This is a genomic window from Dyella sp. NPDC103356 (assembly GCF_055584465.1).
The window spans coordinates 454,894-570,236 of sequence record NZ_JBVJLZ010000003.1 but is presented as its reverse complement, the minus strand read 5'-3'; the positions used below and the strand labels follow the sequence as shown (position 1 = coordinate 570,236).

Sequence of the window (115,343 nt, the reverse complement as noted above, 5' to 3'; positions counted from 1 at the left end):
GTTGCTGGGGCGGCGCATTCCCAGCGATCGCGCACGCGTGCTGGTAGTAGCTGTGCTTGGCGCGATCGTGGTCGGCCTGCTGATGCTGCTGATCCTTAGCACCGTCAGCTTTCTGCGCAACGAGATCGGCAATCCCGAGCAGCTATGGCAGGTCCAGTTGATGCCGCTGGTCGAAAAGGCCCGCCAGCAACTTCCGCCGTCGATCACCGGTTGGCTTCCCGACAGCGTTGACGATCTGCGCATCATGGCGTTGGAGCTGACTCGCAAGCATGCCAGCAGCTTGCAGTTGCTGGGCAAGGGCGCTGCGCGTGCCCTGGTGCATATTCTCATCGGCCTCGTACTTGGTGCGATCGTCGCCCTGAGTCGTGCACGGCCGGCGCATCAGGTCGGTCCGCTGGCCGCCGCCATGGGACTGCGCTGTCAGCGGCTGGCCGAGGCGTTCCACAACATCGTGTTCGCGCAGATCAAGATTTCAGTCGTCAATACGGTCTTCACCGCGATTTTCCTGGTCGTCGTGCTGCCCTTGGCCGGTATCCATCTGCCATTGACCAAGACCTTGATCCTGGTGACCTTCCTCGCCGGCCTGTTGCCGGTGATAGGCAACCTGATCTCCAACACCGCCATCACCGTTGTCGGGCTGTCGGTATCGCTATGGGTAGGCGTCGCGGCGCTGGCTTTCCTGGTGCTGATCCACAAGCTCGAGTACTTCCTCAACGCACGCATCGTCGGCACGCAGATCCGAGCACGGGCGTGGGAATTGCTGATTGCCATGCTGGTGATGGAGGCCGCATTCGGGTTGGCGGGCCTGATCGCCGCGCCCATCTACTACGCGTATCTCAAGAGTGAGCTGGAGCAGGAGAGGCTCGTCTGAGGCGCAAGAATGGTCGATCGCAAGGGCACGGTCCGCAAGTTGAAGCGAATCGCAGGATATTGTTGCAGTTGAAACGATAGACTCGTTAGCTAATTTGCCGGTTTGTCTGCGCAGAAACTTTTCCCCTGCGACCGGGCATGATTTCACCGTGGCGGACATCGGATCGAAAAACACGATCGACCGCAGACGAGGACGGCGATGTCGCCCCTGACCATTGCTATCGCTCGAATCTGGCGAGGTTCGTCGCCTTTGCATTTTCGAAGTTGCATTGCCTGGTTTGCAGGATAAATAAATCGATTTCTAAATCAATTTCCATTTGATTCATTGATAATTTCGAGAATAAAAAAACAAAGATTTTAGCTGTCGAAAGAAAAAGCGAATCACAAGAAGTTTCGATGGCAAGAACTTGAAAAAAAAGGCGCAAAATATAGGGGTTTCGTGAGAAAAAAACGAAACTTGAACATTTCTCTTGAATACGTATTCTCGGAATCAAGCGGCCCTGCGGTGGAGGGTATTCGCGCTGCGTCGGTGGGGTACTGAGCAGGCGAATTGACCAGGGCCGACACAAGAACACCTAGCCGAATTTCGCTGTTAGGTTTTTTGCTTTTTTTCGAGATTTTCGAGGGGAGTACCTACATGTCTATGCAGTACGCACGTTTCGCGCGTAAGAAGATTGTTTTGTCCGTTGCCCTGGCGCTGGGCGTCTATGGTGGTGCCGTCATGGCGCAGAGCACCGTGGGTATCGCCTACGGTACGGCCGATCCCGGCGCGCAGGTGCAGCTGACCAATGTGAGCAGTGGCCAGGTACGCACCATCACGGCCGACAACGATGGCCGTTTCCGTGCCGCGGCGCTTGTCCCGGGCAACTATCACATCAGTTACCCACAAAAAGGCCAGACGGTTACCCGCGACATCACCGTTTCGGCCGGCACCGGCTTCAACCTGGATGCCGGTACCGCGGTTGCAGCGGCTAGCGCCAACGCGACTCAGCTAGGTTCGATCACGGTCCAGGCCAATGCCCTTCCGGCGATCGACGTGTCCTCCGTGCAGACGACCACCACCTTCACGGCCGATCAGCTCAAATCGCTCCCCATCGCCCGTAACGTGACGGCTGCGGCATTGCTCGCGCCGGGTGTGACGCGCGGCGACTCGGCGTTCGGTAACCTGGCCTCGTTCGGCGGTTCGTCGGTGGCGGAGAACTCCTACTACGTCAACGGCTTCAATGTCACCAATCAGTTCGATTCGCTCAGCTTCGCGCAGGTGCCGTATGAGGCGATCGACTCGGAAAACATCCAGGATGGCGCGTTCGGTCCGGAATACGGCAACTCGACCGGCGGCGTGGTCTCGATCCAGACCAAGCAGGGTACGAACGAGTGGAAGGGTGGTATCGACGACACCTGGAATCCGGTGGGCCTGCAGGCTAGCTTCCCGACCATCTACAAGAACAACGGTGCGCTGCAGCAGGTCAATAGCGGCAATCGCAACTTCTCCGGCGGAAACAGCAATACGGGCGGCCCCGTCGACTTCAGCAATCGCTGGAGCGCCTGGTTGGGCGGCCCGCTGATCAAGGACAAGCTGTTCATTTTTGCCTTGGTCAGCCAGACCAAGACCAACGACCAGAACTACGCCGGCTTCATTCCCGACGGCGGCACCAACGGTGGCGGATTCCAGCAGACGCAGGAAAAAGATCCGTACTGGCTCGTCAAGATGAACTGGAACATCAACGAGAACAACATCCTCGAGTACACGGGCTTCAGCGATACCCGTCACTACACGACCGATGTGTACAACTACGGCTTCGACCCGAACAACAACCCCTATCATTTCGATCAGCAGGGTGTGTTCAAGCAGAAGGCCGGTGGTCAGACCAACATCCTCAAGTACACCGGCTACATCACCGACAATTTCAACGTCCAGGTGCAGTACGGCAAGAGCAAGAACAAGCGCATCAACACCGCTGTTTCGGCTAACGGCACGGTGGAAAGCTATGACGGCATTCTTGCCGACGCGCCCTTTGCACCCGGCTGCCCAGGCATCAACGACAGGCGTAACCCAGTTATCGCCGGTCAGATTGCGCCGATCCAGTCGTGCGCTTTTGTGCCTGGCGGCTCCTTGACCAGCGCAGACGGCGAAGACTCGCGTTCCAGCGGTCGTATCGACCTGCAGTGGAAAGTGGGCGACCACGAGTTGTCCGGCGGTTTCACGCGCGACGTGACCAAGTCCAACACGGGTACGGTCTACGAGGGCGGCGCTCTGTACGAGTACGATCCGCTGTCGCCGACGTCGGGTGCTTCTCCGGCGGACAACACCGTCACCCAGACCGTATTCGCGACGGGTGCGAAGGTCGGCATCACGCAGCGCGCCGAATACGTGCAGGATCTGTGGCACATCACGGACAACTTTGTCGCGCGTCTGGGTTTGCGCAATGACCAGTTCAACAACCGCAACGGCCTGGGTCAGACCTATCTCAGTCAGGGTCACAATCTCCAGCCGCGCCTGGGCGTGTCGTGGGATGTCAATGGTGATTCCTCGACGAAGATTTACGCCAGCGCCGGCGATTACTCGTTGCCGGTCGACGCGGGCGTCGCCATCCGCGGTGCCGCCGCTTCGCTGTATCGCATCCAGACGTACAACTACACCAGCATCGATCCGACGACCGGCGTGCCGCAGGGCCTGACCCCGATTGGCGACCCGCTGTACGCCAACGGCGAGACCGGTGTGACCCCGCCCGCGCAGTCGGTAGCTTCGTCCGGCCTCAAGCCCTTCAAGCAGCGTGAGTTCATCCTGGGCGGTCAGCAGCAGCTGGCTGGCTGGACGTTGGGTGCGAAAGCGATCTACCGCAAGGTGCTGACGGGCATTGACGACACCTGCGATTTCCGTCCGGTCGCCGCTTATGCCAACGCAACGTATGGCATGGCCCTGGATCCGAACTCGCTGTCGCCTCCGGGTGATAACCCAGGCCTGCCGGGCTGCTACATCTTCAATCCGGGTAGCGGCATCAACCTGCAGTTGCCGTTGGTGGCGGGCAGCAACCAGCTCTATCCGGTTCATCTGAGCGCGGCCCAGCTCGGCGAGCCCAAGTACAAGCGTGACTATTACGCCCTGCAGTTGACGGCGGAAAAGAACTTCGACGACAAGTTCTATCTGAACGTCTCCTACGTGTGGGCCAAGTCCTGGGGTAACTCGGAAGGTCTGGTGGACTCGAACATCGGTCAGGCCGACACGGGTACATCGGAGCTGTTCGACTATCCGGAACTCATGACCGGTGCCAACGGCAATCAGCCGAACGATCGCCGCCACACGTTGAAGGCGTTCGGTGCATGGAACATCACCAACGAATGGCAGCTCGGCGCGAACTTCATCTGGCAGTCCGGCCGTCCGGAGAACTGCTACGGTGATGCGCCGATCGACAACGTGATCGGCGGTTACGGTTCGGGCGGCGCCTCGCCGTACCTGTATTGCACGGCTGCCGACGGTACCAACGGTCATACCGCTCCACGCGGTTCGATCGGCACCACGCCGAACTACTGGCAGCTCGACCTCAACGGCTCGTACAAGCCGCAGTGGGCCAAGGGCGTGACGCTCCGTGCGACCGTGTTCAACGTGTTCAACAAGCATCAGGTGTTGACCGTAAACGAAGTCCAGAACGCGAACTACAACTCGGACCTGGGTATCGCCGGCAGCACGTTCAACTCGTCGACCTACCTGACCCCGACGGGCTTCCAGCCGCCGCGCTACGTGCAGCTCAACGCGGAATACGACTTCTCGCTGTAAACGCCATACCTGCCATTCTGGGCAGGGATACACCAAGCCGCACGGACCTCAGGTCCGTGCGGTTTTTTTGTTTTTGGATACGGGGTAGAAGACGGGCTATTCGGCGCGGCGATTTGCTGCCGTAAGTTTCGCGAAACCTATATTGGCAAGCAAATACAATGAGTTATAAAAAACCCTACCTTCTTGCGGATATGTAAAATTCGCAACTAAATGTTGCGTGCGCGAAATGTCCATGTTAAACAGTTGTCAAGCACGACTGTCTGAATTTGGGGTCAGGCACATAAGGGGACACGGGCCTCGTCGCGCCACGTTCCGAAGGAAGGGAAGCCAGGAGGAGGCTCCTTCGGAAATCTTCAAGTAGAAAAGCTTTAGGGGAGTTACCAATGTTGAAGTCCAAGCTTTCGGCTGCCGTTTTGGTGGCTTTGGCGGTTGGCTATTCCAGCGCATATGCCGCTGGTGCACCGCAAGACACGCAAGGTGATCAGTCGGCCGATGCCAGCAAGGCCAAGAAGCTCGAAGCCGTTACGGTTACCGGCTCGCTGATTCCACAGACCCAGGTTGAAACAGCTACGCCGGTTATCACCATCACGGCCAGTGACTTGAAGGCCAAGGGCTTTACCACAGTCGCCGAGGCGCTGCAGCAATCGTCGTTTGCGACGGGCGCGGTGCAGGGTGCGAACTTCTCGGGTGGCTTCACACAGACGGCGCAAACCCTCAGCATTTTCGGTTTGCCGGTCGGCTTCGTGAAGTACCTGATCGACGGTCGCCCGATGGGTGACTTCCCGGCACTCTACAACGGTAGTGACGCCTTCAATAACTTGAGCGGCCTGCCGGTGGAGATGGTCGATCACATCGACATCCTGCCGGGTGGTCAATCGTCGCTGTATGGTTCGGACGCTATCGCAGGCGTCATCAATATCGTGCTGAAGAAGAAGCTCGATGCGCCTGTACTTGATGTGCGCTATGGCTGGCATAAAGATGGTGGCGGCGCTGATCGTCGCGTTTACCTGGCCGATAGCTTCAATTGGGGCAAGCTCAATGTGTTGGCCGGCGTGCAGTTCGAGAGCACGCAGCCTATCTGGGCCTTCGACCGTAGCTTGACCCGACAGTTCTATCAACAAGGCACAAGCCCGGCGATCGCCAGCCGTGATTTCCTCGTGCTCAGTGAAGTCCAGGGCAACGGCTACTACGACCCCAATCAACTCAACCCCGGTACTGGTTGCGGTAACGTAAGCAGTTTGTACAACGGAAAGACGGGATATCAAACTCGTCCCGGTAGCGGTAACTATTGCGGTGAGTTTGTCAGCCCAGGCTATGCAACGCTGACCACGGATCAGAAGACAGCCAACCTCTATACTCACGCCACCTTCGACGTTAACGATAACGTCCAGCTGTATGGCGACCTGCTGTACAACTACGACGAGCAGAAGTATCAGCCGGGTTCCAACTTCATGTTCTGGAGCACCCAGGACTATGGCTTGATCTACGATCCGAAGTTGAATGACCTTGTACTCATGCAGCACGCCTTCTCGCCAGAAGAAGTGGGCGGCTACAAGAACATCGAAGATAAGAATACCGAGAACTCTTACAACCTTAATTTGGGTGTGAAGGGTACGTTCGGATCTTCGAAGTGGGACTACGATTTAGGCTTTACGCACTCGCAGGATCAGCTGCTTTCGCGCACGTTCCAACGTTTCAAGGGCCCGATCGACGCGTACTTCCAGAGCCATGTGCTAGGTCCGCAGCAGGGCTTGGATCCGTTCTTCAACTATTACCCGGTGTTTTCACCGAACTATAGTGCGTTCTACCAGCCCGTATCGCAGGCTGATTTTGATAGCTTCACTGGTTACACCACGACACGGTCGAAGACGTGGGACAACATGTTGCGCGCGCAGATCACCAACGCGTCGCTGTTCTCTCTGCCTGGCGGCGATGCCGGTCTGGCTGTTGTGGCCGAGGCGGGTAACCAGGGTTGGGATTACTCGCCCGATGCACGCGTTCTCAATGGCGACGTATGGGGCTACACGGACGTTCAGGGCGCGGGTCATCGCTCACGCTGGGCGACCACTGCAGAGTTCAGTGCGCCTGTCACATCGATGCTGACGGTGGATCTGTCAGGCCGCTACGACAACTACAATGTTCAAAACAAGACCATTAGTCATGGTACTTACAACATTGGTCTTGAGTTCCGTCCGTTCGAGATGCTCCTGTTGCGCGGCAAGTACGGCACGGCATTCAAGGTGCCTACGCTGGCAGACGAATTTCAGGGTGAGAGCGGTAGCTACTCCAACGTAATTGACTATTCGAACTGCGCTATTTCTGGTGCAACACCGGACAAGATCGCCGCATGTAAGCCACCTTACAACTTGGTGCAGTACCTCGGCAGCACGAGGGGTGATCCGAATCTGAAGCCCATCACCGCGAAGGTGTGGAACTATGGCTTAGTCCTGGCTCCTCTTCCGCAGATGTCGCTGAGCGTCGATTACTATCACTACAACATCAAGAACGAAGTCGCTCCTCAGTTTGCCAACAACTTGTCTCTGCAGGAATATCAGTGCAGCATCGGTCAGATCGATCCTAACTCACCGACCTGTCAGAACGCCGTAGCCTCGATTACCCGTGGTCCTTCGACCGATGGCGTGCATCTGGGTACGATTCAGGCGATCAATACGCCGAAGGTGAACGTATCGCAGGAACTGGTGAATGCGGTAGTCGCGAATTTTGGCTATATCCAGGACATCGGCCGTTTCGGAAAGCTATCGTTCAACACCTCTTATAGCAACGTACTGAAACATGAGCTTGAGCAGTTCCCTGGCGATCCGCCGATTGACGAACTGCGCGACCCGGAGTTCAGCACTGACTTCAAGACCAAGGTCAATGCGTCTATTACTTGGACGTACGACAAGTGGAGCACCACGCTCTACGGCAATCGCTATGGCTCGACGCCGAACTTCATTGCGACTCAGATTGGCTACGGTCAGCCTGGTGCCGCAAAGCTCGCGCCATGGTTCGTGTACAACGCCAGCGTAACGTTCAACCCGACCGATAACCTTGCCTTGTCGTTCCTGGTGGACAATGTGTTCAACAACATGCCGCCAGAAGACCACAGTTATCCGGGTACCGAGGGATCGCCGTATAACTCGCTCAACTACAACGTGAACGGTCGCGCTTATTACGTTCAGGCGACTTACAAGTTCGGCAAGGCAAACTGATCTGCCTTTGATTGAAAAAAAGCCCCGCGGATAGCGGGGCTTTTTTTTGTGCTTGAACTCATTTGACGGAGATGCCTGCTTCGAGCAAAAGGGCCTTCAGTCCGCCCAGTTGAGGCTCATAGCGGCGCCATCGATCGACCGATTTTCGATTCATCGGTTCGCGAACCTGCGCTGCGCTGGCCGTGGCCACCGGCGCAGCGTTCTCGTGAAACCTCAGACAGGCGTCATCCCAGGTCAATCCGCAGAAGGAAACGATCTCCCGGGAGCCCTGTTCCTGGGCATCGACCAGGGATTCGTAGTCGACCTCAAGGATGCGGCCGGGAAGAACGCGACGCCAGTGCGACATGAGGCGATCGAACAAAATGTAGTAGCGACCTACGTCAAGCAAATCGAATGTATAGTCGAAAAATGGCGAGGTAAGCGTAAACAGTTGCCTGAAATTGCTAAGGCACGAGTCCATCGGATTGCGGCGCAGGCAGATGATCTTTGCCCTGGGCAAAGCCTTCGCTATAAAGCCCGCATAGAGAAAATTATGCGGTAACTTGTCGATGAACCGAGGTCGAGAGCCCGTGAGCGGTCGGGTGCTGTCGATGTAACTTCGACCCACGGCTTCCCAGTCGAGATCGTTTGCGTGTGCGATAGTATCGGGGTCGAGAAGCAAGGGTGTCCGGCTTCGAGATGCCTGTTTAAGAACCGCACTGAAGTTCGATAGCTCGCCCGCGGAATAGACATCCGGGTGGCTGCTTACGATTCTCTCGACCAGGGTCGTTCCGCTGCGGGGCATGCCGATAATGAAAATCGGCTCATCGGTCAAAAAACCTACCGACTCTGTAACCGGCTCGGAAAATGCGGTCATCAAGGACTCGAAAATTTCTTTGTCCTGATCGCTCGAATAAGCACGCGATTTCCCGGCCGCAGTCTTACCTTTGGTGAGGTGGTCGAAAGCATTCGGATAATCCGCCAGATCCTCCAGTTCCTTGGCAAGTGCAAGATGGAGATACATGTTTGCCGAAAGGTCGCTTCCGGCGCTGGTCAGTGCGTTCTCCAAACGAGTAACGTGATTGTTCGATGGCGTTTGCTTGCGGATCTGGGCCAAGGTCAGGTTGGCATTCCATCGCGTCGGCTCCAGCTCCAGACAGCGTTCCAGCTCGTTCTCCGCGGCGGCCAGCTCGCCGGCTGAGATCAGCGCAGTGGCGTAATTGAAACGGAACAGGCCGACTTGGGGGGCCAGTTCCACAACCTGGCGAAAGACGGCCGTGGCACGGTCATACGCGTTGCAAAACGAGAACACGACACCCAGGGTATCGAGGGTCACCGCATCCCGCGGTTGCAGCGCCATGGCCCGATTGGCAACCGTCAACGCCTCACTGGTTCTATGTAGGGCGATCAGCGTTTTTGCGTACTGGACGGCGTATCGAGTATTTGTCGGATCGAGTTGGGTCGCCCGGGCCATATGCTGTGCGGCGAGCTGCGGTATTCGCAACTCAAGTGCCGCTACCCCGGTTAGGTAATGCAATCCAGCATGTTCCGGAGCGATCGGAATCAACTTCGCCGTGTGCTCAAGTAAGCCACGCCAGTCCTGTCGATTGAAGGCTGCCAGTGCCTGTTCGTAGGTTTGCGCGGGATCGGTCATAGACAAAGGCCAATACGGAATTTAGATTCGATCATGTTAACCGGTAGCCACCACCGTGGGTTACAAGCTTGCCACACGCTAGTGTCGCCATGATGGTTACCATATGCGGCTTGGCAGCCTCACAAGCCACTTCCTTAGTCGTGGATTCAACACAATTAAGGCGCCGAAGGTGCGGTAGCAATGATCATTTGGAATCGAGTTTATCCATTGATTCTGCCGCGATGGGCGGAGATGCTTTGCCCGTTCAAAAGGCCACCTGCGAATCCTTTGCATGCCAGCGGGATACATCATGTACTGGGGTCAGGTCGATGTAATTAGCTGGGTCGTAGCTTTGGCTTTGCTGGTCGGCGCTTTCTCGACAATGGCGACAGCGGGTGTATTTTGGATTCAGTCGACAGCTGCGGGAGTGATTGCATCTTTACGGCGTCTGTAATAGTGCCTTCCCAAGGGCCGGGGCAGAATGTTTTTAGCTGTGTGACGGGTTATCCTGCCAGTGATTCGTTGACTCATCAGACAACGTGCACGAACTTTTAAAGTCCGCATTTCAGCAACGTCAACTAATCGCAAGTCGTTCAAGAGAAGCCCTGCCATTGGCGGAGTTTTTTGGATTGCTGCCCGGAAACTCAGTCGACCGCGATCCCTTCGCCCCGCAGAAGCGCGCGCAACTCAGCCAATTGTTCTTCGTAGTTGCGCCAGCGATCGATGGTCCGGCGGTTCATCGGCTCTCTTACCTGGACTGCGCTGGCGGTAGCAACCGGCGATGCGTTCTGGTGGAAATCGAGACAGGCATCGTTCCACGGAAGGCCGCAAAACTGGATGATCTCGCGCGAGCCGACCTCCTGAGCGTCAACCAGCGCCTCGTATCCGACTTCGAGGATGCGGCCTGGCAGCACGCGTTGCCAATGCGTCATCAGACGATCGAACAGCGCGTAGTACCGCCCCACGTTGAGCAGATCGAACGAATAGTCGTAGTACGGCGAGCTGAGCGTGAACAGTTGCCTGAAGTTGCTCAGGCAGGTGTCCATCGGGTGCCGGCGCAGGCAGATGATCTTGGCTTTCGGCAAGGCCTTGGCGATAAAGCCGGCATAGAGAAAATTATGTGGAAGCTTGTCGATGAAGCGTGGCTTCGATCCAGTCAGCGGCCGCGTGCTGTCGACATAGCGCTGCCCCACTTGCTGCCAGTCGAGCTGACCTGAGCGGGTGACTGTATCCGGGTCCAGCAGCGAGAAAGTCTGGCTTCCTGAGGAGCGCTTCAATACGACGCCGAAATTCTGCAGCTCGCCTGCGGAAAGGACATCCGGGTGGCTGCTGATGATACGTTCCACCACGGTGGTGCCGCTTCGCGGCATGCCGATGATGACGATAGGTTCGTCGGTGTCGTAACCCGAAGTATCGGCGACGGGGTTCGGGAAGGCTTCGACCAACGCCGAGAAGAGCGCTTCGTCGCGAGCTATCGAATAATTCTTGGTGCGCCCGCCGGCCGCCTTGCCTTGAGCAAGGTGAGCGAAGGCATGGGGATAATCCGCTAAGTCTTCGTACTCCTTGGCCAGGGCCAAATGCAGATGCATGCTGGCCTGAAGGTCGGAGCGGGCTTTCGGCAGCAAGTCCCGCAGGCGAGTCACGTGATTATGCGTCGGTGTCTGGCGACGAATCTGAGCGAGCGTGAGGTGTGCGTTCCAGAAGGCCGGGTTGATCGAGATGCAGCCTTCGAGCTGTTCCTCTGCATCGGCGATGTTGCCAACCGCGATCAGGGTCGTCGCGTAGTTGAAGCGATACTGGGCGTTCTTTGGCTCCAGGGCGACTACTTGCTGAAATGCATCGGCGGCTGGTTGATATGCATTGCACAGCGAAAAAACCACACCCAGGGTATCGAGCGTCTGGGCATCGCGTGGGACCAGGGCCATGGTCCGATGCGCCGTCGTAAGGGCTTCCTTGGTCATTCGGAGCGAAAGCAGCGACCTGGCAAATTGCGCGCCGTAGTTAACGTTCCTGGGTTCGAGTTCCACCGCGTAGCCAAGTCGGGTTACGGCCGCGGGCAGCAGTTGGAGCTCCAGGGACGCCACGCCATTCAAGTAATGCAAGGCAGCATGATCTGGAGCCAGGGGCAGGAGTTTGTTGGTGAGGTCGAGTGCGTTGCGCCAATCGCGCCGGTTGAAGGCAGCGATCGCCTGTTCGTACATCTGCTTTGGATCTGACATGTACTTCACGCCCGATCAGTGAAAGATTCCAGTTAGCGCATTCTAGGCGAGAGGTAAAAATGATACTGGCATGCCATCGTCAAACATCAGTTTCCCGCCAACATCGCCGCAATCTTCGCCATATGCGACTCGGCCGTCTCCCGCACCACTTCTTTATCCGCCTCCGGATCCTTGCCCTGCCAATGCAGGTCGTCCTGCGGCAGTTCGTGCAGGAAGCGGCTGGGTTGGTTGCTGTGCACTTCGCCGTAGCGCTTGGTCTTGGCTGACCACGACAGCGTCAGCATTTCCTTGGCGCGGGTGATGCCGACGTACATCAGGCGGCGCTCTTCGTCGATGCGGCCTTCGTCGATCGCGCCGTCGTGGGGCAGGGTGCCGTCTTCGCAGCCGACGATAAAGACGAAGCGAAATTCCAGGCCCTTGGCGGAGTGCAGGGTCATCATGCGCACCGCGTTGCCGGGCTCGTCGCGGTCGGCATGGCTGAGCAGGGCGAGCTGGGCGGCGAGGTCGCCGGCGCTGTTGTTGCTTTTCTGCATGGCGCGGAACCAGTCGGCCAGTTCGCGCAGGTTGCCCAGGCGGCGTTCGCGCAATGCCGCGTCGGTGGTGCTGGCGGCGATCTGCGCGGCGTAGCCGGTGCGCTTGAGAATGGTTTCGACCAGATCGGCGGCGCTTTCGTGTTGCGCCGAACTGCGTAGTTCGTCGAGGAGGTTGGTGAACGATGCCAGTGCAGCGGCAGGGCGTGGCGTGAGCTGGCGCAAGACGGCGTCGCTGCGCGCTGCATCGAGCAGAGATGCGTGCTTGGTCTGCGCGATCTGGCCGAGTTTTTCCAGCGTGGTGGCGCCGATCTCGCGCTTGGGTACGTTGACCACACGCAGAAACGCGGCGTCATCACTGGGGTTGGTCAACAGGCGCAAGTAGCAAAGCAGGTCTTTGACTTCGGCGCGGTCCAGGAACGACAGCGCGCCGGTGAGGTGATACGGAATGCGTGCCAGACGCAGTGCTTTCTCCAGCGGGCGCGCCTGGAAATTACCGCGATAGAGGATGGCGATATCGTGCCAGCGTGCCTTGTGCTTTTCCGCCAGGGTGGTGGCGATGGCGGCGACGCGTTCGGCTTCGTGTTCGTTTTCCTTGCACTCCAGCACGCGGATCTGGGGGCCTTCGGGGTGGTCGCTCCACAGTTTCTTTTCGTGTAGATGCGGATTGTTGGCGATCAGCTTGTTGGCCGCGCGCAGGATGCGTTTGCCGCAGCGGTAGTTCTGTTCCAGCTTGATCACGCGCAGATTCGGCCAGTCGCGGCCGAGCTGGTCGATGTTTTCCGGATTGGCGCCGCGCCAGGCATAGATCGACTGGTCGTCGTCGCCCACGCAGGTGATGCGGCCGCGCTCGCCGGCCAACGCCTTGAGCAACCGGTATTGGGCGTCGTTGGTGTCCTGGTATTCGTCGACCAGCAGATAGCGCAGGCGTTCGCGCCAGCCATCGCGGCATTCGGTGTCGTTCTCCAGGATGTTCAGCGGCAGGCGGATCAGGTCGTCGAAATCCACCGCGTTGAATGCCGCCAGGCGTGCCTGATACAGCTCGTAGATCATCGCCGCGTCCTGCTCGCGCGGGCTGCGCGCGGCCGCCTGCGCCTGGGCCGGCGACAGGCCCGAGTTCTTGGCGCGGCTGACCAGGTTGCGCAGCGCGAACAGGGCGTCGGGCTTGATGCCCTTGGGCGCCAGCTCCTTGATGATGCTTTCGCTGTCGTCGGCGTCGAGTACCGAGAAGCCCTTTCGCAGATTGGCGCGCGCGTGCTCGATCTGCAGGAATTTCAGGCCCAGCGCGTGGAAGGTACACACGGTCAGCGCCGCGGCATCCTCGCTGCTGATCAGCTTGGCCACGCGCTCGCGCATTTCCTTGGCCGCCTTGTTGGTAAAGGTGATCGCGGCGATCTTGGCGGCAGGAAGCTTCTTGCGTGCAATCAGGTACGCGATCTTCTGCGTGATCACCGAGGTCTTGCCGGAACCCGCGCCAGCGAGCACCAGTAGCGGGCTGTCGCAGTGTTCGACGGCGGCCAATTGTTGCGGGTTGAGCATGATCGGGACGATGCGAGAGGCGGCACCCGATGTTACCAGAGCCTACCTGCTACGCTTGGAGGCTTGGGAACAATGGATGGGCGCCATAGAGGGCGGGCCAGGGGACGAAAGCATGACGAATCAGGACGATGCAGCGTTCGAGCGTTGCGATGTGGCCATCATTGGCGGCGGGCCGGCGGGGAGTACGGCCGCGACGCTGCTGGCCCGACGGGGTTACAAGGTGGTGGTGCTGGAGAAAGCCCATCATCCGCGGTTTCATATCGGCGAGTCCTTGCTGCCGATGAACCTGCCGGTGTTCGAACGCCTTGGGGTGCTGGACAAGGTGCGCGCCATGGGCGTGTACAAGGCCGGCGCGGATTTCGAGGCGGACAACGCGCGCGGCTACAACACCTATGCTTTCAGCCGCGTGGTTGGAGAAAGCCCGCCGCATGCATTCCAGGTATGGCGCCAGGATTTCGACCAGATGCTGTTCAAGCACGCGTGCGAGAGCGGGGCCGATGGCCGCGAGGGACACGAGGTAGTGCAGGTCGAGCAGACCGGTTCGCGTGAGTCGCATCTGGAAGTACGTAGCGACGACGGACGCACCTACAAGCTGGCAACACGTTATGTCGTCGATGCCAGTGGCCGCGATGCTCTGCTGTCGCGTCGCAAGAAGCTCAAGCGCAAGAATCCGGAGCACCAGAGCGCGGCCATCTTCGGCCACTTCCACAATGCGACCTATCGCAGTGGCGAGGACGCCGGCAACATCAGTATCTACAGCTTTGCGCATGGCTGGATGTGGATGATCCCGCTGCCCGACGGCGTGATGAGCGTGGGCGCGGTATGTCGCCCCGATTACCTCAAGCAGCGCCGTGGCAGCCCGGCCGAGTTTCTGCTGGAGACGCTGCGGTCGAACCCGGCGCTGTGGGAGCGCGTGCGCCAGGCCGAGTTGATCGGCGACGAGGTACGCGTCACCGGCAACTACTCCTATGACTCCGGACGCATGGGCGGGCCGGGCTGGCTGCTAATCGGCGACGCCTTTGCCTTCCTCGATCCGGTGTTCTCCTCGGGTGTATATCTGGCCATGAGTGGCGCCGAGAATGCCGTGGCGGTGATCGACCAGGCCCTGCGCGAGCCACGACAGGAAATGCGCCTGATCCGCCGGCTGGAGCGCCGCCAACGTGCCGGCATGCGACGTTTCGCGTTCTTTATCTACCGGTTCAACGGCCCGGTCATGCAGCACCTGTTTCGCAATTCCAAGGGATTCCTGCAGCTGGACCAAGGCGTTACCTCGATGCTGGCCGGCGATGTCTTCGACTCGTTCCCGGTGTGGTGGCGCCTGCAGGTGTTCAGGCTGGTCTACGCGATCCATGCCTTGTGCGATCGCTCGCGCTGGGCGGCCGAGCGCAAGCTGCGCCTTGCGCAGGCCCGAACGGCCTTCACCGGGGGAACGACTCAGGTAGACGACGCCTGACGGGGTTACCATGTGCACCTGTTTGATAGGTGCACCATGGCCAAGCTCTATTTCTACTATTCGGCGATGAATGCCGGAAAGACCACCACGCTGCTGCAAAGCGCGTACAACTATCACGAGCGTGGCATGCGCACGTTGATCCTCACGCCGGCGCTGGACAACCGCTTTGGCGAGGGTGTCGTGGCCTCGCGTATTGGCCTGAAGGCGAATGCGCGGCGGTTCTCCGGCGAGGAGGATCTGTTCGCCATGGTGCAGGCCGATATCGCCGCGCAAGGCGCCTTGCACTGCGTATTCGTCGACGAGGCGCAGTTTCTGACCAAGGCGCAGGTCTGGCAGCTCTCCGATGTCGTGGACAAGCTGAACATACCGGTGCTGGCCTATGGCCTGCGTACGGATTTCCGCGGCGAGTTGTTCGATGGGAGCCGTTATCTGTTGGCCTGGGCGGACAACCTGGAGGAGATCAAGACGATCTGCCATACCGGGCGCAAGGCCACCATGGTGGTTCGCGTAGATGAACAGGGCCGCGCCGTCACCGACGGCCCGCAGGTTGAGATCGGCGGCAATGACCGCTATGTCTCGGTCAGCCGCGCCGAGTTCAAGAACATCACCGAGGGGCACGGTCGCATCGAATTGCAGCAGACCGTGCTGCCGCTGGGCGAGCGGCCTTGAGCCCTCGCGTTGTCACCACAAGGATTCCCCCTATGAGCAAGCCCGTCATCATCCCCGCCTGGCAGCGCCCGCACTGGCAGCCCAGCGACGAAGAAATCCTGCTGCAGTTCTATGTCTTCGGCAATTTCGGCACCGGCCGCCCGCCGATGCAGGACTATGGCAGCGACGGCTTGCCGCATGGCGTGGAGATGACCAGCTACCACCACAATGCGCTGCGCCAGTGGGAAGGCTACCCGCTCAAGGGCGGCCTGGGTCGCATGCTCAAGGAAGACGCCGCCGAGGCATACAAGCTGGCGCTCGACGCGCCACAGGTGCTGGTGATCCGTGGCCGCATCAAGGACAGCCAGGCGACCGGCTATCTGCGTGATACGTTCGGTGTGATGGCGGCCCTGCTCGACGTGGGCGGCACCGCGATTTTCGACCCACAGATCGTCAGTCTGCTCGATGCGGACGCATGGCGTCGCCGTTACCTCATCGCCGATGGGGCGCCCACGCGCAACCATCTGTTGATCATGCGCGACGGCGAAGACCAGCTCGGCCGGTCCTGGGTTCATACGCGTGGCATGCGCAAGTTCGGTCGGCCGGATATCAGCCTGCGTAACGTGCCCGATCGCGATATCGATCGCGCAGGGCAGTTATGCGAACGCCTGGCAGATATGCAGGCGTTGGGCGCGCATTTTGTCGATCGCCAGTCGCTGGAAGCCGAGGGCGTGCCGGGTCTTGTCGCCAAGCTGGGTGGTGACCTCGAACATCCCGATTTCAACAATACCTACGTCGAATTTCGCTGGCCGGATTGATCCAGGCTCAGCGTTGGCAGCGTGAGCACCAGAAGGTCGAGCGCTGCCCGAGCACGGCTTGGCGAATCGGCGCGCCGCAGGTACGGCACGGTTCGCCTTCGCGGCCATAGACGTTCAACTCGCGAAAGAAATAGCCAGGCGCGCCGTCGGGGTTGAGGAAATCGCGGAGCGTGGTGCCGCCGCGTTCGATCGCCCACGCTAGGATGCGCTTCACTTCCGCCGCCAGTCGCGCGTAGCGTTCGCGCGATACCGAGCCGGCGGCGCGGCGGGGGTCGATGCCTGCCGCGAACAAGGCTTCGCTGGCATAGATGTTTCCCACGCCAACCACGATGGCGTTATCCATCAGGAACAACTTCACCGCCGCTTTGCGGCCGCGTGACATGCGCCAGAGCAGATCGCCGTCAAAATCGTCGGTTAACGGTTCAGGGCCGAGGTCGGCCAATAGCTCATGCGTGCTTTCCGGCGGCTGCCATAACAGGCAGCCGAAGCGGCGCGGATCGGTGAAGCGCAGGACGCGCTCGCCTTGCGCTGCTGTGGCCTCGACGACGATATCGACGTGGTCGTGCTTGCCCAACGGTGCATCGGGCGGCAGCACGCGCAGCATGCCGGACATGCCAAGGTGCAACAGCGCGCTGCCGACTTGCGTATGCAACAGCAGGTATTTCGCGCGACGTTCGACTGCGTCGATGCGTTGGCCTGGCAATAGCTCGGTGATTTCCTTTGGAATCGGCCAGCGCAGATCGGCACGGCGCAACGTCACCGCCGTGATGCGTCGGCCGATCAGGTGCGGGGCGATGCCGCGGCGCGTGGTTTCGACTTCGGGGAGTTCGGGCACGGGTTCAGAGTAGTGATTGAGCTGTAGGAGCGACTGAAGTCGCTCCTACAGCGTTTCTTTTGACCAAGTGCCGCGCTTACGCCCCAGGCGCCCAACTCTCGTGGAAGCTACCCGGCTCATCGATGCGCTCAAACGTATGCGCACCGAAGTAATCGCGCTGGGCCTGAATCAGGTTGGCGGGCAGGCGCTCCGTGCGATAGCTGTCGTAGTACGCAATGGCCGAAGAGAAGCCCGGCACCGCCACACCCGCCTGCACCGCCGCCGATACCACATCACGCAAGGCCTGCTGATAATCGCCAGCGATCTTCTTGAAGTACGGATCGAGCAACAGATTGACGATCTTGGGATTGTGATCGTAAGCGTCGGTGATCTTCTGCAGGAAGCGCGCACGGATGATGCAGCCCGCGCGGAAGATCTTGGCGATGTTGCCGTACGGCAGGTCCCACTTGTACTCCTCGGACGCGGCGCGCAACTGGGCAAAGCCCTGGGCGTACGAGACGATCTTGCTCAGATACAGCGCACGACGCACCGATTCGATAAAGGCCGTGTGATCGCCCTTGAATGTGTTGTTCGGGCCGGCAAGCTGCTTGCTGGCTTCCACGCGCTGCTCTTTGAGCGAAGACAACAAGCGCGCAAACACCGATTCGGTAATCAGCGGTAGCGGCACGCCGAGGTCCAGCGCATTCTGGCTGGTCCACTTGCCGGTACCTTTCTGTGCGGCGCGGTCGAGCACGATGTCGAGCAGGTCCTTGCCGGTCTTCGGATCTTTCTTCTTGAAGATGTCAGCGGTGATTTCGATCAGATAACTGTCGAGTTCGCCGGTGTTCCATTCGGCGTATACCTTGCCCAGCTCGTCGTTGGAAAGACCGAGCACGTTCTTGAGCACGGCATAGCTTTCCGAGATCAGCTGCATGTCGCCGTATTCGATGCCGTTGTGCACCATCTTCACGTAATGGCCGGCGCCGTCGGGGCCCATATAGGCCACGCAGGGTTCGCCATCGCTCGGCGCCTTGGCGGCAATCTCGGTGAGAATCGGTGCGACCAGGTCATAGGCCTCGCGTGCGCCACCGGGCATGATCGACGGACCATGCAGCGCACCTTCCTCGCCGCCGGACACGCCGGTGCCGATGAAGTGCAGGCCGGACTTGGCCAGATCCTGGTTGCGACGGATGGTGTCCTGAAAGAACGTGTTGCCGCCGTCGATCAGGACGTCGCCCTTGTCCAGCAGCGGCTTGAGTTTCTCGATGGTGTCGTCGGTCGGCTGGCCGGCCTTGACCATCAGCAGGATGCGCCGCGGTTTTTCCAGCGAGTCGACGAATTCTTCCAGCGTATAGGTCGGGACAAGCTTCTTGCCCGGGTGCTTGGCGATCACCTCGTCGGTCAGTTCCCTGGACCGATTCCAGATCGATACCGTGTGGCCGCGACTTTCGATATTGAGCGCAAGATTGCTGCCCATGACCGCCATGCCGACCACGCCGATCGGTTGCTTGCTCATCTGGTGACTCCTTGAGGTTCTCGTGTACTGCCCCGGATATGGGGAATCCCGCCCGTTGTACAAGATCGGATGTAAGGAGGCGATCAATGTTCGAGGGCTATAAACCCAACGACATCGCCTTGCCCTCGACCGGACGCGGCGAATAACGCGCTGGAATCAGGGCGATACGATCGCCCACGCGCACATAGCGCTGTGGCCCGGTCACCGAGGTTTCGCCAAATTCCACGCGCTGGCCGTTCAATTCCAGGGTGGCCGACGGCGGTGCCAATCCGATCCTGGACAGCGAGAAATCCTGTGCGGGTCGCCATTGCAATACCTCGGCGGCGGCCGTCTGAGCCAGCTCGTTGAGGCGGCCGTCGTCCGCGCGTGCGTTGTGGCCATCGGCGTTCCACCAATGGCCGTCATGGCGGCTGTAGTGCTGCATCGGCGCACTTTGAAATTGCAGGCCGATCTGGTCGACCGCGGCCGGATCGATACCGAGCAGATTGCCCGGGTCGTTGCGCCGGTCGCGCTGCCATTGCCATAGCGCCGCGACCACCACGGCGCCCACGATGACCAGCAGCACCATCCGCCCGCGCGTCGCGCGTTTCATGCGCGACGCCTGCGCCAGGCGATCCACGTGCCCGCCAGCAGCAAGGCCAACGGCAGCCCGAGTAGAAAGCCCATGCTCACCGCGTTGAGCTGCGCTTGCGACAATTGCAGCAGGCGGTCGGGTGCCCCACGCGGAGGCAGGTTGACCAGCGCGTCGTCGCCCAGCAGCCAGTCGAAGACGCGTTCGCCCAAGGCACGATTGCCGCCGTTGCCGAGGAAGCTGTTGGAAAGGAAGTCGCCATCGCCGATGACCACGGCGCGTTGCTCGGCTTTGTCGGGGCTGGGCGAAATGCGGCTCAAGGCAAAGCCGAAATCCAGCGGGCCCTTGAGTTCGCCTGCGTCGGCGTCGTAGCGAATGGTCGAGTCGTGTGCGTTGTCGATCGGCTTGAACTCGGTCCAGCTCTGCGCGCCTGAGCGCAGGAAGGGTGCAATGCCCCAATTCGCGTTCGATACCTTCGCCAGCGCGGAGACCTGCGGGAACACCGTCGACAGCACGAAGCCGCGCGTTATTGCCTGTGCGGGGTAGTCGCCCAAGGCAAGGATGCGTGGATCTTTCAAGCCCAGTGCGGCGCCCTGACCATCGACCAGTACGCCAGGCAGGACGCGGACGCCCAGCGCTTCGGCCAGTGGCGAGAGCCCGAGATCGTCGTTCGACGGTTCGGTCAGCCACAGCAGGTTGCCACCGTTATTGACGTAATCGACCAGCGCCTTGATCTCGGCGGGTGGCAAGGCCAGCGAGGGGCTGGCCAGTACGACCAGGTTGGTGTGCTCGGGCACGCCGGTGACCTGCGCGAAATTCAACGGCACCGCACGCATGCCGCGCCCTTCAAGCTGCGCGATGAAGATGCCCAGGTCGGCATTGCCCTTGCCGTCGGCACGACGTTCGCCATCGCCGGTGACAAAAGCGACGATACGCTCGCCGCCACGCGCGAGTCGCTCCAGTGCATTGGTAAGGCTGCGTTCGTCCAGTTCATCCAGGCGTTGTTCGCGATCCTGGTAATGCAAGACCAAAGCACCGTCGACGGTAATGCCTTGCTCGCGCATCGCCGCCGGGTCTTGCTGCGGATCGACGAAGCGCAGGTTGATGTCCGGCTTGACGCGCTGAAAGCGTTGAATAAAACCGGCAATCGTCTGGCGAAGATCGCCCTGGGGATTGGCGTAGCTGACGATCTCCACTGGGCCCTTGAGCGTCGTCAGCACCGCGCGGCTTTCCGGCGGAAGGCTGGCCCGTCCGCCGTAGGTCCAGTCGACGCTGTGGTCGTAGCGTGTGCTCAGATAGCCCAGCGCGGCGACACCCGCCAGCAGGGCAAGCGCGAACAGCCAGCCGTCGAGTCGTTGCGAAAGTCGACGCTTCATCAGCCGCGCTCCTTGTCTGCCGCAAGGCGACGCGTTGCCAGCGCCAGCGCGAATACGATGACCAGCACGAACCACAGCACGTCGCTGGTCGATACCAGTCCGCGCAGCAGGGCCTCCAGATGGGTGCTGAGGGCGAGCCAGTTGATGGCCCCGTTATCGATCCCGGCCATCTGCGCACCGGAATTCACGCCGATAAGCGCCAGGCCGATCATCAGGCTGGCCACCGCTGCGATCGCCGGATGCGAAGAAAAGGCCGAACAAGCGACGCCGATGGCGGCCAGGGTGGCCAGGGCGAGCGCGGTGCCGAGCGTCGCCGCCGCGAACTTGCCCGCATCCAGATGCACGCCATGGGCGATGCTGAGCGGCATCGCGATGGCCAGCAGCAGCCACAGCACCAGCCACAGCAGCAGCGCGAGATATTTACCCAGTACGATCCGTGAGGCCGGCAAACCGGTGCCGAACAGGAGCGGCAGCGTTCCCTGCGTGCGTTCGCCGGCAAGACTGGCCATGGTCAACACCGGCACGATGACCAGCGCCATTTCGATCAAGCCGAAGGGGATCACGCCGGCGGTCAAAAAGCTGCTCAATATCGGCACGGCGACCAGATCGGTATAGCCGGGGCCGCTTGGTGTGGCACCGAGTTTGATCTGGTTGGCGAGAAACGCCCCCAGCAGCAGCACGAAACGCCAGGCCAGCTCGGCCAGCGTCAGTGCTGCCAGCACCCAGGCAAGCGGGCGCACGAACAGGCGGCGCAACTCAAGCCGCGTCACAGCCAGAACACTCATGCAGCCTGTTTCCCCGTGCCGCCACGCAGGGCGATATCAAAAAAGGTCTGTTCCAGCGCTTCGTGACCGGTGCCAGCGATCGCCGCGTCGTAGCGCAAGGTGCCCTCATGCAGGATCGCCACGCGATCGCAGACGGCGGTGACTTCGGCAAGCAGATGGGTGGAAAGGATTACCGCGGTGCCCTGGTCGGCGACTTCGCGAATCAGCGTGCGCAGCATGGACACCTGCACCGGGTCGAGCGCATTGGCTGGCTCGTCGAGCACGAGCAGCCCGGGCTTGTGCAGCAGCGCGCAGGCCAGGCCCAGACGCTGGCGCTGGCCTTGCGACAACACGCCTGCCAGGCGCCGGCTCAGCGAGGTCAGGTCCAGCCGCTCCAACACGGCGTCGCGCGCCTGACATAACGCCGCAGATGCCAGGCCGCGCAGCCTTCCATGAGCGTCGAGATGTTCGATGACCGTTAATTCCGGCCACAACGGGGCACGTTCGGGCAGCCAGCCTATGACCTGGCGCGCCAGCTCAGGCCGTTCCAGGAAGTCTTCACCGTTCAGCCTGATCTGCCCGCTGTCCGGGCTCAGGGCACCGGCAATCATCGACAAGGTGGTGGATTTGCCGGCCCCGTTGATGCCCAGCAAACCCAGTACCTGTCCCGAATCCAGGGTCAGGCTGAGACCCTGCACGGCGGGCCGGCCGGCGCGGTGGCGGCTGACATCTTGTAGCTGTAAAACGGTAGTAGGCGCGGTCATTGCATGATTGTCACGGTGCCCACACCGTTAAACAACCGGGCGCTCCAAAGCCCTGGGAACTGCGGCACATTTCGCCGTTCAGATTCATAGGGTTCCATGCTGGCGGGTACGGACACCCTGTTCTAGACTCAGACCCAAATACCCGAGTGCAAATACATGCTTGATGCAGTGCTGACTTTCCTGTCCCAGGGACTGACCAACGCCAGCTGGGTCACCATGCTGGTCTATACGTTGGTGATGACGCAGATCACCATTTTTACGGTGACGCTGTACCTCCACCGTTGCCAGACCCATCGTGGCGTCGATCTGCATCCGCTGATCGCGAACTTCTTCCGTTTCTGGGGCTGGCTCACCACCGGCATGGTCACCAAGGAGTGGGTGGCGATCCATCGCAAGCACCACGCCAAGGTCGAGACCGAAGAAGATCCGCATAGCCCGCAGATCTACGGCATCAAGAAGGTGTTCCTCGATGGTGTTTCCCTGTATCGCGATGCAAGCGAGAACAAGGAAGACATGGAGAAGTACGGCCGCGGTACGCCGGACGACTGGATCGAGCGCAAGCTGTTCAGCGCGCATCCGTATTGGGGCCCGACCCTGATGGCGATCATCGACCTGTCGTTGTTCGGTGTCATCGGTGGCCTGATCTGGGCCGTGCAGATGATCTGGATTCCGTTCTGGGCCGCCGGCTTCGTCAACGGTATCGGCCACTGGTGGGGCTACCGCAATTTCGAAAGCGCCGACACCGCGCGCAACCTGATCCCCTGGGGTTTCTGGATCGGCGGTGAAGAGCTGCACAACAATCATCACGCGTTCCCGAGCTCGGCCAAGTTTGCGCTGCGCAAGTGGGAGTTCGATATCGGCTGGGCAGCGATCTGCATGCTGCGTGCCGTGGGCCTGGCCAAGGTGCTGCGCGTTGCGCCGGCGCTGGACATTCGCCCCAACGTGCACCTGCCGGATGCCGAAACGCTCAAGGCCGTGCTGACTCATCGCTTCCAGGCCATGACCGATTATTACCGTCAGGTCATCGTGCCGACCCTGCGCGACGAAGCGCAGCATGCCGGCGAGAACATCAAGTCGGTGCCGCGTCGCATGCGTCTGGCGCTAGCCGACGGCGGCCGCTGGTTGGATAACGAAGGTCGCGACCGCATGCAGGCCGTGCTGGCCAAGCGCCCGACCCTGCAGACGGTGTGCGACTTCCGCACGCGCCTGTCGGCCCTGATGGAACAGCGCGGTGCGGACCAGGCACTCAATGGTCTGCAGCAGTGGATTCACGAAGCCGAGCAGAGTGGTATCCAGGCGCTGCAGAACTTCGCGCAGCGCTTGAAGGGTTACGGCGTTACCAGCGCCGCCTGATCTCTTCGGCTCGTTTGCTTCAAGTAAAAGCCCGCCTTACCGGCGGGCTTTTTTTATCGCTGTTCCTTGCGAATGACGAGCTTCAGTCCTGACCAGACGTCGCTTACCGCGCAGACTTTGATATCGACGAAGCCGAGCGGAAGCGCCACCTCGCGGATCGTGTTGTCGGTGATATCCGTGGGTAGCTTCGATGTTTTCTTGGGCCAGGATACCCAGACCGTTCCGGAAGGCTTGATGGTGTTTCGCAAGGTTTCCAGCGTCGCCTTCAGTTCTGCTTTCCCGGTGCTGAAAACATGCACGATATCGGTCAGCGGTGTGACTTTCCCTTCGAACACGACATCCGATGGAATGGGTGAGAGCCAGCAAGCGTAGTCGTCGGGCGCGTGCAAGGTAACGACGCGACTGCCCTCCACGATGCCGAGCTTCTTCGCAAGAGGCGTTCCCGAATAACCCGTGGATGATGGACTCATGCGATGTTGTACTCGCTTTGAACCAGGCCGCTGGCGTACTGACGTGTCGCTACATGTTTGAGAGCCACGTCCTGTTGTAGCGGGCCGAAGAGCGGGATGCCAGAACCGATCAGCACCGGAACGCGCGTAACGATAAGGCGCTGGATGAGTCCGGCCTGGAGAAACCGCTGAATGGTGATGCCGCCATCCACGTAGATATGTCCGATGCCGCGACTGGAAAGCTGGGACACGATGTCGTTGGGATCGCCCGACATAGGCTCTACGATCGCGCCCGGTGGAGCGGCCGCAAGCGTGCCGGTGGTGAGCACGAAAACGCGTTTCTTCCCGTACGGCCACGGATCAAAAGCCAGTACCGTGTCGTACGTGTTGCGGCCGATGACCAATGCGTCCACCGTCGCCATGAACTCGTCGTAGCCGTGCGGTTTGCCGCCGCCCGGCGGGAGAAAATCGAGAGCCCCATCGACGCGGGCGATAAAACCATCGAGACTGGTGCCGACAAAAACGGATGCTTTCATGGTCGAAGCCTCCACGGCTGCACAGTACCCATCGTAAGTTGGGGTCAGCCTCTCCGGCGCATCATAGAGTTTGCCGTTGAAATTGCAATTTCAATAACAAACAATCATTGCGTTGCCACGAGGCGACATAAGAATTTTCCACAGGGGTCATCCGTCTTGCTTCGAGTGCTATTGATCGGCGCTACCGGCGTATTCGGCCAGCGTATTGCACGTCAGCTGGCGCACGATGAGCGCTTCCAGTTGACCCTTGCCGGGCGAACGCTCAAGGCGCTCGACGCGATGCGCGTCGAGCTCGGCGATGCCTCCGTGCGCACGGCGATGATCGATGTGCACGCGTCCGATCTGCCGGCAGCCCTGGCGGCACAATCGCCGCAGCTGGTGATCCATTCCGCCGGGCCTTTCCAGTCGCAGGACTACCGCGTCGCCGAAGCCTGTCTTGCTTGCGGCAGCGACTATGTCGATCTGGCCGATGGTCGTCAGTTCGTCGCCGATATTGGCATGCTGGATGCAAGGGCGCGCGAGGCTGGGCGTTTGATCGTGAGCGGCGCATCGACACTGCCGGCCATGAGTGCCGCGGCGATCGATCATCTGCGCGATCGATTCGCTTCGCTCGACGAGATCGAGCATGCCATCAGTCCGGGCAACCGTACGCCGCGTGGCGACGCGACGGTGGCTTCGATCCTGGGTTATTGCGGCAGGCGCGTGCCGATCTGGCGCGATGGGCAGTGGCAGCATGCCTACGGTTGGTTATCGACGAAGCGTGCGCCGTTCCTGTCGGCGGGATCGCGCTTCGTGGGCATCTGCGATGTGCCCGACAATGTACTTTTTCCAGAGCGCTACAAAGGTGTGCGTTCGGTAACCTTCCGCGCCGGTCTGGAGCTTTATCGCCTGCATTTTGGCCTCTGGATGTTCGCGTGGCTTGCGCGCATGGGTTTGGCGAAAAACTTGCCGCGCCATGCATCGCGGCTGCGCCGCATGAGCGAATGGTTTCTTCGCGCCGGTTCCGACGAAGGCGGCATGGTGGTGCAACTGCGCGGCGTGGATCACCACGGACAGCCACTTCATCTGCGCTGGACGATCCACGCCGGTGCCGGCGACGGCCCGCAGATTCCCGCGATACCGGCGGTGGTGGTGGCGCGCAAGCTTGCCGATGGCGAACTGATGCAGCGGGGTGCTGTGCCCTGCATGGGCTTGTTTACGCTGGATGAAGCATTGGCTGCACTATCTAGCTATGCCATGACCACGCAGTTGGAGAAACTCGACGCATAGAGCGTACGTCATGCATCGGACACGATCTCCAGCCAGCCGCGATAGGCGACCAGTTGCCCGATCAGCGGCAGGCGCGTGTCGACGGTGAACGCATAGCGGCCGTCTGCGCAGCCGCTGCGTGAGAGGATGCTGCCGAAGCAGGCGCGTGGCAGGGGAATGCCGAAAGCCCACACGTGCTGTAGTGACCAGTCGATCGCATCGCCATCGCGACGCAGGATGAAGCCAAGCGTCGTGGGTCCGAGCCGCTCATACAGCAGCGGGGAGCCCTCACGACGGCTCAGTACCGATTGCATGCGCCGCGAAACGAAATGGCGAGCCCAGGTTTCCTGCATGCCGTCCGGCGTGATGACAACGCGTAGCTTCTGGCGTGGAGCGGGCTCGGGCAGGCCGAGCAGGCGACGCAGCAGTCTGGCGACGAGGTGCGACGCCCCCTCGATATCGGCTTCGCCGTCCGCGACGACACGTACAGGCGAGCCGTGCATGTGTTGTACCGGTGCCGGCAGTGCTTGCCAGGCGTCGGGACCCAGGAGGGTGGGAAAGAGGGGTGTCATGCCCGTCATTGTGAGCGCCGGAGTGCGGTGAATGAAAGCGTGCAGTGCTCTTCGAGCCTAAGCATGACTTACGGCAGGGAGGTGTACCCCGGTAGGCGTTGTAACGTCAGTGGAATGCCCACAGGAGACCGCACGATGCCGTCCGCCCGACCCAAAGGATTTCTGCTCACCGCTTGCGTGCTCGCCTGCCTGCCCGCCCTGGCGCTGGCAGGCTACGACAAGCCGCCGGAGCCGCTGCTCGGCGTGATGCACGCGCCATTGCCGGCAGTGCCCATGCTCGATCCCACCCGCGAGCGCATGTTGCTGGTCGAGCAGTCGCAGTACCCGCCGATCGCACGCGTCGCCGAGCCGTATCTGAAGCTGGCGGGCCTGCGCATCGAACCGGCCAATCACAGCCGGCACGATGCCTCCAGCGGCTACGGCATTCGCACCTGCCTGAAGCATTTCACGGTAGAGGACGTGACCAGCCACAAGCAGCTTCCGGTTGCGTTGCCGGCCGATGCCTGCCCTGGGCTGCCGCAATGGTCTCCCGATGGCCGCCGTTTCGCCTTTACCAATACCACTCGCGAGCGCACCGAGCTGTGGCTGGGCGACGCTCTGACCGGTCAGGTGCACCGCGTGGAAGGCGTATCGCTCAACCCGGTCATGGACGATGCGGTGCAATGGCTGCACGACAGCGATTCGTTGCTGGTCAAGCTGGTGCCGTCCAACCTGGGGCCCGCTCCCAAGGCGGATGTGGCTGCCGGTCCCGAGATCAAGGAATCGATCGAAGGCAAGGGTGAAAGCAGTTCGTACGAAGCGCGCGACACGCTCTCCAGCCCTGAAGACGAAGCGCTGTTCGACTACTACGCGACCGCGCAGCTTGCCACCGTCGACGCGGCCAGCGGCCAGGTTCGACCTGTGGGCCGACCCGGTGTGATCGCGGGCGTTTCCGGTGCGCCCGATGGCGAGCATGTGCTGGTCGAAACGCTCAAGAAGCCTTACTCCTACGTCACCACCTACGAACGTTTTGCGCGTGACGTTAGTGTGCTCGACGTTCGCAGTGGGCAATCGGCTGCCATCGCCTCGCTGCCGTTGGCCGATCGCGTGCCGGTTCATGGTGTTCCGACCGGTCCACGCGACTTCGAATGGCGCGACAACGCGTCGGCCACGCTGATCTGGCCCGAGGCGCTGGACCAGGGCGATTGGAAGGTGAATGTGCCGCATCGCGACAAGGTCATGATGTGGACCGCGCCCTTCAGCGGCAAGCCGAAGGAGGTGGCGCAGACTGCGCAGCGTTTCAGCGGCATGCGCTGGCTGGCCGAAGGGGATGAGCCTTTCGTGTACGAGGTGGATGCGAACAAGCGCTGGATCCACATCACCCGCATCAATGTTGCCGATCCGTCCAAGCCCGCGCGCACGGTGTGGGACTATTCGATGGACGAGAACTACAACGAGCCCGGCTCGCTGATGATGCGCCAACTGCCCACGGGTGCGCGCGTCGTGCGACAGGACGGCGATTTCGTGTATCTCGTCGGTTCGGGCGGTACGCCCCAGGGAGACCGTCCGTTCCTCGACCGCTACTCGCTCTCCACCGGACATACCGAGCGTCTGTTCCGCAGCGGTGGCGATCATTATGAATCGCCCGTCGCCGTACTCGATGGTGGCCAGCGTTTCATCACGGCGCGGCAATCGCCGGCCGAGCCCCCGAATCTGTTCATGCATGCACTTGGCGCGTCGGTGAGCGATGCCAAACCGGGCGAGGCCGCCTACGCTTCCACCAACGATGCGATTACCCATATCGCCGACCCGACGCCGCAGGTGCGTGGCATCGGCAAGCGTCTGGTGACCTACAAGCGCAAGGACGGCGTTGAACTGTCCTTCACCCTGTACACGCCACCCGGCTACAAGGAAGGTACCCGCCTGCCGGCCGTGCTCTATGCCTATCCGCTGGACTACGCCGATCCGAGCAAGGCCGGCCAGGTCAGCGGGTCGCAGCAGAAGTTCGACATCCTGCGCGGTTATCGTTTGCTGCTGCTCTCGGGCTACGCGATCATCGACAACGCATCGTTTCCGATCGTGGGCGATCCGCGCGAGGCGTACGACACCTACATCGATCAGCTGGTGATGGATGCGCAGGCGGCGGTGGACAAGGCGGTGGAGCTGGGCGTGGTCGATCGCAATCGCATCGGCGTTACGGGCCACAGCCATGGCGCGCTGATGACCGCCAACCTGTTGGCGCATACGCAGCTATTTCGCGCTGGCGTGGCCACTAGCGGCAGCTACAACAAGACGCTCACGCCGTTCGGTTTCCAGAACGAGCGACGTTCGCTCTGGCAGGCGCCGAAGGTGTACGAGCAGGCGTCGGCCTTCTTCCACGCCGACCAGATCAAGACGCCCCTGTTGCTCATGCATGGCATGGACGATGCCAATCCGGGTACGGAGTCGATCCAGTCGCCCAAACTGTTCCAGGCGATCCGTGGCCTGGGCGGCACCACGCGTCTGGTGATGCTGCCGCATGAGCCGCATTGGTATACGGCGATGGAATCGAACGAGCAGGAGGTCTACGAGATGCTGACCTGGTTTGATCGTTATGTGAAAAATGCCAAGCCCGCTGCGGCGGTGCCTCCGAAGCAGGGGGCCGCGGCGCCTTGAGTTGTTTTTTCTGTGGGAGCGGCTTCAGAAGTCTCAACTAGCCTCACCTTGTCGTCATTCCGGCGCAGGCCGGAATCCATTCCTCAGCTCAGATGCTTGCCAAAGGCTGTCTGACAAGCGAGGACCGAGGAATGGATTCCGGCCTGCGCCGGGATGACGAATAGGAGGGGTTTTTAGAGATTCTCTGAAGTGAGGCATGACAGGGCCATAAAAAAACCCGCCACAAGGGCGGGTTTTCGAAGAGAAGAAATAATCCAAAGATGGATTACTTGATCTTGCCTTCCTTGTAGATCACGTGCTTACGGACAACCGGGTCGTACTTCTTGAACTCGAATTTGTCGGGCGTGTTCTTCTTGTTCTTCTGCGTGGTGTAGAAGTGGCCGGTACCGGCCGACGAGATCAAGCGGATCTTGTCTTGCTTGCTATTAGCCATGACTTATCTCCTCAGACCTTTTCGCCGCGGGCACGCAGGTCGGCGATCACGGCCTCGATGCCCTTCTTGTCGATGGTGCGCAGCGCCTGGTTGGAGACGCGCAGTTTCACCCAGCGGTTTTCGCTGGCAACCCAGAAGCGACGCTCATGCAGGTTGGGCAACCAGCGGCGACGGGTCTTGTTGTTAGCGTGCGAGACGTTGTTACCAGTCTGCACACCCTTTCCGGTGACTTGGCATACACGGGCCATGATGACCTCCGTAAATTTTTTGACCGCCCGTTAGCCAGGGCGACATCGGCCCAGCGGCGCCTCGGCGCCCGCGATGCTGGAGATTGAAGCTTTCGAGGTTGCCGTTAAGGCCCGCATCGCGTAGCGGACATGCCCGATAGAGTCGGGCCGGCATAGTCGAGCCGTGCATTCTCTCAGGAAATCAGGGCCGTATGCAAGTTCCCGGGGTTCCCCTACTGGCGCCCGAGGCGTTTGCCTGGGCTCGGGGGCGGCAGGTGCCCTTGTTGCCCGTTCCCCGTTCCCCGCCGTTATGAAACAATCGACCTCTTTGCTTAAACCGCATTCGCGAACCGAGGGATACCCGATGGCAGACGTTATCGCCAACGGCCAGGCCAATGGCCAGGCCAACCAGCCGCAGCTGGTGCTGCAGAAGATCTACGTCAAGGACGTTTCGTTCGAGGCGCCCAATGCGCCGCAGATCTTCCAGGAGATCGGCGAGACCGACCAGCCGCCGCAGGTGCAGCTCAACCTGGGCCACAAGGCCACCTCGCTGGGTAACGACCTGTACGAAGTGACCCTGAGCCTGACCCTGACCTGCGCGGTCGGCGATCGCACGGCGTACCTGGCCGAAGTGGAGCAGGCCGGTCTGTTTGGCATTGCCGGCTTCAGCGAGCTGGATCATGCAGGCATCATCGGCAGCTACTGCCCGAACCTGCTGTTCCCCTATGCGCGTCAGGTCATTTCCGGCCTGGTGCTGGAAGGCGGCTTCCCGCCCTTCCTGCTGCAGCCGATCAACTTCGACGCGTTGTACGCCGAGCAGCAGCGCCGCATGACCGGCGGTGACGAGGCTCCGACGCTCAACAGCTGAGCCAAGGGCCATGGCCGATCGACCGACACTGGCCGTTCTTGGCGCAGGCTCCTGGGGCACTGCCCTGGCAGCATTGGCTGCCCGAAACGGTGTGCCCACGCGCTTGTGGGGGCGCGATGCCAATGCGTTGGCGGCCATGGCCGCCACGCATCGCAACGCGCGCTATCTGCCCGATCTGGAGCTGCCAGCCGAGCTGACCTACGAAAGCGACCTGGCGCGCGCATTGCGTGGCGCCGACGTGGTCCTGATCGTGGTGCCCAGTCATGCGTTCGCGGCGATGCTCGACGAGATCGCCCCGCTGCTTGAGCCGGGCGCATCGATTACCTGGGCGACCAAGGGTTTCGAGCCGGGTACCGGCCGCTTCCTGCACGAGCTGGTCGCCGAAAAATTGCCCGGCCGCTCGGCGGCGGTCGTTACCGGGCCGTCGTTTGCCCGCGAAGTGGCAGCCGGGCTGCCTAGCGCGGTCACCGTGCATTCGGAAGACGACGCGTTCGCGCACAAGGTGGCCTCGCTGCTGCATGCGCCGAACCTGCGCGCCTATTCGGGCAGCGACGTGCTCGGTGCCGAGCTCGGTGGCGCCATGAAGAACGTGCTCGCAGTGGCCACCGGTGTCGCCGATGGCATGGAGTTGGGCCTCAATGCACGGGCCGGCCTGATCACCCGTGGCATGAACGAGATGTTGCGCCTGGGCGTGGCACTGGGTGCGCGTCCGGAAACGCTGATGGGCCTGTCCGGCCTGGGCGATCTGGTGCTCACCTGCACCGGCGATCTTTCGCGCAACCGCCGCCTGGGCCTTGCCCTGGGTCGCGGCAAGGCCATCGACGAAGCGGTGCGCGAGATCGGCCAGGTGGTCGAAAGCGTGCTGACCGCCAATGAAGTCGTGCGCCTGGCCGACAAGCACGGTCTCGAGCTTCCCATCAGCCGCGGCGTGCACGCCGTGCTGCATGGCGAAGTGACGCCGGTGGAAGGTCTCAAGGCATTGATGGCGCGCGAACAGAAGCCGGAATATCCGCAGTCGTTGTTCGAGAAGCCATAAAGCCGGTCGCCATGCGCTTTTCAGGCCGCATGGCGGCCTGCTTCGCTCTTCACAGTGAACGCCGCGAACGGCTTCACCATTTTATTGCGGACATTCGCACGGCGAGCTTGCTAAGCTCGGTTCCTTTGGGCGCCATCGCGAGTCGCAATGCAGCCATCGGACGAACAGCCGCTACGCTCTACCTCCGCGCTGGAAGACAGCGAAGACATGCTGCCCGGCGTGTGGAGCAAGCTGCTTGCCGTACCGGTGCCGCCCCCGGCACATGAACCTGGCGTACTTGGCTTTTTCCTGGAGGTCATGGCCGAGGAAGGCGCCACCTGGGCGCATCTGGAAGTCGCTCCGGCGCTGTTGTCGGTAGGCGAGCAAGGGCGCTTTGTGCGCCCCGCGCCGCTCGATAGCAAACATCTGGCGCACGTACCGTTGGCGCCCCATGAACAACGTCTTGCCGCCACCTTGCTCGGCCTGCCGCAGACCTTGCGCAAGAGCCGCAGCTACGCGCGGCTGTCCGGCCATGTCGGCGATGTGCTGCTTGCCGAAATACTCGATACTTCGCCGTGTTTTCTCGGTGGACTGGCGGGCTTGCGCCTGTCGCGCGGCAAGTCGCACCAGCTCAACTGGCATTGGCAGATGGAAAAGGACGGCAGCCAGCGACTGCTGCCCGCCATGCCGACCAACTTGCGCCTGCTGCGGATCGACGGCCTGTGGTATCTCGACGCCGAACGCGCCGAGCTCGGCCGCCTCGATGCCGATGCGGAAGAAACCCATTGGCTCGACCTCCCGCCGCTCAAGCACGAATACAGCCAGAACCTGCGCGACGCGTTGCCGGAAAGCCGCCTCGCGCATCGCGTGCCGCTGCCCCAGGTGTTCGGGGAGTTGCGCAAGTCGGAGCTCGCACCCAAGCCGGTGCTAACCCTGCATGCGCTGACGCGCCATGCTCGCCTGGCCGCCGGCACGCCGCCGCTGGCCTATGCGCGTCTCGCTTTCGACTACGCCGGCGAGCGCCTGCCGGGCCGTGGTGGCGAGCCGCTGGTGCGGCGTGTACGTAACGGTCATCTGGTCGAGATCACCCGTCGTCGTGCCGAAGAGCTGTCGGCAATGGAACAGCTCGAACGCGCCGGCCTCACACCGGGCGTCGACACCGAAGGGCTGCCCTGGGACCTTGCCGATACCTTGCCCGAGGACGCCTGGCTGTTCCCCGGAAAAGGCTATGCCGGCGCACTCGAAGTCAACACGCCGGCACGCTGGCTGGCACTGCGGCCCAAGCTGGAGGGCGAGGGCTTTCAGCTCGACTACAACGCCAGCTTCCCGTTCGAGGTGTTGGAAGGGCCGGTCCGCTGGTACGGCAATGCGGTGGAAGACGCCGACGATCATGCCTTCGATCTGGAAATCGGTATCGAAGTGGAAGGCAAGCGACACAACCTGCTGCCCGCGGTGGCGCAGGCGCTGGCCGAGCACCAGTTGAATCTCAGCCCGTCGCCGAACGAGCCCGAAGATGCCGTGTGGTACGCGCCGGTCGATGAACGTCGACGCGTTCCGGTACGTCTGAAAGAGCTGCGTGGCCTGCTCGCGCCGCTGGCCGAATATCTGGAACGCCCACGCAAAAAACTGCATCTGCCGCGCGTGCAGGCCGGGCGTCTGGAAGAAATCGTCGACGCGCTGCCGTCGGGCGGCGAGCTGCAGGCACCGGAGCAACTGCGTGGCTTCACAGCGCGCCTGCGCGATGCCGCTGAGCGTGCCAGCGATGCGGTGCCGGCCGATCTCACGGTCGAGCTGCGCCCTTATCAACGCGAAGGCCTGCGTTGGTTGAATGCCTTGGCGGAGGCGGGCGTCGGCGGTGTGCTGGCCGACGATATGGGCCTGGGCAAGACGCTGCAGTTGATCACCCATCTGCTTGCGCTGAAAGAGCAGGGGACGCTGAACCAGCCGGCGCTGATTATCGTGCCGACCAGCCTGATTCCCAACTGGCAATCGGAAATCGCGCGTTTCGCGCCGGGCTTGCGCGTATTGGCGCTGCACGGCCCGCAGCGTGGCGGCGAATTCGGGCAGCTGGGCGCACAGGATATCGTGCTGACCAGTTACGCCCTGCTGCCGCGCGACGTGGTGACGTTGCGCAAGCAGCCGTTCTCGCTGATCGTGCTGGACGAGGCGCAGCAGGTGAAGAATCCACGCACCCAGGCGCGCCGTGCCTTGCTGACCTTGCGTGCGCCACGCTGCGTCTGCCTCACCGGCACGCCGCTGGAAAACCATCTCGGCGAACTATGGTCGCAGATCGACCTGGCCGTACCGGGCCTGCTTGGCGACGAGGGTGCGTTCCGTCGTCACTATCGCGTGCCGATCGAAAAGCAGCGCGACACCGAGTGCCAGGATCGTCTCAATCGTCGCCTCGCACCGTTCATCCTGCGACGGACCAAGGCGCAGGTGGCTTCCGAGTTGCCGCCGAAAACCGAAATCACTCGCCGCGTCGTGCTCGAAGGCCGCCAGCGCGAGCTATACGAAAGTCTGCGTCTTTCACTGGCCGACGAACTGCGCGAAGTCATCGCGCAGCGCGGTATCGCCCATAGCGGCATTGTCGTGCTCGATGCCTTGTTGAAGCTGCGCCAGGTCTGCTGCGATCCGCGCCTGGTGAAGCTTGAAGCTGCGCGTGGCGTGCGCGATTCGGCCAAGTTCGAGTTGCTGATGGACATGCTGCCGGCCTTGCTCGCCGAAGGTCGCAAGGTGCTGCTCTTCTCGCAATTTACCGAAATGCTCAAGCTGATTGCCGTCGAACTCGATCGTCGACGCATTCGCTATGTGACCCTTACCGGCGAGACGCGCGATCGCGCCGAGCCGGTGCGCCAATTCCAGGAAGGCGAAGTGCCGCTGTTCCTGCTGTCGCTCAAGGCCGGTGGCGTGGGCCTGAACTTGACCGCGGCCGACACGGTGATTCATTACGACCCGTGGTGGAACCCTGCCGCCGAGGCGCAGGCGTCCGACCGTGCGCATCGCATCGGTCAGGACAAACCGGTATTCGTGTTCCGATTGATTACTGCCGGGACGGTCGAGGAACGTATCGAGGAGCTCAAGGCACGCAAGGCGGAACTGGCCGAGGCGGTGCTCGAGGGCGGCGGTAGTCGCGAGCGGCTGAGCTTCGATCAGGGCGATCTGGATGCGTTGCTGGCGCCGGGTTGAGGCGCGATCGCGGAGTGGTCGCGACTGAAGTCGTGACCCTTCGAAGCATCCAAGCTCACGCATTCCCCGTCATATCCAACGAGCACTTCGCCCGAAAAAATCGAAGCGATGGTCCGCCGTATCTCCGGCATCGCCTGATCTGAGCGCACCATCCAGTGCGACAGCAGGAGCCGACGTACACCTGCCTGCTTGGCCAACGCTGCAATGCGCGACGGCGGCGCATGCAGCGCGTTGGCTACCGGATCGTCGCCGCCTTCGGGAATCGCCATGTTCGCTACCATCAGATCCGCATGCTCGGCCAGCTTTACCAAGGCCGGCGCGCGCGCATCGGTGTCGCCCAGATACACCACTGCACGGCCGTCGACATCCACCCGATAAGCCAATGCGGGTACCGGCCCGTGCTTTACCGGCGTGGCGCGTATCGTCATGCGTTCGTTCTTGAATACGATGGCGATCTCGCCATCGCGCGGCGACAGGGTCTCCGGTTTGATACGGTAACTCGCCTCGCCATCGCGCAGGAATCCACCCAGGTACGGGTAAGCGGCGCGGTCGTCGGCGAACAGCGCCTGCAGAAAGGTCTCTACGGAAGGAAAGCCATAGCCCGCAGCCGGTCCCAGAATGGGCAGTGCGCGATCGCGTTCACCGAAGAACGAGGCCTTGATATAGGCGGGAAGGTCGGCGCTGTGATCGGTATGCAGATGAGTCAGCGCGATGACGTCGAGATCCTCGATGCGCGCGTGCGCCTTACCAAAATTCACCGCGGTGCCGCTGCCGGCATCGAACACGGCGCGGGCCTTGCCGTCGATCCATAGCACATGGCCGCTCTGAGCGCGCCCATTGAGCTCCGGCCCGCCGCTGCCCAGTACCTGCCAGCCAACCTTTACGGCATACGCGACGGGTGCCGCAAGCGCCGTAGTGCATGATAGCGCAAGGCACATCGACGTAACGCAGAGAAAGCGACGCAAGGCCTGGGTTCCGTGACGGGAGGTCAGTTGATCAACACGTTGGGCATGACGGGTACAACTGCGGGTTCGGCAGGTGTCTCGTCGCTCTCGGATCGGATGCGGCCCGGGCTGACGCCACTGACCCGCTTGAAGAGGCGGCGGAAAGCCGCCTCGCTGCTGTATCCCAGTTGCTGGGCGATGGCCGCCACCGACATCTGCCTGTCCCGCAGCATCTGTTCGGCAATCGTCACGCGCCATTGCGTGACGTACTGCATCGGGGGCACCTTCATCAGCTGGGTGAAACGTTCGGCGAAAGCCGAGCGCGACATGCAGGCCAGCGACGCCATGTTCTGCATCGTCCAGGCATGTCCGGGATTTTCATGCACCGCCTGCAGCACTCGGCAGATGCGCGTATCGCCCAGGGCGGCGAACAGTCCACGACGATCTTCGGTGCGGTGCGCGTAGTCGCACACGGCAAGGGTAAACAAGGCGTCGGCCAGTTTGTTCAAAAGGACCTGACGTCCGACCATGCCGGAATTGACGACATGCACCATCATTTCCGAAAGCTGACGAAAGGTATGGCCGGCCTCTTTCGAACGCACGACGAAGCAGGATGGCAACGCGTGGTTGAGGGGATGGTTCGTATTGCCCGAAAAGTGCAATTCACCGCAGATCAGGCTGGTGACGTCATCGGCACGCAGATCGGCTCGACCGTCGACGCGAAGCGAGTGAGCATCGCCATGTGGCAGCACGACCAGATCGCCGGCATCGAGCGTCATGGCTTCTTCCAGGGAGTGGCTTTCCACCTTGCACTGTCCCGCTCCGACCAGATGGAACAGTCCACAGTGATAACGGGGTTCGTCTTCGTACCAGGTGCCGCAGCGATGCAGCTCGGCGATGACGTCGACGCGCAGCATCGACTGGTTCAGTAGTGACTCAAGGGCTGGCTCGATAAGAATCGGAGCGGGCCCCCCTTCTACTAACAGGCGGGGGTTGGGCTCGATATGCACACGGCGTTCCTTCTGTGTGTTGTGTCCTATGTTCACACTACGGCCCTCCGGTTTCATTCCGATAACAGGCCTTCGCGGAAGCAGCTTCCGAAGTTACATCACAGTACTCGATATCGATGGGTCATGTAGGGGGATATGACATCAGACTGTGTGCGCCCGCAGCAGATGACTGGCCAGCCAACCCTGCAGTATCGCCACCATGCGCGCCGGCGCGGCGGATTCGTCATGAAAACGGCCCAACCGGTCGCATAGTTCGGAAAATGTCGCGCCGCCAATGGCGGCTTCCAGCACGATCAGCTCATCGTCCTCCAGCGTGCGGTAGCGTACGGTCCATTCCTGGCGCCAGATCAGCACGGACTGAGCCGTGCTGTAATGCACCAATTTAGGTTTGGACTCGCCCAGGTCGGCCGCTTTGCGGAAGGCCGCCACGTTGTAGGACGTGGACAGTATCTGCAAGCGGTATTGAGGATGCAGCAGCAGCGTGGACCAATCTTCCGGAGCCAGTTGGGCGAGATCCTGTGGGTGCATCACCGGCTCGTCTGCGGCATCGAAAACCGTGGAAATCGCCCAATCGAGCCGGGCCATGTCCGCGAACGCGGGTTTATCCCGCCATGGGCGTCCATAGTCGAGGAAGGCAGCCAGCCCGGCGCCATGCCAGCGTATGTTGTAGTGACCGGAGGGATGCGCCTCGAGGTAGCCTGCCCCCAGCCGTTCGAATCGGCGCCCGGCCATCAGGGCCAGGCCGGGATACTCGATGGCGAGAGCTTCGAGCAGACGAGCCCGGTAGGCATGGTGATAGACCGCAAAGCGGGTAGCGGCATCGGCGCGCGCGTCGCCGCGCAGGATATCCAGCGGCGGCGCCTGTTCGGCCAGCATCGCGTTCAATACCTGCTGCTGTATGTCGCGCAGAAGAGTCATGCGGCTTCCTTCAGTAAGGGAAGCGCCAGTTCTCGTGCGCGATCGAGTTCTTCGAGCAGTTCGGCCAGCGGGGGAATGTGGTCGTCGCGCTCGATCATCGTCGATACCCGGCCGTAGCGACGCACCGCTTCCACATACAGTTTCCATACCGGATCGACGATCGGAGCATCATGCGTGTCGATAAGCAACTGCTCGCCATGTTCGTGCCCGGCAAGATGGAACTGCTGCACGCGCCGCGCCGGGATGCCGTCGAGATAGTCGAGCGGCGAGAAACCATGATTATGTGCGCTGACATGGATGTTGTTGATGTCCAGCAGCAACAGGCAGTCGGCCCGCTCGGCTACCGCGGCCAGGAATTCCCATTCGGTCAGCTGCGAATCGGCGTAGGTGATGTAGCTGGACACGTTCTCCAGCAGGATGCGCCGGCCAAGGACGTCCTGGACCCGACTGACGCGCTCGACGACATGGTCCAGCGCCTCCTCGGTATATGGCAGCGGCATGAGATCATGCAGGTTGATACCGTGCGCGCCAGTCCAGCACAGGTGATCGGACACCCATTGGGGTTCCACGCGGTCCGCCAGCGCGGCCAGGCGTTGCAAATAGCCTTCGTCCAGGGGATCGGTGCTGCCGATCGATAGCGAAACGCCGTGCATGACCAGCGGGAAACGCTCGCGGAATTTCTCCAGCCACGATAGCGGGCGCCCGCCGTGCACCATGTAGTTTTCCGAAATGATCTCGAGCCATTCCACCTGACCGGGATGATCCAGCAGGGTTTCGTAGTGGTCGACGCGAAGGCCAAGTCCAAATCCGAGATAAGGCAGATATTTCGACTGGTTTTGCGTGTTCATGACGGAACCTGGAGCTTGAAGAAAACAAAAAGGCGGAGCTTTCGTCACGAGCGTGCCGGAAGCTCCGCACAGTGCCTTACTTGGCGGAAGCCTGCGCAGCGTCGCAGTCGGCCTGGCTCTTCTGCATGGTGAAGCCCTGGCCCTTACAGGCGTTCTGGCCCTTGCATGCATTGCTGGCCTGCTTGCACGCGCCATGGCCCTTACAGGACGAGGAGTGCTCGCACTTGACCTTCGCGCTGTCGCCCTGGGCGCCGTGGTTGTCGGCTGCGGCGTTCATGGAAGTCACGGCAAACAGACCGGCAACCGCCAGGGCCATGGCACCACCGTTGATCTTGTTGAACTTCATAGAGGTAACTCCTGAGTGAATCGGATTGATTTTGGGGTGTCGTGCCGGGGCCCCGTGAGAAAGCCGGCCATGCTCGACGGGTACCATTCTGGTCCTGTCCATCGGCCGTGACTGCCACCGGGCATCTGCATTTTGTATCCGATCGTCCGGCTTGGACTACAAACCTGTAGGAAAGGACGCAGAGCAAGAAAGGCCGGACGGGCGAACATGGCGGTGCGGCATTGTGCACCTGCATCATGAGCCGACTCTCACCTGCCCGGATCTGCCTACATGCGTCAGCCCATCGCCGATATTTCTTCGCGCCTGCTCGACTTCCTCTATGGAGTCCGCTGGCTTGGCCCGTTGGTGGCTCGTCTTTCCTTCGGTTATTTCTGGTTGGAAACGGGCATTGCCAAGGTGCAAAACCTGGACGGCTTCACCCAGCGCTTCATGGGCTGGGGCGTTCCTTTTCCCGCCTTCAGTGCCGCGCTCTCGGCCTGGACCGAGCTGGTTGGCGGCGCGCTCATCATGCTGGGCCTGTTCACCCGCCTGGTGAGCATTCCGATGATCATCAACATGGTCGTGGCGATCGTGCTGGTGGTGTCGGCCAATTTTCAGGGCATCGACGAATTCGTGGAAGCCGACGAAACGGTCTACATCCTGATTTTCTTCTGGCTGCTGATGGCCGGCCCGGGCAAGGTGAGTCTGGATACGTTGCTGGCCCGTTGGCTGGGTATTCGAACGAAAGAGTGATGATGAAAAGAAAAAAGCCGGCACATGTGCCGGCTTTTTTTCTATCACAGATGGTCAGGCCGCTGGTCGGCCTCAATAAGCAAACTGCTTGAACACCGGGTCTACGCTCCCGCCCCATGCGCCATGGAACAGCTCAAGCTTGCGCTCCGCCGGCGTCTGGTTAGCTTCGGCAATTTCGATCAGTGGCTCCAGGAACAGGCTTTCATCGGCGCCATGCTTGTTGAGCTTGTTGCGACGCTTCAGGCCATGCACTGCGATCTTCAGCGTTTCCTGAGCCAGCTCCCGCACGCTGTAGTTGCGGAATTTCAGTTTCAACGCTTCCTTGGGCACGCCGTCGCGCAAGGCATGACGTTCTTCGCGGGTGAAATCCTTGACCAGGTCCCACGCCGCATCGAGTGCTTCATCGTCGTACAACAAGCCGACCCACAGCGCCGGCAGGGCGCACAGTCGGCCCCAGGGGCCGCCATCGGCGCCGCGCATTTCCAGGTACTGCTTGAGGCGCACTTCCGGGAAAGCGGTGGTCAGGTGGTCGGCCCAGTCGCGCATGGTGGCATGTGTGCCCGGCACGGCGGCGAGCTTGCCTTCCATGAAGCGCTTGAAGTCCTGGCCGGAAAGGTCGATGTAGCGGCCATCCTGGTAGCTGAAGTACATCGGTACGTCGAGCATGTAGTCGACGTAGCGCTCGTAACCGAAGCTCTGGTCGAAGACGAAATCGAGCATGCCCGTACGGTCCTTGTCGGTATCGGTCCATACGTGCGAGCGATAGGACAGATAACCGTTTGGACGTCCTTCCGTAAACGGCGAATCGGCAAACAACGCCGTGGCGATCGGTTGCAGGGCGAGACTGGCGCGGAATTTCTTCACCATGTCCGCTTCGCTGGAGAAATCCAGGTTCACCTGCACGGTGCAGGTGCGCGTCATCATGTCCAGGCCGAGCGAGCCGACCTTGGGCATGTATTCGCGCATGATCTTGTAGCGGCCCTTGGGCATCCACGGCATTTCGTCGCGGCGCCACTTGGGCTGGAAGCCCATACCGAGAAAGCCGATGCCTAGCTCGTCGGCGACCGAACGCACTTCTTCCAGATGCGAATTTACTTCGCAACAGGTCTGGTGAATGGTTTCCAGCGGCGCGCCAGACAGTTCCAGCTGGCCGGCCGGCTCCAGGGTGATCGAGGCCTTGTCGCGCGACAGCGCCACCGGGTTCTCGCCCTCGCGCGCCACGTCCCAACCGTAGCGTACGGCCAGGGTCTCCAGCAGTACGCGGATGCCGCGGTCGCCGTCGAAGGTCGGTGGGCGCAAATCGTCGTTGCGGAAGCCGAACTTCTCGTGCTCGGTGCCGATACGCCAGGCTTCGCGCGGCTTTTCGCCGGCGGCGAGGTAATCGGCAAGCTGCTGGCGGCTGCCGATCGGCGTGCTCTTGACGGCACTGGGAATGGACACGGGTGACTCCTCGTCTGGGCAGCCACTCCCTATGGGGGTGGGAGTGGCGATTTCAAAGGCCGTCCAGGGCCGGCGACCGGAAATAAGGATTGTAGGGCCTGAAACGCCCAAGCGGATGACAGCGGGGGCAGTCCGGTGGGCGTGGAAGCTTGCGCCTGGAGAACGGTGCCTAGCCACCCTCGCGCGGGAATTCGATGCGCATGCGCACACCGTGTCCGCGCTGGCCGTCGAGGATCAGGAAACGACCGCTGTGGGCCTTGGCCGCCTCGTCGACGATCGCCAATCCCAGGCCGGTCCCGTCGCCTTCGCTACCGGTGCCGCGGTAGTAGCGTTCGCGCACCCGCTCGCGTTCCGCCGGCGGGATGCCGGGACCATCGTCTTCCACTTCGAGGAACGGTATGCCCTCGTCCACGCCGCAACGCAGGGTGACGTGTCCGCCCGGCGGTGTGTATTGCAATGCGTTGTCGAGCAAGTTGAGCAACAGCTCGTGCAGCAACCAATAGACACCGAGCACGTGTGCCGGCTGACATTCGGCGCCAAGATCGATATCGCGTTCGATCGCGCGATCGAGCGAGCTGCCGATGATGTCGCCAATCAGGGCGGCGATATCGATCGAGCCGAAGTGACTGGCGCGGTGCGCTGACGGTTCCGCGCGTGCCAGCGCCAGCAGCTGATTGGCCGTATGGGCGAGACGGTCGACGCCGCCGTGCAGGCGTTCGATTCGTTCTTCCAGCGGCGTGCCGGCGGCCTCGCGGCCAAGCACTTCAAGCTGCGCCTTCAGGCCGGTCAGCGGCGTGCGCAACTGGTGGGCGGCATTGGCAAGAAAATGCTGTTGCGCGAGGCTGGAGTCGCGCACCGTGGTCAGCAAGGTGTTGAGCGAATCGACCAGCGGCTGCACTTCCGAAGGCACTTTGTCGATCATCATCGGCTCAAGCGTCTGCGGTGTACTGCGCGAGATCTGAGCTTGCAGGCGACGCAGCGGACGCATCGCAATGGCGATACCTGCCAGGGCGACAGCCAGGGTCAGCAGCATCTGCACCGTATCGTTGACGCCCAGGGCGAGATCCATGCGTTGCATGGCGCGATCGCGTCGATGCGGCGTTTCCGCCGCGGTGACGATCAACGGCTCGCCTGCTTCATCGGTACGGTAGCTGACTGCACGCAATAGCTCGCCTCGGTAGGTGACATCGCCATAGGCCATATCGCGCGAGAGCGAGGTTGTCGTAGGCACGATCGGCAAATCATCCGTGCCTGCCACCGTTTCGCCGCTGGGTCGGCTGACCCGGTAGTAGAACTGCTCGTGGATGGTCGAGCGCAACGGCGGTGGCGGCCGGTCGGGCAGGGGGATGTCCAGGCTGCCGTCCGGTGCGCGGTGGATATGCGCGGTGATCGCTACTGCGGCACGCGATAGCGAACGATCGAACGCGCTGTAGATCGGCGTAATGATCACGCGATGATCGACCGCGATGCCCAGCACCAGCAGGAGCAGCAGCGGCCCGATCAGATAGATCAGCAAGCGTCCGCGCAGGCTCGCGCCAACGCGTTGTAGCCACGCTTTAAATGTCTTCAAGGCGGTAACCGAGCCCGCGGATGCCGCGCACGGTCGCCGAGCCTTCGAGCTTGCTGCGCAGGCGCGAGACATGCACTTCGATCGCGTTGCTGGAGATGTCCTCGTCCCAGCCGGCAATCGCCTGGATCAGGCGCTCCTTGCTCACCACGCGGCCGCCATGATGGGCCAGGCATTCCAGGATCGACCATTCGCGCCGGGTCAGTTCGATCGCACGCCCATCGCGATCGAGCACGCGCCGGCCGGCCAGGTCGATACGCAGCAGCCCCACGGTGAGCTCGTTCGAGGTCGCCGCCGTAGCACGGCGGATCAAGGCGCGGCAGCGGGCCGCCAGTTCCGGCAGGGCGAAGGGCTTGACCAGGTAGTCGTCGGCGCCCAGGTCGAGCGTGCTGACCCGATCGTCCAGGCCATCCCGCGCGGTCGCGATCAGGATCGGCAGGGCGCTGCCCGAGCGGCGCAAGCGTCGGACCAGCCCGAAACCGTCCTCGCCGGGCAGTCCCAGGTCGATGATGGCCATGTCGTAATGCGCGCCTTCCAGCATCGCCGCAACCGATTCGGCCGTTCCCGTATGGTCGACCGCATAGCCTTCCGCGGACAGGCCACGGACCACGGCATCGGCGACCAAGGGATCATCTTCGACAAGCAGGATGCGCATAAGGACAGGACGGCTCAGGAAGGTGTTTTTGAAGTCGCCATTGTTCCCGATTCCGTCGTAAATAATTGAAAGCCTCGCGTAAGACTGCGGAAAGGGCCAGGGCAGCCTGGACCTGGGTCCGGGCTAATGCAGCAGCAGCGTCACCGCGATTTCCGTGATGATCAGGACGATAATGATGATTTCCAGCAGCTCGGCACGTCGGCTGGACGCCTCATCGTAAAGGGCAGCATAGGTATCGCGAATAATCGCCAGCTTGCGGTCCACCGAGGCATTGAGCGTGGGGACGCGGAAAAGCCCAAGCGCCGCGCTGTATACACGCGACAGATAGACGTCTTCGGTGACCTGCAGGGCGTTGTCGACCTTTTCGGTCAGTTGGGTCACTTCGGCCACCAGGGTGTGCAAGTGCCGCGCAAGATGGGCAAAGCGGCGCGATGCAAACAGCGAGCTCAGATGTCTTGCGGCCTCCACCCGGTCGTACATGCGCGGCAATTCGTCATCCAGCAGCGTGTCGTAATAGCGAAATTCGACCAGCTGTGCATTGGCCACTTCGATGACATCGGCGACATCCGAGTCGCCGCGCGGTTCGTAGATGAAGGCGCGATCCCAGGTGAGTACGGCCAGGTCGTCGGCGTAGTACGAAAAGCTGCGCGAAAGCAGATCCCGCCGTGCTGCTGCGGAAAGCGGGCGCGTTTCACCCGACAGCAAACGGATCAGATCGACGCGTTCACTCAGCGAGGCGGCATCGACTACTTCATCGAATGCATACACGCTGCCCAGGAGATAGTCTTCCTGCAGGCGTGCGTCCAGTGCCGGCCGATCCAGTGCCGGCGCGATCACCTCGCGAACATGATCGAGCAAGGTGAGCCAGAACGGCGCGGGCGTGTCGGGCCCGGCCGCCTGATCGAGCGCATCGAAGCGTTCGACGAATGTGTCCCAGGTGATGTCGGTGACTTTGACACGCACAGCGAGTGCCGCCACACCGAAGTCGTACAGGCGCACCGAGGCTTCGGTAACGACTTTCTCGGAGCCCAGCATCAAATCAATCGGATCGAGCGAAAGACGCAGCGGCGGAACCTCGAAGGCAATCGCCTTGGTCGGTGTGCTGGCCAGATGGGTGCGGCTGGTCGTGCCGCCGACGTGCGCGGCCCATAGCGATTCGGACTGGGTCAGATCGATACCGTAGGCGATATCGAAAAGGCGCAGCGCGACCAGTTCGCCTGATCGGATCGTGATTGCAGGTGCATTCATGGCCATAGGCTTCCGGGTTGAAAAGCGAACTCGAATAACCTCGGTTTTCCCTATCGTCATCCCGGCGCAGGCCGGGACCCAGTGACTTTGTGATCGGTTATCGCGAGAGCCAATACGAATCCGCTCTGCCGCGAAAACCGGAAACCGAAGCCACTGGATTCCGGCCTGCGCCGGGATGACGACTAGGAGGGGTTTTCGAGATTCCCTGAGTCTGGTGGACGACGGAACCAGAGTACATCGCGCACATGCCAACACGATGTCGAATCGGCAGGCAAAAAAAAGCCGCCCAAGGGCGGCTTTTTTTACATTCGCATGTAAACGCTCAGCGCTTCATCGAATTGAAGAACTCGTCGTTCGACTTGGTGTTCTTCATCTTGTCGAGCATGAACTCCATCGCCGCCAGCTCGTCCATCGGATGCAGCAGCTTGCGCAGGATCCAGATTTTGGCGAGCAAGTCCGGGTCGATCAGCAGGTCTTCGCGGCGGGTGCCGGAGCGGTTGATGTCGATGGCCGGGTAGACGCGCTTTTCGGAGATACGACGGCTCAGGTGCACTTCCATGTTGCCCGTGCCCTTGAACTCTTCGTAGATCACCTCGTCCATCTTGCTGCCCGTGTCGGTCAGCGCGGTGGCGATGATGGTCAGCGAACCGCCTTCTTCGACGTTACGCGCCGCACCGAAGAAGCGCTTCGGGCGCTGCAATGCATTGGCGTCGACACCGCCGGTGAGCACCTTGCCGGAGCTGGGCACCACGGTGTTGTAGGCACGAGCGAGGCGGGTGATCGAATCGAGCAGGATCACCACGTCCTTCTTGTGCTCGACCAGGCGCTTGGCGCGCTCGATCACCATTTCGGCGACCTGCACGTGGCGCACGGCCGGTTCGTCGAACGTGGAGCTGATCACTTCGGCGCGCACGGTGCGCGCGATTTCGGTGACTTCTTCCGGACGCTCGTCGATCAACAGCATGATCAGATGGACGTCTGGATGGTTGTACTGGATGGCCTGCGCGATGTTCTGCAGCATCATCGTCTTACCGGACTTGGGCTGCGACACGATCAGGCCGCGCTGGCCGCGGCCGATCGGCGCCACCAGGTCGAGAATACGGCCGGTGATGTCCTCGGTCGAACCGTTGCCGCGCTCGAGCTTGAACGACTTGCGCGGGAACAGCGGAGTCAGGTTTTCGAACAGCAGCTTGTTCTTCGACGCTTCCGGCGGATCGCCGTTGATGTCGTCGACCTTGAGCATGGCGAAGTAACGCTCGCCTTCCTTCGGGTGACGCACGCGTCCGGTGATGTAGTCGCCGGTGCGCAGGTTGAAGCGGCGGATCTGGCTGGGCGACACGTAGATGTCGTCCGGGCCGGCCAGGTAGGACTCGTCGGCCGAACGCAGGAAACCGAAGCCGTCCTGCAGGATTTCCAGCACGCCTTCGGCCCAGATGCCACCGCCGGAGCGGGCATGCGCCTTGAGGATGTTGAAGACCACATCCTGCTTGCGTGCACGTGCGACACCTTCCTGGATACCCAGCGATTCGGCGAATTCCAATAGCTGGATCGCGTTCTTGCGCTTGAGTTCGGTGAGGTTGATCAGGCGATCGTTGCTGCCGGCATCGGCGTAATCGTCGTCCACCGGCAGGCCGTTGTTGTTGCGCGGGTGGTTGTTACCGCCGCCCTGGTTGCGCTGCTGCGGATTGGGATTGTTGTTGCCACGCTCAGGCCCGCGCTCGTTACGATCATTGCGCTCGTGGCGACGGCGGCGGCCGCGATCGTTTCGGTCATTGCGGTCGTTGCGATTCTGGAAACCGCCGCCCTGGTGCTGACCCTGGCCACCTTGTTGCTGGCCGCCCTCGCGGGCTTCGGTCTGCGGGCGTGGCGCATTGTTGTCGCCAGAGGCGTTTTGGTTCGGCTGCTCGACTGGCAGGCTGGCCTGCACAGGGGCGGGAGCGTCGACTGGTGCGGAACGCTCTGCCGCAGGGGCGGGGCGCTCGGCGGGAATGTCGCTCGCGGATTTCTCCGGGCGGGTGCTTTCAGCGCTGGCCGCCGCCGCTGCCGCGGATTTGCGCGGTGCTCGGGTACGCGGCGTTTCGGATGCCGGTTTGGCATCGGCGCTGGTTGCGTCGTTGGATTCTTTGGTATCGATGATATCGGACACGGGCAAACCTCGTGGGGGCGCCGTAATTACAGGAAGGAGGGTGTGATTGTCGTCGGCGCGAAGGGCGCGGGGGACAGCGAGGTCCCGACTGACGTATTCAATCTAGCACTCGCCGCGCGGCTACGTAAAGCGGCTGGGGCGAAAGAGGCGTTCAAAAAGCCCGAAACGTGATGTCCGGGCCGTTTCGAGGGCAGGGAACACCGGTTCCCCGCCCCTCATTACTTTAAAAACTCAGATCGTCTTCTCGATCAACTGAGCCAGCGCGCCCTTGCTGACGGCGCCGATCTGGGTGGCTTCGACCTTGCCGTTCTTGAAGATCATCAGGGTCGGGATGCCGCGCACGTTGTAGGTGCGGGGGGTCTTCTGGTTATGGTCGATATTGATCTTGGCGATGCGCAGCTTGCCTTCGTACTGCTGGGCCAGCTCTTCCAAGGCCGGGGCGATGGCCTTGCACGGACCGCACCACTCCGCCCAGAAGTCCAGCAATACCGGGGTATCGGACTGGAGCACTTCCTGCTCGAAGCCGTCGTCGCTCACATGGGTAATCAAATCGCTCACCGGAATCTCCAGGGGTAGGGGGTATTGACGACCGCGCGGCCTGCATCAGCTACACTGGGGTGCCCATGAAGCGCGGGGTCGGTCTTTAGAGGCCATGCCGGTAGGCAAGGACCTCCACTGCTCTGTAAGTTAAGGACAGGACCCAGGTGATTCAAGGGCGGCAACGGACGGTTCCGTTGACATAGGTGAGAAGGCTTCCAAGTCCTTGTCGCCGCTAAGGATTTGTCTTTCGGGGAAGACGGCGAGTCCTTTCACCTATGCCAGCGGAGCCGCCGCGCCCGCCGTGCGGCGCCTTCATCTCCATACGCGCCGCCTCATCCACCCGTCCCGGGCCGATCTTTATTGTCGCGGGACCGGACGCCGTTTACGCGCCGTCTGCACCCCCATTCGATACCTCTAATGTCCCAAACCGTACTCACTGATACCTTTTTCACCAATTTCGACCTTCATCCTCTATTGCAGCAGGGCCTGGACGAATCCGGTTTTACCCGCTGCACTCCGATCCAGGCATTGACCCTGCCGATGGCCCTGGCCGGCCGCGACGTCGCGGGCCAGGCCCAGACCGGTACCGGCAAGACCTGCGCCTTCCTGGTGGCGATGATGAATCGCCTGCTGACCCGCCCGGCCGTGGCCGAGCGCAAGGACAGCGATCCGCGCGCGCTGGTGATCGCGCCGACCCGCGAGCTGGCCATCCAGATCGAAAAGGACGCCAAGGCGATCGGTCGCCACACCGGCCTGCGCACCGCATTGATTTATGGCGGCGTCGATTACGACAAGCAGCGCCAGCAATTAAAAGACGGCTGCGACATCATCATCGCCACGCCCGGCCGCCTGCTCGATTACTACAAGCAGCAGGTCTTCGGCTTCAACGGTGTCGAAGTGATGGTGATCGACGAAGCCGATCGCATGTTCGACCTGGGCTTCATCAAGGACGTGCGTTTCATCTTCCGCCGCCTGCCGGCGCGCGAACAGCGCCAGGTGCTGCTGTTCTCGGCCACGCTCAGCCATCGCGTGCTGGAGCTCGCTTACGAGCACATGCATAACGCCGAGAAGCTGGCGGTCGAAACCGAAAACGTCACCGCCGACCGCGTGCGTCAGCAGGTGTTCTTCCCTTCGAAAGAAGAAAAGATGCCGCTGCTGCTCAACCTGCTCGAGCGCACCAGTGCCGAGCGCAGCATCATCTTCGTCAACACCAAGGCGGCCGCCGAGCGCGTGACCGATCGCGTGAAGCGCCAGGGTTATCGCGTCGGTGCCTTGTCGGGCGACGTGCCGCAGTTGAAGCGCCAGAAGTTGCTGCAGCGCTTCCAGGAAGGCCAGCTCGACATGCTGGTGTGCACCGATGTGGCCGCACGCGGCCTGCATATCCCGGCGGTCAGCCACGTATTCAACTACGACCTGCCGCAGGATGCCGAGGACTATGTGCATCGCATCGGCCGTACGGCGCGTCTGGGTGCCGAGGGCGATGCGATCAGCTTCGCCTGCGACCTGTATGCGATGTCGCTGCCGGATATCGAAACCTATATCGGGCAACGTATCCCGGTCGCGGCGATCGATCCCGAGCTGCTGGTGATGCCCAAGCCCAAGCAGATCGACGAGCAGTTCGTGGCCCATGCCGCGGCTGATAGCGCCGAGTTCGGCGACAAGGTCATTTCGCGCGAGAAGAAGGACAGCAGCGGGCCCGGTGGTCGTTCGCGTCGCGAAGGCGGCCGCGGTGGCGATTCGCGCAAGCCGCGCGACGGCGAAAGGCGCGAGCGTACCGAGCGCAAGCCGGCCGCAGCTGCAGCGACGGCTGCGCCGGTGGCTGCGCCCGCAGGCGATGCCGCTTCCGTGGCGGGTGAGGCGGAACGCAAGCGCCGTCGTCGCCGTGGCGGTCGTGGTCGTCGTCGCGAGGGCGATGCCGCGCAGGTGCAAAACAGCAACGGCAGCGCCGCCGCTGCGCCGAGCGAGCGCAACAACGATCGCCCGCGTGGCGAGCGTCGTCCGCCGCGCAACGGTGGCGAGCAGGCCGGCAACGGTCGTTCCCGCCAGGTCGTTGCCACCGCAGCGGCACACGCCGGCGAGCACACCGCACCGAAGAAGCCGGGTTTCTTCCGCCGTCTGACGCGGTTGTTTACCGGGCGTTGATAAAGGTACTGCGCCCCGGCGTTCGCCGGGGCGACGGTGCAGGCGGGTTTTACCGCTGCTTTTCATGGTTCGTCGCCCCGGTGCATGCCGGGTCCAGCGTCTTTCGCTCGCCAGGTCAGCGACGGAAAATCTCTCGAAGTTTTCCTTACCGCCGCTTATCCTTTCCACTGTCGGCAAACAGGCCGGGGGATTTGCGTGATTCGCTTCGAACAAGTCAGCAAACGCTATGAGGGTGGCCATGAAGCGCTATCCCAACTTTCGTTCGAGGTCGCCGATGGCGAAATGGCCTTTGTCACCGGGCATTCCGGTGCCGGCAAGAGCACGCTGCTCAAGCTGCTCGGCCTGATCGAGCGCCCATCGCACGGCGTGATCATGATGGATGGACAGAGCCTGGCCAAAGTCGGGCGCGGCGGCATTCCCAAGCTGCGTCGCCGGATCGGCATGGTTTTCCAGGATCACCGCCTGCTGATGGAGCGCACCGTTTTCGCCAATGTGGAGCTGCCGCTGGTCATCGGTGGCGTCGCGCCGCAGGAGCGTGGTCGCCGCGTGCGCGCCGCGCTGGAAAAAGTCGGCCTGCTTGCCTATGAGCGCCAGTTGCCCGATTCGCTTTCGGCCGGTGAACAGCAGCGCGTGGGTATTGCGCGTGCGATCGTCGCCAAGCCTTCGCTACTGATCGCCGACGAGCCGACCGGCAATCTCGATCCGCAGCTGGCGATGGAAATCATGGGCTTGTTCGCCGAATTTCAGAATGTCGGCACCACCGTGCTGGTCGCCAGCCATGACCTGCCGCTGATCAAGAAGATGAAAAAGCGCGTGGTCGTGCTCGATCACGGCCGGCTGGTCGCCGACGTGGCTGCGCAGGAGGTGCTGTAAGCATGGATCAGCATCCGAATGACCAGCTCGATATCGCGCCGCGCACCGAGCGCAGCCGTGGCCGTCCCGTCGCAAGCTGGCGCGAGCATCACGGCTGGAGCGCGGCGGCCAGTCTGCGTCGATTGTTCTCGCGGCCGTTGGGCACGTTTCTCACCATCGCGGTGATGGGTCTGGCCCTGGCGCTGCCGCTGGCCTTCTACCTGTTGCTCGCCAACGTTCAAAATCTGGGCGATGCGTTGGGCCAGAATCAGGCGGTCAGTGCGTTCCTGAAACCGGGCCAGGCTGGTGCCGCGGTCGAAGCGCTGGCCACCACCTTGCGCGAACGTGTCGACGTTGCCGCGGTCGGGGTCAAGACGCCGCAGCAAGGCATGGATGAGCTGGCCAAGATGCAGGGCTTCGGCACGGCGCTCCACACGCTGGACGAAAATCCGTTGCCGTATGTGCTCGAGGTGATGCCCAGGCCGGATATCGGTGCCGATGGCGTCGAACGCCTGGTGACCGACATGCGCGCCATGCACGGTATCGATCAGGTGCAGGACGCCGGTAGCTGGCGCCAACGGCTGGACGCGTTGCTGGCGGTCGGCAACCGTACCGTGCTGGTGCTTGCCGCCATGCTGGCGCTGGCGGCGTTGCTGGTGGTCGCCAATACGGTACGCGTGGATATCTCCAGCCGCGCCGAAGAGATCGATGTGCTGATGTTGGTCGGGGCCAGTCGTGCGTTCGTGCGCCGGCCCTACCTGTATGCCGGCATCTGGTACGGCCTGCTCAGCGGCATCATCGCCGCCGGGGTCGCCCTGGTGGTCGAATTTGCCCTGGTCGACCCGGTGACACAGTTGAGTCACGCTTATGACGGCAAACTACAGGTCGGCGGGCTGCCCTGGTGGCTGCTGGCGGCGGTGCCGGTGGGCGCGGCCGTGTTGGGTTGGCTGGGTGCGCGCCTGATGAGCGCGTGGCAGTTACGTAAGGCCGTGTAACAGCCCGGATGGGCCGGGCGGCGACTCAGGTCGCAGGCATCCGGGCGCGGAACAAGGCAAGATGCATGTCTCGACGGGCGCACGGGGGTGTTTGCCCGGGATTCTTCAAGCGTCGCGTTTCCGATGGGCGGGCTGCGGATGAGTGCAAGTTTCAGTAATCGTGTCGTTAGTGCGGCACCGCGTGTATTGGTGGTGGACGGTTCCAAGGTCGTGCGGCAGTTGATCACGCGCGTGCTCAATGCCGAGTTGCCCGGAGCCGACGTGGTCGGCTGCGGTACCGGCGCCGAAGCACACAAGCTGCTCGAAAGCGGCGTGTTCGATTTCATTACCGTGTCGCTGCGGCTGCCCGATATGGATGGCCTGGAGCTGGCGCGTTATGTGCGGGAGTTCGCGCCGCAGATCTACATTCCCATCGTGGTCGTTTCCGGCGACGTCGACGATCGCCTGCATCGGCGCACGCTCGGCGAGCACGTCACCGACTACTTCGACAAATCGCTGGGCTTCCAGGCGCTGGGCGAATTCATTCGCGGCTATGTGCGGCCCGAAAGCATGGCCGACGGCGAGGTGCTTTACGTTGAGGACAGCCGCGTGGTCGCGTTGGCGACGCGTCGGATGCTGGAGAAATACGGCCTCACCGTGCGCCATGTGATCAGTGCTGAAGATGCGCTAGCCATGCTGGAAACGGCGCGTGCGCAAGGCATTGTCGGCGCGGATATCGTCTTGACCGACGTCAGCCTCAAAGGCGAGCTGACCGGCGGCGACTTGCTCGATCGCATACGTCGCGATTACGGTTACAGCAAAGGCTCGTTGCCGGTGCTGGTGATGACAGGCGACGAAAACCCGGCCAATCAGGCAGCCTTGCTGAGAGCGGGCGCCAACGATCTGGTCGAGAAACCGATCGAGGAAAAGTTGTTGATTACCAAGTTGCTGTTCCAGTTACGTGTTGCCCGTCATCTGCGCGAGCGCAGCGCTACCGCATGAGCAACGAACGAGTGAAGCTGGAGCCTTCGTGGAAGGCACGTATCGGCGATTATCTCGAGCGTCCGGAGATGCAGGCGCTCTCCGCATTTCTGCGCGCCGAGAAGCAGGCCGGCAAGGTGATCTATCCGCCCGGTCCGGATATTTTCGCGGCCTTCGATCACACGCCGTTCGATGCGGTGCGCGTGGTGATTCTCGGGCAGGATCCCTATCACGGCCCGAATCAGGCGCACGGTCTGTGTTTCTCGGTACGCCCCGGCGTGCAGACGCCGCCTTCGCTGCAGAACATCTTCAAGGAGATCCAGCGTGATCTGGGTATCGCCCCGCCCGATCACGGTTGCCTGACGCCTTGGGCGGATCGTGGCGTGCTGCTGCTCAACGCCGTGTTGACGGTGGAGCGTGGCATGGCCAATGCACACCAAGGCAAGGGCTGGGAAGGTTTTACCGATGCCGCGATCGACGCGCTTAATCGCGAACGCGAGGGCATCGTGTTCATGCTGTGGGGATCGTATGCGCAGAAGAAGGGTCAGTTGATCGACACGCGCAAGCATCGTGTCCTGAAATCGGTGCATCCCTCGCCGCTGTCCGCGCATCGCGGGTTTCTCGGTTGCGGTCATTTCTCGGCCGCCAATCAGTACCTGACCGAACATGGGCAGTCGCCGGTCGATTGGTCGTTGCCCATGCGCAGCGAGTTGACTGTCTAAGGATCCTTGCGCTTCAACATCTGGCAGAACGCCGCTGTTTCTTCGTCGACGGGAAAGCACGACTCGATATGCAGATCGTCGAGCGTCACGTCGCGCGGCGTGCCGAACGTAGTGATGGTCGAGAAGAAGCTCAGCCGTTGATCGTCGCGCTGCAGAACCGTGGTCATCAGCGGTGAAGGGATTTTCTCTGTCGACAGTTGTCGCCAGGACACGGGCACATCCGGATAGGCCAGTATCTCGTCCAGCAAAGCGCGCGCTTGCTGGTCCGAAGGCGACGAGGCCACTTCGTTATGCAGGTGGCGCAGTAGTTCGCTGGCAATCTCTTCCCAGTTGACGATCACCGAGCGGAAGTCGTTCGGATCGAAGATCTGGCGCAGCATGTTGGTGTGGCTGCTTTCGCGTCCGCGCATGACGAAGCGGTTGATGCGCGCGGCGGCGCCGTTGGCCATCAACACCTCCCAGTGGCGATTGAGCACGAAGGCCGGGTAGGGTTCCTGTTGTTCGAGGATGCATTCGATCGCGTGGCGCACCTGGGCGAGCTCCGGCGCGGCCAGTTGACGCTCGGGATAGAACGGCGCGTAGCCGGCGGCAACCAGCCAGGTGTTGCGTTCGCGCAACGGCACGCCGAGCGTGTCGGCGAGCCGGATGACCATCTCGCGGCTGGGCTGCGCCTTGCCCGTTTCCAGGCAACTGAGATGCCGGGCCGAGATCTCCGCTGTCAGTGCGAGATCGAGCTGGCTCATGCGCCGGGTCGTGCGCCATTCGCGCAGCAGCGATCCGACGGGCGTGACGTGGGTGGACGACATACGGGCGGTTCCCTGGATGATCCGAAGCGGATCATAGGTCGGCCGGCCTGCGCGCGCCCATGACCTGACAGGTCATTGCGGGGATGTTCCGCGCCGACGAAAGATGCGCCTCACTTCATCGGCGAGGTTCGAATATGCATCGCAGAGCATTTCTTCAGTTGACGGGCGGCGTGCTGGCGGCAAGTGCCTTGGCGGGCGGGCTGGGCCGTCTGGCGCAGGCTGGTACGGTCAGGGACGGGAAGGTAGGCGATCTCGGTGTGGCGGACTACACCCGGATGCGCCGGTTCGTTGCCACCTCGCTTGGCCGTACCGCCTATGTGGAACAGGGCAGCGGGCCGGCTGCTTTATTCCTGCACGGGTTTCCGCTCAACAGCTATCAATGGCGTGGCGTGCTACCGCGGCTGGCTGCCCATCGGCGCTGTTTGGCGCCTGACTCGATGGGCCTTGGCTATACCGAGGTGACGCAGGGCAAGTCGGTGACCCCGGCGAGCCAGGTGGACATGCTCATCGAGTTTCTGGACGCGCTGGGCGTCGGCACGGTGGACCTGGTCGCCAACGATAGTGGCGGTGCGGTGGCTCAGTTGTTCATGGTGCGCCACCCCGACCGCGTTCGCAGCGTGCTGCTGACCAATTGCGACGTTGAGAACGACAGTCCGCCGCCGGGTGTCATGCCTGTCATCGAGTCGGCGCGCAAGGGGACATTCGCCAGGGATTTCTTCGTCAAGCAGGTCGACGATCATTCGCTGGTTCACAGCCCTACTGGCTTGGGCGGCGCCTGCTACACCTTTCCGGGGCACCCGACGGATGACGCCATCGACATGTATATGCGCCCGCTGGTCGCCACGCCCGAACGTATGGCGCTGACCAATGCCTATGCGCTGGGCCTGTTTCCCAATCCGCTGGCCGGCATCGAAGCCTCGCTGCGTCAGTTCCGCCGTCCCGTGAGGATCGTCTGGGGAACCGGCGACACGATCTTTTCCCCTAAGAGTCCGGATTACCTCGACCAGGTGTTACCTCTGTCCCATGGCGTACGAAAGGTAAAGGGCGCGAAGCTGTTCTTCCCCGAGGAATACCCGGAACTCATTGCCGAGGAGGCAAAAAAGCTCTGGGGTGTCCGCTAAGGAATTGATTTTAAGATATTTTTAATATCGCGAAGGCCGTTGTTGCGTTGCGGGGTGCCACTGGACAAGCCAGCGGCATTCCTGTACGATTCGGTATAGTAAAGCGAGGCCGGGCTGGGATTGAACCATTTCGACCCGTTAGCACTCATAGAAGCAGAGTGCTAAGTTGTTCCCCAAGTTTTCTGGAGGTTCCTCATGTCACAAGCTTTGGCGACCGCCTCTCTGCCGGTACCCAGTGTAGTAGGCAGCTTGGATGCGTATATCTCGGCGGTCCACCGTATCCCGGTGCTCAGCCAGGACGAGGAGCAGGCGCTGTCGCGTCGATTCAACGACGACAATGACCTCGACTCCGCCAAGAAGCTGGTGATGTCGCACCTGCGTTTCGTGGTGCACGTCGCCCGCGGTTACAACGGTTATGGTTTGCAGCTGTCCGACCTGATCCAGGAAGGCAATATCGGCCTGATGAAGGCGGTCAAGCGTTTCGACCCGGACCAGGGCGTGCGTCTGGTCAGCTTTGCCGTGCACTGGATTCGCGCCGAAATGCACGAGTTCATCTTGCGTAACTGGCGCATCGTCAAGGTCGCTACGACCAAGGCGCAGCGCAAGCTGTTCTTCAATCTGCGCAAGAGCAAGAAGCGCCTGGGTTGGATGAATGCCGAGGAAGTGCGCGTGGTCGCCAAGGATCTTGGCGTTCCCGAGGCGACTGTCCGCGAGATGGAATCGCGTCTGTCCGGCCGTGATATCGGTTTCGAAGCGCCGGCCGATGCCGACGACGATGCCAAGCCGGCACCGGAAGCATTCCTGATCGACGATGGCGCCGACCCGTACGACAACGTCTCCGATGCAGATCACGCCGACAACCAGCTGGAAACGCTGTCCGAGGCGCTGCAAAAGCTCGATCAGCGTTCGCGCGACATCATCCAGCGTCGTTGGTTGAACGACGATAAGGCAACGTTGCAGGATCTGGCCGACGAGTATGGTGTTTCTGCCGAGCGTATCCGTCAGGTCGAGGCGAACGCGATGAAGAAAATGCGCGGGTTGTTTGCTGCGTAAGATGGCGCTGCTTTGCGCTTCAAGTGAACGGCCTCCTTTGTGGGGCCGTTTGCATTTGGCGCGGTGAATGGGCCGGCCGCTACGCGGCCTCAGTCCGATCACTGCGTGATCTGTAAACGGTAAATGGAAAGAGCTGCCAGCTCAGGTTGTGCTTGCTTTTCCCATTGACTATTGACCATTGACAGGCCGCAAAGCGGCCGGACTCCCCACCCATGCCCCAAGTCCTGGTCATCGAAGACGACGAAGTCACCGCTCGCGAGATCGTGGCGGAGTTGAGCGTGCACGGCATGGTGGCCGACTGGGTGGCCGATGGTCGCCATGGGTTGGATCGAGCGCTGGAAGGCAGCTATGACCTGATCACCCTGGACCGCATGTTGCCGGGGATGGATGGCATCGACGTGGTGGCGGCGCTGCGTCGCGCCCAGGTCGATACGCCGGTGCTGATGATCAGCGCGTTGAGCGACGTGGACGAACGCGTGCGTGGCCTGCGAGCCGGCGGCGACGACTACCTGACCAAGCCGTTCGCGCCCGACGAGATGTCCGCGCGTGCCGAAGTGCTGCTGCGTCGGCGCCAGAGTGCCGAAGGCGGCAACCGCCTGCGCGTGGCCGATCTCGAACTGGATCTGGTGCGGCATGTGGCGCACCGCAACGGCCAGTTGTTGAATCTGCTGCCGACCGAATTTCGACTGCTGGAGTTTCTGATGCGCAACTCCGGTCAGGTGGTCACCCGTACGATGATTTTCGAGGCGGTGTGGGGGTTTCATTTCGATCCCGGCACCAATGTCATCGATGTCCATATCGGCCGGTTGCGGCGCAAGATCGATAGCGCCGGCCAGCCGCACCTGATCCGCACGGTGCGCGGCACCGGCTATATGCTGGCGCCAACGCGGTAGCTGTATGATTTCCTTATATTCCTGAGGGCGCAGCAGCTGCGCCGGGTCGGATCACCATGAACGCTCATCCCAATGCCTGGCGCTCGGCCACCTCGCGCCTGATTCTCGTCTACGGGGCGCTCTTTGCCGCGTGGGGCCTGATCCTGGTGGGTGTGATCCAGTGGGAGACCACGCGTTACCTCAACAACGTGATCGACCAGATCATCGTGCAGCGCATGGGCTACCTGGCGACCACCGATTCGGCGCGCCTGCCGGCAACCGTGGATGCCGCCGGCCTGATCGATCCTCATGGCGTGATGTCGGTCGGGTTGTTCGATGCCTCCGGCCGCGTGCTCGCAGGCAATATCCGCCACTTGCCCGCCGGGATCATTGCCGATGGCCAGCCGCGCCTGCTGGCGGGCGGTGTACCGCGACCGTTTCATGCCGATGGCGAAGTGCGCGCACGCGCTGTTGCGTCGCGCCTGCCGGATGGGCGCGTGCTGGTGATTGCCAAGGACACCAGCACGCTCGACGGGCTGGGTGCGATCGTGTGGCGTGCGCTGTTATGGGGCGTCTCGCTTACGATCATCCCCGGCCTGCTCGGCGGTTTTCTATTGCGGCGTGGCCCGGCCAGGCGCATTCGTGTCTTGCAGCAGGCGACCGACCCTATTCGCGAAGGCGATCTCACCAAGCGTTTGCCGGTGAGCCGGCGCGGCGACGAACTTGATCTGCTGGCGGGCATCGTCAACACCATGCTCGACGAAATCGAGCGTCTGATGAACGAAGTCAAAGGCGTGTGCGACAACATCGCGCATGATCTGCGCACGCCTTTGACGCGCTTGCGCGCACGGCTGTATCGCGCACAGCAGCAGTTGTCCGATCAGCCGCAGGTAACGCTGCTCGATGCATGCGTCACCGATGTCGACGAGTTGCTCGGGCGGTTCCGGGCATTGTTGCGCGTGTCGGAACTGGAAGACCGCAATCGTTGCGCCTGCTTTGCCGAAGTCGATCTTGCCGATGTGCTCAATCAAGTGCACGAGTTCTACGCGCCAGTGGCGGAAGACCGCGGCCAGCCTTTTGTTTTGGACGTCCAGACGCTGACGCCGATCCGTGCCGATGCGCATCTGCTATTTGAAGCGCTGGCGAATCTTGTCGGCAACGCCATCAAGTTCACGCCATCGGGTGGACATATTCGTCTGCGCGCGCAGATGGACAAGCTGGGGCCGCGGATCGATATCCTCGACAGCGGCCCAGGTATTCCCGCCGACGAACGCGATGCCGTAACCCGACGCTTTTATCGCGGCGACAACAGCCGCACCACGCCGGGCTCGGGTCTGGGGTTGAGCATCGTCAGCGCGATCGTGCGGCTGCATGGCTTTGCCCTGGAGATCGGTGACGGCGAAACCGGTGCGCGGATCACGCTGTATTGCTACTCGCCGGAACCGGGGCAACTGGTTCGGCCGAAGGTGGCGACGTCGCCAGCCTTGCCTGCACCGGTTACGGCTTAACGGCTGTTCGCGAATCTCCAGAAACCTTTCCTATCCGTCGCCCCGGCGAAGGCCGGGGTCCAGCGTCTTACACCGAACGTGCGAAAGACGCTGGGCCCCGGCCTTCGCCGGGGCGACGATGAGAACTGAGGTTGTTTAATAAAAGCTGCGCCCTCAAAGCACCCTTGAGTACTTTTCAAAGCAGCCTTTACACCCCCTCAAGGCCCAGTGTTTTCGGGCCTTTTTAATTGCAAGATGAAATAATCTTCATCCGTCAGGCCATGCTGCCGGGCACGCTCCCGTGCGAAAATTTGCGGCGACGCATCATCAGCGCTCGGAATCCCCAGGCATGTTCAGTCTTGTCCGGATCGCTCTAACGCGACCGTATACGTTCGTCGTTCTCGCCCTGTTGATCCTCATCATCGGCCCGTTGTCGGCGTTGAGGACACCCACGGATATCTTCCCGGATATCAAGATCCCCGTGATCAGCGTGGTGTGGCAGTACACCGGCCTTCCGCCCGACCAGATGGCCGGACGTATCACTTCGCCCTTCGAACGCGTGCTCACCACCACGGTGAACGACGTGGAGCATATCGAAGCCCAGTCGATCAACGGCTTCGGCGTAATCAAGATCTTCTTCCAGCCGGCGGTGGATATCCGCACCGCCAACGCGCAGGTGACCGCGGTTGCGCAGACCCTGCTCAAGCAGCTGCCGGCCGGCAGTACGCCGCCGTTGATCCTGAACTACAACGCCTCGACGGTACCGATCATCCAGTTGGCGTTGTCGGGCAAAGGCCTGACCGAGCAGAACCTGGGCGATCTGGGTCTGAACGCGGTACGCCCGGTCCTGACCACGGTGGCCGGTGCATCGGTTCCCTATCCGTTCGGCGGCAAGACGCGCCAGGTGCAGATCGATATCGATTCGGCGGCCTTGCAGGCGCGCGGCCTGACCGCACAGGATGTGGCCAACGCGCTGGCGTCGCAGAACCTGATCGTCCCGGTGGGTACGCAGAAGATCGGCCAGTTCGAATACATTCTGCAGCTCAATAACGCGCCGTCGGATATCAACGACCTGGGCGGCTTGCCGATCAAGACGGTCAACGGCACCACGGTGTATATCCGCGACGTCGCGCATGTCCGCGACGGTGCGCCACCGCAGACCAATATCGTGCACGTCGACGGCAATCGATCGGTGCTGATGACGGTGCTCAAGAACGGCTCGGCATCGACGCTGGCCATCATCGCCGGCGTGAAGCAGAAGATCGCCGATGCGAAGAGCTCGCTGCCCGATACGCTCGAAGTGACGCCGATCGGCGATCAGTCGATCTTTGTGCGTGCGGCCATCAGCGGCGTGGCCAAGGAAGGCATCATCGCGGCCGCGTTGACCAGCTTGATGATTCTGCTGTTCCTGGGTAGCTGGCGCTCGACGGTGATCATCGCCGTCTCGATTCCGCTGGCGATCCTCAGTTCGATCGCGGCCTTGTCGGCGATCGGCGAGACGATGAACATCATGACGCTCGGCGGCTTGTCGCTGGCGGTGGGCATCCTGGTCGACGATGCCACGGTGACGATCGAGAACATCAACTGGCATCTGGAACACGGCAAGGATGTGGAGACCTCCATCCTCGACGGTGCGGAGCAGATCGTGACGCCGGCCTTCGTGTCGCTGCTGTGCATCTGTATCGTGTTCGTGCCGATGTTCTTCCTGGAAGGCGTCGCGCGCTTCCTGTTCGTGCCGATGGCCGAAGCGGTGATGTTCGCGATGATCGCCTCGTTCATCCTGTCGCGCACGCTGGTGCCGACGATGGCCAAGTACCTGCTGCATCCGCATGCGCCGCACGTGGACGAGCATGGCCATCACGTATCGCTGCCGCCGTCGAACAATCCGCTGGTCCGTTTCCAGCGTGGCTTCGAGGCGCGTTTCGACAAGATCCGCGACAGTTACCACAGCCTGCTGGCGATGGCGATGGAGCATCGCAAGGTGTTCGTCGTTGGCTTCCTCGGGTTTATCGTGCTGTCGTTTGGGTTGGTGCCGTTCCTCGGGCGCAACTTCTTCCCCGCGGTGGATGCCGGCCAGATCCTGATGCACGTGCGTGCACCCATCGGTACGCGTGTGGAAGACAGCGCGTCCTTGTTTGCCGATGTGCAGGCGAGCATTCGCCGGATCATTCCGAAGGAAGAGCTCAGTACCGTAGTAGACAACATCGGCCAGCCGGTATCGGGCATCAATACCGCGTACAACAACACCGGTACGATCGGTTCCTGGGACGGCGATATCCAGTTGAGCTTGAACGAAGGCCACCACCCGACGGCCGACTACGTGCAGCGCATGCGCGAACAGCTACCGCGCGAGTTTCCGGGCGTGACGTTCTCGTTCCCGCCCGCGGACATCATCAGTCAGATCCTGAACTTCGGTTCGCCTGCGCCGATCGATCTACAGATTCGCGGTAACAACCTGCCGGCGAACTTCGAATACGCCAACGCCCTGTTGCGTGATATCAAGCGTGTGCCGGGTGTGGCCGATGCGCGCATCCAGCAGTCGCAGGCGAACCAGGGTTTCAATATCAACGTGGACCGCACGCGTGCGCAGCTGGTCGGTGTAACCGAGCGAGACGTCACCAACTCGCTGGTGGTGAACCTGGCCGGCTCCAGCCAGGTGGCGCCCACCTATTGGTTGAATCCGCAGAATCAGATTTCCTATCCGATCGTGATGCAGACGCCGCAGTACAGCCTCAATTCGCTGTCGCAGCTCGAAAATCTGCCGGTCAACAGCACCGGTGGTGCACAGCAGGTGCTCGGCGGCCTGGCCAATTTCCAGCGTTACGCCGGCAATGCGGTGGTGAGCCAGTACAACATCCAGCCGATGGTGGAGATTTTCGCCACCACGCAGGGTCGTGACCTGGGCGCGGTGTCCAGCGATATCCAGAAGGTCGTGGCCGACCATGCCAAGGGCTTGCCGAAGGGTACGTCGATCGCGCTGCTCGGTCAGGTGCAGACGATGAACAGCGCCTTCTCGGGCCTGTTGTTCGGTCTGCTCGGTGCCGCGGTGCTGATCTACCTGCTGATCGTGGTGAACTTCCAGTCGTGGAGCGATCCGTTCGTGATCATCACGGCGCTGCCTGCCGCGTTGGCCGGCATCATCTGGATCCTGTTCGCCACGCATACGACCTTGTCGGTACCTGCATTGACCGGTGCGATCATGTGCATGGGCGTGGCCACGGCGAACTCGATCCTGGTGGTGAGTTTCTGTCGCGAACGCCTGGCCGAGCACGGCAATGCCACACTGGCGGCGCTCGAGGGCGGCTATGTTCGCTTCCGTCCCGTCTTGATGACCGCGTTGGCGATGGTGATCGGCATGGGGCCGATGTCCATGGGCCTGGGCGAGGGTGGCGAGCAGAATGCGCCGCTCGGCCGCGCGGTGATCGGTGGTCTTATTTTCGCAACGACGGCGACGCTGCTTTTCGTCCCCGTGGTGTTCAGCATCATCCACGCGCGGCACGGCCGCGCCCCGTCCCCGGCGCCTGCTTCCGGAGAGCCCGCACATGTCGTCTGAATTCAAAACTCCTACGCCGACCCATCCGCGCAAGCTGCGCCTGGCCGGACTGATCGCCGCGATCCTGGCGGTCGGCATCGTGGTCCTTGGTGTCACCTCGCGCGCCACCGATGCGCACAAGCTCAAGACCTGGACCGACGAGCAGGCCATTCCATCGGTCGCCGTCGTCGATCCGGAGCCGGGCAAGGCCGGTAACGGCCTGGAACTGCCTGGCCGTCTGGAAGCCTATTCGCGCGCGCCTATCTTCGCCCGCATCAACGGCTACCTGAAGAACTGGAAGGTCGATATCGGCACGCCGGTGAAGTCCGGTCAGTTGCTGGCCGAGATCGACACGCCCGATCTCGATCAACAGCTGCTGCAGGCCAAGGCGGATTACGCCAGTGCGCAGGCCAATCAGGCGCTGGCGGCGATCACGGCCAAGCGTTGGCAGGCCATGCTCGGCTCCGATTCGGTATCCAAGCAGGAAGTCGACGAGAAAACCGGCGACCTGACGGCCAAGAGCGCGCTCGCCAATGCCGCCAAGGCCAACCTCGATCGGCTGCAGGCAACCAAGGCATTTGCGCGCATCATCGCGCCGTTCGACGGCATCGTTACCGCACGCAATACCGACGTCGGCCAGTTGATCAATATCGGCGGTGCGACCGGGCAGGAGCTGTTTACCGTTTCGGACGTGCGCAAGCTGCGCGTGTACGTACAGGTACCGCAGAACTACGTGCCCTCGATCAAGCAGGGAGCGGTCGCGACGCTCACGGTGCCGGAGCATCCCGGTCAGGTATTCAAGGCCACCGTGGAATCGTCTGCGCAGGCGGTCAACGCCACTTCCGGTTCGACCCTGGTGCAGTTGTCTGTCGACAACGCGGACAGCCAGTTGATGCCGGGTGCATTCGCCAACGTCAAGTTCGACCTGCCGATCAGCACCACGGCGCTGCGCGTGCCGGCCAGTGCGCTGATCTTCGACAACCAGGGGCTGCGCGTGGCCACGGTGAGCGCCGACAACAAGGTGGCATTCAAGACGGTCACCATCGCACGCGACTACGGCAAGAGCGTGGAAATTGGTGCCGGCCTGGACAAGGGCGATCGCGTGATCGAAAGCCCGCCCGATGGCCTGGCCAATGGCGACCCGGTGAAGATTGCAGACAAGACGGCGGACAAGCCCAATGAAAAGAAGGCTTAATTTCGCATTGACGCTGGCGGTATCGGCGGCGCTTGCGGGCTGCTCGCTGGCGCCGACCTACAAGGTGCCCGAAACGCCGGTGGCCGATCACTACAAGGAACCTGCGCAGCAGCAAGGCCCGTGGGTGCCCGCGCAGCCGTCCGATCAGTTGCCGCGTGATGGCTGGTGGAAGGTCTATACCGATCCGCAGCTCAACGACCTGCAGCAGCGTCTGCTGGCGCATAACGCCGACCTCGAAGCGGCGTTGGCGCATTTCGAGCAGTCGCAGGCGTTCTATCGCCAGGCGCGTGCCGATCTGTTCCCCCAGGTGGGCCTGAATGGCAATGCGCAGCGCGATCGCGAATCGGATACCAAGCCGTTGCGTGGTGCCACGTCGCCGGCCTGGTACAACACGTTCACGGCCACCGGCGGGATCGACTACGAGGTCGACCTGTGGGGTCGTGTGCGCAATGAGGTGACGTCGAGCAAGGATCAGGCGATCGCTGCCGCCGCCGACCTCGCGTCGGTGCAGCTGAGCCTGCAGGCGCAGTTGACCGATAGCTATGTGGTCTTGCGCGGCCTGGATCAGCAGGTCGACTTGCTCAAGCAGAGCACCGATGCATTCGCCAAGGCCTTGCAGCTCACGCAGACCTTGCATCAAGGCGGCATCGTGTCGGGCTTGGACGTCGCGCGCGCGCAGACACAGTTGTCGACGGTGAAGTCGCAATGGTCGCAGACGCTGGCGCAGCGTGCGCTGGTGGAGCATTCGATCGCGGTGCTGGTCGGTGAGACGCCGTCGAAGTTCAGCATTGCGCCGGAGACCGCTGCGATCCCGCTGCCGACGATTCCGACCGATGTGCCGTCGACGCTATTGCAGCGCCGCCCGGATATTGCGGCTGCCGAGCGTCGTACCGCGGCATCCAATGCGGAAATCGGCGTGGCACGTGCCGCGTATTTCCCGTCATTGGGCTTGAGTGCGCAAGGTGGCTATCAGAGCGACGTGTACGGTGGCTTGCTGTCGACACCGAACCGCATCTGGGCGTTTGGTCCGAATATCCTGGAAACCATCTTCGATGGCGGCCGCCGCAAGGCGCAGGTGGCTGCGGCCAAGGCAGCTACCGAGGAATCCGGTGCCAAGTACCGCAGCGTGGTCCTGAATGCGTTCGAGCAGGTCGAAGACAACCTCGCCCAGCTCGATCATCTGGGTACGGCGCGCGTTGACCAGAAAGATGCCGCCGATGCCGCGAAGCATTCGCTCGATCTGGCGATGGACCGTTACAAGCAGGGTGCGGTCGGCTATCTGGACGTGGTGCAGGCGCAGACCGCATGGCTCGATGCACAGCGCAGTCTGCTCGATATCGATACGCGCCAGTTGCGTTCGAGCGTGCAGTTGATTCGCGCGCTGGGTGGCGGTTGGTCGACGGATGCGTTGGCTGATGCCTGGAAGAAGAAGCCGCAGGCGAATTGAAAAAAAGCCGGCCAAGGGCCGGCTTTTTTCGGTTTGTAGGAGCGGCCTCAGGGAATCTTTAAAAACCTCTCCTATCCGTCATCCCGGCGAAGGCCGGGATCCAGTGCCTCACGCTTCATCGTGCTGAAGACGCTGGGCCCCGGCCTTCGCCGGGGCGACGATGAAAACGGGGGTTATTCGAAGTTCACAACTTCGCAGCCAACAACTTCTCCAGCTTGCGCTGATCGACCGCAAACTTGCGAATACCCTCGGCCAGCTTGTCGGTGGCCATCGGGTCTTCGTTGTGACCCCAGCGGAAATCGTTCTCGCTGAGCTTGGCCGGGCGTGCTTCGCGCTTGCCGTCGTCATTGAGCTTGCGCGGCAGATCGCTCTGGTCGGCTTCGAGCTTTTCGAGAAGGTCCGGGCTGATGGTCAGGCGGTCGCAGCCGGCCAGCGCCTGGATCTGGCCGATATTGCGGAAGCTGGCGCCCATCACCACAGTCTCGTAGCCGTGCAGCTTGTACCAGCTGTAAATCTTGCGCACCGACTTCACGCCCGGATCCTCGTCCGGCGCGTACGACTTGGTGTCGGTGTTGGCGACGTACCAGTCCATGATACGGCCGACGAACGGCGAGATCAGGAACACACCGGCTTCGGCGCAGGCGACGGCCTGTTCGAACGAGAACAGCAAGGTGAGGTTGCAGTTGATCCCGCGCTTCTGCAGTTGCTCGGCGGCGCGGATGCCTTCCCAGGTCGACGCCAGCTTAATCAGCACGCGTTCGCGCTTCACGCCGGCGTCTTCATACATGCCGATCAGGCGTTCGGCCTTGGCGATGGACGCGTCGGTATTGAACGAAAGACGCGCATCGACTTCGGTCGACACTCGGCCTGGCACGATGTCTAGAATCTTGCGGCCTACCGACACGGCCAGATGATCGCTGGCATCGATGATCTGTTGTTCGCGGTTGTTGCTCTTGGACTTGGCCCATTGCACGGCCTCGTCCTGCAGCGGCGCATAGCTCGGAATTTCCGACGCCTTGAGCAGCAAGGAAGGATTGGTGGTGGCGTCGACCGGCTTGTAACGGGCGATCGCTTCAATATCGCCCGTGTCGGCGACGACGGTGGTGTATTGACGTAGCTGTTCGAGTTGGGAAGACACGGTCAGTTATCCAGTTCGCGTGGAAGGAGACAGCGCATTTTGGCATCTCCGTGGGAAGGAATCAGTGAAGATAAGGTCAGTCGCCGGGCGGGGTGCGCGCCTGGGCGGTCTCGTCCTTGCCGACCACGATGCGCGCGGAGCGCTCGTAGGTCCAGTACGCCATGGCCCAATCCATCAAGACGACCAGCCGGTTACGGAAGCCGATCAGGAAGTAGACGTGGGCCACCAGCCAGATCCACCACGCCAGAATGCCGGAGATCTTGATACGGCCGAACTGGGCCACCCCGGCCATGCGGCCGATGGTCGCCAGCGAGCCATCGTCGCGATAGCGGAAGGGCGTGGCCGAGGCCTGGCCTTCGACGCGTGCCCGCACGCTTCGAGCGACATGGTTTCCCATCTGCTTGGCCGCGGGCGCCACGCCGGGGACCGGCTTGCCGTTGGCCTGGGTGGCGGCGGCGAGATCGCCGATGACAAAGACGTTGGGGTGGCCCGGCAGGCTGAGATCCGCCTCGACCTGCACGCGTCCGGCGCGATCGGTAGGTGCGCCCAGCATGGCCCCGACCGGTGAGGCCGAGACGCCGGCGGCCCACAACACGGTGTGCGACGCGATGTGTTGATCGCCGAGCTTTACGCCGTGTTCGTCGATGGCGCTGACCGCTTCGCCGGTTCGCACTTGCACGCCCAGGCGTTCCAGCTGTTTTTTTGCTTTGGCGGAAAGGTCGTCATCGAAGGCCGGCAGCACGCGCGGGCCGGCTTCGACCAACAGGATATTAGCCTTGCGCGGATCGCTGCGACGAAATTCGCGCGGCAGGGTATGACGAGCGATTTCCGCCAGCGCGCCGGCGAGTTCCACGCCAGTGGCACCCGCACCGACAATGACGAAGTTGAGCCATGCCTGGCGTTTTACCGGATCGTCTTCGCGCTCGGCGTGTTCGAAAGCGAGCAGTACGCGGCGGCGGATGGTAAAGGCGTCGTCCAGGGTTTTCAGGCCGGGCGCGTAGGGCGCCCAATCGTCGTGGCCGAAATAGGCGTGTGTCGCGCCGGTGGCGACGATCAGATAGTCGTAGCCGATCTCGCCTTGAGTCAGGTGAACATGTTGTGCGGCGGTGTCGACGCCGACGACTTCATCCATCAACGTGGTGACGTTCGCCTGCTTGCGCAAAATCCGCCGCAAGGGTGCAGCGATCGACGGCGCGGACAGACCCGCCGTGCCCACCTGATAAAGCAACGGCTGAAACAGATGGTGGTTGCGGCGATCGATCAGGGTGATGCGCACCGGCGCATTGGCAAGCGTGCGGGCAGCGGCAAGTCCACCAAAGCCGCCACCGAGTATCACCACGTGCGGACGTGAATCGACGGGTCGTGAATCGCTCATGTTTCCTCTCGCTGCAAACGTGTGGTCGCGCACTTTTCATATGGGGGCGCGACGTCTCATTATCATCTTCACAGCGCGCTAAGGCCTTCCAGGGAAGGCGCCAGCAGCGCGGCGAGCCACGCCATGAAGACCTGTGTACGCCGCGGCAGGTTGTGCCGTCGTGCATAGAGAAACGACATCGGCATCGCTTCGGCCCGGTACTCGGGCATGACTTCGACCATCGCGCCGCTCTCCAACAAAGGGCGCACGCCGGCCTCCGGCGCCTGGATGATGCCCAGTCCCGCCAGGCAGGCCGCTTCATAGGCTTCGGTGTTATTTACGGTGATCACGCCGCGCATGGCGATGTGGCGATACGTCACGCCATCGCGATACTCGAAGCCCAACGGCCGGCTGCCGAGCGTGTTGGCGTAATGAACCAGCCAGTGCCGCGGCAAATCGTCCAGCGTGCGCGGTATGCCATGTTCGCGCAGATAAGCCGGGCTGACGCAGTTGACGATGCGTAAGCTGCCGAGCGTCCTTGCGACCAGACTGGAATCGTCGAGGACGCCCACGCGCAGGACACAGTCGAAACCTTCGGCGATCAGATCGACCTTGCGGTCGGTGCTGCTCAGTTCGATTTCCAGTTGCGGATGGTCGTGCAGGAAATCCGCTAGCCGTGGAATGACCGTGCGATTGGCGATGCTGATCGGCATGTCCACGCGCAAGCGTCCGCGCAGACTTTGCTTGTCGTGCTGAAACATCGATTGCAGTTCGTCCAGGTCGCCAAGCAGTTCCTTGCAGCGCGCGTAGAAGGCCTGGCCGTCCTGGGTGGGCTGCACGCGTCGCGTCGTGCGGTGCAAGAGTTGCGCCCCAAGCTGGTTTTCCAGTTGGCGAATGGCGATCGAGACACTGGCCTTGGGCAGCCCCAGGCTATCGGCCGCCCTGGTGAAGCTCGCCAGCTCGGTGACGCGGACGAAAGCCTGCATGGCGTCGATCGGGTTCATGGCGGGCCATTGTTATTGGAAAATGAACACTCAAATCATATTCCCCTGATTTATGCGTGCCTAGCCGATCAATACATTGTCGTCTGTCCAGGGCCATTCCGGCCCGAGGGAGCTCCCCATGAACACAGCAAATGCCCGTATCGCCCTGATCACCGGCGGCAACCGCGGCCTGGGCAAGAACGCCGCCCTGGCTTTGGCCGCCGAGGGCGTGGATGTCGTGATCACCTACCGTGGCAACCGTGCCGAGGCCGAGGCGGTCGTTGCCGATATCACCAAGCTGGGGCGTCGTGCGCACGCCTTGCAGCTGGATGTCGGCGTGGTCGGCAGCTTCGAGGCCTTCGCGCAACAATTGCGCGGCGTCTTGCGCCAGCAGTGGCAGCGCGAACAGTTCGATTACCTGGTCAATAACGCTGGCGTGGGTATTCACGCGAGTTTTGCCGAGACCACCGAGGCGCAGTTCGACGAGCTGGCGAATGTGCATTTCAAGGGCGTGTTTTTCCTCACCCAGACCCTGCTGCCGCTGATCGCCGATGGTGGTCGCATTCTCAATGTGTCCTCGGGCCTGGCGCGTTTCAGCTTCCCGGGATATTCCGCTTATGGTGCGATGAAGGGCGCTATCGAGGTACTGACGCGTTATCTCGCCAAGGAGCTGGGTGCGCGCGGCATCGCGGTCAATGTTCTCGCCCCTGGCGCGATCGAAACCGACTTCGGCGGTGCGGCCGTGCGCAACAGCGCGGAGCTCAAGCAGCAGATCGGTGCGCTGACGGCACTGGGTCGCGTGGGACAGGCGGACGATATCGGCGGTGTGGTGGCGGCGCTGCTGTCGCCGGCGATGGGGTGGGTGAATGGGCAGCGGGTGGAAGCATCGGGTGGGATGTTGCTCTGATTGACGTATTGCGCGAGCACCCGGCCCCCTCACCCCCGGACTTGATCCGGGGGTGAGGGGGCTCTAGTACAGATCCACCGGATCCACATCCAACGACCACCGAGTCCGCCTTCCGGATGCCATCCCGCCAAGCAACCGTTGCCAAGGCCGCAATGCCGCATGCAACACCGCGCGACTGTCCGCCTCGATCAACAACTGCCCGCGATGCCTGCCCGCTCGCAACGGCATTGGCGCCGGCATCGGCCCGGCAATCTGCAGACCTTCGCCCGGCAGCGCATCACGTGCCTCGGCAAGAAACGCATCGACATGCATGCGCTGATGCGCTTCGGCGCGCAGCAGCACCTGATGGCTGTACGGCGGCAGCATCGAAAGCTTTCGTTCGGTAAGTAATTCCCTGGCTGCAGCGGCATAACCTTGCGCAAGCAGTCCACGCAGCAGCGGATGATCCGGATGATGCGTCTGCAACAGCACACGCCCGGGCTTGCGTGCCCGGCCGGCACGGCCGGCAACTTGCACCACCAACTGCGCAAGACGCTCGTTCGCGCGAAAGTCGACGCTATGCAAACCCTCATCGACGCCAACGATCGCCACCAGCGTGAGGTTCGGTAGATCGTGGCCCTTGGCGAGCATCTGCGTGCCGACCAGGATCGCCGGTGCGTCCTCGCGCAAGCCGTCGAGAATCTGTTCGAACGCATCGCGACGACGCGTGGTCTCCCGATCGATACGCAGTACGGGAACGTTCGGAAACTGCGCGGCCAGCGCCTCTTCGAGGCGCTCGGTGCCCTGGCCTTGCGGCTTCAGGTCCTGCACGCCGCACGCCGGACATTCGCTGGGAACGCGCGCCTGGTAGTCGCAGTGATGGCAGATCAGCTGCTGTCGTGCGAAGTGCAGCGTGAGCGGGTGCTCGCAGCGCGGGCACTGCGCGTACCAGCCGCAATGATGGCAGAGCAGCACCGGGGCGTAGCCACGGCGGTTGCGAAACACCAGCGCCTGCTCGCCGCGCGCCACGGTCTCGCTGACCGCGGCAAGCAGGGTCGGCGACAGGCCATGCTCCAGCCGCTGCGTGCGCATGTCGACGATCTGTACCTGCGGCGGGCGAGATGCACCGGGACGGGCGCGCAGATGCAGCGCGCGATAACGGCCGGCTTGCACATTGGCCAGGGATTCCAGCGACGGCGTGGCCGAGCCGAGCACGATCGGCACCTTCAGTTCGCGTGCGCGCAGCAGCGCCAGATCGCGTGCGTGATAGCGAAAGCCGTCCTGTTGCTTATAGGCCCCATCGTGTTCTTCGTCGACGATGATCAGGCCCACGTTCGGCAAGGGAGTGAATACCGCTGAGCGCGTGCCGAGCATCAGTTTGGCGTCGCCCGAACGCATACGTAGCCAGGCGCGTGCGCGCTCGCCCTCGGCGAGATTGGAATGCATGACTTCGGCGGTTACGCCCAGTCGGTCACGCAGCCGGCGCACGGTTTGCGGCGCCAGGCCGATTTCGGGAATCAACAACAAGGTCTGCTGGCCGCGCGCGAGAACCTGTTCGATCAGCGCGAGATACACCTCCGTCTTGCCGCTGCCGGTCACGCCGTCGAGCAGATAGGGCTGGAAGCTGCCGAAACTGGTGCCGATGGCGGCGATGGCTTGCTGCTGTTCGTCGGTCAGGGGCAACGCCGGTGCCGTCACGGCGATGGCGTGGGAGAAGGCGCGTTCGCTGCGCGTGATCAGGCCTGCACTATCGAGGCGTCGCGCGGCATCGCGCCAGCCAGGCAGTGCCAGCTCCAGTTCGGTGGTAGTGAGCGGCCCCTCGGCCAGCGCATCGAGCAGCCGGCGACTGCCGCCGCGCCGGCTGCCGGCATCGCGCGCGCTCTGCCCGGCGGCATTCAGGCTCCAGACTTCCTCGCCGGTCGCCGGTAGTGGTTTGTCTTCGCGCAAGGCCAGCGGCAAGGCGTTGGCATAGGCCTCGCCGGGCGCACCCAGCCAGTAGTCGGCCGACCACGCCAGAGTTTTCATCAGCTCGGCATCGAGCAGCGGAGCGTCGTCCAATACGCGCAGAACGCGCTTGAGGCGATGGCCGCTGAGACTGGACTCCACCTCCGTGGCAGTGACCACACCGACAGCCTTGCCCCGACCGAACGGCACCAGCACCCGGCTGCCGGCTTCCGCCCGGCCATGCTCGGCGGGCAGGTAGTCGAACAGGGTTGGCAGCGGAACGGGTAGGGCGACGCGAAGTACGGCGGGCATGGAGACCTCGTGGCGGGCTAGTGTAACCCGGAGCCTCTACCGGCCCTCGACGTCGTTGACCGAGAAACGGCTTGATAGGGAGTTAGGCCGACCGTGGCGGCTGTTGCGCACGCTTGCTGCTCCGTCATCTAGGAATGGAGGGTAAGTGGCTAACCCGTCGTATGTTTTTCCTTTATCCACAAGACCTGTGGATAAGTCTGTGGATGGACCGGGGAAGGAGCCCCGAAAAACGCGCAGTGACGGTATTCATGACGCGCTGTTCAAGTTTTGACCACGTCAAAAAATCTTTGTAAATCAATGTGGTGAATAAGGCGCTTGGCCGGCGTTCATGCAGTTGCCACACCCGAAGTCAATAGCTTGACAGAGCTGTGACGCTGTGCAAAACCCGGCCGCGACAGGTGCTTTTCGGGACCGGGCACCCTTCCGGATGAGGCTGCTATGTGAACTGGGTCTCAATGCGCCATGCCCAGAATCACGGCGAAAAGCAGCGCAAAAAAGAGCATCCACAGGTAGCACCAGCCGACCACGAAGTACTTCACGCTGGTCAGGAACCAGCCCTGCCGGTAAACCCGTTTCTGCATCAGCAACAGGTAGACCAGTGCCCAGATCGCCAGTGCCCATTCGAGCAGGCGAAAGACTGAGCCCAGCCAGTTGCCGGCATGGGGTACCAGCCAGGCCGCCAGCATGCTGAGCACGATGCCGACGATCAGGTTCAGAAACAGGAAGGCGTGGCTGTGAAGGGCCACGATCAGGTGTTCCATGTAGAGCCGGCGGCGGAAGATGTACATGATCTTCAGCAGCAGGGCGAAGATCGGCATCAGCACGAACATGGTCTGGGGCAGCACGGCGAACGTGCCCGCCTTGAGGCGCTCCATGGCGTCGTCGCGGGCCTCGCCCTTGGCTTTCATGGCCAGCAGGTTGAGCTTCATGTGTTGCAGGCCCTTTTCCAGCCGCGCGTTCATGAAGCCCGGCAGCCAGGCGATGTCGACATGTGTCGGCTTGAACAGCCAGCCTTTTTTGTCGCCTTCGTCCAGTTGTACGAGGCCGTCGTCGTCCGCGCTGGAACTGGCCTTGGCCGGCGCGCTCCCATCGAGCTCGGCGGTGCGTAGCGCCGCTTGCTTGCGCAGTGCCGCTTCGGCCAGATCCAGGCCGGCCGATGAGCCAACCGCTTCGCGCGTCAGGCGCAGCTGGGCGACCTGCTGATCGAGCTTTTTCTTCACTTCCAGTGTGGTGCCGGCATCGGCGAACGCGTTGATCGGCGCCGACGGTCCATGCGTCGCCTCGACGTGACTGATTTTGTTGGTGGCCTGATCGAGCGCGATATGCCCCAGGAAGAACGCCAGCAGGCACAACACGAACATCAGGCGAAAGGGCGCCACATAGCGCACTCGGCGGCCGGAGAAATACTCCAGCGTCAAGAACCCAGGTTTGGTCAGCAACGGCGGTATCGTGTGCATCGCACGGCCGTCGACGTGCAGCACGATGTCGAGCGTGTCCTCGAGCATGCCGTGGACCGGCTTGAGCACGCTGTGGATCGATTGTCCGCATTCGTGGCAAAACTCGCCGTGCATCGGCGTGGCGCAATTGGCGCACAGAAGCCCGCCGGACTCGGTGATTTCTTTCATGCTTGGCCCCAACCCCTCAGGAGCACGCGATGTTCGCATAGGCAGCGCCAATGCACACGTGCGCATCGCGGCCTTTTGTCGCCAAAGGGCCTATAGGGCGCGTGGCGGGGCATTGTTAGAATGCAGTGCCAAGGAGCCCACTATGACTTCCCTTCGCCTCGATCGCGCCAGGGCGGCGCACGAGATCGGCGCCACGATTCGTCTGGCGCTACCCCTGATCACTGCGCAATTGGCCGCCGTCGGCACCAACGCGGTCGATGCGGTGCTGGCCGGCCATGTCAGCGCGCATGTGCTTGGTGCGGTGGCCGTCGGCACCAGTATCTGGGCGCTGGCGATCGTCAGTGGCATTGGCATGATGATGGCCGTGCCGCCTTCGGTATCGCAGCTCGATGGCGCCGGTCGCCGCGCGGAGATCGGCGCGGTATTCCGTCAGGCGTTGTGGCTGGCCATAGGCATGGGCGTGTTGCTGTGGTTTGCGGTACGGCACGCCGGGCCGCTGATCGGCATGATCGGCGTTGCGCCGGGCCTGCGTCACGACGTGAGCGAATTCCTGTATGCCATCAGCTGGGGCGCGCCCGCGTTGACCTGCTATTTCGCGCTACGCGGTTTGTCCGAAGGCCTGTCGCTTACGCGCCCTTCGATGTACTTCAGCCTGGGTGGGCTGATGATTCTCGCGCCGCTTGGCTACGTGTTGATGTTCGGCAAGTTCGGCATCCCGCCACAGGGTGCGCGCGGTTGCGGTATCGCGACCGCCCTGGTGCTGTGGCTGGAAATGCTGGGTTTCGCTTTCTATATCTCACGTCATCGCAACTATCGCGGCTTGAACCTGGGCGAGCATTTCGATCCGCCGCGCCTGCACAAGCTTGGCGAGCTGATCAAGATCGGCTTGCCTATGGCGATCACGTTGCTGGCCGAAGGCGGCTTGTTCGTCGGGGTAGCGCTGCTGATCGGTTCATTGGGCGAGGACATTGTCGCCGGCCATCAGGTGGCGCTGAATATCGCCTCGTTGTTCTTCATGATTCCGCTCGGCCTGGCCATGGCCATCACCGTGCGCGTCGGCAATGCGGTCGGGCGCGGCGATGCGATCGGCGTGCGCTATGCCGGCTTCTGCGGCATCGGCCTTACCCTGGTCACCCAGTTGTTTTCAGCGGGGGTGATGCTGAGCCTGCCGCATTTCATTGCATCGCTGTATACGCATGACACTACGGTGATTGCGCTGGCGGCGCAGCTGATCGTGCTGGCGGGATTTTTCCAATTCTCCGATGGCATCCAGGTTGCCTCCAATGGTGCTTTGAGGGGCCTGAAAGACACTCGCGTACCCATGGCGATCACCCTGTTCGCCTATTGGGTCATCGGCATGCCAGTCGGCTGGTGGTTGGGTTTTCACCAGCAGATGGGCGCACGGGGCATGTGGATGGGCTTGATTGCGGGCCTGAGCGTTGCGGCCTTGCTGCTGTTTGCCCGTTTCTGGCGCGGCGCCGCGCGCGAGGCATGGCGGAGCCGGCCCGATCGCGAGATGGCTTCAACCATTCACTGAAGCGGCGCCCACATCTCGCTATCGCTTCCCGAGTTTTCGTCGGAGCGACTTCCGTCGCGCCCGCATTAAAGAGCGGGCGCTGTCTCAAATGTCCTTGATATTGACTTAAAACTATTCCGAATTATTCGTTCCTGGCTCGGAAAGCTCCACTTTTAGGGCAAGTTTTATATATCGATCTTCCGGGGATGCCTAGGATGGACTCACGCCTCGGAGCGAATCGGGGCGCACGCGATAAGGCACGCCAGGTGGCGGCCACAGCAAAGCCCAGGGGGTCATGACGCAAGGCGTCAACGACTGGGGCAACCGGATACGGAGAACAACTTCAAACGCGCGATCTGCTGCGCGGCGGAGAAGTGCGGTCCGGACAAACGCATCGCGTAACCACCCATTCAAACCTGCGCACTGGAGTCCTCGTATGAACACCATCTATCGCATCGTGTGGAACGCGGCTACCGGCAAATGGATCGTCGCTTCGGAACTGGCCAAGGGCCGCAAAAAGAAGTCCGCTGCGAAGGTCGCCGTGCTGGCGCTGGCCCTGGCGGGCCTGAGCGCGCCGGTCGCGTTTGCGGCCGACACCGATTCACAGGATCAGACTGAAAAAGTCGACGAAGGCAAGAGCGACACGATCACCCCGTTCTATGCGATTGGAGGCGGCGACGACGGTGGCCGCGCCGACAACGTTGCCATCGGTAGCAGTGCAGCCACGCTCAGCCAGAATTCGGTAGCTATCGGCAGCAATGCCATTGCCAATAACGTCGCCAACGTGGCGATCGGCTGGGGCGCCAACACGACCGGCTCCAACGCGGTCTCCCTGGGCTACAACGCGACCGCCAATGGCAATTATGCGATATCGCTGGGCGGTGGCTCGACGGCCTCGGCCGGGCGTGCGACCGCGTTGGGCACAGATACCGTCGCGAGCGGCGCGAACAGCACCGCCTTGGGTAATGCTGCAAAGTCGCAGGGTAGCCTTTCGGTTGCCGTCGGCAACAGCGCCGCTACGTCGACCGCGGCGAATTCTGCCGTGGCCGTCGGCAGCAATGCCTCGGTGACCGACACGGGAACCAACAGCGTCGCGCTTGGCCACGCCAGCGTAGCCAACCGTGCGAACACTATCTCCGTCGGCGCCTTCGGTAGCGAGCGCCAGATCGTCAACGTCGCGGCCGGCACGGCCGATACGGATGCGGCGAACGTCGCCCAGCTCAAGGGCACGGCCGAAAGCGTCGCCGATATTATCGGTGGCGGCGCGACTGTCGGCGCGGATGGAACGATTACCGCGCCCCGTTACAGCGTGGGCGGCACGACCGTCAACAATGTCGGTGACGCGATCAGCAATATCGATGGGCGCGTAACCAAGAACACGGGTGATATCGTCACCGTTCAGAACAACCTGACGGCCGCTACGCGTTACTTCAAAGCCAGCGGCAAGAACGACGGTACCGACGATGCTGTAGCCGGTACCAATTCCGTGGCCGCGGGTCCGAGCGCCTCGGCCAGAGGTAATGGTGCGGTTGCCATGGGTTCGGGTGCTGCGGCGAACTACAACAATGCCATCGCGATCGGCGCCGGCGCATCCATCACGGGGTCCACCGGCGGTTACGACGGCAGGACCAGCCTGGCGATCGGCGGAAATGCCACTGCGGCTGGGCAAAACACGGTCGTGCTCGGCTATGGCGCGAGCGCTAATAGCCTCAATGCTAGTGGCACGGCGGGGTCGACTGCCATCGGCGCGAATGCCACCGCCAACGCCTGGAATGCGACCGCATTGGGTTATGGCGCAGCTGCAAGCAATGACGTTACTACGGCGGTCGGTCGCTCCTCGGCGGCATCGGGCGCTCGTTCAACCGCCATTGGCGGCAACTCGTCGGCAACGGCAAGCTACGGCGTGGCCTTGGGCTATGGCTCTGCCGCCACTCGCGCTAATAGCGTAGCGGTGGGCAACGCCACCTTGCAGCGTCAGATCACCTCCGTAGCCGCAGGTACGCAGAACACGGATGCGGTGAACGTATCGCAGCTTCAGTCGGTAGTGGGCGGTTTGGGAGGCGGTGCGTCCATCAACCCGACCACCGGTGCAGTAACCGGCCCGACGTACAGCGTTGGCGGCACCGATGTGTACAACGTTGGCGACGCGATCAGCAATATGGATAGCCGTGTGATTCAAAATGCGGGCGACATCGTTAATGTTCAGAACGATCTGACCGCGGCGACGCGTTACTTCAAGGCCGATGGCCTGAACGACGGCACCGACGACGCGGTGGCATCCGGTTGGCTGTCCGTGGGCATGGGCCCGGGATCGGCTGCGACCAGCGCGCGAAGCATCGCCATCGGCTCGGGTGCGCAGGCAACGACCAACGAGGGCACGATCGCCATCGGCGCCAATAGCCGGGCGACCGGCGAGAACTCGGTTGCCTTGGGCTACGGCTCCGAGGCCGATCGTGACAACGTGGTGTCGATCGGCTGGGGCATGGGCGGTAACGGTACGCGTCAGCTCATCAATGTCGCCAACGGTACGGAAAATGCCGATGCGGTGAACGTGCAGCAGCTCAAGCCGATGATCGCGGCCCTGGGCGGCGGCGCGGCGATGAATGGCAGCGGTGTCGTGACCGGCCCGCAGTACACCGTGGCCGATCTGGACAACGGTGGTGACAAGACCGTCGATAACGTGGGCGATGCGCTGGGCCAACTCAATGCCAACACGGTCCAGCTCGATGGCCGCGTGACCAAGAACGAAGGCGATATCGTCACCATCGGCGACCGCGTCAGCAGCGCCGAGACCAACATCACCAACCTCGACGGCCGCGTGACCAAGAACGAAAGCAGTATCGTCGACATCCGTAACGAGCTGGGCAGCGGCTCGCTTGGCCTGGTGCAGCAGGATGCGACGTCGCGCGACATCACGGTGGCGGCGGATACGGACGGTGGCCGGGTGAACTTCGCCGGCACGGACGGCGCGCGCAAACTGGCGGGCGTGGCCGACGGCGAACTGTCATCGACGAGCGACGAGGCGGTGAACGGCTCGCAGCTGTTCGCGACGAATGAGCGCGTGACCAAGAACGAGGGCGATATCGTCACCATCGGCGACCGTGTGAGCAGCGCCGAGACCAACATCACCAATCTCGACGGCCGCGTCACCAAGAACGAAAGCAGCATCGTCGATATTCGCAACGAGCTGGGTAGCGGCTCGCTTGGCCTGGTCCAGCAGGATGCGACGTCGCGCGACATCGCGGTGGCCGCCGGTACGGACGGTGGCCGGGTGAACTTCACCGGCACGGACGGCGCGCGCAAGCTGGCGGGCGTGGCCGATGGCGAACTGTCGGCGACGAGCGACGAGGCGGTGAACGGCTCACAGCTGTTCGCGACGAATGAGCGCGTGACCAAGAACGAAAGCGACATCGTCACCATCGGCGACCGTGTCAGCAGCGCCGAGACCAACATCACCAACCTCGACGGCCGCGTTACCCAGAACGAGGGCGACATCGTCACCATCGGCAACCGCGTGACCAGCAACGAGACCAATATCACCAACCTCGACGGTCGCGTAACCAAGAACGAAGGCGACATCGTCAATCTTGGCGATCGCATCAGCAACGGCTCGGTGGGCCTGGTCCAGCAGGCCGGCGCGAGCGCGGCGGTCACCGTGGCGGCGGCAACCGGCGGCGGCATCGTCGACTTCACAGGTACCGATGGCACGCGTCAGCTCAAGGGCGTATCCGAAGGTAGCAACGACACCGATGCGGTCAACGTGGCGCAGCTGCGCAACGAGCTTGGCAAGGCCAGCGCCGGCGACACGCGTTACTTCAAGGCCAATGGCGCCAACGACGGCACCGACGATGCCGCTGCCACCGGCGACAAAGCCGTGGCGATCGGCGCGAATGCCAGGACGGGTGGCGACGGTGCGGTGGCGCTGGGTTCCGACGCGGAAGCGAAGTTTGCCGGCAGCGTCGCGGTGGGTGAAGGTGCTGCAGCGACCTATGCCAACGCTGTCGCGATCGGCGCGCAGTCGAGCGCAGCTTCGACGACGGCGGTGGCCCTGGGCGCATCGGCCAAGGCAATGAATACCAACGACACCGCGATTGGCTCGGGTGCGCAGGCCAACCTGAATTCCACCTCGGTGGGCCAGGGCACTACGGCCGTCAACGGCAGCACCGCCGTGGGCCAGGGCGCAACGGCGCTGGCTGCCAATTCGGTGGCTCTGGGCAATGGCGCCTATGCCAATCGTGCGAACTCCGTCTCGGTCGGCTCGGCCGGCAATGAACGCCAGATCGTCAACGTGGCCGACGGTACGGAAGACACCGATGCGGTGAACGTGCGGCAGCTGAAGTCGTCCGGCCTGATCGGCGACGATGGCAGCCTGATGGATGCAGTGGTGTATGACGCCGGTTCCAGCCGCGGCTCGATCACCCTCGGCGGCGTCGCCGGTACGACCATCACTAACGTGATGGCCGGTCTGGTCGCGCCGGGCAGCATGGATGCGATCAATGGCAGCCAGCTGTGGGGCGTGCAGGATCAGATCAACAAGCTGGGCGACCGCGTCACGACGATCGAGAACGGCAGCGTCGGCGGCACGCCTCCGACCGATGAGCTCAAGCCGAGTGAGGGCATCCCGCACTTCGCTTCGAACGGCGACGCCAACAAGCCGGCGACGGCGACGGGTGGTTCCAGCGTGGCGGCCGGCGAAGGCGCGGCAGCGGTGGGCAACAACAGCACGGCAATCGGTGCTGGCGCGAGCGCGACGGGCAACAACTCGGTGGCGATTGGTGCCGGCTCGGTAGCCGATGCCGACAACACGGTATCGGTCGGTTCGGCAGGCAACGAGCGCAGGATCACCAACGTTGCCGCCGGTACGCAGCGCACGGACGCCGCCAATGTCGGCCAGCTGCAGGACGCGATGAGCAACCTGCAGGACTGGACGCAAGGCCAGGTCAACGGCTTGTCCAAGAAGGTCGACAACGTGCAGCGTCAGGCCAACCGTGGTATCGCGGCCTCGGCTGCCCTGGTCAACAACATGCCGTATCTGCCGGGCAAGGTCACATTGAACGCAGGCGTGGCGGCTTACCGTGGCCAGAGCGCGCTGGGTGTGGGTGTCTCGCGCTGGAACGACAGCGGTCGTTTCAACGTGAATGCAGGTATCTCCGCTGCGCAGGGCGATGCTCCTATCTTCCGCGTCGGCGTGGGCGTAGTGCTGGGCGACTGAAACAGATAGCCCACATCTGGATTCGGCTTTTTCGGAATCCAGGTTTTCATTGGCCCGGGAGTCATGACTCCCGGGTCTTTTTTTGCGTGCCGTTGCTTACCAGACGACCTTGTGTCCAAGAAAATCACGCATCAGCCTTGCGATCTCATCGTTGGCTTCGTCCAGCGCGAAGTGGCCGCCTTCCAGCAGATGTATCTCGGCGTTTGGCACATCCCGTTTATAGGCGAGCGCACCGGCGACCGAGAAGTTGGGATCGTATTTGCCCCAGGTCACCAGCACGGGTGGTTGATGCTTGCGCAGGTAAGCCTGCCAGGAAGGATAAGCCGCAACGTTGGTGCGGTAGTCATAGAAAAGATCGGATTGAATGTCGTGCTGTCCGGGTTGGTTGAGGAACGCATACTCATCCGTCCACAGATCGGGATCGTAGCGTTCCGGATGCGGCGATGAGCCGACATGACGCCTGCGTGTCAATTCAAGTGAAAAGCCGGCGCGGATGCGGCTTTCGTGGCTTGTCCGGTCTTTCCAGAATGCGCGGATCTTGTCCCACGATGGGGTCTCCAGTCCCTCTTCGTGCGCGACCGCATTCTGCACGATCAGCGCTTTGACACGTTCGGGGTGCGCCAGCGCCAGCCGATAACCGACCGGGGCGCCGAAATCACTCATGTAGATGGCGTAGTTGTTCAAGCCAAGCATGCTTGTGAACGCGCCTATCTGTGCGGCGAGGTTGTCGAACGTGTAGTTGTATGCGGATGCGCTTGGCATGTCGCTATGGCCAAAACCGATATAGTCCGGCGCGACCAGGTGGTATCGATCGGCAAGCAATGGCATCAGGCGTTCAAACATCCGCGACGATGATGGAAAGCCATGCAGCAGCAGGATGGTCGGCGCGTCGCGCGAGCCCGCCTCACGATAGAAAACCCGATGACCGTCGACATTCACCTGGTGGTAGCTGATCCCGGTGGGGGCCGCGGACGATGCCGATAGTGGCACTGCCATCAACAAGGCAACGGGAAAAATCAGCGAGCGTAGGAAAGTCATGCATATCTCCTTATGGCATGGTGCCGTTCGTGGCATGGGCATTGGCTCGGCCGTGCTCAGATGATGCTCGATCGATCGCGGACGCAAATAGTGCGATACGTCCGGAATGAATGCCCGATCGACGGTGATCATTCGTTCTTCCAGGCTCGCTCTGTCTGGGAAAAGCTCAGGTGGCAGGGATTGGATTTCCCGCTGGTGGCAAAGCCCGATGTCGGGCGCCGCGGCGCCCTCCTGGGTTGCGGTCTACAAGGCATGGTGTCCTACCCGTCGGCCGAGCAATCGTGCACGGGTCGAATGAGCGGCCGGCCCTGATCGAGCCGCCCGGGCCGTCGAACGCCAGCCCCCGGGGCGGCGTGCTGAATGGACATGACCCGTAGGGGGTAAACCGTTACGCTAGCGCTGTACTTTCGAGGATTTCCCCAGCATGGCTTCGCAGCGTCAACCCGGTTTCTGGAACTTTCTGTGCTCGTTCGGGCGCGGGGTCAATATTGTCCGCCTGGTCATCGTGAACTTGGTGTTCTTTCCGCTGCTGTTTATCGTGCTGCTGATTATCGCCAGCATGATCATCGGTAGCCGCGCCGAGCGCGTCGCCGACAATTCGGTGCTGGTGATCAAGCCGGAAGGTCAGATCGTTGAACAGTCCAGCCTGAGCCCGGTGCAGCGCGTGCTGGCGGGCATGTCGGGGGATGCGCCCAAGCAGATCCAGTTGCGCGATATCGTCGGCTCGATCGATGCCGCGGCCAAAGACAGCCGCATCACCCGGATTCTGCTGCTGCCCGATCACCTGCAGGCTGGCGGCTTTGCCGCCTTGCATGAAGTGGGGGCTGCGCTCGATCGCTTTCGCGCCGCCGGCAAGCCAGTCGTCGTCTGGGGCGCGAATCTGGACCAGGGGCAGTATTACCTCGCCGCACATGCCGACCGGGTGCTGATCGATCCGCAAGGCGGCGTGATGTTGATGGGTCTGGCCAACTACCGGCTGTTCTACAAGGACCTGCTCGACAAGCTCGGCGTGGATGTGCACCTGTTCCGCGTCGGTCAGTTCAAGAGCGCGGCCGAACCGTACATCCTCGATCACGCATCGCCCGAATCGAAAGAGGCCGACGGTTTCTGGATGGGCGGCCTGTGGGACGAGTATCTCGCCGAGGTGGCCAAGCTGCGCAAGATCGATGTCGCGCAACTGCGCAGCGACATCAACGGCCTGCCCGATGCGATCGCCAAGGCGCACGGCGACCTGGGCCAGCTGTCGCTGGACCAGCACCTGGTCGATGGCCTTGCCACCCGGGATGAACTCGAAGACATGATGCGCAAGGAGGGCGTGCCGGCCGAGAAAAACGGCCATGGCTTCCGCCAGGTGAGCCTGGCGAGCTATGTCACGACCTTGCCCGATCCGAATGAGCAGACTGGTGGTGGTGTTTCCGTGGTGGTGGCCGAAGGTGAGATCACCGCGGGCAAGCAGCCGCCAGGCCAGATCGGCGGCGAGTCCACCGCGGCATTGATTCGTGCCGCGCGCGAAAGCCGCAAGACCAAGGCGCTGGTGCTGCGCGTCAATTCCCCGGGCGGTGAAGTCTATGCCGCCGAGCAGATTCGCCGTGAAGTCGAGTTGACCAAGCAGGCCGGCATTCCGGTGGTGGTGTCGATGGGTGACGTGGCCGCCAGCGGCGGTTACTGGATTTCGATGAATGCCGATCGCATCTACGCCGAGCCGAACACGATCACCGGTTCGATCGGCATTTTCGGCATGTATTTCAGCGTGCCGGGCACGCTCGACAAGATCGGCGTGAAGAGCGATGGCGTGGCGACCGGTCCCTTGGCCGGCGCTTTCGACATCAGCCGGCCGCTCGATCCGAAGGTGGGTGCGGTCATCCAGTCGATCATCGACAAGGGCTATCACGACTTCGTCGGCAACGTGGCCAAGGCACGCGGCAAGGATTACGAGGCGATCAATGCGATTGCCCAGGGTCGCGTATGGACCGGCCAGCAGGCACTGGAGCGTGGGTTGGTCGACCAGATGGGTGGCTTGGGCGACGCGATCGCCGATGCCGCAAATCGCGCCAAGCTCGGCAAGGATTACCCGGTACGTTACGTCGAGACCGCTACCGGCGCGTTCGAGCAATTCCTTGCCGGCCTCAACGACAACGCCATGATCCAGGTGGCACAGAATGTTGGCGTGCGCCTGCCGCCGTGGCTGGCGCAACTGCCGAAGATGGCGCCGGAGTTGAGCCTCTTGCGCAACGCGCAGTCAGGGCGTCCGAATGTTTACGCGTACTGCTTTTGCGTGCCGCACTGAATAAGGTCGTGGTGCGACCAGTCGTGACGTAATCGCGGAAGCTATTCCCGCAAACGCCGTTCGCTTTTAAAGCTGTGCGGCGTAATAGCCGTCACGCGTGTCCACCGAAACGTCCATGCCGAACAGTTGGCTGAGGGCGTGGCCGCTTAGTAGTTGCTGCTTGTTGCCATCGGCGAACAGCCGTCCCTGTTGCAGCATGACCACACGGTCGATTTCCGGCAGGATTTCCTCGATGTGGTGCGTTACCAGCAACAAGGTGGTGCCCTGTCGTGCGAGGCCGCGCAGGGTTTCCAGGAAATGCCTGCGTGCCGCAGGATCCAGGCCGGCGCACGGTTCGTCCAGCAACAGCGCGCGTGGCTGATGGGTCAACGCACGCGCAATCAGCACGCGCCTTGCCTCGCCGGTCGAGAGACTGGCCATCTGACGACCCGCCAGATGATCGGCGCCGATCAGTTGCAAGGCCTCCATGGCACGCTCGCGCATCGCCGGCATCACCTGGTGATCCAGGCCCAGTCCACGTGCGGCGAAGAAGCTCGATACCACGGCATCGAATACTTCCAGCGGCGTTTCGCTGGTGTAGTCCAGCTGCAGCGCGGGAGACACGATGCCAAGCAGCTTGCGTAGCTCACTGACATGCCAGCGCTCGCGGCCGTAGATATGCACATGCGACGAGCCGTCATCACGCGCCAGCGGGTATAGCTGGCGCGTGATGAGCTTGACCAGGGTGGACTTGCCCGATCCGTTCGGACCCAGGATCGCCGTGTGCTGGCCCTGTGCAATGGCCAGAGCGGGCAGGTCGATCAGGACGCGATCGCCGCGGATCACGGTCGCGTTATGAATATCCAGTAGCGGCGTCGCCGAATGAATCGCGGGCGCGGGAGACAGGTTCACTGGTCGGCCGCGTCCAGGGCTTTGCGTTCGCGCTCGGCCTGCGCGTCGCTGGCTTTCTGCACGTCCTTGGCCTTTTGTTCGGCTTTTTTCATGTCGTCCCAGGGCGTGGCTACACGTTGTTGCGGCGCCTGAGGCTGGGGCGGTTTGCCCGAGCAGGCGGCGAGGACGAGCATGCACAGCACTATGGCCGTCCGTTTCATCGGTGGGGTATCCGTAACGGGAAGACAGGTCTGGCAGTGTCACGCCGCGGGCCGGTACGCGCAAGCGTCGCGGAGGCGTTAAACTGCGACGCCATGAACAATCGTATCGATGCCTGGCAACTGCAAGGCCATACCGCGCTGATCACCGGCGCCAGCAAGGGCATCGGCTATGCCGCCGCCCGTGAACTGGCGGCCCTGGGCGCCAACCTGTTATTGGTCGCGCGCGACGAGGATCACCTCGAACAAGTGCGGGTCGAGCTGGCCGACGACTTCGACACGATCGACGTGCTCGCCTTCGGCGCCGATGTGAGCGACCACGAAGATCGCCTGGCGGTGTTCGACTGGATTGCCGACCTGGGCGCACCATTGTCGCTGCTGATTAATAACGCGGGCGGCAACAAACCCGGTGCGACGCTCGGCTACGACGAGGGCGAGTATCGCGCGATCTTCGAGCAGAACCTGTTTTCGGCGTTCGAGATGTGCCGCCTCGCGCATCCGCAATTGGTGCAGCATGCGAATGCCGCGATCGTGAACGTCGGCTCGGTATCGGGCGTGACCCATGTGCGCACGGGTTCGCCTTATGGCATGAGCAAGGCCGCGTTGCATCAGCTCACACGCAATCTTGCCGCGGAATGGGCGGTCGATGGGATCCGGGTCAATGCGGTAGCGCCGTGGTACATCCGCACGCAGCGCTCGGAGCCGGCATTGGCGAACGAGGATTACCTGGACGAAGTGCTCGACCGCACGCCGCTGCGCCGTATCGGCGAGCCAGAGGAGGTCGCCGCTGCCATCGCGTTCCTGTGCCTGCCTGCTGCCAGTTACATCACCGGCCAGGTGTTGGCGGTCGACGGCGGGTTCCTCAACTACGGCTTCTAAGCAGCTTAACTATTTTCTGGGAGCGACTTCAGTCGCGACGTCATGATGGATCGCGGCTGAAGGGAGCTTCAAAAAAATCTCGGCTTTTACAGTCATCCCGGCGAAGGTCGGAAGAGCTTTACAACAGCGAAGCTGGTCATCCATTCCTCAGTTGCCGCTTGTCAGCCAGCCTGTGGCAGGCATCAGCGCCGAGGAATGGGTTCCGGCCTTCGCCGGAATGACGAATAGGGAGGGCTTTTAGAGGTTCACTGAAGTCGCCTCTGCATATGAAAGGCTTTCGGTTCTCTCTACTCGGTCGATGCCAGGTTTTTGGAGATTGCCTGCCGCCACCAATTCCTCTGCGCTGTTTTTTCGGCGTGCTGCGAGTCAAAGAGAATTTCTTCGGCGCAACATGAAAAATCATCGTGCTTGCAAGCCATCAAACAACGGAAAGACTGTGGTTACATACGCCGCTTTCCGTAGGGTCAATCTGATCGATCTTACGACCGGTTTTGTAATTGAACTGCAAGATGGATGCCTACATGGCAAGGATGCCCGCACACTGTCTATTTATATGGCTAGCCCTTTGGCTCGGAACGATGCCTGTTGTGATGGCGACAGCCGCACGGTATTCCGATATCGCGCCACTCCCCGATGGAGCATGGCTACCCATTCACAAACAGGGTGCGTCCTGGTCTGACCACATTTACTACGCCAGCATCGACGACGCCATCAACGAAGCGGTTCGTGCCATATGTGCCAAAGAGCCGCATGAAACCTGCAACCTGCTGGATGTGAATGATCAAACCCAAGGGTCCTCCCTTGGCGGAGTGGAACTGTTACGGACCCTGACCCTCAGGGTGTGGGTGACTCGCGATGAGGGTCGCATAGGCTATGGTGTGTTCGAACGGCTGTACCCGGTTTTTTCTTGTCCGCTCAACTATGCGCTGGCTCATTATTACGGGTTCTATCCCAATCGTGCCCTGTATACCTCAGGTAAACTGGTACGCTGTGTCTACGCGGATAGCGTGCCGGTTGCATCATCGTTGGGCAGCAATGCAACGGATGGGCGCCTGATGGCAAGCTGCCCCGCCAGTGGCGAACAATGGCTGGGCAACCCGATCGATGCCGCCACCGGCAACAAGTTCGAAGTGGCGACGGACTTCGAAAGTGCAGCCGCGCCGGAGATCACGTTGCAGCGCTTCTACAATAGCGGCGCCGGAGCCTCGGCTACGGGTTCGGCACCCTATACGATCGCGCCGCCAACGGCGCGGCTGGGTGCTCGATGGCGCGCTAGCTTCGATCGCTCACTGGAGCCGTCGCAGTATTACGACGAGGACAGCCGTAGTTATTTGCCCGGCCTTTATCTGCACCGCGAAGATGGTAAGTCGCTGTTCTTTCGTCGACAGGGCGACATCTTTCGCTCCAGCAACGGGGATGACGGTACAGTCCACATCTCGGCTCAAGGCGGGTGGCGTTACGAACAGGCCGATGGACGCCAGGAACAATACGACGAGCAGGGTTTGCTGGTTGAGCGTCGCGAACGCTCCGGGCGCATTACAAAAATCCATTATGAGGATGTACTAACGCCATCCGGTAAGGCGGAGCGTCGACTGGCCGAGGTCGTTGATGCTCAAGGGCGCAGCCTTCATTTTTCCTATGACGATGCCGGCCGCATGGTCAGCGCCGAGCTGCCAGACGGGCACGCGGTGCGCTACGAGTACGACGACAGCCTTCTGGAGCCGCGCGAGGCCAATCTTATCGGCGTGACCTACGCCGATGGCAGCCGAGTCGGCTACGTCTATAACGAAGGCTTCAGCGGCTCCAACGCCAACCATCACTTCCTCACCGGCATCGTCGATGGCAACGGCAGCCGATATGCCACATTCACCTACACCTACTCTGGTGAGGCGTTGTCTACCGAGCACGCGGGTGGTACGCAGCGCTTCCGCTTGGGCCAGAACAGCAATGGCAGGCGCACGGTCACGTTGCCCGATGGAAAAAATGTCACTTACCGTTTCGCGCAGGTGCAAGGCATGTCGCGCCTTGTCTCGCGCGAGCAGCCATCCGGCGCTGGTTGCCCCTCCGCTACGTCGCAGGTCGCCTATAACGACGACGGCACGCTTGCCAGTCGCACCGCCATGGATGGCCGTCTGACCACCTACCGCTACGACGCGCAGCAGCGTGAGATCGAGCGCACCGAAGCCAATGGCACGGCCGTCGCGCGCACCGTGCGGACGCAGTGGGACGACCGCCACCGTTTGCCGACGCGCATTGACGAAGACGGCCGCTGGCAAACCTTTCGTTATGACGATGGCGGGCGCGTCATCGAGCATCAGCTCGGCGGCAGCAGCGACACGGCCACGCCCGGTGCGTCCGCAGCGCCGCAGGTGCGTATCTGGCGCCATCGCTATCGCGACGACGGCCGTCTGCAGGAGATCGACGGGCCGCGCAAGGACGTACACGACGTAACCCGCCTGGAGTATTTCGATGCGGATGCGCCGGGCTGTCAGGCCAGCCCGTCGGACTGCGGCTGGCGACGCGGCGACCTGCGCCAAACGACCCTGCCAGAAGGCCAGGTCACCGAGATCCTGCGTTACGACGGTGCGGGTCGTGTCACGGCGCTGCGTGATGGCAACGGCACGCGCACCGATATCGAGTACGATGCGCGTGGTCGGCGAACCGCGACACACCTGCGCGCACGCGCCGATGGTGCGCCATCGTCGGAAGACCTGACCTACCGCATTGCTTATGACGGAGCCGGCAACGCGGTGGGCGTTACCGATCCGGACGGCGTGCGCCTGACCCTTCGCTATGACGCGGCCCATCGACTGATCGGCATCGATGATGCACAGGGCAATCGCATCGATTTCACCCTGGATACCGCCGGGCATCGCACGACCGAAGCGATCCATGATGCGCAGAACACGTTGCGCTATCGGATCGAACGCAGTTTCGACGCCCTGGGTCGCATGCAGACCCAGACGGACGCCCTCGGACAGCGCAGCAGCTACACCTATGACGCCCTGGGCCGCCCGACCGGCAGCACCGATCCGCTCAACCGCAGCCTGTCCATCCGTTACGACGCCCTGGGGCGCGCCATCGAAGAGGTGCGCGACGCCCGTGGCATCAAGGCAACGGTCGGCACGGCCTACGATGCGCTGGGCCGGACCGGCGCCATCGTCGATCCCAAGCAACTACCCACGGTGTATCTCAACAACGGCCTGGGCGACACGCTCGGCATCGCGAGCCCCGATACGGGTGAGACGTTGCAAGGCCACGACGCCGCGGGCAATCTCGTCTGGCGCATGACCGCGGATAATCACCGGCGCAGCTATCTCTACGACGCGGCCAACCGGTTGACCAACGATACCGGCAGCGACGGTCTCGTTTACCGTTATGACAGCCCATCGGACGCATGTCCTGCCGACGAGTCCCACACGCGTGGGCAACTGGCCGGCGCCACCGATCCCAGCGGCCATACCGAGTATTGCTACGACCGTTTTGGCCGTGTAGTGCGCAAGCGTCAGACCGCCAGCAAGCTCGCGCTTACCGTGCGTTATGCCTATACCAAGGCCGGTCGTCCTGCCGCCATCACCTATCCGGACGGTAGCGTGGTCCGTTATACGTACAACGCGTTGGGTCAGCCGACGGGTGTGGAGATCGATCAGCCGGGACAGGGTACGCAAACCATCCTCTCGAAGGTCACCTCATCGCCGTTTGGTGGTATCACCGGCTGGACCACCGGTGGCGGCCGATCCCTGGTGCGCCGCTTCGACGAAGCCGGCCGCATCGTGGATATCCGTGACGGCCGCCCCGATGGCCTGGCGCTGGGATATAGCTATGACGCCGCCGGCCAATTGACCGGCCTGGACGTGGCCGGCACCGCCATGCGTTACAGCTACGACGGCCTGGGCCGGCTGCTCGAAACCTATCAGGGCGAGACCTTGCGACAGCGCTACGCCTACGACGCCACCGGTAACCGCTTGAGTCTCACCGACGATAGCGGCACTCATGCCTATCGCTACCCCGAGGACAGTCATCGTCTATTGGCGCATGGAGCCACTGAGCAGGGCTACGACGGGGCTGGCCATCTGGTAGCGCGCGGCCCGTTGAACTTCGCGTATAACAGCCGCGGCCGGCTTACCACCGTGCTGTCCCGAGGCGGCGTCAGCGCCACCTACGATTACAACGCCTTCGGCGAACGTGTCAGCCGCCGGGTCGGCAACTTCACTACGGTCAGCGTCTACGACGAAGACGGCCGCTGGCTGAGCGACTACGCCAGCGACGGCCGGCTGCTCCAGCAGGCGGTATGGCTTGGCGATCTGCCTGTGGCGGTGCTGGCCGACGGCAAGATCTACGACATCGAGCCCGACCATCTGGGCACGCCGCGTGTGGTGATCGAACGCGAGCGCGACACGGCGGTATGGGCGTGGCCGATGACCGGCGAAGTCTTCGGCGATCATAAGCCCAACAACGACGTGGACGGCGACGGGCGGCGATTCACGCTTGATCTACGCTTCCCGGGGCAGCGCTACGACTCTATGAGCGGCCTCTTCTACAACTACTTCCGCGACTACGATCCGAAAGTGGGGCGGTATGTACAGAGTGATCCGATCGGGTTGGCGGGTGGGGTGAGTACGTATGCCTATGTAGATGCAAATCCCCTCCGTTATGTAGATCCCTTAGGCCTAACGAAGTGGAACGTGGGATTATTTATGATAGGCGGTCAGACGCCCTTAGGGACGTATGGGTACGGTCATTTTGTTGCGACCTCTGAATGCGTCAATGGCGAATATAGTAGCGCGGATGGAAATATAGTATTTGGTGCTGAAACGGCTGGTACTCCGTTTGGAATGTCTGGGTCATTTTATGACATAGACGATCATATTCCTGGGAATACAGATGCTTCTGTCCTTGATGGACCGTTTGTCTATCAAGGTGGTGATTTTGCGCTGGGAGTTGGATACGGGGTGAGCAGGATTCGTTTGGGGAGTGCATTATCCTCAGGCTACGCTGGGGGCTGGGAAGGTGGTCTCGGGTTGTCCTTGGGTGTGCTCGGCGGGAAATCTTTTGTGACGAAATCGATAAGAAATAGATGTCGTTGTGCACTTCCATGAATATTGTGTTCTTGCTGTCGTGGCTGTGCCTCGTGATTATTAGTACATCTTTCCTGATTTCTTTCGCAAGATTAGTGTTTATGCTTAGAGAGACTTATCCATCTATTTATGAAGATATGGGTAGGCCGTCTGCTTGGCCTTATCAGGCCGGTTTTATTTGGAGGCTGCTGAAATGCCATGGTGACATTTCACTTGATGACATGAAACTTGTAAGGATGACGGTGATTCTTATGGTTGCGAACTATATGAGTACGCTTCTTGTCATGGGGCTTGGCGTATTAACATAATAGTTAATGAGTATGAGGTGGTTCCGTGGCGCTCCGGCTTCTTCTGCCGCGTGCTGCGACTACGATCCGAAAGTGGGGCGGTATGTGCAGAGTGATCCGATCGGTTGACGATGGCATTCCGGACAACACATATCCGTCTGCTTTAAATGGATTGTTTGTTCATCAGGGTGCTAGCGCTGCTTTTGGTGCGGGCTATAGCATAAGTGGCCTGCAGCTGGGCGCTGCAGTATCGGGTGGCCTTCCTGAGAGTTTTGGCATTGGCCTAGGAATAGGCATCGCAGCAGATTTCGGTCGTTCAGTGGTAACTCAATCTACTCAAACAGCCTCTGGCTATCCATGAGTTCGACGCAGATATTTGTACTACTTTGGGCGCTAGGCTTGGTTCTCGCGATTGCCTTTGCCATAACAGCATCAAGGTTGATATTCAGGCTTCGCGAGTTATATCCCGCTATATATTTGAAAGTGGGGAGCCCGCGTGCCTTCTCGCGCACGACTGATTTCTTATGGCGGCTCCGTCGCTTTGACGTGGAGCTTGCTCCCAAGGACAAATCCTTGGTCAAGATATCTATTACTCTACTTTTCTTATCCTGGACTATCGCGATGGCCGGCATCGTCTGCGCTATCTTTCCGAATTAGCGAGAACTTAAACTACTTCCGCGACTACGATCCGAAAGTGGCGCGGTATGCGCAGGCTGATCCTATCGCTCATATCGAGTGATCTGGGTACGCGTCTCATGATGATTGAGCACTTCTGCGATAGGGCCGTACGGGCTTGGCTGGCTCAGACCGCCGGGTCAAGGTAGTCAGCCATTGCAGTTAGTCAGCTGCGACAGCAACTGGGCCTCGCGTTTTTCTAGCGGTGGCTGGTCGCTCTTGAATGCTCGTTGCAGCTTGTGTTCGACATCGTCGTAGGCATCGCGCAGCGCGTTGCAGGTTTCGCTGAAACTCAGTGGCCGGCATTGATCCTGGACCCAGACGAAGTTATTGCCGACCAGGTTCGGGTTGGTCTTGCTCCGATTTAGCTCGGGCGCGGATGCGCCGCCGCCACCGCCTGGGCCATAGACCTGCGACAAGGATCGAGGCGCCGCGCCAAGGATGCCGAAGGGCACCAGGTAAGGCTGCGGATCGCCGTTCTCGCTGATATAGCTCTTGCCGTCGGTCGCCTTGAGACAGACGAACATCGCTGGCAGTGGCGCTGCAGGTAGGGATGGCCTGGGGGCGGGCGGCGTTGCCGGCGCCGGTGTGCTCGTGTCGGATGTGCTCGCCGGCGCTGGGGCGGGGCCGAGATCCTGCGGCAGGTCGAGCATTTCCTGCCGCTGGCCTTTGGCGCATGGTGCATCCTGATAGACCACTGCACCGTTTCCCGCGGTGCACTTATAGGCAGCCCCCGCCATGGCGGGGGCTGGTATCAGCAACATCAGGAAAAAAAGCCGCCGCATCAAAAGTCCGCGACATGTTCCTCGGCGGCGAATCCCAGCGCGACCGCGCCTTCGCCGACGTTGACCATGCCGGTGATGCTCATCGGCGACTCCATCAGGGCGACGCCGCATTCTTCACACGCGGCCTTGAGTCGGTCGTAACCCGGTAGCTTGGCCAGCTCCGCCGGGTCGCCGCCGAAACTCAGACATACCGCCGGGACCAGCAGGCCGGCATGCACGCGTTGCGCGGCGTAATTGAACAGCGTCTCGGCGCCGTGCTCGAAGCCGCGTACCTTGCCCACGGGCGAAGTGTCGCCGCGATAGGCGCGGATCAGCGGCTTGATATCCAGCGCCGAACCGAGCATGGCGCTGAACAGCCCGACGCTGCGATCGCCTTTTTTCTTGGCACGCGCACGCAGGTAATAGAGGTCGCGCGGCAGCATGTAACCGTAGGAGTTGTTGGCGACATGGGTCAGGCGCTCGCGGATCGCCGCGGGCGCTTCACCGGCGGCGATCAGTCGCGTGGCTTCGACGATGGTCGGCGCGGATCCGGCGAACAGGTTGCGCGTATCGATTACCCGCATCAGGAACGGGCCGGAAATACCGGCTTTCTCGCGTACCTCACGGTAATGCTTGAGCACCGCAAAGCTGGCCTTGATCACATGATCGTTGATCGGGCTGCGCGTGGCGGTGATGGTCAGGCAGAACACGCAGTCGTGTTCGAGCACCAGCTTTTCGAGAAACAACTGCTGCACTTCTTCGACCGAACAGGGTTCGGTTTCGGCCGAGTGGCTGCGGCTGCCGAGTTTGTGTTCGATAAAACGGGTGAGTTCGACCGGGTTGCGGTCGTCCATGAAGACTTCGCGGTCGACCCGCACCGTGATCGGCATGACGTGAATGCCATGCTCCTGCAAGAACGCCTGTGGCAGATCGCAGGCCGCGTCGATGGCCAGACCCATGCGCATCGGTGATCCCCTTTCTGTTGTGGGGCGGAACATAGCACGCTAAGGACGGCTTGCCGACACATCGCATGGCCTACGAGTGATTCCCGGGTTTGGGGCGCCGGCCCCGCGCCGGTTATGATGCAGCCACTTTTGGCATTCTGCCGGCGTGGCGTCGCCGGTAACGCATGGTCTTAGGGTGACCGTGCTTCGACCTTCAGGGGTCTTATGAAAAACAAGCAGGACATCGTCAGCAACTGGCTGCCGCGTTATACAGGTACCGCGCTGGAGGACTTCGGCCAGCACATTTTATTGACCAATTTCGGCCACTATGTCGACCTGTTCGCGCAGTGGCACGGCGTGGAAGTCAAAGGCCGTGACCGGCCCATGCCCAATGCAACGGCCGATGGCATCACCCTGATCAATTTCGGCATGGGCAGCCCCAATGCGGCGACCGTGATGGATCTGCTCAGTGCGGTCGGGCCGCAGGCTGCCCTGTTCCTGGGCAAATGCGGCGGTCTGAAGAAAAAGAACGCGATCGGCGACCTGGTGCTGCCGATCGCGGCGATCCGTGGCGAAGGCACCTCGAACGATTACCAACTGCCGGAAGTGCCTGCGTTGCCGGCGTTCCAGCTGCAGCGCGCGGTATCGACGATGATCCGCGATCTGGGGCACGACTACTGGACCGGCACCGTCTACACCACCAATCGCCGCGTGTGGGAACACGACGACGCCTTCAAGGCCTACTTGCGGCGCACGCGCGCGATGGCGATCGATATGGAGACGGCAACGATCTTTTCGGCCGGCTTCGCCAACAGCATTCCCTGTGGTGCGCTATTGCTGGTGTCCGATCAACCGATGATCCCCGAAGGCATCAAGACCGAGCTCAGCGACCGCAGCGTTACCGCTAATTTCGTCGAGTCGCATATCAAGATCGGCATCGAGGCATTGAAGCTGGTGCGCCGCAACGGCCGCAGCGTGAAACACCTTCGCTTCGAAGACGACGCCGGCGAGATTTAAGGCCGCGCAAAGAAAAGGCCGCCGGAGAACCGGCGGCCAAGGTTTTGGGGAGTACCCACTGCAGCCACTCTTCTCCGAGTGGCTGCAGGAAAGGAACGTCTTACAGGCTGAAGTCGTAACGGGCGCCGAGGCGGACGTAACGCGGATCCTGGAACGAACGCGGACGGAAGCAGTTGATGGTGGTAACGCCCGACGCGTTTTCGCAGGTTTCGAACAGCTGCGTGACGCGCTGCTTGCCGAGCAGGTTGAAGATATCGGCCGACAGCGTGACCTTGTGGTTCAGGAAGGCCGGCTGCCAGGCAGCACTGACGTCGACGTTGTAGGTCCACGGGTTGCGACCGTACGAACCGCGCGGGGCCGGTTGGCCATTGCAGTAGAAGTACGCAGCGCCGTAACCGACCGCGTCACCGCCGGCCGACAGCGGACGTGCACCGATACAGCTGATCGGCGTGCCCGAGGCAATACGGGTGACGGTCGACAGGCTCCACTCTTCCGTCGGCTTGTAGATGCCCAGGATGCGCAGCTGGTGCTTCTGGTCGTTGGCCAGCGGACCGTTGGTGTTCTCCATCAACTCAGGAGCATCCCAGCTTTCCGTGGTCGACACGTCGGCCTGCACGATGTCGGAGTCGAGCTGACCTTCCGAGTCGCCGTAGCTACGCGAGAAGGTGTACTCGATACGGCCGTACCACTTGTCGCTGAACTGATGCTCGGCGTAGAGGTCGAGCATGTAGTAGGCACGCTTGGCCTTCGGCTCGCCGATTTCCGCGCCGGTGAGCGGCACGCTGAGGTACTGGCCCGGAGCCGGCGACAACGTGAAGGTGTTGGCGACACCCGGGTTGTACAACCAGCAACCGGTACTGCGGCCCAGACCGGAAGCGACCTGATCGGACAGACCATTGGCGGCGCCCCAGGCGATGAACGGACGGGAGTCGCAATCGTCATCGATCAGACTGCGCAGCTTGCGGTACATGGCCTTGGCACCCACGGTCCATTCCGGCGTCAGCTGCTTGTCGAAGCCGAGGATGAACTCGTCCTGGTAATAGGTCTTCAGGTTCTGAGCCGAAACCGTCTTGGCATCCGGCGGCACACCGTTGGCGCCGTTGTTGTAGAACGTGGCGGAGTAGGGTGCGCCCGAGCTGATCCCCTGCGGGATACCGGTGGTCGGGTCGATGCTCGTGAAGCTGTAGAGGTTGGACGGGAAGGTCGACGGACCGGCGCCACGTACAGCCACCGAGGTCGGCAGACCCAGGTGATAACGGCCGGCATTGGCGTAGACCTTCAAGGTGCTGTCGCCGTAGACGTCCCAGGTTACGCCCAGGCGCGGATCGAGCTGATTGCGCTCCTTCGCATAAGCCTGGCCGACACCGTTGTAGTTGGTGAACTGTTCGTTACGCAGACCGATATACGCCATCCAGCGGTCGGTGACCTGCCAGTGATCTTCAGCGAATTCCGAACGCTGTGCGGTACGCGCCGAGGTACCCGTGCTCAGGCCGGACGATTCGACGTAGTAGCCGTTCGCGAAGTCTGCCGGGTTGTACAGGGTCGGACTCAGGCCCAGGTTGATCAAGCGCTGCTTGATAGCCGTGCCGTCGCCGATGTCGTTATAGGTGTAACCCGTGCCGCCGATCGGCGAGCTGCCCCAGGTCGCACGCAGCTGGTAGTTATCCATACCGGCGCGCAGATCATGGCTGCCCAGTCGGTATTCAATGTTGAAGCTCCAGCCCGTGGTGCTGTCCTTGGAGCCGGGCAGCAGGGTGGACGTCGAGCCAAACTGGCAGCTGGGTGCCGGATTGGTGGCGGAGATAGCGCGCGTGTCGGTAATGGCCGGGCAGGCAGCGCCACCCGTCGAAGACGTGGTGTCCTGCTCGTGCTTGGAGTTGCTCCTGCCGTACATCGCGTTGATGGTCAGGTCATCGGTGATGTAACCGGTGTAGTGACCGATGTAGACGTTACCGCCCGGCGTGCCATTGGTCTGGGTGCCGTTGTAGTTCTTGGTGTACTGGTGGCCCAGGTAGCTGCCGGTCGCCCCGGTCGTGTTGTTGTAGTTGAAGATCGAGGAATCGGTGGTTTCGTCATCGCCGATACCGGTGAATTCCAGGATGTTGCTATCGGTAATGTTCCAGTCGAACTTGGTCAACCAGCGGGTAATCTTGTTGCTGTCGTTCTGCGTCGTGTTGGTCGGCGCAGCGCCAGCCGTCGGCGTGTAGAACGTGTCGCTGGAGTGGATCATGTCGGCTGCGCCGAAGAAGAACAACTTGTCCTTGATCAGTGCGCCGCCGATCGAGCCGGAGTACTGCAGGTTGTTGTTGTCCAGCGGGGCGAAGGCATTGCCCTTCTGATAGAGCGAGCCGTCACGGCGGAACACGTTGCGCGGCGACTGGGCCAGCTCTTCAGGCGACCACAGGACCTGAATGTCACCCTTCCATTCGTTGGTACCGCGCTTGGACACAACGTTGATCACACCACCCGTGGAACGGCCGTATTCAGCACCGTAGCCGCCGATCAGCACCTGTTCCTGGTCGATGGCGTCATAGGGCAACTGGCGCGAGCTCACGCCGGTCAGCGGGTTGGTGACCGAGAAACCGTTGATGTTATAGGCGTTCTCAGAGGCGGACGAACCACCAAACGACAAGGCGTTGCCGTAGCCGCGCGCTGCCTGAGTGGTGCCCGGTGCCAGCAGCGCGACCGAGCTGATCGAGGTACGGGCAATCGGCAGCTTGGACAACTGGTCGGCGGTAATGACCGCACGCGAGTCGACCGACGACACGTCGATGGACGGTAGCGCATTGCCCACGACCTGCACTGCGGAGAGGTTCTGGGCATTCGCCGTGCTCGCCGCTTCCGTGGCGAAGGAGACATCCGTACCCTGGCTGATCTGCGTCTGCACGTTATCGCGCGTGGCGATCGTCGAGCCGTTCTTGATCAGGGTGACCTTGTAGACGCCGATCGGCAGAGACGCTGCACGATAGCGGCCGCTGGAGTCGACGGTGATGTCGCGCTTCAAGCCGCTGCCGGTGTTCTCGATGTGGATCGTGTCACCCGGCTCGGCGCCACCGAAGATCACGCCGGTCGAGTTGCTCTGCGCGAAGGCATTGCCTGCCGCGGCACTGAGCGCAAGCGTTACCGCGAAAGCGATCGCCTGGCGCTTGATAGGAAAACCTGTACGAAACTGCATTGACTCACCCTCCGATTAGAGCGGTCAGCTAGGGCTGTAAGGCCCAGCCTCCCCAAATGCTGCAAGTTTTTGTTTTTCCGCACTCATCCGCGCCGCCTCAGCACGCGCTGTGGCAACGGAAACGAGCTAGGCATTGAAATGAGACTCCCCTGCGCCGAGAACTTATCCCCAATTCGAAAGTTCTGGCGCGGTTTTGACACTACGATGGGTGGAAAAGTTACGCAACGGTTATCGCGGCGACAAAATCTTGTCGAAAATAATAGTTGGCATTATTTTTGCGTATAACTTTTTTGAACGATACAGGGGCAGATGCGGGGATTAACCGGGTGGCTGTCACCTAATTGGCGTTCTATCTCGCAATAAAAAACGATGCAAGGCAAGTAATTGCGTAATTAGTTAACTCAATACGTATTAACTTACGCACGTTCAGGGTCATGTATTAACCAATGGTGAATGACTTATGACCTATGCCGGTTCGCAATAAAAAAAGCCCGCCGAGTGGCGGGCTTTTTCGAAACCATGGGGACGCCGGGGTTCAGTAACGGGGCACTGAAGGGTCGACTTCGCTCGCCCAGGCATCCATGCCGCCTTCCACGTTGTGTACTTTGGTGAAGCCGTGGGCGGCAAAGCGTTCCGCAACGCCCTTGCTGGAAATGCCGTGGTGGCAGATAAACGCCAGCGCTGTGTCCTTGGGCAACGCGGCAAGCGTTTCGTAGCCTTCCTCTTCCAGTACCCGCGCCTGCGGTAGCGGCGCGGCGGCGGCACGACCGTGCGCCGGACGCACGTCGATCAGGGTAATGCTGCCCTCGTCCAGGCGCTTCTTGAGTTCGTGCACCGTGATCGAGGCAATTTCCTGCGCGCCGGGGAATTTCAGGCTGAGGCCTTCCCCCTGCACGGTCGACACCCAGTCGATCACGATGCCGTTGGCACGCTGGGCGCTACCCGGGTCGAAGTGCACCTCGATGCCGTTGGCGACCACGACGATGTCGTGATCGCTGGCCGGTGCCAGCTGGAAGCCGGCGCTGTGGTCCGGGCCGATTTCCAGATGCAGCGCCACGCCTTGAGCATTGGCTGTGCCCTGGCGAATCGCTTCGGCTGCCTTGTCGGTAATGGTGATTTCCGGCGGAGTGCGGTCCGGCGGGGTCGCGCCAAACAGCTGGTGCAGCTCGCCGCTGCCGTACATCTGGCGGATGATGTCCGCGCCGCCGACCAGCTCGCCTTCCACATAGAGCTGCGGAATCGTCGGCCAATCGCCGTAAGCCTTGATGCCTTCGCGAATCTCGGGATCTTCCAGCACGTTGACCGTATGGTATTCAGGCAACAGCTCATTGAGCGTGTTGGTGGCCGCCGCCGAGAAACCGCACATGGGCTGCTGGCGGGTGCCCTTCATGAACAACACCACGCGGTGGTCCTTGAGCAGGGTTTCGATGCGGGTGCGCGTGGCGGTGTCGAGGGACATGGCGTGATGATCCGGCTAGGCAAAGATGAGGATGATACGCCTCATATGCTGCCGGGTGGCGCCGGTTCAAGGTGTCGAGCCGCCCCACCGCCAAGAAGGAGATAGGGTCGGGGCGGCTGTGCCTGATCGAGCAGGGCCGCTTCGAGCATGGCGATCACCTTCTCGCCATGCCCCGCAAAAGCCAGCTCGATCGCGGTGCGACCGCCGAGGGTCTGGATCGGGGTGTGCCACAACCAGTCCCATATCACCGTCCGGTTCGGCTCCAACTGCTCGGCCAGGGTGAAGATGCGGCGCAGAACGTGGCTCATGGACTCAGAACGCGTAGCTCAGGGACACGAAATAGCTGTGCGTCTGGCTGGCATCGACCATCGGGCTGTCCTTGACGGCGTTCGGCAGCAACGCGTACCGGATGCCGGCCGAGGTCACCCACGAGTGCGACAGGCGGTAGATCGCGGTGATGCCCAGATAAGGTGACGAGCCCCCGCCAGCGCGGTAGGTGTCCAGGCCGCTACGCAATGCGTCCCTGGCGCTGATGCCGTAGTAATAGTTATTGAGTGCGCTGTTGCTGTAGTTCACGCCCACCGTGGGCGTCAACGTCAGACTGCCCTGCGTGATCGGGTAGCCGTAGTTGAGGTCGAACGCGGTGCCGCCGCCGTGGCCGGTGAATTCCTTCTGGGCGCTGGCCTGGACCTGCCCCCAGTCAGCGCGATGGCGCCAGGCGATGCCGGCCAGGCCGGAAATGTCGCGGTCGGAAAGGCGGCGCAACTGCGGGTCGTTCGAGTCGTCATGGCGAAAGCGATTGCCCAGTGGCGACACGATCAGCGACAGCTCGTCGGCGCCCGGGCCGAGCAATTTGTAGCCAATGGTCGCGCCACGCACATAGAAGGACTTGCCTTCGTAGCTGACCAGCGGCAGGGGCCAGGCTTTGTTGTCGTAATTACGGTAGGGGCTGGGGCTCCATGCGGCTGCGATGCCCAGCGTCCAGGTAGGTTTCTGTTCGGCGGCCGACTGAGCCTGGGCCGACAAGGGGAGGCCTAGCAGGAGGCATGCGGCAAGCAGGCCCGGAAGGCGCGGGGAATTTAAGGGCATGGAGATAGTGTGGGGGCGGGGGACGGGCCCTCAGCTTGCCCAGAGCACATTGCCTCAACATTGCGCCTGGGTTCGGTAGCTCCATATAACATCGTGGGATACCGGCCGAGGCATGGCGCGAAGAGAGCACTCACATGCGAATCCTGCTGGTCGAGGACGAGCCGGAAATGGCGCAGGCGTTGCGTGCCGCCTTGCAGCGGCACGACATGCTCGCGGATATCGCCACGAGCCTGTTGCAGGCCCAGGAAGCCTTGCGTTGCCGGGTCCATGATCTGCTGTTGCTGGACCGCCAGCTTCCCGATGGCGATGGTGCGACCTTGATCCCGTTCGCGCGCAAGCTGCAGGCCGACCTGCCGGTCATCATGCTGACCGCGCGCGGTTCACTGGCCGATCGCGTGGGCGGTCTCGACCTGGGCGCCGACGATTATCTGGTTAAGCCGTTCGCGGTCGAAGAACTGCTGGCCCGGGTGCGTGCGATTGCGCGTCGTCCTTCGAAACTGGTGCTGCCTACCGCGACGATCGGCAACCTGCGTTTCGACTTTGCCGCCCGCGAAGCGTTCGTCGACGACCAGCTGCTGCACCTGCCGCGACGTCAGTTGCTGGTGCTCGAAGCGCTGTTTCTGCGGCTTGGGCGTACGGTGCGGCGCGAAGTCTTGCAGGAGTCGGTCTACGATTTCGATGACGCGATTCAGTCCAATGCGCTGGACGCACATGTATCCAAGTTGCGTCGCGCGCTGGCCGAAGCCGAAGCACGCGTGGACATTCATGTGATGCGCGGCATTGGTTACTTGCTGAGGGAGCAGGCCGGTGATCGACCGGAATAGATCGCTCACGCTGCAACTGTCGTGGCGCTTGATCTGGTTGCAGATCGCCATCGTGTTGGGCTTGATCGTCGCGCTCACGTACACGCTTTATAACGCGTCCGTCACCTATATCGACGAGGATGTGACGCGTACCGTGGTCGACGCGCTGGGACGCGATGGCCATGGTGGCCTGATGCTTCGCTCGGACAAGGCGCTGGACCAGTTGATGGCCTCGACACCCGGGTTATGGTTTGCCGTGACCGACGAACACGGGCATCGCTTGACGCATGGCGATGTGCCGGTGGCCTATCGGCCGTTGGTCACCTCGCTAACCGAGCTGGAGGCATCGGAGGTTCATGCCAATAGCGCACCGTATGCCTTGACCATGCGCGTCTATGTGGCCGACACCTCGCTCGGGCGCATCCACGTCATCGCCGGCGGCGCGCCCTTGTCCGGGCCCGGTGTGTTGTTCGTGAAACTTATCGCCTACCTGGGCTGGCGCATGATGCTGCCGCTGGGTCTGGTGACCTTGATCGTGGTGCCGTGGCTGATCCGCCGGGCCATGGCAGGCGTTGCCGAGGTGGCGGGACAGGCGCAGGCCATCAATATCGATGAGCGCGGTGCTCGTCTCGCCGACGGTTCGGTGCCGCGTGAACTGCAGCCGTTGGTGCGTGCATTCAATGCGGCGTTGGAACGGCTCAACGAAGGCTACGATGCGCGCGATCGCTTTCTTATCGGTGCGGCGCATGAGTTGCGCGCGCCGATCGCGATCATCGAGGCGCGGCTTGAAGCGCTTGCGCCGGGTGCCGATCGCACGCGCCTGCTCACGGACGTGGCGCGACTGGCGAATCTTGCCGAGCAGTTGCTGGATCTGCAGCGGCTGGGCAAGGATGTAGCCAGCCTCGAATCGTTGGATCTGGTTGCCCTTTGTCGCGAAGTCACTGCCGACGTGGCGCCACTGGTCGTGGACGCCGGTTACGAGTTGGCGCTGGATGCCCCGGACACGCCAGTGTTAGTCATCGGCGATCGGCAGTCGCTTTCGCGAGTCCTGACAAATCTGATCCAGAACGCCATTGCCCATGGTGGCGGGCAGGGATCGATCACGGTGGATGTCGTTGCCGATGGCGGTTTTGCCGTCAGCGACCAAGGCCCGGGTATTCCGGTCGAGGAGCGGGTCCGCATTTTCGAGCCGTTTTACCGGGTGCGTCCGAGCAGCAAAGGCACCGGGCTTGGCCTGCATCTGGTGCAGGAAATCGTCACGCGCCACGGCGGGCGTATCGATGTGGTCGAGGCCAGCGGTGGTGGTGCCCGTTTTCAGGTGCGCTTGCGGCGTGCGCATCCCGAGGTGCCGGTTGCGTTACGGGTGGTCGCGACGGAGGTTGCTCCTACAAACTAGCCATGCCTCGCTAGCTCGCAGGAGCAACCGCCCGCCAAAGCATTACGCAGCGGTGCGCAGCTCCGACAGGTCTTTCCTCATATTCGCCAACGGCGCCAGCGCCAGGCCGGCTCCTGGCGAAGGCAGCACGACTTCGCGACTCGCACGCCCCAGCGCGGCGGGCTGCTCGCTCCAATGCAGCAGCTCCATCGCGCCGGTGTCGTCCTCGACCAGGGCGGTGCAGTGTTCGACCCAGTCGCCATCGTTGAGATAGAGCACGCCATCCATCGCGCGCACATGGCCGAAATGGATGTGGCCGCAGATATGGCCGTCGAAGCCGCGCTCGCGTGCATCGGCAGCGACGCGTTCTTCGTACGAACGGATATAGGACAGCGCCTTGCCGATGTGCGACTTGATGATGATCGACAGTGGCAGATAAGGCAGTTCCATCCGTTGCCGCATCTTGTGCACGCGGCGATTCGTCCAGCAGATGAAGCGATGCATCACCTCGCCCAGGTGGATCAGCCAGGTGCGGCCGATCTGCTCGGGGTCGAATTCGTCGCCATGGCTGACCCGGTAGCGTCGGCCGTCGGCACCTTCGTGGATCGCATCCAGTTCGATCCTGACGCCACCGAAAGATTGGCCGGCCAGGCCGCGCATCGGGGCATCGTGGTTGCCTGGGATATAGGTCACCTCGACGCCGCGGCGGGCCATGTCCAGCACCTCGGCCAGGACGGCGCCGTGGTCGGGGTGCCACCAGGTCCTTTTCGCCAGGGCTTCCATGTCGATGATGTCGCCAACGAGATAGAGCTTCTCGCAGCGCAGTTGGCGCAGGAAGTCGAGCAGGTAGCCGGCCTTGCAGTCGGGTGTGCCCAGATGGACGTCGGATATAAAAGCGCTGCGGCAGTGGTAGGTCGCCATGACGCGTGACTCCGGTGGTTAACCGGGATGCCAGTCTGCTCGCGCTTGGTCTCCGCACGATGGCGGATGGGTTGCAAACATGTTGCGGTGCAGGGTGTTTTAGAGGTTCAGCGCCGCCTGGATGGCGGGCCACGCTTCGGCCGCCCAGAGGCTGTACTGCTCGCCCGACGGGTGCAGTCCGTCATCCGCCACCTGGTTCGGGAAGGCCCGCGACAAGGGGGTGATATCCACCCAGGCCACCTTGCGGGTGGTGCACAGGTTTCGCGCGGCGGCGTTGTAGGCATCCAGCTCATCGGCGATCTGCACCGTATCGCGGCCGGATTGCTGGCCGAACGCGGTGACGCCCCAGTCCGGGATGGACAGGACGAAAACCCGTGCACTGCGCCCCCCGGCCAGCTCGATAGCCCGGTCCAGCAAGCGCTGGAATTCGCCTCGATATTCGTCGACGCTGCGCCCCCGATACTGATTGTTGACGCCGATCAGCAGGCTGACCAGGTCATACGGTGGCATAAAGACGGTGGCGTCCATTGCCGCGCTCAGTTCGTCGGTCGTCCAGCCGGTGGTGGCGACGATCTGCGCTTCGTCAAAGAAGATGCCTTCACGGCGCAGACGCGCGACCAGTTGGACCGGCCAGCGCTCTGCTTCGGCGACACCTTCGCCGATTGTGTAGGAGTCGCCCAGTGCGAGATAACGCACGTGACTTCAGGCGACAGCTGCGGTGGCGACGGCGTGCGGTGTCTGTTCGGTCGCCATGCGTGTGAGGACACGCTCGATGCGGACGAACACTTCGCGCAGCTGATCCGGCGGCGGCAGCAGGGTCAGGCGCAGATGGCGGCTGTGCGGCACATTGAAACTGCTGCCGGGCACGACCAGCACCGACTCTTCTTCCAGCAGACGCAGGGCGAAGGCGTTGTCGTCGAAATCGGCCAGCCGATCGGTGCGAATGCGCGGGAACGCATAAAGCGCGCCTGCCGGCGATACCAGGTCCAGGAACTGGCTCGACGCCACACCTTCGAGTACCGCGCGCCGTGCTTCATGGAGACGCCCGCCAGCTGCGGTCAATGCGCCGATGGTGGCTGCGCTCTCCAGCGCTGGGCGTACCGCCCATTGCGCGGTGACATTGGCGCACAGACGCAAGGCCGCCAGCAATTGCAACGCATCGCGATAGTCGGCGCTACGGGACGGGTCGCCCGAAAGGCTCATCCAGCCCACTCGATAGCCGCAGGCGCGATGCACCTTGGACAAGCCGCCGAAGCTGACGCAGGGCAGGTCGCCGGCGACCTCGGCCAAAGGCTGAAAAGTGGTGCCGTCGTAAAGAATCTCGTCGTAGATCTCGTCGCTGAGCAGCAACAGATTGTGTCGTGCCGCGACGGCGACGATCTGCTCGAGCAATTGGCGCGGATAGACCGCGCCGGTTGGGTTGTTCGGGTTGATCAGGACCAGGGCGCGAGTGCGAGGCGTGACCAGCGATTCGATTTCCGCCGGATCGGGCAGGTGCCCGTTTTCGGCCAGGCAGCGGTAGTAGCGCGGCTTGCCATCATTGAGGATGGTGGCGGCGCTCCACAGCGGGTAGTCCGGGCTCGGCAACAGCACTTCGTCGCCGGGTTGAAGCAGTGCGCGCAGGCTGAGATCGATCAGTTCGCTGACGCCGTTGCCGACGAAGATGCGCTCGATTTCCACGCCCTGGGCGCCGCGTTGACGCTGCTGGCGGACAATCGCCTCGCGCGCCTCCTCCTGGCCTTGTTCGTGGCCATAGGCCTCGCTGTCGCGCAGATGCGCGCCGATCGCGTCGCGCAGATGGGCTGGTGTTTCGAAGCCGTAACGGCCTGGATTGCCGATATTGAGCTTGATGATCGGCAGCCCGGCGGCTTCGAGCTCACGCGAGCGGCGGGTCAATGCGCCGCGAATTTCATAGCGCACGTCCGCCAGGTGCGCACTGGGCTTGATCGAAGCCACTGCTGGTTGTCCTTAATGTGTCAGGCTGATGTCGCTCCGGATGCTAGCAGCGTTGGGTGGTTTGGTGCGAGGCACCAAATGGGGGATGGCTCGCGACAAACGGCTTTACCGCCCCTTACTGCATGGTCTATGGCTGACGTGCCAATCGCCCTTCGGCCCCATGGCCCAGGCATAATCAGCACCCATGACGGATTTCGAATCGATCGAGCGCCTGCGCCGTATCGGCTGGCGGGGCGACACCTTGCCGACCCATGGTCGTCGGCTGGCCCGCGTGGTCGCGCAGCATCGTGCGGGCTATGAGCTGCACGATGGCGAGAACCTGTTCGGCGCGCAGCCGGCCGGGCATTTTCTCAAGCGCAATCTTGATCCGGTCGAACGCCCTGCCGTGGGCGATTTCGTCGAGATCGAAGAAGGCAAGCCGCCGCATATCGTCACCGTGCTGCCGCGCCGCACCCTGTTGTCGCGTGCCGCTGCCGGCGAGCGCTACGAGCGTCAGTCGATCGCCGCCAATATCGATTACGTCCTGGTATTGACCGGCCTCGATGGCGATTTCAATCCTGCACGTATCGAACGGTATCTGTCGCTGACCGAAGGCTCCGGTGCGCAGCCGGTCGTGCTGTTGAGCAAGCTCGATACCCGCGACGATGCCGCCGAGATGATCGAAGCCCTGCGTTCGCGCCTGCCCGCCGGCACGCCGGTCCACCCGATCAATGGCAAGGACCCGGCCAGCGTGGCCGTGTTGATGCCCTATCTGCAGCCGGGCGATAGCGCCGTGTTGGTCGGTTCGTCGGGTGCGGGCAAATCCACGTTGACCAATACCTTGCTGGGCAGCGAGCGCATGGCCACCAATGCGGTGCGCGAACACGACAGCCGTGGTCGCCACACCACTACGCACCGCGCACTGCTGGAATTGCCCAGCGGTGGCTGCCTGATCGACACCCCCGGGATGCGCGAGCTCAAGCTCACCGGCGATGAAAATCTCGATCTGTTTGCCGACATCGAAGAACTCGCTGAAACCTGCCGGTTCGCCGACTGCGGCCATGGCAGCGAACCCGGCTGCGCGGTGCAGGCAGCGCTGGATAGCGGTGAACTCTCGCACGAGCGTTGGCGCAATTATTTGAAGCTGCGCGACGAGCGCGAAGAGCAGGCGGCCACGCTCGAAGCCAGGCTGCGGCGCCAGCGCGGCGGGCGACCGCCTGCGCGGCCGCACAGCCCGCGTGGGTCGCGCGACCGGGATTGAGGGGGGGGCGAAAACCTCCTACTCGTCATTCCGGCGCAGGCCGGAACCCAGTGGCCTTGCGATCGGTTGTCGCGAGAGTCTCAAAAGACAGCTCTATCGCGAAAATTGAAAACTGACGCCACTGGATCCCGGCCTGCGCCGGGATGACGAAAGGAAGAACTGAGGTTTTTCGAGGCTCCCTGAGGTCGCTCCTATAAGAAACCGGGCATTTGGTTCTAGTATCAGCGGTGTATCAACAGGTAGGCGGCTTCGATGCGTCGGTTGTCTTCATCCATGACGTTTTTCTACAAATGGGTGTTTCCAGTGGTTTGGCTGGGCTTTGTCGGCCTTGCCGTCGTCACGGGGCTATTTAGCGAACACATCGGTCAGCGCCCGCCCGATCCGATGATCGTGGTCATACCGATCTTCATGTTTGCCTTCGGTTTCTTCCTGTTTCGCCAGTTGCTCGGCGGCTTGGTCGACGAAGTCACACTCGATGGCGATAACCTGATCGTCAAGAAAGGCGATGAGCATCTGCGGGTATCGCTGGCGGATGTGATTAACGTCAACTCATTCAGTTCGATCAATCCGCGCCGGATCAGCCTGCGATTGCGCAACAGCACGCGCCTGGGGCGCGACATCGACTTTATCCCCGCTGGCCGCCGCATGTCGTTACGTTTCCTGGGCATGACCCGACTCGACCCTCTCGCCGAAGAGCTGATCGATCGCATCGAGGCATTGCGCCGGGGCAGCCGATGAACGCAAATCATCAGGTCGCTCCCGAACTGCAGCGTTATGCCGACCTCGATCAGCGACTGCTGGCGGCAGTACGGGGTATTCGCATCCTGCCGACCGTGGCGTGGCCGGCCTCGCTCGAAGACCGCATGATCGACGCCTATACCAAAGGCAACTACGCCCTTCCAGATGTCAGCTACCAGCGGCCGGACCTGACCGAGGCTCGTGCCGAACTGGAGGCGATCGAGCGCGAAGCCGATGATGGCGACCCGCTGGGTGACTACCTCAAACGCACCGCCGAATCCTGGCGTATTGCCGCGGAAATGCTCGAAGCGGTCGGCACCGCGGGCGTTACCGAGCCGTCCATTGCCTTGTACGGCCGGCCGGGCGATTCGATTCCCGGCAGCAGTCGCAGCAACCTGGATGCAGCCAATTATTTCGTCGAGCTTGCCGACGAGCTGGGTGCCGATCTCGAAGACGACGACATCAGTGCGAACATTTCGGCCGAAGTCCTCAGTGCCGACCTCTCACGAACGCTGGACGCCTTTTTCGGCCCCGGCATCATCAGCGTCGAAGTCGACAACGAACTCACCGCGAAGGCCGCAGCGGGCGCCACGCGCGTGCGCCTGCGCGGAGGTACGCGCTTCAGCGAATATGACCGCCATCAATTGCTGGCACATGAAGCCTTCGTGCACTCGCTGACAGCGCTCAACGGTCGTGCGCAACCGCTGCTGGCGTCGCTGGCGCGCACCTCGCCGCGCGTCACCGCAACGCAGGAAGGCCTGGCTGTGTTCGCCGAGCTGATGTCCGGCGCGATCGATATTGCGCGACTCAAGCGCATCAGCCTGCGCATCATCGCGATCGACATGGCCCTCAATGGCGCGGACTTCGTCGAGGTGTACAAATACTTCAAGGCTTTCGATCAGTCGCCCGCCGACAGTTTCCATTCGGCACAACGCGTATTTCGCGGCGTGCCGTTGACCGGCGGCGCTGCTTTCGCCAAGGACAATGTGTACCTGTCTGGTTTGCTGGCCGTGCATACCTTCTTCCGCTGGGCGTTGAAGCAGCGTCGCATGGACATGCTGCGGCACCTGTTTGCCGGCAAGCTGGCCTTGCACGATGTCATGACCCTGGAGCCGCACTTCGCGTCCGGCGCGATCCTGCCGCCGCGCTGGCTGCCGCCGTGGATGCAGCACGTGCACGGTTTGGCCGGCAAACTGGCGTTCTCGCTGTTCGTCAACCGCATCCATATGGGCAAGGTGCAGGCCGAGGAAATCTCGCTGGGGCTATAAGACATCCGCGCGCAACCCACGCCTTCCGACTATTGAGCCGCTGCATCCATTTGAGGTCAGATGTGGACGTGTGGGCGAGTTGTGTTGTTGCAGTGCGGAAAACATATCGAGTGATTCGAATGTCTCGTATTCAGCGTTATGTCGAAGGCGCGAAGGGGCGACGGTGTTAACATCCAAGGCTTGTCGGGCCGGCATTCGCTGAGCCCCGCCCACTTCCCTTCTTATCCTTTTCGAGCAGGACACCGATGGCCATCTCAGACGATCTCAGGCAGGCAGCACTCGAATATCACCGCCTTCCGCGTCCGGGCAAAATCAAAGTTACCGCCACCAAGCCGATGGTCACGCAGCGCGATCTGTCGCTCGCGTACTCGCCGGGCGTGGCCTATGCCTGCGAGGCGATCGTCGAAGATCCACAGCAAGCCAGCGAGCTGACCGCGCGCGGCAATCTGGTAGCGGTGATCACCAACGGCACAGCGGTGCTCGGCCTGGGCAATATCGGTCCGCTGGCCGGCAAGCCGGTGATGGAAGGCAAGGGCGTGCTGTTCCAGAAATTTGCCGGTATCGACGTGTTCGATATCGAGATCGACGAAAACGATCCGGACAAGCTGGTCGACATCATCGCCAGCCTGGAGCCGACCTTCGGCGGCATCAACCTGGAAGACATCAAGGCACCGGAGTGCTTCATCGTCGAGCGCAAGCTCCGCGAAAGGATGAAGATTCCGGTCTTCCACGATGACCAGCACGGCACGGCGATCATCGTTGGCGCAGCGATCATCAATGCGCTGGAAGTGGTCGGCAAGAAGATCGGCGACGTGAAGCTCGCCACCACCGGCGTCGGTGCGGCCGGCATCGCCTGCCTGGACATGCTGGTGGCGCTGGGCCTGAAGCCCGAGAACATTCTTGGCTTCGATCGCGACGGTGTGCTCTACACCGGCCGCGACAACATGGATCCGGACAAGCAGCGCTATGCGCGCGATACGGCCAAACGCACGCTGGCCGAGATCGTCGATGGCGTGGATATTTTCCTTGGTCTTTCCGCCGGCGGCATCCTCAAGCCGGAGATGGTCGCCACCATGGCGCCGCGCCCGATCATCATGGCGCTGGCCAATCCGTCGCCGGAAATCCTGCCCGAGGACGCCAAGCAGGTGCGTCCGGATTGCATCATCGCCACCGGCCGTTCGGATTACCCGAATCAGGTCAACAACGCTTTGTGCTTCCCGTACCTGTTCCGCGGCGCGCTCGATGTCGGCGCCACGGTCATCAACGAAGCGATGAAGCTCGCCTGCGTGCGCGCCATCGCCGAGCTGGCGCGGATGGAAGCGGGTGATCTGGCTGGCGCCTATGGTGGCGACGTGCCGACGTTTGGGCCGGAGTACCTGATCCCGCGCCCGTTCGATCCGCGTCTGCTGGTGATGCTGGCGCCGGCGATCGCGCGTGCGGCGATGGACTCGGGCGTGGCATCGCGTCCGATCGTCGACATGGATGCCTATGTCGAAAAGCTCGATCAATTCATCTATCGCACTGGCCTGATCATGAAGCCGGTGTACGAGCGAGCGCGCGCCGATCGCAAGCGCGTGGTCTATTCCGAAGGCGAGGAAGAGACGGTATTGCGCGCCGTGCAGACGGTGATCGACGAGAAGCTGGCCTTCCCGATTCTGATCGGTCGCCCGGACGTGATCGACACGCGCATCCAGCGACTGGGCCTGCGCATGCGCGAAGGCGTGGATTTCGAGTTGACCAATATCAACGACGACCCGCGTTTCAACGATTATTGGCAGCAGTATCACGCGCTCACCGAGCGCCGCGGTGTATCGCCGGCAGCGGCGAAGAACCTGCTGCGCTCGCGTCCCTCGTTGATTGCTTCGATCATGGTCGAGCGCGGCGAAGCCGATGCGATGATCTGCGGCCTGGTCGGGCGTTATCACAAGAAACTCGGTTACATGCGCAGCGTGTTCGGCCTGGATCCGGGCGTCAGTTGCACCTCGGCGATGACCGGCGTGATCAACGACAAGGGCGCATGGTTCTTCCTCGATACGCACGTACAGCTCGATCCGACCGCCGAGCAGATCGCCGAGGCTACCTTGCAGGCGACCTATCGTCTCAAGCTGTTCGGCATCGAACCGAAGGTGGCGTTGCTGTCGCATTCGAATTTCGGCAGCCACGACAATCCGAGCGCGCAGAAGATGCGCAAGGTCTACCAGATCCTTCGCCAGCGCATGCCCAAACTGGAAGTCGACGGCGAAATGCAGGCCGATAGCGCCTGGGATCAGAACGTGCGTCATCTGATTTTCCCCAACAGCACGCTGACGGGCCGCGCCAATCTGTTCGTCATGCCCAATCTCGACGCCGCCAATATCACCTACAACATGGTTCGGGTGATGACCGACGGCGTGGCGATCGGCCCGATCCTGATGGGCGTGGACAAGGCCGCGCACATCTTGACGCCGGCCTCGACGCCGCGTCGCGTGGTGAACATGACGGCGATCGCGGCGGTGGATGCGCAGATTCGCGCGGCGCAGTCGAAGGGCTGAGCAGGTTACGTCGCCGTCGCTTGGTTACTGGCTCGGATCGCTACAATCCGCAGCCTTCTTCGCGGCGGCCTCCACTTTCTGCCAATACGCTTCAGCGGTCTTTTGCACGGCCGGCGGCAACTGCGCGAAGTTGCTGCCCGGCTTGTGCCAGAGGGTATCGGTATCCTGGTTCGGCAGGTTGCCGCGAATAGCGTATTTCTGGTCCTTGTAGACCATGATCAGTTTGACCGATGTGCCGTCGAGCCCGTCGCAGGCAATCCAGTACGGAACGACGACCAGCGGCTCGCCATTGCCGGCGTCGATCACATTCACCAGCGATGTCAGCATCTGCACGCCGCACAGGGCAGTGCCATTGGTGTCCTTGATCTCCCATCGGGTGATATAGCCGCCGTGGTCCTGCAGCAAGCCGTAGGCATGCAGCGAGACGTAGCTTTTGTCGTCCACCGTCGGGCCTTGATCGTTACCGCCAAAGGCCAGGATGCGGTAGGAGCCGTCGGCGTCTCGATATTCCAGCGCCTTGAGCAATGTGCTGCCGTTGTCGTAGTAGCCGGCAACATCGTCCTTGTCGCTGCCCTTGACCGGCGTCACCCGCAGATCGGCCGCGCTTGTGCTGGCGGCGAGCAGGCAGGCGGCGAAGGCAGCGGCCCATAGTCCGTAACGCATAAATGATCTTCCCCTGATGTTTGCTCCGACCGGCAAGGATAACCGCTGGCAGGCGGGCCGGCGGCGGCCGGTCAAGCCATGCATATCAGCCATTCGCCGCCGTATTGTCGTGTTTTTCAATTGGCGGAAAGCCGCTTCAGAGCTAAACTCGGAGGGTTCCCCGCTTCCCTTTGCGGAGGCGATTCACCTACAGCGGCCAAGCCCCTCGGCGCCGCGGAGATACGCTCCCCATGGATCAGCTCGACGACATCCTGCACCAGGACCTCGATCCCACCGAAACCCAGGAATGGGTGGAATCGCTCAATGCGGTGATCAGCCACGATGGCACCGAACGCGCGCATTACCTCTTGGAGCGGATGGTCGATTCGACCCGCCGCGCGGGCGGCTACCTGCCGTTCGATCCGACCACCGAATACATCAACACCATCTCGCCCAACCAGGAAGCCAAGAGCCCTGGCGATGCGGCGCTGGAATGGCGTATCCGTACGCTGATCCGCTGGAACGCGATGGCGATGGTGGTTCGCGCCAACCGCAAGCCGGGCGAACTGGGTGGCCATATCGCCAGTTTCGCCTCGTCGGCGACGCTGTACGACGTCGGCTTCAATCATTTCTGGCGCGCGCCGAGCGCCGAGCATCCGGGCGACCTGGTGTTTCATCAGGGCCATTCCAGCCCGGGCGTGTACGCGCGCTCGTTCCTCGAAGGCCGTCTGGGCGAAGAGCAGCTCGACCTGTTCCGTATGGAAGTAGCCGGCAAGGGTCGTGGGTTGTCGTCCTATCCGCATCCCTGGCTGATGCCCGATTACTGGCAGGTGCCGACGGTGTCGATGGGTCTGGGTCCGATCCAGGCGATCTACCAGGCGCAGTTCTGGAAATACCTCGAGCATCGCGGCCTGGTGCCCAAGAGCGACCGCAAGGTGTGGTGCTTCCTGGGCGACGGCGAAACCGACGAGCCCGAGTCGCTCGGTGCGATCTCGCTGGCCGGCCGCGAAGGCCTGGACAACCTGGTCTTCGTGATCAACTGCAACCTGCAGCGTCTGGACGGCCCCGTACGCGGCAACGGCAAGATCATCCAGGAACTCGAAGGCGTGTTCCGCGGTGCCGGCTGGAACGCGATCAAGCTGGTCTGGGGCAGCTACTGGGATCCGCTTCTGGCGCGCGACTCCAAGGGCGTGCTGCGCAAGCTGATGATGGAAACCGTCGACGGCGAATACCAGGCCTGCAAGGCCTTCGGTGGCGCCTACACGCGCGAGCATTTCTTCAACAAGTATCCGGAAACCGCCGCGCTGGTCGCCAACCTGTCCGACGACGATATCTGGCGCTTGAACCGCGGCGGTCATGATCCGCACAAGGTCTACGCGGCCTATCACGCGGCAGTGAACACCAAGGGCATGCCGACGGTGATCCTGGCCAAGACGGTCAAGGGCTACGGCATGGGCGCGGCGGGCGAATCGCAGAATCCGACGCATCAGCAGAAGAAGCTCGATGCCGACGCCGTGCGTCACTTCCGCGACCGCTTCAATATCCCGGTGCCGGACGACAAGCTGGCCGATGTGCCGTATTTCCATCCCGGCAAGGATTCGCCGGAAGTGCAGTACATGCTCGAGCGCCGTCGTGCGCTCGGCGGTGCGCTGCCGCAGCGTCGCCGCAAGACCGACGTGAGCCTCAAGGCGCCGGAACTGGCCGCTTTCGAGCAGATCACCAAGGGTACCGGCGAGCGCGAAATCTCCACCACCATGGCGCTGGTGCGCGGCATGAACCTGATGCTGCGCGACAAGCAGATCGGCGAGCGCATCGTGCCGATCGTGGCCGACGAAGCGCGCACGTTCGGTATGGAAGGCATGTTCCGCCAGATCGGCATCTATGCGCCGTTCGGTCAGAAATACCGTCCGCAGGACGCCGACCAGCTGTTGTACTACCGCGAAGACCAGAAGGGCCAGGTGCTGCAGCAGGGTATTTCCGAAGCCGGCGGCATGGCCTCGTGGATGGCCGCGGCCACCAGCTACAGCCTCAGCAATCAGCCGATGCTGCCGTTCTTCATCTATTACTCGATGTTCGGTTTCCAGCGCATCGGCGATCTGGCCTGGGCGGCTGGCGACATGCGTGCGCGTGGCTTCCTGATCGGCGGTACCGCCGGTCGCACCACATTGAACGGTGAAGGCCTGCAGCACGAAGACGGTCACTCGCATCTGCTGTCCGGCTCGATCCCGAACGTGAAGTCGTACGACCCGACCTTCTCCTACGAGATCGCTGTGATCATGCAAGACGGTACGCGCCGCATGCTCCAGGAGCAGGAAGACGTCTACTACTACATCACCGTGATGAACGAGAACTACAGCCATCCCGACCTGCCGCAAGGCGTCGAGGAAGGCATCATCAAGGGCATGTACCTGTTCAAGGATGCCGGTAAGCCGAAGAAGGGCGAGCCGCGCGTGCAGTTGCTCGGTTCGGGCACGATCCTGCGCGAAGTGATTGCCGCCGCCGAACTGTTGGAAAAGGATTTCGGCGTCAGCGCCGACATCTGGTCGGTACCGAGCTTCAGCGAAGTGCGCCGCGAAGGTTTCGATGCCGAGCGCTGGAACCGCCTGCATCCGGAATCCGAACAGCGCGTGCCGTATGTCACCGGTTTGCTGCAGGGCCAGCAGGGTCCGGCCATTGCCGCTACCGACTACGTGCGTGAGTTCGCCGACCAGATCCGCGCATTCATGCCCGACGGCATGCGCTACACGGTGCTCGGTACCGACGGCTACGGCCGCTCGGATACGCGCGAACACCTGCGTGGCTTCTTCGAGGTCGATCGCTACTGGATTGCGCACGCCGCGCTGGCAGCCCTGGCGAAGGATGGCAAGGTCAACGCGAAGGATGTCGCACGCGCGATCAAGACCTACAAGCTCGATCCGGACAAGCCCAATCCGCAGACGGTTTGAGACTAAAAAAGAAACCCGCCATCAGGCGGGTTTCTTTTTTGCGGATGGCCAAGCGATCAATCGTCGTCGCTGCGAAACAGATGCCGCAGCAGGAAGAAAGCTCCGACGGTTCCGGCAACGATCGCCACGGTGGCTGTCGGATGACGTTTCACCTGGCGGCGCAGGCGTCGGTATTGGTAGTTGGCTTCGTCGGCCAGGTCTTCCGCGGCGTGGGCAACACGCCGGCTGTAACCAACGTGCTTGCTGCTGAACCTGCGGCCTGCTTCGCGGCCACGCTCGGCGAGACTGCCAGCGCGTTCGGCGGCTTCGTCGGCATAGTGACGCACACGTTCACTGACGCGTTCGCCGACGCCGTTGATGCTGTCCTGAATATCGCGTTGTCTGCTCATGGCGGTCTCCTTGGGTGTCGATCCCAGAAACTGCCAGTCCGACCGTGAGTGGTGTGTAAATAGCCCGCTCGCCCGTTCAGAAACCGGCTTGTCTAGATGCGCGCCGAGCGCGGCTGCCGGTCGATCTGGCGCTCTCGGAGGTTCTCGCCGGCGCCGGCCTTTTCCGCCGGTTCGTGGCCATAGGTTTCGTCTCGCTCGAACGCCAGGCTGCTGGCGGCATACAGGGCCTCGTACGAGACCAGTTTGTGCCGCAGCCAGTCACGCAGGCGCGGCCCGAAGACCTCGTTGACCTTGCTCGCCGTCTGATGCGGTTGCCCGGTGAGCGCGGCCTGTTTCCAGGGTTCGAGTTCGGGGTAGCTGATGGTTTGCCGGCAGGCGTCATCCAGCTTGGCGTCGGCCGGAAGCTCGAGGAACTGGCACAGGCGCTGCCATTCGCTCTCCGGATCGCGTGTAAGGTCTTCCAGAAACACGAAATGATGATGCGGTGAGCCGATATGGGCACGATGGATTTCGGCCGCACGGTTCCAGCGGCCTACCCAGCGTGCCAGGTCGCCGCCAAAGGCGTTGCTGGCGTCGTAGCGCATATTGGCATCAAGCAGCGAGGCCATGACGTCGATGCCGGGGCGGATCACGTGGACGAAGCGTGCGTCAGGCAGATAACGCTCGATGTCGTCCAGGTACAGCAGGTGCGCAGGCGTCTTTTCGATCCACATGGAGCGCTCGGCTCGCTGGGTAAGCTCGTCGAGCATCGCGAAGAAACGCGTCGCGCACGTGTCTTCTCGCCAGGGCGCGTGACTGTGCGGTGGTAGCGTGCCCAACAAACTGCGTTGCAGATCCAGAAACTCCCGCCGCCCATAACGTCGAGCGAGCCCGAGTCGACGGGCGAGGCGTTCGCGTGGCGCCTTGGCATCCCGGTCGCCCCAGCGATAGGCCGTGCCGCCGAGAAGGCGGAGGAAGAACGCGGTTTCCGGGAGGGTGAAGACCTCGGGGTGGCGGGCAAGCATGGCCTGAACGACCGTCGTGCCTGAGCGCGGGCAACCCACCACAAACGTTCGACGCATGAGCTGCGTATCCCCCTTCTTACCGACATGTTCAGCCCGCCTGCACGGGTCAGAACAAGAACGCGTCAGGTTCGCGAAAGGTTGACGCCAGCTTCAAGGGAATCTGGATGGGCCGTCAAAATGCGAGCTCATCCATACTTC

At 62.1% G+C, this 115,343-nt stretch carries 86 protein-coding genes (2 of these 86 only partly in view); 39 read left to right on the top strand and 47 right to left on the bottom strand.

Going from position 1 to position 115,343, the window contains the following annotated elements:
- The 3 genes from ACZ6WW_RS09360 to ACZ6WW_RS09350 all read left to right on the top strand — a co-directional run.
- Window positions 1-871, top strand: the 3' portion of a protein-coding gene (locus ACZ6WW_RS09360; RefSeq protein ID WP_465273950.1) for an AI-2E family transporter. The gene continues 161 nt to the left of window position 1, outside the view; the window shows 871 of its 1,032 coding nt (coding positions 162-1,032); the start codon falls outside the window, past its left edge; the stop codon is at window positions 869-871.
- 636 nt (window positions 872-1,507) lie between these two features.
- Window positions 1,508-4,645, top strand: coding sequence for a TonB-dependent receptor domain-containing protein (locus tag ACZ6WW_RS09355; RefSeq protein ID WP_465273949.1), 3,138 nt, complete (start codon window positions 1,508-1,510; stop codon window positions 4,643-4,645).
- A gap of 383 nt (window positions 4,646-5,028) precedes the next feature.
- Complete coding sequence (locus ACZ6WW_RS09350) at window positions 5,029-7,857, top strand: TonB-dependent receptor domain-containing protein (RefSeq protein WP_465273948.1); 2,829 nt, start codon at window positions 5,029-5,031, stop codon at window positions 7,855-7,857.
- Window positions 7,858-7,915: 58 nt separating this feature from the next.
- Here ACZ6WW_RS09350 and ACZ6WW_RS09345 read toward each other — a convergent pair whose 3' ends face one another.
- The 3 genes from ACZ6WW_RS09345 to ACZ6WW_RS09335 form a co-directional block, all read right to left on the bottom strand.
- Window positions 7,916-9,490, bottom strand: a complete 1,575-nt coding sequence (locus ACZ6WW_RS09345; RefSeq protein ID WP_465273947.1) for a sulfotransferase family protein — start codon at window positions 9,488-9,490, stop codon at window positions 7,916-7,918.
- Window positions 9,491-10,113: 623 nt separating this feature from the next.
- Window positions 10,114-11,688 carry a tetratricopeptide repeat-containing sulfotransferase family protein gene (locus ACZ6WW_RS09340; RefSeq protein WP_465273946.1) on the bottom strand — a complete coding sequence of 525 codons (1,575 nt, stop codon included), beginning with the start codon at window positions 11,686-11,688 and terminating at the stop codon, window positions 10,114-10,116.
- An 86-nt stretch (window positions 11,689-11,774) separates the two neighbouring features.
- The gene (locus ACZ6WW_RS09335) at window positions 11,775-13,757 is read right to left on the bottom strand and encodes a UvrD-helicase domain-containing protein (RefSeq protein ID WP_465273945.1); all 1,983 of its coding nucleotides are present in this window, start codon (window positions 13,755-13,757) and stop codon (window positions 11,775-11,777) included.
- 112 nt (window positions 13,758-13,869) lie between these two features.
- On the opposite strand from ACZ6WW_RS09335, the gene ACZ6WW_RS09330 reads away from it, so the two are divergent.
- From ACZ6WW_RS09330 to ACZ6WW_RS09320, 3 genes are read left to right on the top strand one after another with little or no spacing between them, the layout of a single operon-like run.
- Window positions 13,870-15,210: an NAD(P)/FAD-dependent oxidoreductase gene (locus ACZ6WW_RS09330; protein WP_281850654.1), complete on the top strand. Its 1,341-nt coding sequence runs from the start codon at window positions 13,870-13,872 to the stop codon at window positions 15,208-15,210.
- Between the two features lie 36 nt (window positions 15,211-15,246).
- Entirely contained in the window at window positions 15,247-15,879 is a 633-nt protein-coding gene (locus ACZ6WW_RS09325) for a thymidine kinase (protein WP_281850653.1), read from the top strand.
- Between the two features lie 32 nt (window positions 15,880-15,911).
- Window positions 15,912-16,676, top strand: coding sequence for a hypothetical protein (locus ACZ6WW_RS09320; protein ID WP_465273944.1), 765 nt, complete (start codon window positions 15,912-15,914; stop codon window positions 16,674-16,676).
- Window positions 16,677-16,683: 7 nt separating this feature from the next.
- Here ACZ6WW_RS09320 and mutM read toward each other — a convergent pair whose 3' ends face one another.
- The 6 genes from mutM to ACZ6WW_RS09290 all read right to left on the bottom strand — a co-directional run bounded on the left by mutM (window position 16,684) and on the right by ACZ6WW_RS09290 (window position 22,481).
- On the bottom strand, window positions 16,684-17,511 hold the full coding sequence (gene mutM / locus ACZ6WW_RS09315) for a bifunctional DNA-formamidopyrimidine glycosylase/DNA-(apurinic or apyrimidinic site) lyase (RefSeq protein ID WP_465273943.1): 828 nt from the start codon (window positions 17,509-17,511) through the stop codon (window positions 16,684-16,686).
- A gap of 76 nt (window positions 17,512-17,587) precedes the next feature.
- Window positions 17,588-19,006, bottom strand: a complete 1,419-nt coding sequence (gene gndA / locus ACZ6WW_RS09310; RefSeq protein WP_465273942.1) for an NADP-dependent phosphogluconate dehydrogenase — start codon at window positions 19,004-19,006, stop codon at window positions 17,588-17,590.
- Window positions 19,007-19,103: 97 nt separating this feature from the next.
- Window positions 19,104-19,598: a hypothetical protein gene (locus tag ACZ6WW_RS09305; RefSeq protein WP_465273941.1), complete on the bottom strand. Its 495-nt coding sequence runs from the start codon at window positions 19,596-19,598 to the stop codon at window positions 19,104-19,106.
- Entirely contained in the window at window positions 19,595-20,953 is a 1,359-nt protein-coding gene (locus ACZ6WW_RS09300; protein ID WP_465273940.1) for a GldG family protein, read from the bottom strand. The genes ACZ6WW_RS09305 and ACZ6WW_RS09300 overlap by 4 nt, the downstream gene beginning before the upstream one ends.
- A complete protein-coding gene (locus tag ACZ6WW_RS09295) occupies window positions 20,953-21,738 on the bottom strand; it encodes an ABC transporter permease (RefSeq protein WP_465273939.1) in 786 nt (261 codons plus the stop codon). Before ACZ6WW_RS09295 ends, ACZ6WW_RS09300 begins: the two co-directional genes overlap by 1 nt.
- Complete coding sequence (locus ACZ6WW_RS09290; RefSeq protein WP_465273938.1) at window positions 21,735-22,481, bottom strand: ABC transporter ATP-binding protein; 747 nt, start codon at window positions 22,479-22,481, stop codon at window positions 21,735-21,737. The genes ACZ6WW_RS09295 and ACZ6WW_RS09290 overlap by 4 nt, the downstream gene beginning before the upstream one ends.
- A 156-nt stretch (window positions 22,482-22,637) precedes the next feature.
- Here ACZ6WW_RS09290 and ACZ6WW_RS09285 point away from each other — a divergent pair, with 156 nt between their 5' ends.
- The gene (locus ACZ6WW_RS09285; RefSeq protein WP_465273937.1) at window positions 22,638-23,834 is read left to right on the top strand and encodes a DesA family fatty acid desaturase; all 1,197 of its coding nucleotides are present in this window, start codon (window positions 22,638-22,640) and stop codon (window positions 23,832-23,834) included.
- A gap of 53 nt (window positions 23,835-23,887) precedes the next feature.
- Here the strand turns inward: ACZ6WW_RS09285 and ACZ6WW_RS09280 are convergent, their stop codons facing one another.
- Window positions 23,888-24,304, bottom strand: a complete 417-nt coding sequence (locus ACZ6WW_RS09280) for a DUF3052 domain-containing protein (protein ID WP_465273936.1) — start codon at window positions 24,302-24,304, stop codon at window positions 23,888-23,890.
- On the bottom strand, window positions 24,301-24,819 hold the full coding sequence (locus ACZ6WW_RS09275; RefSeq protein WP_465273935.1) for a dihydrofolate reductase family protein: 519 nt from the start codon (window positions 24,817-24,819) through the stop codon (window positions 24,301-24,303). The genes ACZ6WW_RS09280 and ACZ6WW_RS09275 overlap by 4 nt, the downstream gene beginning before the upstream one ends.
- A gap of 165 nt (window positions 24,820-24,984) precedes the next feature.
- Here ACZ6WW_RS09275 and ACZ6WW_RS09270 point away from each other — a divergent pair, with 165 nt between their 5' ends.
- Entirely contained in the window at window positions 24,985-26,088 is a 1,104-nt protein-coding gene (locus ACZ6WW_RS09270; protein WP_465274051.1) for a saccharopine dehydrogenase family protein, read from the top strand.
- Window positions 26,089-26,096: 8 nt separating this feature from the next.
- On the opposite strand, the gene ACZ6WW_RS09265 is transcribed toward ACZ6WW_RS09270, so the two are convergent.
- A complete protein-coding gene (locus ACZ6WW_RS09265) occupies window positions 26,097-26,639 on the bottom strand; it encodes a DUF4166 domain-containing protein (RefSeq protein ID WP_465273934.1) in 543 nt (180 codons plus the stop codon).
- A gap of 135 nt (window positions 26,640-26,774) precedes the next feature.
- On the opposite strand from ACZ6WW_RS09265, the gene ACZ6WW_RS09260 reads away from it, so the two are divergent.
- A complete protein-coding gene (locus ACZ6WW_RS09260) occupies window positions 26,775-29,273 on the top strand; it encodes a S9 family peptidase (protein ID WP_465273933.1) in 2,499 nt (832 codons plus the stop codon).
- Between the two features lie 265 nt (window positions 29,274-29,538).
- Here the strand turns inward: ACZ6WW_RS09260 and rpmG are convergent, their stop codons facing one another.
- The gene (rpmG, locus tag ACZ6WW_RS09255) at window positions 29,539-29,706 is read right to left on the bottom strand and encodes a 50S ribosomal protein L33 (protein WP_126675274.1); all 168 of its coding nucleotides are present in this window, start codon (window positions 29,704-29,706) and stop codon (window positions 29,539-29,541) included.
- An 11-nt stretch (window positions 29,707-29,717) separates the two neighbouring features.
- The gene (rpmB, locus tag ACZ6WW_RS09250) at window positions 29,718-29,954 is read right to left on the bottom strand and encodes a 50S ribosomal protein L28 (protein WP_090449535.1); all 237 of its coding nucleotides are present in this window, start codon (window positions 29,952-29,954) and stop codon (window positions 29,718-29,720) included.
- A gap of 343 nt (window positions 29,955-30,297) precedes the next feature.
- On the opposite strand from rpmB, the gene secB reads away from it, so the two are divergent.
- The 3 genes from secB to ACZ6WW_RS09235 all read left to right on the top strand — a co-directional run bounded on the left by secB (window position 30,298) and on the right by ACZ6WW_RS09235 (window position 35,005).
- A complete protein-coding gene (gene secB, locus ACZ6WW_RS09245) occupies window positions 30,298-30,801 on the top strand; it encodes a protein-export chaperone SecB (RefSeq protein WP_465273932.1) in 504 nt (167 codons plus the stop codon).
- A gap of 10 nt (window positions 30,802-30,811) precedes the next feature.
- Complete coding sequence (locus ACZ6WW_RS09240) at window positions 30,812-31,837, top strand: NAD(P)H-dependent glycerol-3-phosphate dehydrogenase (RefSeq protein ID WP_465273931.1); 1,026 nt, start codon at window positions 30,812-30,814, stop codon at window positions 31,835-31,837.
- A gap of 147 nt (window positions 31,838-31,984) precedes the next feature.
- Window positions 31,985-35,005: a DEAD/DEAH box helicase gene (locus tag ACZ6WW_RS09235; protein WP_465273930.1), complete on the top strand. Its 3,021-nt coding sequence runs from the start codon at window positions 31,985-31,987 to the stop codon at window positions 35,003-35,005.
- On the opposite strand, the gene ACZ6WW_RS09230 is transcribed toward ACZ6WW_RS09235, so the two are convergent.
- The 5 genes from ACZ6WW_RS09230 to bufA2 all read right to left on the bottom strand — a co-directional run bounded on the left by ACZ6WW_RS09230 (window position 34,969) and on the right by bufA2 (window position 39,071).
- Window positions 34,969-35,970, bottom strand: coding sequence for an MBL fold metallo-hydrolase (locus tag ACZ6WW_RS09230; protein ID WP_465273929.1), 1,002 nt, complete (start codon window positions 35,968-35,970; stop codon window positions 34,969-34,971). The two genes, ACZ6WW_RS09235 and ACZ6WW_RS09230, sit on opposite strands and share 37 nt — an antisense overlap.
- Before the next feature lie 23 nt (window positions 35,971-35,993).
- Window positions 35,994-37,016 (bottom strand): helix-turn-helix transcriptional regulator, encoded by a 1,023-nt coding sequence (locus tag ACZ6WW_RS09225; protein WP_465273928.1) that lies wholly within the window; start codon window positions 37,014-37,016, stop codon window positions 35,994-35,996.
- An 84-nt stretch (window positions 37,017-37,100) separates the two neighbouring features.
- On the bottom strand, window positions 37,101-37,877 hold the full coding sequence (locus tag ACZ6WW_RS09220) for an HvfC/BufC family peptide modification chaperone (RefSeq protein ID WP_465273927.1): 777 nt from the start codon (window positions 37,875-37,877) through the stop codon (window positions 37,101-37,103).
- A complete protein-coding gene (gene bufB / locus ACZ6WW_RS09215) occupies window positions 37,874-38,725 on the bottom strand; it encodes an MNIO family bufferin maturase (protein WP_281850627.1) in 852 nt (283 codons plus the stop codon). Before bufB ends, ACZ6WW_RS09220 begins: the two co-directional genes overlap by 4 nt.
- A 76-nt stretch (window positions 38,726-38,801) precedes the next feature.
- Window positions 38,802-39,071, bottom strand: a complete 270-nt coding sequence (gene bufA2, locus ACZ6WW_RS09210; protein ID WP_465273926.1) for a BufA2 family periplasmic bufferin-type metallophore — start codon at window positions 39,069-39,071, stop codon at window positions 38,802-38,804.
- Between the two features lie 270 nt (window positions 39,072-39,341).
- On the opposite strand from bufA2, the gene ACZ6WW_RS09205 reads away from it, so the two are divergent.
- Entirely contained in the window at window positions 39,342-39,803 is a 462-nt protein-coding gene (locus ACZ6WW_RS09205; RefSeq protein WP_465273925.1) for a DoxX family protein, read from the top strand.
- Window positions 39,804-39,875: 72 nt separating this feature from the next.
- Here the strand turns inward: ACZ6WW_RS09205 and ACZ6WW_RS09200 are convergent, their stop codons facing one another.
- The 6 genes from ACZ6WW_RS09200 to trxA all read right to left on the bottom strand — a co-directional run bounded on the left by ACZ6WW_RS09200 (window position 39,876) and on the right by trxA (window position 47,417).
- A complete protein-coding gene (locus ACZ6WW_RS09200) occupies window positions 39,876-41,243 on the bottom strand; it encodes a glutamate--cysteine ligase (protein WP_281850624.1) in 1,368 nt (455 codons plus the stop codon).
- Between the two features lie 169 nt (window positions 41,244-41,412).
- Entirely contained in the window at window positions 41,413-42,813 is a 1,401-nt protein-coding gene (locus ACZ6WW_RS09195; protein WP_465273924.1) for a sensor histidine kinase, read from the bottom strand.
- On the bottom strand, window positions 42,800-43,465 hold the full coding sequence (locus ACZ6WW_RS09190) for a response regulator (protein WP_281850621.1): 666 nt from the start codon (window positions 43,463-43,465) through the stop codon (window positions 42,800-42,802). Before ACZ6WW_RS09190 ends, ACZ6WW_RS09195 begins: the two co-directional genes overlap by 14 nt.
- 123 nt (window positions 43,466-43,588) lie before the next feature.
- Complete coding sequence (locus ACZ6WW_RS09185; protein WP_465273923.1) at window positions 43,589-44,713, bottom strand: hypothetical protein; 1,125 nt, start codon at window positions 44,711-44,713, stop codon at window positions 43,589-43,591.
- A gap of 322 nt (window positions 44,714-45,035) precedes the next feature.
- Window positions 45,036-46,859, bottom strand: coding sequence for a transcription termination factor Rho (rho, locus tag ACZ6WW_RS09180; RefSeq protein WP_281850619.1), 1,824 nt, complete (start codon window positions 46,857-46,859; stop codon window positions 45,036-45,038).
- 231 nt (window positions 46,860-47,090) lie between these two features.
- Window positions 47,091-47,417 (bottom strand): thioredoxin TrxA, encoded by a 327-nt coding sequence (trxA, locus tag ACZ6WW_RS09175; RefSeq protein ID WP_281850618.1) that lies wholly within the window; start codon window positions 47,415-47,417, stop codon window positions 47,091-47,093.
- A gap of 399 nt (window positions 47,418-47,816) precedes the next feature.
- Here trxA and ACZ6WW_RS09170 point away from each other — a divergent pair, with 399 nt between their 5' ends.
- From ACZ6WW_RS09170 to ung, 5 genes are all read left to right on the top strand, one after another.
- A complete protein-coding gene (locus ACZ6WW_RS09170) occupies window positions 47,817-49,541 on the top strand; it encodes a DEAD/DEAH box helicase (RefSeq protein ID WP_465273922.1) in 1,725 nt (574 codons plus the stop codon).
- A gap of 189 nt (window positions 49,542-49,730) precedes the next feature.
- Window positions 49,731-50,414, top strand: coding sequence for a cell division ATP-binding protein FtsE (gene ftsE, locus ACZ6WW_RS09165; protein WP_281852787.1), 684 nt, complete (start codon window positions 49,731-49,733; stop codon window positions 50,412-50,414).
- A gap of 2 nt (window positions 50,415-50,416) precedes the next feature.
- Window positions 50,417-51,388: a permease-like cell division protein FtsX gene (gene ftsX / locus ACZ6WW_RS09160; RefSeq protein ID WP_465273921.1), complete on the top strand. Its 972-nt coding sequence runs from the start codon at window positions 50,417-50,419 to the stop codon at window positions 51,386-51,388.
- A 138-nt stretch (window positions 51,389-51,526) separates the two neighbouring features.
- Window positions 51,527-52,369: a response regulator gene (locus tag ACZ6WW_RS09155; RefSeq protein WP_281850615.1), complete on the top strand. Its 843-nt coding sequence runs from the start codon at window positions 51,527-51,529 to the stop codon at window positions 52,367-52,369.
- Entirely contained in the window at window positions 52,366-53,070 is a 705-nt protein-coding gene (gene ung / locus ACZ6WW_RS09150) for a uracil-DNA glycosylase (RefSeq protein ID WP_465273920.1), read from the top strand. The genes ACZ6WW_RS09155 and ung overlap by 4 nt, the downstream gene beginning before the upstream one ends.
- On the opposite strand, the gene ACZ6WW_RS09145 is transcribed toward ung, so the two are convergent.
- Window positions 53,067-53,876 carry a helix-turn-helix domain-containing protein gene (locus tag ACZ6WW_RS09145; protein WP_465273919.1) on the bottom strand — a complete coding sequence of 270 codons (810 nt, stop codon included), beginning with the start codon at window positions 53,874-53,876 and terminating at the stop codon, window positions 53,067-53,069. The two genes, ung and ACZ6WW_RS09145, sit on opposite strands and share 4 nt — an antisense overlap.
- Before the next feature lie 134 nt (window positions 53,877-54,010).
- On the opposite strand from ACZ6WW_RS09145, the gene ACZ6WW_RS09140 reads away from it, so the two are divergent.
- The 7 genes from ACZ6WW_RS09140 to ACZ6WW_RS09110 all read left to right on the top strand — a co-directional run bounded on the left by ACZ6WW_RS09140 (window position 54,011) and on the right by ACZ6WW_RS09110 (window position 64,583).
- Window positions 54,011-54,997 carry an alpha/beta fold hydrolase gene (locus ACZ6WW_RS09140; protein ID WP_465273918.1) on the top strand — a complete coding sequence of 329 codons (987 nt, stop codon included), beginning with the start codon at window positions 54,011-54,013 and terminating at the stop codon, window positions 54,995-54,997.
- A 195-nt stretch (window positions 54,998-55,192) separates the two neighbouring features.
- Window positions 55,193-56,050 carry an RNA polymerase sigma factor RpoH gene (rpoH, locus tag ACZ6WW_RS09135; protein WP_281850611.1) on the top strand — a complete coding sequence of 286 codons (858 nt, stop codon included), beginning with the start codon at window positions 55,193-55,195 and terminating at the stop codon, window positions 56,048-56,050.
- Window positions 56,051-56,262: 212 nt separating this feature from the next.
- Window positions 56,263-56,943: a response regulator transcription factor gene (locus ACZ6WW_RS09130; RefSeq protein WP_465273917.1), complete on the top strand. Its 681-nt coding sequence runs from the start codon at window positions 56,263-56,265 to the stop codon at window positions 56,941-56,943.
- Between the two features lie 56 nt (window positions 56,944-56,999).
- Window positions 57,000-58,430 carry a sensor histidine kinase gene (locus tag ACZ6WW_RS09125; protein WP_465273916.1) on the top strand — a complete coding sequence of 477 codons (1,431 nt, stop codon included), beginning with the start codon at window positions 57,000-57,002 and terminating at the stop codon, window positions 58,428-58,430.
- Window positions 58,431-58,758: 328 nt separating this feature from the next.
- Window positions 58,759-61,962, top strand: coding sequence for an efflux RND transporter permease subunit (locus tag ACZ6WW_RS09120; protein WP_465273915.1), 3,204 nt, complete (start codon window positions 58,759-58,761; stop codon window positions 61,960-61,962).
- Window positions 61,952-63,136 carry an efflux RND transporter periplasmic adaptor subunit gene (locus tag ACZ6WW_RS09115; protein ID WP_465273914.1) on the top strand — a complete coding sequence of 395 codons (1,185 nt, stop codon included), beginning with the start codon at window positions 61,952-61,954 and terminating at the stop codon, window positions 63,134-63,136. The genes ACZ6WW_RS09120 and ACZ6WW_RS09115 overlap by 11 nt, the downstream gene beginning before the upstream one ends.
- Entirely contained in the window at window positions 63,120-64,583 is a 1,464-nt protein-coding gene (locus ACZ6WW_RS09110; protein WP_465273913.1) for an efflux transporter outer membrane subunit, read from the top strand. The genes ACZ6WW_RS09115 and ACZ6WW_RS09110 overlap by 17 nt, the downstream gene beginning before the upstream one ends.
- Before the next feature lie 184 nt (window positions 64,584-64,767).
- On the opposite strand, the gene tal is transcribed toward ACZ6WW_RS09110, so the two are convergent.
- From tal to ACZ6WW_RS09095, 3 genes are all read right to left on the bottom strand, one after another.
- Window positions 64,768-65,727 carry a transaldolase gene (gene tal, locus ACZ6WW_RS09105; RefSeq protein ID WP_465274050.1) on the bottom strand — a complete coding sequence of 320 codons (960 nt, stop codon included), beginning with the start codon at window positions 65,725-65,727 and terminating at the stop codon, window positions 64,768-64,770.
- A gap of 70 nt (window positions 65,728-65,797) precedes the next feature.
- Window positions 65,798-67,096, bottom strand: a complete 1,299-nt coding sequence (locus ACZ6WW_RS09100; protein ID WP_465273912.1) for an NAD(P)/FAD-dependent oxidoreductase — start codon at window positions 67,094-67,096, stop codon at window positions 65,798-65,800.
- A gap of 68 nt (window positions 67,097-67,164) precedes the next feature.
- Entirely contained in the window at window positions 67,165-68,079 is a 915-nt protein-coding gene (locus ACZ6WW_RS09095; protein WP_465273911.1) for a LysR family transcriptional regulator, read from the bottom strand.
- A gap of 118 nt (window positions 68,080-68,197) precedes the next feature.
- Between ACZ6WW_RS09095 and ACZ6WW_RS09090 the strand changes: the two genes are divergently transcribed.
- Window positions 68,198-68,965 carry an SDR family NAD(P)-dependent oxidoreductase gene (locus ACZ6WW_RS09090; protein WP_465273910.1) on the top strand — a complete coding sequence of 256 codons (768 nt, stop codon included), beginning with the start codon at window positions 68,198-68,200 and terminating at the stop codon, window positions 68,963-68,965.
- A gap of 63 nt (window positions 68,966-69,028) precedes the next feature.
- On the opposite strand, the gene ACZ6WW_RS09085 is transcribed toward ACZ6WW_RS09090, so the two are convergent.
- Both ACZ6WW_RS09085 and ACZ6WW_RS09080 read right to left on the bottom strand, forming a co-directional pair.
- Window positions 69,029-71,200, bottom strand: a complete 2,172-nt coding sequence (locus ACZ6WW_RS09085) for a primosomal protein N' (protein WP_465273909.1) — start codon at window positions 71,198-71,200, stop codon at window positions 69,029-69,031.
- Between the two features lie 452 nt (window positions 71,201-71,652).
- Window positions 71,653-72,825 (bottom strand): DUF3667 domain-containing protein, encoded by a 1,173-nt coding sequence (locus ACZ6WW_RS09080; protein WP_465273908.1) that lies wholly within the window; start codon window positions 72,823-72,825, stop codon window positions 71,653-71,655.
- A gap of 142 nt (window positions 72,826-72,967) precedes the next feature.
- Between ACZ6WW_RS09080 and ACZ6WW_RS09075 the strand changes: the two genes are divergently transcribed.
- Both ACZ6WW_RS09075 and ACZ6WW_RS09070 read left to right on the top strand, forming a co-directional pair.
- Window positions 72,968-74,362: an MATE family efflux transporter gene (locus ACZ6WW_RS09075; protein WP_465273907.1), complete on the top strand. Its 1,395-nt coding sequence runs from the start codon at window positions 72,968-72,970 to the stop codon at window positions 74,360-74,362.
- 415 nt (window positions 74,363-74,777) lie between these two features.
- On the top strand, window positions 74,778-79,553 hold the full coding sequence (locus ACZ6WW_RS09070; RefSeq protein ID WP_465273906.1) for an ESPR-type extended signal peptide-containing protein: 4,776 nt from the start codon (window positions 74,778-74,780) through the stop codon (window positions 79,551-79,553).
- A gap of 96 nt (window positions 79,554-79,649) precedes the next feature.
- Here the strand turns inward: ACZ6WW_RS09070 and ACZ6WW_RS09065 are convergent, their stop codons facing one another.
- Window positions 79,650-80,591, bottom strand: a complete 942-nt coding sequence (locus tag ACZ6WW_RS09065) for an alpha/beta fold hydrolase (RefSeq protein WP_465273905.1) — start codon at window positions 80,589-80,591, stop codon at window positions 79,650-79,652.
- A 424-nt stretch (window positions 80,592-81,015) separates the two neighbouring features.
- Here ACZ6WW_RS09065 and sppA point away from each other — a divergent pair, with 424 nt between their 5' ends.
- Window positions 81,016-82,878 (top strand): signal peptide peptidase SppA, encoded by a 1,863-nt coding sequence (gene sppA / locus ACZ6WW_RS09060; RefSeq protein ID WP_465273904.1) that lies wholly within the window; start codon window positions 81,016-81,018, stop codon window positions 82,876-82,878.
- Window positions 82,879-82,944: 66 nt separating this feature from the next.
- On the opposite strand, the gene ACZ6WW_RS09055 is transcribed toward sppA, so the two are convergent.
- Together ACZ6WW_RS09055 and ACZ6WW_RS09050 are read right to left on the bottom strand one after the other, a co-directional pair.
- Window positions 82,945-83,769: an ABC transporter ATP-binding protein gene (locus tag ACZ6WW_RS09055; RefSeq protein WP_465273903.1), complete on the bottom strand. Its 825-nt coding sequence runs from the start codon at window positions 83,767-83,769 to the stop codon at window positions 82,945-82,947.
- Window positions 83,766-83,969, bottom strand: a complete 204-nt coding sequence (locus ACZ6WW_RS09050) for a hypothetical protein (protein ID WP_465273902.1) — start codon at window positions 83,967-83,969, stop codon at window positions 83,766-83,768. Before ACZ6WW_RS09050 ends, ACZ6WW_RS09055 begins: the two co-directional genes overlap by 4 nt.
- 93 nt (window positions 83,970-84,062) lie before the next feature.
- Between ACZ6WW_RS09050 and ACZ6WW_RS09045 the strand changes: the two genes are divergently transcribed.
- Entirely contained in the window at window positions 84,063-84,845 is a 783-nt protein-coding gene (locus tag ACZ6WW_RS09045) for an SDR family oxidoreductase (protein ID WP_465273901.1), read from the top strand.
- Window positions 84,846-85,435: 590 nt separating this feature from the next.
- Window positions 85,436-89,944, top strand: coding sequence for an RHS repeat-associated core domain-containing protein (locus ACZ6WW_RS09040; RefSeq protein ID WP_465273900.1), 4,509 nt, complete (start codon window positions 85,436-85,438; stop codon window positions 89,942-89,944).
- 1,090 nt (window positions 89,945-91,034) lie between these two features.
- Here ACZ6WW_RS09040 and ACZ6WW_RS09035 read toward each other — a convergent pair.
- Together ACZ6WW_RS09035 and ACZ6WW_RS09030 are read right to left on the bottom strand one after the other, a co-directional pair.
- Window positions 91,035-91,670 (bottom strand): DUF4124 domain-containing protein, encoded by a 636-nt coding sequence (locus tag ACZ6WW_RS09035; protein WP_465273899.1) that lies wholly within the window; start codon window positions 91,668-91,670, stop codon window positions 91,035-91,037.
- Window positions 91,670-92,614, bottom strand: coding sequence for a DegV family protein (locus ACZ6WW_RS09030; protein WP_281850590.1), 945 nt, complete (start codon window positions 92,612-92,614; stop codon window positions 91,670-91,672). Before ACZ6WW_RS09030 ends, ACZ6WW_RS09035 begins: the two co-directional genes overlap by 1 nt.
- A gap of 204 nt (window positions 92,615-92,818) precedes the next feature.
- Between ACZ6WW_RS09030 and ACZ6WW_RS09025 the strand changes: the two genes are divergently transcribed.
- A complete protein-coding gene (locus ACZ6WW_RS09025) occupies window positions 92,819-93,610 on the top strand; it encodes an AMP nucleosidase (RefSeq protein WP_281850589.1) in 792 nt (263 codons plus the stop codon).
- Window positions 93,611-93,710: 100 nt separating this feature from the next.
- On the opposite strand, the gene ACZ6WW_RS09020 is transcribed toward ACZ6WW_RS09025, so the two are convergent.
- The 4 genes from ACZ6WW_RS09020 to ACZ6WW_RS09005 all read right to left on the bottom strand — a co-directional run bounded on the left by ACZ6WW_RS09020 (window position 93,711) and on the right by ACZ6WW_RS09005 (window position 99,270).
- Window positions 93,711-96,785 carry a TonB-dependent receptor gene (locus ACZ6WW_RS09020; RefSeq protein ID WP_465273898.1) on the bottom strand — a complete coding sequence of 1,025 codons (3,075 nt, stop codon included), beginning with the start codon at window positions 96,783-96,785 and terminating at the stop codon, window positions 93,711-93,713.
- A gap of 535 nt (window positions 96,786-97,320) precedes the next feature.
- On the bottom strand, window positions 97,321-98,244 hold the full coding sequence (gene grxD / locus ACZ6WW_RS09015) for a Grx4 family monothiol glutaredoxin (RefSeq protein WP_465273897.1): 924 nt from the start codon (window positions 98,242-98,244) through the stop codon (window positions 97,321-97,323).
- A 41-nt stretch (window positions 98,245-98,285) separates the two neighbouring features.
- Window positions 98,286-98,552 carry a hypothetical protein gene (locus tag ACZ6WW_RS09010; RefSeq protein ID WP_465273896.1) on the bottom strand — a complete coding sequence of 89 codons (267 nt, stop codon included), beginning with the start codon at window positions 98,550-98,552 and terminating at the stop codon, window positions 98,286-98,288.
- 4 nt (window positions 98,553-98,556) lie between these two features.
- Window positions 98,557-99,270, bottom strand: a complete 714-nt coding sequence (locus ACZ6WW_RS09005) for a MipA/OmpV family protein (protein WP_465273895.1) — start codon at window positions 99,268-99,270, stop codon at window positions 98,557-98,559.
- A gap of 197 nt (window positions 99,271-99,467) precedes the next feature.
- Here ACZ6WW_RS09005 and ACZ6WW_RS09000 point away from each other — a divergent pair, with 197 nt between their 5' ends.
- A complete protein-coding gene (locus ACZ6WW_RS09000) occupies window positions 99,468-100,157 on the top strand; it encodes a response regulator (protein WP_281850584.1) in 690 nt (229 codons plus the stop codon).
- A complete protein-coding gene (locus ACZ6WW_RS08995) occupies window positions 100,141-101,532 on the top strand; it encodes a sensor histidine kinase (protein WP_465273894.1) in 1,392 nt (463 codons plus the stop codon). Before ACZ6WW_RS09000 ends, ACZ6WW_RS08995 begins: the two co-directional genes overlap by 17 nt.
- A gap of 42 nt (window positions 101,533-101,574) precedes the next feature.
- Here ACZ6WW_RS08995 and ACZ6WW_RS08990 read toward each other — a convergent pair whose 3' ends face one another.
- From ACZ6WW_RS08990 to ACZ6WW_RS08980, 3 genes are all read right to left on the bottom strand, one after another.
- A complete protein-coding gene (locus ACZ6WW_RS08990; protein WP_281850582.1) occupies window positions 101,575-102,432 on the bottom strand; it encodes a UDP-2,3-diacylglucosamine diphosphatase in 858 nt (285 codons plus the stop codon).
- 99 nt (window positions 102,433-102,531) lie between these two features.
- Window positions 102,532-103,128, bottom strand: a complete 597-nt coding sequence (locus ACZ6WW_RS08985; RefSeq protein WP_465273893.1) for an SGNH/GDSL hydrolase family protein — start codon at window positions 103,126-103,128, stop codon at window positions 102,532-102,534.
- A gap of 6 nt (window positions 103,129-103,134) precedes the next feature.
- The gene (locus tag ACZ6WW_RS08980) at window positions 103,135-104,388 is read right to left on the bottom strand and encodes an aminotransferase class I/II-fold pyridoxal phosphate-dependent enzyme (protein WP_465273892.1); all 1,254 of its coding nucleotides are present in this window, start codon (window positions 104,386-104,388) and stop codon (window positions 103,135-103,137) included.
- A gap of 184 nt (window positions 104,389-104,572) precedes the next feature.
- Here ACZ6WW_RS08980 and rsgA point away from each other — a divergent pair, with 184 nt between their 5' ends.
- The 4 genes from rsgA (at window position 104,573) to ACZ6WW_RS08960 (ending at window position 110,165) form a co-directional block, all read left to right on the top strand.
- On the top strand, window positions 104,573-105,628 hold the full coding sequence (rsgA, locus tag ACZ6WW_RS08975; protein ID WP_465273891.1) for a ribosome small subunit-dependent GTPase A: 1,056 nt from the start codon (window positions 104,573-104,575) through the stop codon (window positions 105,626-105,628).
- Window positions 105,629-105,880: 252 nt separating this feature from the next.
- Window positions 105,881-106,366, top strand: a complete 486-nt coding sequence (locus ACZ6WW_RS08970) for a hypothetical protein (protein WP_465273890.1) — start codon at window positions 105,881-105,883, stop codon at window positions 106,364-106,366.
- Window positions 106,363-107,634 (top strand): flavohemoglobin expression-modulating QEGLA motif protein, encoded by a 1,272-nt coding sequence (locus ACZ6WW_RS08965; RefSeq protein WP_281850576.1) that lies wholly within the window; start codon window positions 106,363-106,365, stop codon window positions 107,632-107,634. The genes ACZ6WW_RS08970 and ACZ6WW_RS08965 overlap by 4 nt, the downstream gene beginning before the upstream one ends.
- Window positions 107,635-107,879: 245 nt before the next feature.
- Window positions 107,880-110,165 carry an NADP-dependent malic enzyme gene (locus tag ACZ6WW_RS08960; protein WP_465273889.1) on the top strand — a complete coding sequence of 762 codons (2,286 nt, stop codon included), beginning with the start codon at window positions 107,880-107,882 and terminating at the stop codon, window positions 110,163-110,165.
- A gap of 24 nt (window positions 110,166-110,189) precedes the next feature.
- Here the strand turns inward: ACZ6WW_RS08960 and ACZ6WW_RS08955 are convergent, their stop codons facing one another.
- Entirely contained in the window at window positions 110,190-110,828 is a 639-nt protein-coding gene (locus tag ACZ6WW_RS08955; RefSeq protein WP_465273888.1) for a M949_RS01915 family surface polysaccharide biosynthesis protein, read from the bottom strand.
- A gap of 230 nt (window positions 110,829-111,058) precedes the next feature.
- Here ACZ6WW_RS08955 and aceE point away from each other — a divergent pair, with 230 nt between their 5' ends.
- Window positions 111,059-113,752 carry a pyruvate dehydrogenase (acetyl-transferring), homodimeric type gene (aceE, locus tag ACZ6WW_RS08950; RefSeq protein ID WP_465273887.1) on the top strand — a complete coding sequence of 898 codons (2,694 nt, stop codon included), beginning with the start codon at window positions 111,059-111,061 and terminating at the stop codon, window positions 113,750-113,752.
- Between the two features lie 56 nt (window positions 113,753-113,808).
- Here aceE and ACZ6WW_RS08945 read toward each other — a convergent pair whose 3' ends face one another.
- The 3 genes from ACZ6WW_RS08945 to ACZ6WW_RS08935 all read right to left on the bottom strand — a co-directional run.
- The gene (locus tag ACZ6WW_RS08945) at window positions 113,809-114,141 is read right to left on the bottom strand and encodes a hypothetical protein (protein WP_281850572.1); all 333 of its coding nucleotides are present in this window, start codon (window positions 114,139-114,141) and stop codon (window positions 113,809-113,811) included.
- Between the two features lie 92 nt (window positions 114,142-114,233).
- The gene (locus tag ACZ6WW_RS08940; RefSeq protein ID WP_465273886.1) at window positions 114,234-115,202 is read right to left on the bottom strand and encodes a sulfotransferase family protein; all 969 of its coding nucleotides are present in this window, start codon (window positions 115,200-115,202) and stop codon (window positions 114,234-114,236) included.
- A 139-nt stretch (window positions 115,203-115,341) separates the two neighbouring features.
- Window positions 115,342-115,343, bottom strand: a 2-nt sliver of a protein-coding gene (locus ACZ6WW_RS08935; protein WP_465273885.1) for a glutathione S-transferase family protein. The gene runs 670 nt beyond the window's last position; a 2-nt sliver of its 672-nt coding sequence is all that appears in the window; its start codon lies off the right edge, out of view; only part of the stop codon is in view: it crosses the right edge, with 2 bases visible at window positions 115,342-115,343.

Coding starts and splice junctions, on each gene's coding strand:
- ACZ6WW_RS09355 (WP_465273949.1), top strand. CDS start 1,508: ATGTCTATGCAGTACGCACGTTTCGCGCGTAAGAAGATTGTTTTGTCC.
- ACZ6WW_RS09350 (WP_465273948.1), top strand. CDS start 5,029: ATGTTGAAGTCCAAGCTTTCGGCTGCCGTTTTGGTGGCTTTGGCGGTT.
- ACZ6WW_RS09345 (WP_465273947.1), bottom strand. CDS start 9,490: ATGACCGATCCCGCGCAAACCTACGAACAGGCACTGGCAGCCTTCAAT.
- ACZ6WW_RS09340 (WP_465273946.1), bottom strand. CDS start 11,688: ATGTCAGATCCAAAGCAGATGTACGAACAGGCGATCGCTGCCTTCAAC.
- ACZ6WW_RS09335 (WP_465273945.1), bottom strand. CDS start 13,757: ATGCTCAACCCGCAACAATTGGCCGCCGTCGAACACTGCGACAGCCCG.
- ACZ6WW_RS09330 (WP_281850654.1), top strand. CDS start 13,870: ATGACGAATCAGGACGATGCAGCGTTCGAGCGTTGCGATGTGGCCATC.
- ACZ6WW_RS09325 (WP_281850653.1), top strand. CDS start 15,247: ATGGCCAAGCTCTATTTCTACTATTCGGCGATGAATGCCGGAAAGACC.
- ACZ6WW_RS09320 (WP_465273944.1), top strand. CDS start 15,912: ATGAGCAAGCCCGTCATCATCCCCGCCTGGCAGCGCCCGCACTGGCAG.
- gndA (WP_465273942.1), bottom strand. CDS start 19,006: ATGAGCAAGCAACCGATCGGCGTGGTCGGCATGGCGGTCATGGGCAGC.
- ACZ6WW_RS09305 (WP_465273941.1), bottom strand. CDS start 19,598: ATGAAACGCGCGACGCGCGGGCGGATGGTGCTGCTGGTCATCGTGGGC.
- ACZ6WW_RS09300 (WP_465273940.1), bottom strand. CDS start 20,953: ATGAAGCGTCGACTTTCGCAACGACTCGACGGCTGGCTGTTCGCGCTT.
- ACZ6WW_RS09295 (WP_465273939.1), bottom strand. CDS start 21,738: ATGAGTGTTCTGGCTGTGACGCGGCTTGAGTTGCGCCGCCTGTTCGTG.
- ACZ6WW_RS09290 (WP_465273938.1), bottom strand. CDS start 22,481: ATGACCGCGCCTACTACCGTTTTACAGCTACAAGATGTCAGCCGCCAC.
- ACZ6WW_RS09285 (WP_465273937.1), top strand. CDS start 22,638: ATGCTTGATGCAGTGCTGACTTTCCTGTCCCAGGGACTGACCAACGCC.
- ACZ6WW_RS09280 (WP_465273936.1), bottom strand. CDS start 24,304: ATGAGTCCATCATCCACGGGTTATTCGGGAACGCCTCTTGCGAAGAAG.
- ACZ6WW_RS09275 (WP_465273935.1), bottom strand. CDS start 24,819: ATGAAAGCATCCGTTTTTGTCGGCACCAGTCTCGATGGTTTTATCGCC.
- ACZ6WW_RS09265 (WP_465273934.1), bottom strand. CDS start 26,639: ATGACACCCCTCTTTCCCACCCTCCTGGGTCCCGACGCCTGGCAAGCA.
- ACZ6WW_RS09260 (WP_465273933.1), top strand. CDS start 26,775: ATGCCGTCCGCCCGACCCAAAGGATTTCTGCTCACCGCTTGCGTGCTC.
- rpmG (WP_126675274.1), bottom strand. CDS start 29,706: ATGGCTAATAGCAAGCAAGACAAGATCCGCTTGATCTCGTCGGCCGGT.
- rpmB (WP_090449535.1), bottom strand. CDS start 29,954: ATGGCCCGTGTATGCCAAGTCACCGGAAAGGGTGTGCAGACTGGTAAC.
- secB (WP_465273932.1), top strand. CDS start 30,298: ATGGCAGACGTTATCGCCAACGGCCAGGCCAATGGCCAGGCCAACCAG.
- ACZ6WW_RS09240 (WP_465273931.1), top strand. CDS start 30,812: ATGGCCGATCGACCGACACTGGCCGTTCTTGGCGCAGGCTCCTGGGGC.
- ACZ6WW_RS09235 (WP_465273930.1), top strand. CDS start 31,985: ATGCAGCCATCGGACGAACAGCCGCTACGCTCTACCTCCGCGCTGGAA.
- ACZ6WW_RS09225 (WP_465273928.1), bottom strand. CDS start 37,016: ATGAAACCGGAGGGCCGTAGTGTGAACATAGGACACAACACACAGAAG.
- ACZ6WW_RS09220 (WP_465273927.1), bottom strand. CDS start 37,877: ATGACTCTTCTGCGCGACATACAGCAGCAGGTATTGAACGCGATGCTG.
- bufB (WP_281850627.1), bottom strand. CDS start 38,725: ATGAACACGCAAAACCAGTCGAAATATCTGCCTTATCTCGGATTTGGA.
- bufA2 (WP_465273926.1), bottom strand. CDS start 39,071: ATGAAGTTCAACAAGATCAACGGTGGTGCCATGGCCCTGGCGGTTGCC.
- ACZ6WW_RS09205 (WP_465273925.1), top strand. CDS start 39,342: ATGCGTCAGCCCATCGCCGATATTTCTTCGCGCCTGCTCGACTTCCTC.
- ACZ6WW_RS09190 (WP_281850621.1), bottom strand. CDS start 43,465: ATGCGCATCCTGCTTGTCGAAGATGATCCCTTGGTCGCCGATGCCGTG.
- ACZ6WW_RS09185 (WP_465273923.1), bottom strand. CDS start 44,713: ATGAATGCACCTGCAATCACGATCCGATCAGGCGAACTGGTCGCGCTG.
- ACZ6WW_RS09170 (WP_465273922.1), top strand. CDS start 47,817: ATGTCCCAAACCGTACTCACTGATACCTTTTTCACCAATTTCGACCTT.
- ftsX (WP_465273921.1), top strand. CDS start 50,417: ATGGATCAGCATCCGAATGACCAGCTCGATATCGCGCCGCGCACCGAG.
- ACZ6WW_RS09155 (WP_281850615.1), top strand. CDS start 51,527: ATGAGTGCAAGTTTCAGTAATCGTGTCGTTAGTGCGGCACCGCGTGTA.
- ung (WP_465273920.1), top strand. CDS start 52,366: ATGAGCAACGAACGAGTGAAGCTGGAGCCTTCGTGGAAGGCACGTATC.
- ACZ6WW_RS09145 (WP_465273919.1), bottom strand. CDS start 53,876: ATGTCGTCCACCCACGTCACGCCCGTCGGATCGCTGCTGCGCGAATGG.
- ACZ6WW_RS09140 (WP_465273918.1), top strand. CDS start 54,011: ATGCATCGCAGAGCATTTCTTCAGTTGACGGGCGGCGTGCTGGCGGCA.
- rpoH (WP_281850611.1), top strand. CDS start 55,193: ATGTCACAAGCTTTGGCGACCGCCTCTCTGCCGGTACCCAGTGTAGTA.
- ACZ6WW_RS09130 (WP_465273917.1), top strand. CDS start 56,263: ATGCCCCAAGTCCTGGTCATCGAAGACGACGAAGTCACCGCTCGCGAG.
- ACZ6WW_RS09125 (WP_465273916.1), top strand. CDS start 57,000: ATGAACGCTCATCCCAATGCCTGGCGCTCGGCCACCTCGCGCCTGATT.
- ACZ6WW_RS09120 (WP_465273915.1), top strand. CDS start 58,759: ATGTTCAGTCTTGTCCGGATCGCTCTAACGCGACCGTATACGTTCGTC.
- ACZ6WW_RS09115 (WP_465273914.1), top strand. CDS start 61,952: ATGTCGTCTGAATTCAAAACTCCTACGCCGACCCATCCGCGCAAGCTG.
- ACZ6WW_RS09110 (WP_465273913.1), top strand. CDS start 63,120: ATGAAAAGAAGGCTTAATTTCGCATTGACGCTGGCGGTATCGGCGGCG.
- ACZ6WW_RS09100 (WP_465273912.1), bottom strand. CDS start 67,096: ATGAGCGATTCACGACCCGTCGATTCACGTCCGCACGTGGTGATACTC.
- ACZ6WW_RS09095 (WP_465273911.1), bottom strand. CDS start 68,079: ATGAACCCGATCGACGCCATGCAGGCTTTCGTCCGCGTCACCGAGCTG.
- ACZ6WW_RS09090 (WP_465273910.1), top strand. CDS start 68,198: ATGAACACAGCAAATGCCCGTATCGCCCTGATCACCGGCGGCAACCGC.
- ACZ6WW_RS09085 (WP_465273909.1), bottom strand. CDS start 71,200: ATGCCCGCCGTACTTCGCGTCGCCCTACCCGTTCCGCTGCCAACCCTG.
- ACZ6WW_RS09080 (WP_465273908.1), bottom strand. CDS start 72,825: ATGAAAGAAATCACCGAGTCCGGCGGGCTTCTGTGCGCCAATTGCGCC.
- ACZ6WW_RS09075 (WP_465273907.1), top strand. CDS start 72,968: ATGACTTCCCTTCGCCTCGATCGCGCCAGGGCGGCGCACGAGATCGGC.
- ACZ6WW_RS09070 (WP_465273906.1), top strand. CDS start 74,778: ATGAACACCATCTATCGCATCGTGTGGAACGCGGCTACCGGCAAATGG.
- ACZ6WW_RS09065 (WP_465273905.1), bottom strand. CDS start 80,591: ATGACTTTCCTACGCTCGCTGATTTTTCCCGTTGCCTTGTTGATGGCA.
- sppA (WP_465273904.1), top strand. CDS start 81,016: ATGGCTTCGCAGCGTCAACCCGGTTTCTGGAACTTTCTGTGCTCGTTC.
- ACZ6WW_RS09050 (WP_465273902.1), bottom strand. CDS start 83,969: ATGAAACGGACGGCCATAGTGCTGTGCATGCTCGTCCTCGCCGCCTGC.
- ACZ6WW_RS09045 (WP_465273901.1), top strand. CDS start 84,063: ATGAACAATCGTATCGATGCCTGGCAACTGCAAGGCCATACCGCGCTG.
- ACZ6WW_RS09040 (WP_465273900.1), top strand. CDS start 85,436: ATGGCGACAGCCGCACGGTATTCCGATATCGCGCCACTCCCCGATGGA.
- ACZ6WW_RS09035 (WP_465273899.1), bottom strand. CDS start 91,670: ATGCGGCGGCTTTTTTTCCTGATGTTGCTGATACCAGCCCCCGCCATG.
- ACZ6WW_RS09030 (WP_281850590.1), bottom strand. CDS start 92,614: ATGCGCATGGGTCTGGCCATCGACGCGGCCTGCGATCTGCCACAGGCG.
- ACZ6WW_RS09025 (WP_281850589.1), top strand. CDS start 92,819: ATGAAAAACAAGCAGGACATCGTCAGCAACTGGCTGCCGCGTTATACA.
- ACZ6WW_RS09020 (WP_465273898.1), bottom strand. CDS start 96,785: ATGCAGTTTCGTACAGGTTTTCCTATCAAGCGCCAGGCGATCGCTTTC.
- grxD (WP_465273897.1), bottom strand. CDS start 98,244: ATGTCCCTCGACACCGCCACGCGCACCCGCATCGAAACCCTGCTCAAG.
- ACZ6WW_RS09010 (WP_465273896.1), bottom strand. CDS start 98,552: ATGAGCCACGTTCTGCGCCGCATCTTCACCCTGGCCGAGCAGTTGGAG.
- ACZ6WW_RS09000 (WP_281850584.1), top strand. CDS start 99,468: ATGCGAATCCTGCTGGTCGAGGACGAGCCGGAAATGGCGCAGGCGTTG.
- ACZ6WW_RS08990 (WP_281850582.1), bottom strand. CDS start 102,432: ATGGCGACCTACCACTGCCGCAGCGCTTTTATATCCGACGTCCATCTG.
- rsgA (WP_465273891.1), top strand. CDS start 104,573: ATGACGGATTTCGAATCGATCGAGCGCCTGCGCCGTATCGGCTGGCGG.
- ACZ6WW_RS08970 (WP_465273890.1), top strand. CDS start 105,881: ATGCGTCGGTTGTCTTCATCCATGACGTTTTTCTACAAATGGGTGTTT.
- ACZ6WW_RS08965 (WP_281850576.1), top strand. CDS start 106,363: ATGAACGCAAATCATCAGGTCGCTCCCGAACTGCAGCGTTATGCCGAC.
- ACZ6WW_RS08960 (WP_465273889.1), top strand. CDS start 107,880: ATGGCCATCTCAGACGATCTCAGGCAGGCAGCACTCGAATATCACCGC.
- ACZ6WW_RS08955 (WP_465273888.1), bottom strand. CDS start 110,828: ATGCGTTACGGACTATGGGCCGCTGCCTTCGCCGCCTGCCTGCTCGCC.
- aceE (WP_465273887.1), top strand. CDS start 111,059: ATGGATCAGCTCGACGACATCCTGCACCAGGACCTCGATCCCACCGAA.
- ACZ6WW_RS08945 (WP_281850572.1), bottom strand. CDS start 114,141: ATGAGCAGACAACGCGATATTCAGGACAGCATCAACGGCGTCGGCGAA.
- ACZ6WW_RS08940 (WP_465273886.1), bottom strand. CDS start 115,202: ATGCGTCGAACGTTTGTGGTGGGTTGCCCGCGCTCAGGCACGACGGTC.